Annotated in this window: 104 protein-coding genes, 2 tRNA genes, 1 pseudogene and 2 riboswitches (2 of these 109 cut by a window edge); of the genes and pseudogenes, 55 read left to right on the top strand and 52 right to left on the bottom strand. The window is 67.7% G+C overall.

Annotated features, from left to right (window positions below):
* On the bottom strand, positions 1 to 1382 hold the 5' portion of the coding sequence (lepA, locus tag ACW173_RS00720; protein ID WP_492082987.1) for a translation elongation factor 4. 427 nt of this gene lie to the left of the window's left edge; 1382 of the gene's 1809 nt are visible here — the first part of the coding sequence; the start codon lies at positions 1380 to 1382; its stop codon lies beyond the left edge, outside the window.
* 161 nt (positions 1383 to 1543) lie between these two features.
* Here lepA and ACW173_RS00715 point away from each other — a divergent pair, with 161 nt between their 5' ends.
* Positions 1544 to 2284: a DUF1134 domain-containing protein gene (locus ACW173_RS00715; protein WP_492082986.1), complete on the top strand. Its 741-nt coding sequence runs from the start codon at positions 1544 to 1546 to the stop codon at positions 2282 to 2284.
* On the opposite strand, the gene ACW173_RS00710 is transcribed toward ACW173_RS00715, so the two are convergent.
* The 14 genes from ACW173_RS00710 to infC form a co-directional block, all read right to left on the bottom strand.
* Positions 2281 to 3846 carry a DUF4139 domain-containing protein gene (locus ACW173_RS00710; RefSeq protein ID WP_492082985.1) on the bottom strand — a complete coding sequence of 522 codons (1566 nt, stop codon included), beginning with the start codon at positions 3844 to 3846 and terminating at the stop codon, positions 2281 to 2283. The genes ACW173_RS00715 and ACW173_RS00710 overlap by 4 nt on opposite strands.
* Before the next feature lie 2 nt (positions 3847 to 3848).
* Positions 3849 to 5225 (bottom strand): DUF4139 domain-containing protein, encoded by a 1377-nt coding sequence (locus ACW173_RS00705; RefSeq protein WP_492082984.1) that lies wholly within the window; start codon positions 5223 to 5225, stop codon positions 3849 to 3851.
* A gap of 75 nt (positions 5226 to 5300) precedes the next feature.
* Positions 5301 to 5891, bottom strand: coding sequence for a peptide-methionine (S)-S-oxide reductase MsrA (gene msrA, locus ACW173_RS00700; RefSeq protein WP_492082983.1), 591 nt, complete (start codon positions 5889 to 5891; stop codon positions 5301 to 5303).
* A 56-nt stretch (positions 5892 to 5947) separates the two neighbouring features.
* Positions 5948 to 6247, bottom strand: coding sequence for a hypothetical protein (locus ACW173_RS00695; protein ID WP_492082982.1), 300 nt, complete (start codon positions 6245 to 6247; stop codon positions 5948 to 5950).
* Entirely contained in the window at positions 6232 to 6528 is a 297-nt protein-coding gene (locus tag ACW173_RS00690; RefSeq protein WP_492082981.1) for a hypothetical protein, read from the bottom strand. Before ACW173_RS00690 ends, ACW173_RS00695 begins: the two co-directional genes overlap by 16 nt.
* 125 nt (positions 6529 to 6653) lie before the next feature.
* Positions 6654 to 6806: a hypothetical protein gene (locus tag ACW173_RS00685; RefSeq protein WP_492082980.1), complete on the bottom strand. Its 153-nt coding sequence runs from the start codon at positions 6804 to 6806 to the stop codon at positions 6654 to 6656.
* A gap of 278 nt (positions 6807 to 7084) precedes the next feature.
* A complete protein-coding gene (gene pheT, locus ACW173_RS00680) occupies positions 7085 to 9523 on the bottom strand; it encodes a phenylalanine--tRNA ligase subunit beta (protein WP_492082979.1) in 2439 nt (812 codons plus the stop codon).
* 21 nt (positions 9524 to 9544) lie between these two features.
* Positions 9545 to 10618, bottom strand: a complete 1074-nt coding sequence (gene pheS / locus ACW173_RS00675; protein ID WP_492082978.1) for a phenylalanine--tRNA ligase subunit alpha — start codon at positions 10616 to 10618, stop codon at positions 9545 to 9547.
* A 143-nt stretch (positions 10619 to 10761) separates the two neighbouring features.
* Positions 10762 to 11118 (bottom strand): 50S ribosomal protein L20, encoded by a 357-nt coding sequence (gene rplT, locus ACW173_RS00670; protein WP_492082977.1) that lies wholly within the window; start codon positions 11116 to 11118, stop codon positions 10762 to 10764.
* Positions 11119 to 11133: 15 nt separating this feature from the next.
* Complete coding sequence (rpmI, locus tag ACW173_RS00665) at positions 11134 to 11334, bottom strand: 50S ribosomal protein L35 (protein WP_058347693.1); 201 nt, start codon at positions 11332 to 11334, stop codon at positions 11134 to 11136.
* Between the two features lie 137 nt (positions 11335 to 11471).
* Positions 11472 to 13394, bottom strand: a complete 1923-nt coding sequence (locus ACW173_RS00660) for an alpha/beta hydrolase family protein (RefSeq protein WP_492082976.1) — start codon at positions 13392 to 13394, stop codon at positions 11472 to 11474.
* 74 nt (positions 13395 to 13468) lie between these two features.
* On the bottom strand, positions 13469 to 14698 hold the full coding sequence (locus ACW173_RS00655; protein WP_492085841.1) for an MFS transporter: 1230 nt from the start codon (positions 14696 to 14698) through the stop codon (positions 13469 to 13471).
* The gene (locus tag ACW173_RS00650; protein WP_492085839.1) at positions 14695 to 16614 is read right to left on the bottom strand and encodes an alpha/beta hydrolase family protein; all 1920 of its coding nucleotides are present in this window, start codon (positions 16612 to 16614) and stop codon (positions 14695 to 14697) included. Before ACW173_RS00650 ends, ACW173_RS00655 begins: the two co-directional genes overlap by 4 nt.
* Before the next feature lie 152 nt (positions 16615 to 16766).
* Positions 16767 to 17288, bottom strand: a complete 522-nt coding sequence (gene infC, locus ACW173_RS00645) for a translation initiation factor IF-3 (RefSeq protein WP_492082975.1) — start codon at positions 17286 to 17288, stop codon at positions 16767 to 16769.
* A 252-nt stretch (positions 17289 to 17540) separates the two neighbouring features.
* Here infC and ACW173_RS00640 point away from each other — a divergent pair, with 252 nt between their 5' ends.
* Positions 17541 to 18140, top strand: coding sequence for a YitT family protein (locus ACW173_RS00640; protein ID WP_492082974.1), 600 nt, complete (start codon positions 17541 to 17543; stop codon positions 18138 to 18140).
* On the opposite strand, the gene ACW173_RS00635 is transcribed toward ACW173_RS00640, so the two are convergent.
* Entirely contained in the window at positions 18137 to 19108 is a 972-nt protein-coding gene (locus tag ACW173_RS00635; RefSeq protein WP_492082973.1) for a glycosyltransferase family 9 protein, read from the bottom strand. The genes ACW173_RS00640 and ACW173_RS00635 overlap by 4 nt on opposite strands.
* The gene (locus ACW173_RS00630) at positions 19105 to 20277 is read right to left on the bottom strand and encodes a glycosyltransferase family 4 protein (RefSeq protein WP_492082972.1); all 1173 of its coding nucleotides are present in this window, start codon (positions 20275 to 20277) and stop codon (positions 19105 to 19107) included. Before ACW173_RS00630 ends, ACW173_RS00635 begins: the two co-directional genes overlap by 4 nt.
* A 56-nt stretch (positions 20278 to 20333) precedes the next feature.
* Between ACW173_RS00630 and ACW173_RS00625 the strand changes: the two genes are divergently transcribed.
* Positions 20334 to 21206 carry an alpha/beta fold hydrolase gene (locus ACW173_RS00625; RefSeq protein ID WP_492082971.1) on the top strand — a complete coding sequence of 291 codons (873 nt, stop codon included), beginning with the start codon at positions 20334 to 20336 and terminating at the stop codon, positions 21204 to 21206.
* 2 nt (positions 21207 to 21208) lie between these two features.
* Here the strand turns inward: ACW173_RS00625 and ACW173_RS00620 are convergent, their stop codons facing one another.
* Positions 21209 to 22069: an SDR family oxidoreductase gene (locus tag ACW173_RS00620; protein ID WP_492082970.1), complete on the bottom strand. Its 861-nt coding sequence runs from the start codon at positions 22067 to 22069 to the stop codon at positions 21209 to 21211.
* A gap of 149 nt (positions 22070 to 22218) precedes the next feature.
* On the opposite strand from ACW173_RS00620, the gene ACW173_RS00615 reads away from it, so the two are divergent.
* The 7 genes from ACW173_RS00615 (at position 22219) to ACW173_RS00585 (ending at position 27399) form a co-directional block, all read left to right on the top strand.
* Positions 22219 to 22293: transfer RNA gene (locus ACW173_RS00615), tRNA-Gly, on the top strand.
* Positions 22294 to 22342: 49 nt separating this feature from the next.
* Positions 22343 to 22417, top strand: a tRNA-Gly gene (locus ACW173_RS00610).
* A 99-nt stretch (positions 22418 to 22516) separates the two neighbouring features.
* A complete protein-coding gene (locus tag ACW173_RS00605) occupies positions 22517 to 24307 on the top strand; it encodes a DUF885 domain-containing protein (protein WP_492082969.1) in 1791 nt (596 codons plus the stop codon).
* Position 24308: 1 nt separating this feature from the next.
* A complete protein-coding gene (locus ACW173_RS00600) occupies positions 24309 to 25232 on the top strand; it encodes a sugar kinase (protein ID WP_492082968.1) in 924 nt (307 codons plus the stop codon).
* A gap of 14 nt (positions 25233 to 25246) precedes the next feature.
* Positions 25247 to 26182, top strand: coding sequence for a hypothetical protein (locus ACW173_RS00595; protein ID WP_492082967.1), 936 nt, complete (start codon positions 25247 to 25249; stop codon positions 26180 to 26182).
* Between the two features lie 120 nt (positions 26183 to 26302).
* The gene (locus tag ACW173_RS00590) at positions 26303 to 26671 is read left to right on the top strand and encodes a helix-turn-helix domain-containing protein (RefSeq protein WP_492082966.1); all 369 of its coding nucleotides are present in this window, start codon (positions 26303 to 26305) and stop codon (positions 26669 to 26671) included.
* Positions 26671 to 27399 (top strand): DUF6456 domain-containing protein, encoded by a 729-nt coding sequence (locus tag ACW173_RS00585; protein ID WP_492082965.1) that lies wholly within the window; start codon positions 26671 to 26673, stop codon positions 27397 to 27399. The genes ACW173_RS00590 and ACW173_RS00585 overlap by 1 nt, the downstream gene beginning before the upstream one ends.
* A gap of 56 nt (positions 27400 to 27455) precedes the next feature.
* Here ACW173_RS00585 and ACW173_RS00580 read toward each other — a convergent pair whose 3' ends face one another.
* The 4 genes from ACW173_RS00580 to ACW173_RS00565 form a co-directional block, all read right to left on the bottom strand.
* The gene (locus ACW173_RS00580; protein ID WP_492082964.1) at positions 27456 to 28205 is read right to left on the bottom strand and encodes a glucose 1-dehydrogenase; all 750 of its coding nucleotides are present in this window, start codon (positions 28203 to 28205) and stop codon (positions 27456 to 27458) included.
* 452 nt (positions 28206 to 28657) lie between these two features.
* Entirely contained in the window at positions 28658 to 28837 is a 180-nt protein-coding gene (locus ACW173_RS00575) for a hypothetical protein (protein ID WP_492082963.1), read from the bottom strand.
* Positions 28838 to 29099: 262 nt separating this feature from the next.
* Positions 29100 to 31019, bottom strand: a complete 1920-nt coding sequence (locus tag ACW173_RS00570) for a hypothetical protein (RefSeq protein WP_492082962.1) — start codon at positions 31017 to 31019, stop codon at positions 29100 to 29102.
* Positions 31016 to 35590 (bottom strand): HTH domain-containing protein, encoded by a 4575-nt coding sequence (locus ACW173_RS00565; RefSeq protein ID WP_492082961.1) that lies wholly within the window; start codon positions 35588 to 35590, stop codon positions 31016 to 31018. Before ACW173_RS00565 ends, ACW173_RS00570 begins: the two co-directional genes overlap by 4 nt.
* Before the next feature lie 601 nt (positions 35591 to 36191).
* Here ACW173_RS00565 and ACW173_RS00560 point away from each other — a divergent pair.
* The 3 genes from ACW173_RS00560 to ACW173_RS00550 are packed head-to-tail and all read left to right on the top strand — an operon-like array spanning position 36192 to position 39585.
* On the top strand, positions 36192 to 37025 hold the full coding sequence (locus ACW173_RS00560) for a TnsA endonuclease N-terminal domain-containing protein (RefSeq protein WP_492082960.1): 834 nt from the start codon (positions 36192 to 36194) through the stop codon (positions 37023 to 37025).
* A complete protein-coding gene (locus ACW173_RS00555) occupies positions 37022 to 39220 on the top strand; it encodes a TnsB C-terminal domain-containing protein (RefSeq protein ID WP_492082959.1) in 2199 nt (732 codons plus the stop codon). Before ACW173_RS00560 ends, ACW173_RS00555 begins: the two co-directional genes overlap by 4 nt.
* Entirely contained in the window at positions 39217 to 39585 is a 369-nt protein-coding gene (locus ACW173_RS00550) for a P-loop NTPase family protein (protein ID WP_492082958.1), read from the top strand. Before ACW173_RS00555 ends, ACW173_RS00550 begins: the two co-directional genes overlap by 4 nt.
* Here ACW173_RS00550 and ACW173_RS00545 read toward each other — a convergent pair.
* From ACW173_RS00545 to ACW173_RS00520, 6 genes and pseudogenes are all read right to left on the bottom strand, one after another.
* Positions 39555 to 40628, bottom strand: a complete 1074-nt coding sequence (locus tag ACW173_RS00545; protein ID WP_492080530.1) for an IS3 family transposase — start codon at positions 40626 to 40628, stop codon at positions 39555 to 39557. The genes ACW173_RS00550 and ACW173_RS00545 overlap by 31 nt on opposite strands.
* A pseudogene (locus tag ACW173_RS00540) lies at positions 40595 to 40747 on the bottom strand (transposase); the annotation flags it as partial. The pseudogene ACW173_RS00540 and the gene ACW173_RS00545, both read right to left, overlap by 34 nt.
* A gap of 882 nt (positions 40748 to 41629) precedes the next feature.
* A complete protein-coding gene (locus tag ACW173_RS00535) occupies positions 41630 to 42586 on the bottom strand; it encodes an amidohydrolase family protein (protein WP_492082957.1) in 957 nt (318 codons plus the stop codon).
* Positions 42587 to 42646: 60 nt separating this feature from the next.
* Complete coding sequence (locus tag ACW173_RS00530; protein WP_492082956.1) at positions 42647 to 44587, bottom strand: S9 family peptidase; 1941 nt, start codon at positions 44585 to 44587, stop codon at positions 42647 to 42649.
* A gap of 86 nt (positions 44588 to 44673) precedes the next feature.
* A complete protein-coding gene (locus ACW173_RS00525; protein ID WP_492082955.1) occupies positions 44674 to 47370 on the bottom strand; it encodes a TonB-dependent receptor domain-containing protein in 2697 nt (898 codons plus the stop codon).
* Between the two features lie 94 nt (positions 47371 to 47464).
* A riboswitch (glycine riboswitch) is annotated at positions 47465 to 47556 on the bottom strand.
* A gap of 3 nt (positions 47557 to 47559) precedes the next feature.
* Positions 47560 to 47650, bottom strand: a riboswitch (glycine riboswitch).
* A gap of 266 nt (positions 47651 to 47916) precedes the next feature.
* Positions 47917 to 48996 carry an ABC transporter substrate-binding protein gene (locus tag ACW173_RS00520; protein ID WP_492082954.1) on the bottom strand — a complete coding sequence of 360 codons (1080 nt, stop codon included), beginning with the start codon at positions 48994 to 48996 and terminating at the stop codon, positions 47917 to 47919.
* A 51-nt stretch (positions 48997 to 49047) separates the two neighbouring features.
* On the opposite strand from ACW173_RS00520, the gene ACW173_RS00515 reads away from it, so the two are divergent.
* Complete coding sequence (locus tag ACW173_RS00515; RefSeq protein WP_492082953.1) at positions 49048 to 49716, top strand: response regulator transcription factor; 669 nt, start codon at positions 49048 to 49050, stop codon at positions 49714 to 49716.
* The gene (locus ACW173_RS00510; protein WP_492082952.1) at positions 49713 to 51089 is read left to right on the top strand and encodes a sensor histidine kinase; all 1377 of its coding nucleotides are present in this window, start codon (positions 49713 to 49715) and stop codon (positions 51087 to 51089) included. The genes ACW173_RS00515 and ACW173_RS00510 overlap by 4 nt, the downstream gene beginning before the upstream one ends.
* Before the next feature lie 58 nt (positions 51090 to 51147).
* On the opposite strand, the gene ACW173_RS00505 is transcribed toward ACW173_RS00510, so the two are convergent.
* Together ACW173_RS00505 and ACW173_RS00500 are read right to left on the bottom strand one after the other, a co-directional pair.
* Complete coding sequence (locus ACW173_RS00505; protein ID WP_492082951.1) at positions 51148 to 52071, bottom strand: alpha/beta hydrolase; 924 nt, start codon at positions 52069 to 52071, stop codon at positions 51148 to 51150.
* Between the two features lie 65 nt (positions 52072 to 52136).
* Entirely contained in the window at positions 52137 to 52538 is a 402-nt protein-coding gene (locus ACW173_RS00500) for a hypothetical protein (protein ID WP_492082950.1), read from the bottom strand.
* A gap of 154 nt (positions 52539 to 52692) precedes the next feature.
* Here ACW173_RS00500 and ACW173_RS00495 point away from each other — a divergent pair, with 154 nt between their 5' ends.
* Positions 52693 to 53412 carry a response regulator gene (locus tag ACW173_RS00495; protein ID WP_492082949.1) on the top strand — a complete coding sequence of 240 codons (720 nt, stop codon included), beginning with the start codon at positions 52693 to 52695 and terminating at the stop codon, positions 53410 to 53412.
* A gap of 19 nt (positions 53413 to 53431) precedes the next feature.
* Positions 53432 to 54772, top strand: a complete 1341-nt coding sequence (locus tag ACW173_RS00490; protein WP_492082948.1) for a sensor histidine kinase — start codon at positions 53432 to 53434, stop codon at positions 54770 to 54772.
* 49 nt (positions 54773 to 54821) lie between these two features.
* On the opposite strand, the gene ACW173_RS00485 is transcribed toward ACW173_RS00490, so the two are convergent.
* The 5 genes from ACW173_RS00485 to ACW173_RS00465 all read right to left on the bottom strand — a co-directional run bounded on the left by ACW173_RS00485 (position 54822) and on the right by ACW173_RS00465 (position 57959).
* Entirely contained in the window at positions 54822 to 55142 is a 321-nt protein-coding gene (locus tag ACW173_RS00485) for an ArsR/SmtB family transcription factor (protein WP_492082947.1), read from the bottom strand.
* 128 nt (positions 55143 to 55270) lie between these two features.
* Positions 55271 to 55720 (bottom strand): PA2169 family four-helix-bundle protein, encoded by a 450-nt coding sequence (locus ACW173_RS00480; RefSeq protein ID WP_492082946.1) that lies wholly within the window; start codon positions 55718 to 55720, stop codon positions 55271 to 55273.
* Positions 55721 to 55757: 37 nt separating this feature from the next.
* A complete protein-coding gene (gene trhO / locus ACW173_RS00475; RefSeq protein ID WP_492082945.1) occupies positions 55758 to 56687 on the bottom strand; it encodes an oxygen-dependent tRNA uridine(34) hydroxylase TrhO in 930 nt (309 codons plus the stop codon).
* Complete coding sequence (locus ACW173_RS00470; protein WP_492082944.1) at positions 56680 to 57120, bottom strand: SufE family protein; 441 nt, start codon at positions 57118 to 57120, stop codon at positions 56680 to 56682. Before ACW173_RS00470 ends, trhO begins: the two co-directional genes overlap by 8 nt.
* Before the next feature lie 44 nt (positions 57121 to 57164).
* Positions 57165 to 57959 carry a sensor histidine kinase gene (locus ACW173_RS00465; RefSeq protein WP_492082943.1) on the bottom strand — a complete coding sequence of 265 codons (795 nt, stop codon included), beginning with the start codon at positions 57957 to 57959 and terminating at the stop codon, positions 57165 to 57167.
* A gap of 197 nt (positions 57960 to 58156) precedes the next feature.
* Between ACW173_RS00465 and divJ the strand changes: the two genes are divergently transcribed.
* A complete protein-coding gene (divJ, locus tag ACW173_RS00460; protein WP_492082942.1) occupies positions 58157 to 59896 on the top strand; it encodes a cell cycle sensor histidine kinase DivJ in 1740 nt (579 codons plus the stop codon).
* A gap of 6 nt (positions 59897 to 59902) precedes the next feature.
* On the opposite strand, the gene ACW173_RS00455 is transcribed toward divJ, so the two are convergent.
* On the bottom strand, positions 59903 to 60781 hold the full coding sequence (locus tag ACW173_RS00455; RefSeq protein ID WP_492082941.1) for a hypothetical protein: 879 nt from the start codon (positions 60779 to 60781) through the stop codon (positions 59903 to 59905).
* Between the two features lie 74 nt (positions 60782 to 60855).
* Between ACW173_RS00455 and ACW173_RS00450 the strand changes: the two genes are divergently transcribed.
* The gene (locus ACW173_RS00450; RefSeq protein WP_492082940.1) at positions 60856 to 61185 is read left to right on the top strand and encodes a DUF1491 family protein; all 330 of its coding nucleotides are present in this window, start codon (positions 60856 to 60858) and stop codon (positions 61183 to 61185) included.
* Between the two features lie 144 nt (positions 61186 to 61329).
* Complete coding sequence (locus tag ACW173_RS00445; RefSeq protein ID WP_492082939.1) at positions 61330 to 61710, top strand: hypothetical protein; 381 nt, start codon at positions 61330 to 61332, stop codon at positions 61708 to 61710.
* Here ACW173_RS00445 and ACW173_RS00440 read toward each other — a convergent pair.
* Positions 61707 to 61853: a hypothetical protein gene (locus ACW173_RS00440; protein ID WP_492082938.1), complete on the bottom strand. Its 147-nt coding sequence runs from the start codon at positions 61851 to 61853 to the stop codon at positions 61707 to 61709. The genes ACW173_RS00445 and ACW173_RS00440 overlap by 4 nt on opposite strands.
* A gap of 252 nt (positions 61854 to 62105) precedes the next feature.
* On the opposite strand from ACW173_RS00440, the gene ACW173_RS00435 reads away from it, so the two are divergent.
* The 5 genes from ACW173_RS00435 to ACW173_RS00415 all read left to right on the top strand — a co-directional run bounded on the left by ACW173_RS00435 (position 62106) and on the right by ACW173_RS00415 (position 69775).
* Entirely contained in the window at positions 62106 to 64514 is a 2409-nt protein-coding gene (locus tag ACW173_RS00435) for a TonB-dependent receptor plug domain-containing protein (RefSeq protein ID WP_492082937.1), read from the top strand.
* A gap of 106 nt (positions 64515 to 64620) precedes the next feature.
* Positions 64621 to 66195 (top strand): DUF1570 domain-containing protein, encoded by a 1575-nt coding sequence (locus tag ACW173_RS00430; RefSeq protein WP_492082936.1) that lies wholly within the window; start codon positions 64621 to 64623, stop codon positions 66193 to 66195.
* The gene (locus ACW173_RS00425) at positions 66192 to 66635 is read left to right on the top strand and encodes a hypothetical protein (RefSeq protein ID WP_492082935.1); all 444 of its coding nucleotides are present in this window, start codon (positions 66192 to 66194) and stop codon (positions 66633 to 66635) included. Before ACW173_RS00430 ends, ACW173_RS00425 begins: the two co-directional genes overlap by 4 nt.
* 2 nt (positions 66636 to 66637) lie before the next feature.
* A complete protein-coding gene (locus ACW173_RS00420; protein WP_492082934.1) occupies positions 66638 to 68167 on the top strand; it encodes a tetratricopeptide repeat protein in 1530 nt (509 codons plus the stop codon).
* 9 nt (positions 68168 to 68176) lie between these two features.
* The gene (locus ACW173_RS00415) at positions 68177 to 69775 is read left to right on the top strand and encodes a peptide chain release factor 3 (protein ID WP_492082933.1); all 1599 of its coding nucleotides are present in this window, start codon (positions 68177 to 68179) and stop codon (positions 69773 to 69775) included.
* Here the strand turns inward: ACW173_RS00415 and ACW173_RS00410 are convergent.
* Complete coding sequence (locus ACW173_RS00410; protein ID WP_492082932.1) at positions 69772 to 70602, bottom strand: hypothetical protein; 831 nt, start codon at positions 70600 to 70602, stop codon at positions 69772 to 69774. The genes ACW173_RS00415 and ACW173_RS00410 overlap by 4 nt on opposite strands.
* 127 nt (positions 70603 to 70729) lie before the next feature.
* Between ACW173_RS00410 and ACW173_RS00405 the strand changes: the two genes are divergently transcribed.
* Positions 70730 to 71110, top strand: coding sequence for a methylglyoxal synthase (locus ACW173_RS00405; protein WP_492082931.1), 381 nt, complete (start codon positions 70730 to 70732; stop codon positions 71108 to 71110).
* Here the strand turns inward: ACW173_RS00405 and ACW173_RS00400 are convergent.
* The gene (locus tag ACW173_RS00400) at positions 71107 to 71586 is read right to left on the bottom strand and encodes a ribonuclease H family protein (protein WP_492082930.1); all 480 of its coding nucleotides are present in this window, start codon (positions 71584 to 71586) and stop codon (positions 71107 to 71109) included. The genes ACW173_RS00405 and ACW173_RS00400 overlap by 4 nt on opposite strands.
* Before the next feature lie 381 nt (positions 71587 to 71967).
* Here ACW173_RS00400 and ACW173_RS00395 point away from each other — a divergent pair, with 381 nt between their 5' ends.
* Together ACW173_RS00395 and ACW173_RS00390 are read left to right on the top strand one after the other, a co-directional pair.
* Positions 71968 to 73347 (top strand): hypothetical protein, encoded by a 1380-nt coding sequence (locus ACW173_RS00395; RefSeq protein WP_492082929.1) that lies wholly within the window; start codon positions 71968 to 71970, stop codon positions 73345 to 73347.
* 79 nt (positions 73348 to 73426) lie between these two features.
* Positions 73427 to 73738, top strand: coding sequence for an energy transducer TonB (locus ACW173_RS00390; protein ID WP_492082928.1), 312 nt, complete (start codon positions 73427 to 73429; stop codon positions 73736 to 73738).
* 27 nt (positions 73739 to 73765) lie between these two features.
* Here the strand turns inward: ACW173_RS00390 and ACW173_RS00385 are convergent, their stop codons facing one another.
* Positions 73766 to 74389 carry a hypothetical protein gene (locus ACW173_RS00385; protein ID WP_492082927.1) on the bottom strand — a complete coding sequence of 208 codons (624 nt, stop codon included), beginning with the start codon at positions 74387 to 74389 and terminating at the stop codon, positions 73766 to 73768.
* Positions 74390 to 74637: 248 nt separating this feature from the next.
* On the opposite strand from ACW173_RS00385, the gene fliQ reads away from it, so the two are divergent.
* From fliQ to ACW173_RS00360, 5 genes are all read left to right on the top strand, one after another.
* Entirely contained in the window at positions 74638 to 74901 is a 264-nt protein-coding gene (gene fliQ / locus ACW173_RS00380) for a flagellar biosynthesis protein FliQ (protein WP_492082926.1), read from the top strand.
* Between the two features lie 24 nt (positions 74902 to 74925).
* Positions 74926 to 75681 (top strand): flagellar biosynthetic protein FliR, encoded by a 756-nt coding sequence (gene fliR / locus ACW173_RS00375; RefSeq protein ID WP_492082925.1) that lies wholly within the window; start codon positions 74926 to 74928, stop codon positions 75679 to 75681.
* A 9-nt stretch (positions 75682 to 75690) separates the two neighbouring features.
* Positions 75691 to 76788, top strand: coding sequence for a flagellar biosynthesis protein FlhB (gene flhB / locus ACW173_RS00370; protein ID WP_492082924.1), 1098 nt, complete (start codon positions 75691 to 75693; stop codon positions 76786 to 76788).
* 101 nt (positions 76789 to 76889) lie between these two features.
* A complete protein-coding gene (gene cckA, locus ACW173_RS00365) occupies positions 76890 to 78974 on the top strand; it encodes a cell cycle histidine kinase CckA (protein WP_492082923.1) in 2085 nt (694 codons plus the stop codon).
* Between the two features lie 130 nt (positions 78975 to 79104).
* Positions 79105 to 80664, top strand: coding sequence for a DUF5605 domain-containing protein (locus ACW173_RS00360; RefSeq protein ID WP_492082922.1), 1560 nt, complete (start codon positions 79105 to 79107; stop codon positions 80662 to 80664).
* Here ACW173_RS00360 and ACW173_RS00355 read toward each other — a convergent pair.
* From ACW173_RS00355 to ACW173_RS00345, 3 genes are all read right to left on the bottom strand, one after another.
* Positions 80661 to 81179: a DUF4199 domain-containing protein gene (locus ACW173_RS00355; protein WP_492082921.1), complete on the bottom strand. Its 519-nt coding sequence runs from the start codon at positions 81177 to 81179 to the stop codon at positions 80661 to 80663. The two genes, ACW173_RS00360 and ACW173_RS00355, sit on opposite strands and share 4 nt — an antisense overlap.
* A gap of 129 nt (positions 81180 to 81308) precedes the next feature.
* Entirely contained in the window at positions 81309 to 81722 is a 414-nt protein-coding gene (locus ACW173_RS00350) for a response regulator transcription factor (protein ID WP_492082920.1), read from the bottom strand.
* Between the two features lie 36 nt (positions 81723 to 81758).
* A complete protein-coding gene (locus tag ACW173_RS00345) occupies positions 81759 to 82070 on the bottom strand; it encodes a hypothetical protein (RefSeq protein WP_492082919.1) in 312 nt (103 codons plus the stop codon).
* 45 nt (positions 82071 to 82115) lie between these two features.
* Between ACW173_RS00345 and ACW173_RS00340 the strand changes: the two genes are divergently transcribed.
* On the top strand, positions 82116 to 82508 hold the full coding sequence (locus tag ACW173_RS00340; protein WP_492082918.1) for a (2Fe-2S) ferredoxin domain-containing protein: 393 nt from the start codon (positions 82116 to 82118) through the stop codon (positions 82506 to 82508).
* On the opposite strand, the gene ACW173_RS00335 is transcribed toward ACW173_RS00340, so the two are convergent.
* Positions 82439 to 82756, bottom strand: coding sequence for a YbjQ family protein (locus ACW173_RS00335; protein ID WP_035044492.1), 318 nt, complete (start codon positions 82754 to 82756; stop codon positions 82439 to 82441). The two genes, ACW173_RS00340 and ACW173_RS00335, sit on opposite strands and share 70 nt — an antisense overlap.
* 272 nt (positions 82757 to 83028) lie before the next feature.
* On the opposite strand from ACW173_RS00335, the gene ACW173_RS00330 reads away from it, so the two are divergent.
* Positions 83029 to 83493 (top strand): DUF4112 domain-containing protein, encoded by a 465-nt coding sequence (locus ACW173_RS00330; RefSeq protein ID WP_492086062.1) that lies wholly within the window; start codon positions 83029 to 83031, stop codon positions 83491 to 83493.
* A gap of 36 nt (positions 83494 to 83529) precedes the next feature.
* Entirely contained in the window at positions 83530 to 83991 is a 462-nt protein-coding gene (locus ACW173_RS00325) for a DUF4112 domain-containing protein (RefSeq protein WP_492082917.1), read from the top strand.
* Here ACW173_RS00325 and ACW173_RS00320 read toward each other — a convergent pair.
* The 3 genes from ACW173_RS00320 to ACW173_RS00310 are packed head-to-tail and all read right to left on the bottom strand — an operon-like array spanning position 83988 to position 87841.
* A complete protein-coding gene (locus ACW173_RS00320) occupies positions 83988 to 84254 on the bottom strand; it encodes a hypothetical protein (protein ID WP_492082916.1) in 267 nt (88 codons plus the stop codon). The genes ACW173_RS00325 and ACW173_RS00320 overlap by 4 nt on opposite strands.
* Positions 84255 to 84297: 43 nt before the next feature.
* Positions 84298 to 86451: a methylmalonyl-CoA mutase gene (gene scpA, locus ACW173_RS00315; RefSeq protein WP_492082915.1), complete on the bottom strand. Its 2154-nt coding sequence runs from the start codon at positions 86449 to 86451 to the stop codon at positions 84298 to 84300.
* Positions 86452 to 86455: 4 nt separating this feature from the next.
* On the bottom strand, positions 86456 to 87841 hold the full coding sequence (locus ACW173_RS00310) for a methylmalonyl-CoA mutase subunit beta (RefSeq protein ID WP_492086061.1): 1386 nt from the start codon (positions 87839 to 87841) through the stop codon (positions 86456 to 86458).
* A gap of 232 nt (positions 87842 to 88073) precedes the next feature.
* On the opposite strand from ACW173_RS00310, the gene ACW173_RS00305 reads away from it, so the two are divergent.
* The 5 genes from ACW173_RS00305 (at position 88074) to ACW173_RS00285 (ending at position 94945) form a co-directional block, all read left to right on the top strand.
* Complete coding sequence (locus ACW173_RS00305) at positions 88074 to 89081, top strand: NAD(P)H-dependent flavin oxidoreductase (protein WP_492082914.1); 1008 nt, start codon at positions 88074 to 88076, stop codon at positions 89079 to 89081.
* A 92-nt stretch (positions 89082 to 89173) separates the two neighbouring features.
* Positions 89174 to 89893: a DUF2793 domain-containing protein gene (locus ACW173_RS00300; protein WP_492082913.1), complete on the top strand. Its 720-nt coding sequence runs from the start codon at positions 89174 to 89176 to the stop codon at positions 89891 to 89893.
* Positions 89894 to 90121: 228 nt separating this feature from the next.
* Positions 90122 to 90697, top strand: a complete 576-nt coding sequence (locus ACW173_RS00295) for a TMEM165/GDT1 family protein (protein WP_492082912.1) — start codon at positions 90122 to 90124, stop codon at positions 90695 to 90697.
* A 184-nt stretch (positions 90698 to 90881) separates the two neighbouring features.
* Positions 90882 to 94472 (top strand): hydantoinase B/oxoprolinase family protein, encoded by a 3591-nt coding sequence (locus ACW173_RS00290; protein ID WP_492082911.1) that lies wholly within the window; start codon positions 90882 to 90884, stop codon positions 94470 to 94472.
* A complete protein-coding gene (locus ACW173_RS00285) occupies positions 94457 to 94945 on the top strand; it encodes a low molecular weight protein-tyrosine-phosphatase (protein WP_492082910.1) in 489 nt (162 codons plus the stop codon). Before ACW173_RS00290 ends, ACW173_RS00285 begins: the two co-directional genes overlap by 16 nt.
* Here the strand turns inward: ACW173_RS00285 and ACW173_RS00280 are convergent.
* The 4 genes from ACW173_RS00280 to ACW173_RS00265 form a co-directional block, all read right to left on the bottom strand.
* The gene (locus ACW173_RS00280; protein ID WP_492082909.1) at positions 94942 to 95427 is read right to left on the bottom strand and encodes a hypothetical protein; all 486 of its coding nucleotides are present in this window, start codon (positions 95425 to 95427) and stop codon (positions 94942 to 94944) included. The genes ACW173_RS00285 and ACW173_RS00280 overlap by 4 nt on opposite strands.
* Before the next feature lie 144 nt (positions 95428 to 95571).
* Positions 95572 to 96201 (bottom strand): DUF1190 domain-containing protein, encoded by a 630-nt coding sequence (locus tag ACW173_RS00275; RefSeq protein ID WP_492082908.1) that lies wholly within the window; start codon positions 96199 to 96201, stop codon positions 95572 to 95574.
* 10 nt (positions 96202 to 96211) lie between these two features.
* Positions 96212 to 96625, bottom strand: a complete 414-nt coding sequence (locus tag ACW173_RS00270; RefSeq protein ID WP_492082907.1) for a DUF350 domain-containing protein — start codon at positions 96623 to 96625, stop codon at positions 96212 to 96214.
* A gap of 13 nt (positions 96626 to 96638) precedes the next feature.
* Positions 96639 to 97283, bottom strand: coding sequence for a YjfK family protein (locus ACW173_RS00265; protein WP_492082906.1), 645 nt, complete (start codon positions 97281 to 97283; stop codon positions 96639 to 96641).
* Between the two features lie 156 nt (positions 97284 to 97439).
* Here ACW173_RS00265 and ACW173_RS00260 point away from each other — a divergent pair, with 156 nt between their 5' ends.
* The 4 genes from ACW173_RS00260 to pelA all read left to right on the top strand — a co-directional run bounded on the left by ACW173_RS00260 (position 97440) and on the right by pelA (position 101460).
* Entirely contained in the window at positions 97440 to 98111 is a 672-nt protein-coding gene (locus ACW173_RS00260) for a YjfI family protein (protein ID WP_492082905.1), read from the top strand.
* A 26-nt stretch (positions 98112 to 98137) separates the two neighbouring features.
* Entirely contained in the window at positions 98138 to 98896 is a 759-nt protein-coding gene (locus ACW173_RS00255) for a PspA/IM30 family protein (RefSeq protein WP_492082904.1), read from the top strand.
* Positions 98896 to 100059, top strand: a complete 1164-nt coding sequence (locus ACW173_RS00250; RefSeq protein ID WP_492082903.1) for a glutathionylspermidine synthase family protein — start codon at positions 98896 to 98898, stop codon at positions 100057 to 100059. Before ACW173_RS00255 ends, ACW173_RS00250 begins: the two co-directional genes overlap by 1 nt.
* Before the next feature lie 93 nt (positions 100060 to 100152).
* Positions 100153 to 101460 (top strand): pectate lyase, encoded by a 1308-nt coding sequence (pelA, locus tag ACW173_RS00245; protein ID WP_492082902.1) that lies wholly within the window; start codon positions 100153 to 100155, stop codon positions 101458 to 101460.
* A 4-nt stretch (positions 101461 to 101464) separates the two neighbouring features.
* Here pelA and ACW173_RS00240 read toward each other — a convergent pair whose 3' ends face one another.
* Positions 101465 to 102202: a copper homeostasis protein CutC gene (locus tag ACW173_RS00240; RefSeq protein ID WP_492082901.1), complete on the bottom strand. Its 738-nt coding sequence runs from the start codon at positions 102200 to 102202 to the stop codon at positions 101465 to 101467.
* A gap of 52 nt (positions 102203 to 102254) precedes the next feature.
* On the opposite strand from ACW173_RS00240, the gene ACW173_RS00235 reads away from it, so the two are divergent.
* From ACW173_RS00235 to ACW173_RS00190, 10 genes are all read left to right on the top strand, one after another.
* A complete protein-coding gene (locus tag ACW173_RS00235; protein ID WP_492082900.1) occupies positions 102255 to 103283 on the top strand; it encodes a glycosylasparaginase in 1029 nt (342 codons plus the stop codon).
* A 96-nt stretch (positions 103284 to 103379) separates the two neighbouring features.
* Positions 103380 to 104243: a dienelactone hydrolase family protein gene (locus ACW173_RS00230; RefSeq protein WP_492082899.1), complete on the top strand. Its 864-nt coding sequence runs from the start codon at positions 103380 to 103382 to the stop codon at positions 104241 to 104243.
* Positions 104244 to 104331: 88 nt separating this feature from the next.
* On the top strand, positions 104332 to 105333 hold the full coding sequence (locus tag ACW173_RS00225; RefSeq protein WP_492082898.1) for a purine-nucleoside phosphorylase: 1002 nt from the start codon (positions 104332 to 104334) through the stop codon (positions 105331 to 105333).
* A 109-nt stretch (positions 105334 to 105442) separates the two neighbouring features.
* The gene (locus tag ACW173_RS00220; protein WP_492082897.1) at positions 105443 to 105901 is read left to right on the top strand and encodes a MarR family winged helix-turn-helix transcriptional regulator; all 459 of its coding nucleotides are present in this window, start codon (positions 105443 to 105445) and stop codon (positions 105899 to 105901) included.
* Between the two features lie 6 nt (positions 105902 to 105907).
* Complete coding sequence (locus tag ACW173_RS00215) at positions 105908 to 107926, top strand: FUSC family protein (RefSeq protein ID WP_492082896.1); 2019 nt, start codon at positions 105908 to 105910, stop codon at positions 107924 to 107926.
* Complete coding sequence (locus ACW173_RS00210; RefSeq protein ID WP_492082895.1) at positions 107923 to 108132, top strand: DUF1656 domain-containing protein; 210 nt, start codon at positions 107923 to 107925, stop codon at positions 108130 to 108132. Before ACW173_RS00215 ends, ACW173_RS00210 begins: the two co-directional genes overlap by 4 nt.
* Before the next feature lie 39 nt (positions 108133 to 108171).
* A complete protein-coding gene (locus ACW173_RS00205) occupies positions 108172 to 109029 on the top strand; it encodes an efflux RND transporter periplasmic adaptor subunit (RefSeq protein ID WP_492082894.1) in 858 nt (285 codons plus the stop codon).
* Positions 109026 to 110444 carry an efflux transporter outer membrane subunit gene (locus ACW173_RS00200; protein WP_492082893.1) on the top strand — a complete coding sequence of 473 codons (1419 nt, stop codon included), beginning with the start codon at positions 109026 to 109028 and terminating at the stop codon, positions 110442 to 110444. Before ACW173_RS00205 ends, ACW173_RS00200 begins: the two co-directional genes overlap by 4 nt.
* A gap of 55 nt (positions 110445 to 110499) precedes the next feature.
* Positions 110500 to 112494: a TonB-dependent receptor gene (locus ACW173_RS00195; protein ID WP_492082892.1), complete on the top strand. Its 1995-nt coding sequence runs from the start codon at positions 110500 to 110502 to the stop codon at positions 112492 to 112494.
* Positions 112495 to 112576: 82 nt separating this feature from the next.
* Positions 112577 to 112847: the 5' end (the start) of a GH39 family glycosyl hydrolase gene (locus tag ACW173_RS00190; RefSeq protein WP_492082891.1), read on the top strand. 1292 nt of this gene lie beyond the right edge of the window; only the first 271 of its 1563 coding nucleotides appear in the window; it begins with the start codon at positions 112577 to 112579; its stop codon lies off the right edge, out of view.

Genomic DNA, 112847 nt, shown 5'->3' with positions numbered 1-112847 from the left:
TCGTAGAAGTCGAAGACCACCTCGTTCAGCGGCAGGTCGTAGATGACCATGGCGCGGTTACCGACATAGCTGAGCTCGCGCTGCATGCCGCGACGGTCCTGGCACAGCTTGATCACGCCGCCGAGGAACTCGTCCGGCGTGAAGATGGTGGCCTTGATCCAGGGCTCGGCGATGTTCTCGATCTGCATCACGTCCGGCAGGTCGGCCGGGTTGTGCAACTCCATCTCGGAGCCGTCGCGCATGTGGATCTTGTAGACGACCGAGGGCGCGGTCGCGATCAGGTCGAGGTCGAATTCGCGGGAGAGGCGCTCCTGGATGATCTCCAGGTGCAGCAGGCCTAGGAACCCGCAGCGGAAGCCGAAGCCCAGGGCGGCGCTGCTTTCCATCTCGTAGGTGAAGCTGCCGTCGTTCAGGCGCAGCTTGCCGACGGCGGCGCGCAGGTCCTCGAAGTCGGCGGCGTCGACCGGGAAGAGGCCGCAGAACACGACCGGCTGAACGTCCTTGAAGCCCGGCAGGGCCTGGGCGGTCTGCTTCTTCTCGTCGGTGATGGTGTCGCCGACGGCGGCGTCGGCCACTTCCTTGATCGAGGCGGTGAAGAAGCCGACCTCGCCGGGACCCAGTTCCTGCACGTCGGTGGCCTTGGGCGTGAAGACGCCGACCTTGTCGATGCGGTGGGTGGCGCCGGTCTGCATCATGCGGACCTGCTGGCCGGCCTTCAGCGTGCCGTCGAAGATCCGCACCAGCACGACGACGCCGAGGTAGGCGTCGTACCAGGCGTCGACCAGCAAGGCCTTGAGGGGAGCGTCGCGGTCGCCCTTGGGGGCGGGCAGGCGGGTGACGATGGCTTCCAGCACGTCGTGGATGCCCAGGCCCGACTTGGCGCTGGCCAGCACGGCGTCGCTGGCGTCCAGGCCGATCAGGTCCTCGATCTGGGCGCGCACGCGCTCGGGCTCGGCGGCCGGCAGGTCGATCTTGTTGAGGACCGGGACGATCTCGTGGTTGTTGTCGATGGCCGAATAGACATTGGCCAGGGTCTGGGCTTCCACGCCCTGGCTGGCGTCGACGACCAGGATCGAGCCTTCGCAGGCGGCCAGCGAGCGCGAGACTTCATAGGCGAAGTCGACGTGTCCGGGGGTGTCCATCAGATTGAGGATGTAGTCCTCACCGTCGTCGGCCTTGTACTTCAGGCGCACGGTCTGCGCCTTGATCGTGATGCCGCGCTCTTTCTCGATGTCCATGTTGTCGAGGACCTGGGCGCTCATCTCGCGCGCGGTCAGGCCGCCGGTCTCCTGGATCAGGCGGTCGGAGAGCGTGGACTTGCCGTGGTCGATGTGGGCCACGATTGAAAAGTTGCGGATCTTGTCGAGAGGCGTCGAAGTCATGGGCGTGCGCATAGCACATTTGGCCTGCTTCGCGAGAGACGTTCAGGCCTAGGGATGCGGCGACGCGTCGCGCATGCTTAACCGCTCGTTAAGTTTGGAGCCGCAAACCGGTCTCAATGGCTTGCAACAGTGTTGCAATCAATTCGATCCGGAGGGCTCCCATGGACCGTCGCAAGCTGATCCTCTCGGGCGCCGCCGTCGGCGTGAGCGCCGTGGCCACCGACGCCCTGGCCCGGCAAAGCCGCTATAGCGAACAGCTGCCGCCGCCTCAGCCGATCGGTCCGGCGAGCCCCGCTCCGGCCGATCCCTATGCGTCCTCGGCGCCGCAGCCGATCGCGCAAGACTCCTACGCCCCGCCGCCGCCATCGCCCAGCCCGGCCTCGAACGGCTCGCAACCGACCTACGATACCGGCCGCGCCCAGACCTATTCCGCCGACGAGATGATCCGCGCCACATCCGACTTCCTGGGCGTGACGGCCGAGAGCGCCGGCGCGGCGATCGAGAAGGTGTTCAAGGACAAGGGTCAGCCTACCGCCTACATCGCCGGCGAAGAGGGCTCCGGCGCCTTCGTGGCTGGCCTGCGCTACGGCCGCGGCCTGCTCTACATGAAGGGCCGTCCCACTCTGGAGGTGTTCTGGCAGGGCCCGACCATCGGTTGGGACTGGGGCGGCAACGCCAGCCGCGTTTTCACCCTCTGCTATAACCTGCAGTATCCGGACGCCATCTTCCGCCGTTTCCCCGGTGTTGAGGGCAGCGCCTACCTGATCGGCGGCCTGGGCGTGAACTATCAGAAGGCCGATGAAATCACCCTGGCCCCGATCCGCGCGGGTGTGGGCCTTCGCCTGGGCGCGAACGTCGGCTACCTGGGCTACAGCCGCAAACGCCGCTGGATGCCGTTCTAGTCGGCGCGCTCGTAAGCGTAGCGGAACACGCGGGATTCGCCGGGCGCCAAGGTGACGCGCCAGGCGACCTTGCCGTCACGCAGCTCGTGGCGGACGGGTTCGGACACCACCTTGAAGCCCTCGAAGTCGGGGTCCTGGCGCAGCTCGATCGTCACCGGCGCGGTCTTGGCGTTGGTCAGGTCGATCGCATAGGCGCGGCGCAGGCGGTCGCGCGAGAGCGTCTTCTCCTCGACCAGACGCGGCCGGGCGCCGACGTCCATGGCTCCGCCGATCACCAGGTCCAGCGGCTCGCCGACGGCGACGTCGCGCACGGCCTGCTCGCCGGCGAAGGTCGGGCGGCCTTCGGCCGTCTCCATCGTCGACAGAGCGCCGGAGGGCAGGGGCTTGCCCAGGCCATTGGCGGTCTTGTTCTCCAGCCGTAGCACCACGCTGGGGATGACCACGGCCTCTTCCGGGTCGTCATAGCCGTCATGGCGGTCGATCTCGACCACATAGAGCCGCTGGAAGGCGACGTCCTTCTGGTCGAGGAAGGCCACCTGCTTGGTCTGGCGGGCGGCCAGGGTTACGGGCTCGGGCAGCGTGTAGAGCTTGTAGTCGCCCAGGTTCGACTGCTCGGCCAGCTTGGCGCGCGAACCGGTGACGGCGATCTCCTCGAGACCGCCGCGGGCCATGGGCGCGGCCATCATCGCGACAGGCGGGGCAGGGGGAGGCGGCGGCATGACGGGCTTGCCGACATGGGTGGTGTCCATCGGCCAGCAGGCGCGCTGGATCGACTTGGCCTGGCCCCTGTCGACGCGGACGTACTGGCGCGACAGCTTGCCGGCCACCGCCTGGGTCGGCGCGTCCACGAAGGCGCTGCCGCCGCTGTTGACCAGGGTCAGCCAGCCGGTCAGGTCCAACCGCTTGCCGTCCGGATGGATGCGCGCGACGTAGTCGGCCTGCCAGTTCACGCCCAGCGCCAGGTACGACACCGTCAGCCTGGCCCGCGTGGGCGAGGGGACGTCGACGATCGTCGACAGGCTGGGCTTGTCGGTCAGGCCGTCGGGCGCGCGATCCAGCACGAGGCGCTCTGGACCGCCGGAGCAGCCCAGCGCCTCGACACCGTCGGCGGTGCGGACCATCAGGCCGTCGGGGCCTTGCAGCAGGACGGCGTCGACCGTCTGCTGGCGCCCAGTCCCGCGATTGGTGCGCACGACCTTGATCGGCTGGCCCAGCGACCGCTCGACCAGGGTTCCGGGGCTGAGCAGGGCGTAGTCGTAGTTCCGTTCGACCGCCTTGCCGGGCAGGCCCTCGACCGCCGCGCTCTGGGGGATCAGGCCCTCGGCGACGCCGTCGAAGCGGACGACGTGGCGGCCGGCGGGCAGGTCGACCGTGCGGGTCTCGGTGACCAGGATCAGGCCCTTCTCGCGGGCCTGGGCGCGCTGCCACGGCTCCAGCGCCTGGAAGGGGCCATCGCCGTCACGGTAGAGGGTGACAGCGACCTTCTCGGGCGCGGGCGAGGCGATCGTGGCGGCGTATGCGGGGGCGGCGGCCAGAGCGAGCGCGCCGATCAAGGCGCGCATCCTCACCACCCCGTCTCGACCGTGAAGGTCAGCGCCGTCTCGCCATTGGCCGGCACCGGCACGCTCCAGCCTAGCGTGCGAGCATCGATGCGGCGGCTTTTGAGGCTCTCGGCCTTGACCTCGCCATCGCGACCCAGGCCGCCCTGGCGCAGCTCGACGGTCACCGGCTGGTCCTTGGCGTTGCGCAGTACGTAGCGCATCTCGTAGCGCGAGCGGGTTTTAGAGACCTTGGTGTCGGCCACCAGCGTCGCCTGGCTGGAGACGTCGAAGGCCTCGCCGGTCTTGATCGACAGCTCCGAGCCGGCCGGTGTGTGGCCGATGGCGTTCTCGCCGACGAACTTCGGGTCGCCCGCCGAGTCCCGCATATAGACCCGCATGGTTCCGGCCGGCAGCTGGCTGCCCAGGCCCGCCAGTCTGGCGTTGCTGAACTGGATGGCGACGACGGCCTTCTCCGGCTCGGCCTGGCTCTGGAACCAGTCCTGGCGGACTTCGTAGACCTTCTTGGCCGCCACGCCCTGGGCCGACAGGAAACCGACCTGCTTGTTCTGGTTGGCCGCGATCGTGGTCCGCTCGGCCAAGGGGTAGACGTAGTAGTCGGCCACCCGCTCGCCGGTCCCGCTCTCGGTCCCGGCGCTGACCATGCCTGGCGAGCGGCGCTGCGGGCGATAGGTGACGTTCTGGTTCAGCTGATTGACGTCGCCGGCCACCAGCTGGGTCTTGGCGTTCTCGAACGGCGTGCCCGAGGTGTTGGACAGGGTGATCCAGCCTTGCAGGTCGAGGGCGGCCTTGGCCTCGTCGAACAGGGCGACATAGTCGGCCTTCCACGACAGGCCCGAGGTCAGGTAGCTCAGCTTGGCCTGACGCGCGCCGGCATTGGCGGCTTCGACGCTGACCGACAGGGTCGGGCGGGCGCGCAGGGCCTCGGGCACCTTGTCGAAGATCACCCGCGTGGGGACACCATCGTCGCGCAGCACTTCGATGCGGTCGCCGATCTTGAGGACCACGCCCTCGTTGGCGGCCAGGACGGTGGCGACCTCGGTGGTCTCCTTGCCGTCGCCGGGATTGGTGCGGACGATCTTCACCTGCTGGCCGACCGCCTTCTCCATCAACTTGTCGGGAGTCAGCAGGTCGTAGTCGAAGTTCTGCTCCAGGATGGTCACGCCGGGGGCCGACAGGCTGACCGTCTCGGGGCGGATCTGGGCCGAGACGTCCTTGAATTCCAGCTTCTGGCGGCCGGCCTTCAGGTCCAGCGGCCTTGTGTCTTCGACCAGCGCCAGGTCGGAATTGTAGATGGTGACCGAGACCTCGCGCTGCCGCGCGTGCGCGCCGAGCGGAGCCAAGAGCAGGCCGGCCGTGGCCAGTAGCGCGCGACGGTTCATCGACGTCCTCCCGTGTATTCTATCTCGGTAGAGCTACACGGGATTCAGGCGGAGTCGAGGCTGGGTTGAGCGGGCTTAGCCGCCCCAGACTTGCTTAAGGCGCGCGTCCCGCCCGCAGCCGGCGCGATAGGCGAAGTAGTTGAGCTTGTTCCGCTTGGCGTAGTCGCGATGGTAGGCCTCGGCCGGGTAGAAGGTCCGCAGCGGCAGGATCTCGGTCTTCATCGTGCCGGTCTTCAGGCGCTTGGCGGCCTCGGCGCGGGACTTCTCGGCGATCGGGCGCTGGGCCGGGGTGACGAAGACGGCCGGGCGGTAGGACGGGCCGCGATCGCAGAACTGGCCGCCGTCGTCGGTCGGGTCAACCAGTTTCCAGTAGCGGTACAGCAGGAAGCCGTAATCCAGCTTGGCTGGGTCATAGGTGACGCGCACCGATTCGTAGTGGCCGCTGGTCTCGCTGGTGACGTCGCGATAGGTCGGGTTCTTCAGGTGGCCGCCGGTGTAGCCGCTCTCGACCTTGATGACGCCCGGCACGCCCTGCATGTCGTGCTCCATGCACCAGAAGCAGCCGCCGGCGAACACGGCGCTCTCGGTCTTGAGCGTGGCGGCGGCCGAGGCGCTGACGCCGGTGAGGGCGAACAGGGTGGCGAGTAGGGCGAGCAGTCGGCGCATCGAGGTCTCTCCAGAAAGCGGACTCGGACTCAGATACGCAGCAAACGGGCGAAAGGTTACAGCCGCCAGCCGAAACCGACGCCGCGCACGCTGGGACAGGCCGACAGGCGCGAGGCCAGGATCTGCGCCCGGTCATCGCCCTGGTCGTCGATCTCGAGCCTAATGGTCATGTGCTGACCCTCGGGAGCGGCGGACAGGGCGCGCAGACGAGTCTGCTGGACCGAGGCCACGCCCAGCACCCGCATCAGGGCGTCGGGCGTGTCGTCGGTGGTGACGAGAAACAGTCGGCGCCGGAAGGAAGCAAAGGCGCCGTCTTCCGGTTTGAGCGGATCCACGAGGCTCACGGACGGAACCACTGATGCTCGACCGAGGCCGAATTGACGCCGGGCCAGGCGGCCAGGTCCCGGGCCAGCAGGCGGGCGGCCTGGTCGCCCAGATGGCGCACCTTCAGCGAGGCTTCGACGATCTGGCCGACCGGCTTCATCGTCAGGCCGCACAGTTCGGCGCCGCTGTCGGCGAGGCCTTGGCGCACGGCTTCCAGCGCGCTGGGGGCGTCCTGGGCGGCCAGCAGCAGCTGGTGGACGGTGACGCCTTCCTGGTCGCTATGGAAGGATGGTGGAGAGGGCAGGTAGCTCATCGGGGTTGGTCCTGTGCATGAGAGACTTGAAGGACCGAGGAACCGCGCAACAAAAAAGCCCCGCTCGTGGGAGCGGGGCTTTTTGGAGATCTTGCGATCCTTCGGCTTTGGTTTTGGTAGGTTTCCTACCGCTGCTTGCGCCGATTTTGCCCCGTCCGAATGGGAACGGTTTTAATCTGGGTGTTAATCATATTCCACATCGCCACGGCGCACGACATCGCGGCCACGGCGGCGAGGCCGGTGGTTGCAAAGGCGGCGAAGGCGAAGGTCGATTGCATGTGGAAGCGATGAATCCAGTTAGCGCCACTTACAGGTAGCGTGACGTTTGGGATTGCGCAAGGTCTTGCCTGTGCGAAGGGCGATCGGTCGCGGGGGAGGGTGGTTTTGCCTCACCTAGGGCGGGGCGCCTTGAAACTCAGCACTCGCCCCACCTAGCCTCGCTTCGCGAGGTCGTCCGCCCCCGGAGGGGGCGGAAGGTTCGAGCGATCTTTCTTCCCCTCTGGGGGAGGAGCGCGAAGCGCGGAGGGGGCAAGTAAGACCTGCCCCCCTCGCTATCTTAAGACCGCAGCTTCCCGCCGGCCTTCTCGGCGGCCGCGACGACCTTGGCCGACAGGGCCTCGATGTCGGCGTCGGTGAGGGTGGCCTCGCGCGGCTGCACCACCACCTCGATCGCCACCGACTTGAAGCCCTCCGGCACGCCGGGGCCCTCATAGACGTCGAACACGCGCGCGGCGGTGATCAGCGCCTTGTCGGCGCCGGCGGCGGCCTTGACCAGGTCGCCCGCCGCCTTGGTCTTCTCGACCAGGAAGGCGAAGTCGCGGGTCAGCGGCATCAGGGTCGAGGGCGAGAAGGCGGGACGCGTCTTGATCGACTTTTTCTTTGGCTCGGGGATCGCCTCCAGGGTGATCTCGAAGCCGTAGACCGGGCCGGCCACGTCCAGAGCCTTCAGGACCGCCGGGTGGATCTCGCCGAACTCGGCCATCACCGCCTTGGGACCCAACTGCAGACGCGCCGAGCGGCCAGGGTGCCACCAGGACGAGGCCGAGCCTTGCGCCGTCTGCAGCGAGGCGACCGGCGCGCCCAGCTCTTCCAGCAGGGCCAGCAGGTCGGCCTTGACCGTGAAGACGTCGCTTTGCGCCGCCTTGTCCCAGCCGCGCGGGGCCTTGGGAACGAGGATGGCCGCCACGACGGTGCGCTGGTCGTTCGGACGCTCGCCGTGGAAGGTCGGGCCGATCTCGAACAGGGCCGCGTCGGGGAAGCCCTGGCGGGCGTTGCGGCCGGCCGCCTCGATCAGGTTGGGCAACAGCGACGGGCGCATGCAGTCCAGTTCCGAGGCGATCGGATTGGCCAGCAGCAGTTCCGACTGGCCGCCGCCGAACAGCTCCGCGGTCTTGTGGTGAGTGAAGCTGAAAGTCACCGCTTCCGCATAGCCGGCGGCGGCCAGGGCGCGCCGGGCCGTGCGGCCACGGGCCTGCTTGGCGGTCAGGATGCCGCCCACCGCGCGCGGAACTTCCGGCAGCGGCGTCGAGGGCAGGGCGCCGTAACCGGCGATGCGGGCGACTTCTTCAACCAGGTCGGCCTTGCCTTCCACGTCGCGGCGGAAGGTCGGCGGGGTCACGCAGACGGCGGCCTCGGCATGGGTCGCGAACTGGGTCGGCGAGACATCCTTGGGGGCGTCCAGCTTGAAGCCCAGGTCCGTCAGGATCTTCAGCGACTTTTCGGGCGCGATCTCCAGGCCCGACAGCTGACCGACATAGGCCGGGTCGAACAGGATCGGACCCGGGGCGGCCGGCAGGTCGCCGACGAAGACAACTTCCGACGGCTCGCCGCCGCACAGCTCCAGGATCAGCTTGGTGGCCAGCTCAAGGCCGGGAACCAGCGATCCGGTGTCGACCGTGCGGGCGAAGCGATACTGGGCGTCGCTGGCGATGCCGGTGGCGCGGCCGGTCTGGGCCGTGCGGATCGGGTCGAACCAGGCGCTCTCGACGAAGACGTCGACCGTCTCTTCCGAGCAGCCGGTGCTCTCGCCGCCCATCACGCCGCCCAGGCCGATCGGACGCTCGCCCGACGCGTCGGCGATCACCGACATCTCCGGGGTCAGTTCGTAGGTCTTGCCGTCCAGGGCGATCAGGTGCTCGTCGCCGTTCAGGCCGTGGCGGCCCAGGCGCGTCGAGATCGCCGTCCCCGACAGCTTGTGCGCGTCATAGACGTGCAGCGGGCGGGCGCGGTCGTATGAGATCAGGTTGGTGACGTCGACCAGAGCGTTGATGGGGCGCAGGCCGATGGCGGTCAGGCGGTCGGCCAGCCACTTGGGCGAGGGGCCGTTCTTGACGCCGCGGATGTAGCGACCGGCGAAGGCCGGGCAGGCCTCGCCGTCGACCGTGACGGTGATCGGCGACGGATAGGTCCCCGGGATCGACGCGATCGACACGTCCTTCAGCTTGCCCACGCCGGCGGCGGCCAGGTCGCGGGCGATGCCCACGACGCCCAGCCAGTCGGGACGGTTGGGGGTCACTTCGAAGTCGATGACGGCTTCCAGGCCCAGGGCGTCGACGGCCGAGGTCCCGACCGGCAGGGCGTCGGGCAGCTCCATGATGCCGTCGCTCTCGGTGGCGTATTCCAGCTCGGCGGCCGAGCAGAGCATGCCGTTCGAGACGACGCCGCGCACGGGCTTCTCGACCAGGGTCACGTCCAGGCCGGGCACATAGGCGCCGATCGGGGCGTAGATGGTGGTCAGGCCGGGACGCGCGTTCGGCGCGCCGCAGACGATCTCCTTGCGGCCGTCGACGGTGTCGACCTGGCAGACCTGGAGACGGTCGGCATTGGGGTGACGCGCGGCCTCGACGATCTTGCAGACCGTGAACGGGGCCAGCTTGGTCGCCGGATCGGTGACGTGCTCGACCTCGAGCCCGGCCATGGTCATGGCCGCGACGATCTCGGGAACGGTGGCGGTGGTCTCAAGGTGATCCTTGAGCCAGGACAGGGTGAATTTCATGTGTCTTGTCTCAGCTCGGGTTCAGCTCAGGCCGCTGGCCGGGTTCGGCGCGGCGAACGCGCTGAAGCCGTAGTGCGACAGCCAGCGGACATCCGACGACCACATGTCGCGCAGGTCCGGCATGCCGTACTTCAGCATGCCCAGGCGATCGACGCCCATGCCGAAGGCGAAGCCCTGGTACTCGTCCGGATCGATGCCGCAGGCGCGCAGCACGTTCGGATGGACCATGCCGCAGCCCAGGATCTCGAGCCACGACTTGCCCTGGCCGATCTTGATCTCGCCGCCGGTGCGGTCGCACTGAACGTCCATCTCGGCCGACGGCTCGGTGAACGGGAAGTGGTGCGGGCGGAACTGGGTCGTCACCGCGTCGGTCTCGAAGAACCGGGCCAGGAAGGTCTCCAGGGTCCACTTCAGGTGACCCATGTGGATGCCCTTGTCGATCACCAGGCCCTCGACCTGGTGGAACACCGGGGTGTGGGTGGCGTCGTTGTCCACGCGATAGGTGCGGCCCGGCGCGATGATGCGGATTGGCGGCTGTTGCGACACCATGGTCCGCACCTGCACGGGGCTGGTGTGGGTGCGCAGCAGCATCTTCTCGCCGCCTTCTTTGGCATTGAAGAAGAAGGTGTCGTGCATCTCCCGCGCCGGGTGCTTGGGCGGGAAGTTCAGGGCCGTGAAGTTGTGGAAGTCGTCCTCGATGTCCGGGCCCTCGGCCACGGCGAAGCCCATCTCGGCGAAGATGGCGATCATCTCGTCCATGGTCTGCATGGTCGGGTGGACGCTGCCCTTGCGGCGGTGCGGGGCGGGCAGGGACAGGTCCAGCGTCTCGCTGGCCAGGCGAGCGTCCAGCTCGGCGGCCTCCAGCTCGGCCTTCTTGGCCGCGATCGCGTCGGCGACCTTGTCGCGCAAGGCGTTGATCGCCGCGCCTTGGGTCTTGCGCTCCTCGGGGCTCATCGCGCCCAGGGTTTTGAGCAGGCCCGAGATGGAGCCGGTCTTGCCGACGGCGGCCACGCGGACGGCGTCGAGCGCTTGGAGGTCCGCGGCTCCGGCCACCTGGGCCAGGACGTCGGATTCGAGGGTGTTGAGATCGGTCATGACGGGCATCCGTCTAGGCGGTTTCAGGACGTTTCGAAACCCTGCGAAGGCAGGGACGAGAACCTTTCGCGCAGCAAAAAGCCCTCCGGTTCGCACCGGAGGGCTTTTCAGGATCGGTTGGACTTCAGGAAGTCCAGATATCCTTAGGCCAGGGCGGCGCGGACCTTGTCAGCGATAGCCTTGAACGCAGCCGGGTCGTTGCCCGCGATATCGGCCAGGACCTTACGGTCCATCTCGATGTTCGCCACGTCCAGGCCGTGGATAAACTGCGAGTAGGTGAAGCCTTCCAGGCGAGCACCGGCGTTGATGCGTTGGATCCACAGCGAACGGAAGGCGCGCTTGCGCACCTTGCGGTCGCGGTAGGCGTACTGGCCGGCCTTGTCGACCGCGGCCTTCGCCGTGCGGATGGTGTTCTTGCGGCGCCCGTAGAAGCCCTTGGCTTGTTCGAGAACCTTCTTGTGCTTGGCGTGGGCGGTAACGCCCCGTTTGACGCGAGCCATGTGTCAGCGCTCCTCTTACAGGCCGTAGGGCAGGTACGTACGGATGATCTTGGCGTCAGCCTCGCTCATCACCTTGGTTCCGCGGTTTTGGCGGATGTACTTACCGTTGTGGCCGATAAGACGGTGGCGCTTGCCGGCGACGCCGGCTTTCAGCTTGCCCGTGGCCGTGATCTTGAAGCGCTTCTTAGCGCCCGACTTGGTCTTCAACTTAGGCATTTCGCGTCGGAGCTTTCGCCCCGTCCTCTGGGATAGCAAGACGAACCGCCATGGCATGCCAATTGGCCAGGCGGTTCCGGAAAGGCGGGGTTACTACAGGAGAGACCCGGCGAAAGCAAGGGCCTGGCCGTCCCGCGTCAGTTGGGCGGGTTGTTGCGCTCCAGGAAGGTGACCATCGCCGCGAGAGTCTGTTGGCGGGTGGCCTCTCGCGAAAGGTAGTGGTCTTCGGCCGCGAGGCTGATGAATTCGACCGGCTTCTTAGCGCGCTCGAGCGCGTCACGCATCGTGGTGCTCTGGTCATAGTAGACCACGGTGTCGTCCTTGCCATGAATGAGCAGCACCGGCCCGTCCGCCTGAGCGGCGAAGTTGGCCGGCGAACGCTGGGCCAGTTTCGGATCCGAAGGGCCGCTGACCCCCATGTAGCGCTTCCAGTAGCGGACGCTCAGGCTGTTGACCCCGCCTTGGAGCTGTTCTTTGTCCAGCATCTTCGCGAGGTCGGACACGCCGGCGATGGCGACGGCGCATCGATAGACGCCCTTGTCCAGGGTGATGCCCGCGAGCGCCGCGTAGCCGCCATAGCTGGCGCCGGCGATGCAAACGCGCTTGGGATCGATCGTGCCCGTCTTGGCCAGGGCGCGGACGCCATCCGAGAGGTCGGTCTGCATCTTGCCGCCCCACTCGCCATACGCCGCCTCGATGAAGTCCTGGCCATAGCCGCTGGAGCCGCGGAAGTTCGGCTGCAGCACCGCGTAGCCGCGTGAGGCTAGGCCCTGGGCCAGCCAGTCGAAGCCGGCGATGTCGCGCGCTTGGGGACCACCGTGCGGAAGCACGATCAGCGGCAGGTTCTTGGCCGCCCGGCCGGGGGGAAGGGTCAGGTAACCGTTGACCTCGAGTCCGTCGGCGGCCTTGTATTTGACGCCGCTGACCGGACCGAGATCAGCGCCCGTCAGGTCGGGATAGGCGCCGCCGATCCGCTTCACCTTCTTGGCGGCCAGATCGACCAAGTAGTAGCCGCCGGGCTCTCCGCCGCCTTCGACGAAGACGACCAGCTTGCCATAGTCGGGCGTGAACGAGGCGAGCAGCAATTGACGCCCGGCGAAGGCCTGGGCGACCAGGGCCCAGCCAGCGGCGAGGCGCGGCTCCTTCATGTCGTAGACCCGCAGGACCTCGTGACGAGTATAGGCGACGAGACGCTGGTCGTCGTCCCGCACATAACCGACCTCGCCGTCGCCGATCGGTTCGCCAAGTTTCCCGTCGGCGACTCCCAACGGTCGCAGCGTCCAGCCTTCGCCCTTTTCGTCTTTGATGTTGATGATGACCGACTGTCCGTCGAGGGATCGGCCGACGATGTCGGGCGTGTCGATCATGGCGTTGACGGCCAGGGCTTCGCGCCAGCCGCCGCCCTGGCGCAGCTCCAGGGACCAGCGGCCGTCCTGGCGACTGTACTTGCTGCGGGCGATCACCTCGCCGTCAGCCTTATGAAGATATTCCCCGGTCGTGAAATCGCCGCGCTGATGCAACTGGCCGATACCGCTCTCGGGGTCGATCCGATAGAGATCCAGGCTACCGTCCTTGTTCTGCATGCTGGGCCCGCCGCGGGCGAGAAGGCCCGCATAGATCACCGGCTTGCCGTCGTAAGCGCCGCCGCTGGCGCCGAACAGCACGTTGAGCACGGGCGTCGCGGTGCGTTTGGGTACGGCGACGGCGTCGCCTGTGTCTACGTTCAGGCTGGCTCCCAGAGCGAACTCGCCGGCGTAGAAGACGTCGGAGACGGTCGTGGTCTCCGTGATCTGAATCAGGACGTGGTTCGGGTCGGTCCACTGCACGGCCCGGACCTTGCGATCGCCCATCTCCAGAGTGCGCAAAATCGCACCGTCCACGCCCTGGACCACGATTGTGGAGCGGAGCCCTTCGTTGCGGATGTAGGCCAGCTTCTGACCGTCGGCGGAAATCTTGACCGAACTCATGGCCGGCAGACGGCCATAGGCGGCGACGGGCGCGGCCTGGGCCGAACCGGCGAGCGCCAGCGTCACGGCTGCGCCGACTAGAAACTTGAGCATTGAATCCCCACAACCTTGGTATGATCGGATGGTTATGAGTGCGGTCAGAGGTTGTCCAGCACAACGGCGAAGCCTCACGCCGCCGCTTTCGTCCGATGCACGATCACCAGGGCGAAGCCGATGGCCGGGATCATTAGGGCCGCGCCGAACCAGTAGGGTCCGCCCATGGCCAGGCCGAACAGCGGGCCGGCCAGCAGGGGGCCGCCGATGCGGGCCAGCGAGCCAGCGGCCATGTTCAGGCCCAGCATCTGGCCCTGGCGATCTGGCGGGCTAGCGCGCGAGATCAGGGCGGCGACGCACGGGAAGACCAGCGACTGGCCAAAGGCCGTGCAGCCGACCGCGGCGGTGGCCAGGGCCGGGACGGTGATGAACGGGGTGATCAGCAGCGTCAGCGCGATGATCGACAGGCCGGCGGTCAGCACGCGCCCCTCGCCGAACCGGCGCGCCAGCCGTCCGGTCAACAGGCCCTGGCCCAACGAGGCGATGACGCCGATGATCGCGAAGCAGGCGGCGACCTGGGCCGGTCCCCAGCCGAACCGCGCGTCGGCATAGAGGCCGAACACCGCCTCCATGCCGGCGAACGCGCCGGTCGAGATCAGAGTGACCAGCAGCACGCGCGACAGGATCGGGTGGGCGGCCGCGGCGACCAGCGCCTCGCGGCGGTTCGGCTGGGGCGTTCCCGGCGCGGAGGGCGCGCGGCTTTCCGCGACGAACAGCACGACACCCAGGGCGGCGGTCCCCGCCATGGCGGCGGCCAGGAACAGCGGCAGCTGAAAGCCCAGATGTCCCGCGCCCGGATGGATGACCATGACCAGGGCGGGGCCGATCACGAAGCCCGCTCCGAAAGCCGCGCCCAGCAGGCCCATGCGGCCGGCGCGCTTCTCGGGCGGGGTGACGTCGGCCATGTAGCCCTGGATGGTCGAGATGTTGCCGCTGCCGAAGCCCCCGACCAGGCGCACGGCCATGGCGATCCAGATGTTCGGCGCGAAGGCCAGGGCGATATAGGCCAGGGTGTTGGCGATGATGGTGACGATCAGCACCGGCCGCCGGCCGATACGGTCGGACAGCCGGCCCCAGAAGGGTTCGCCGAAGAACTGGCCCAGGCTGTAGGCGGCGAACATGGTCGTCACCTGCCACGGCGCCGCGTTCATCGACTTGGCGTAGAAGGGCAGCAGCGGAATCACCACGCCAAAGCCCACCAGGTTGATGAAGACCACCAGGAGCAGGACGGCCAGGGCGCGGGTGCTGTGAGGCTGCTTGGACATCAGGAGGCGCGGTGTACGCCTGAACCTCGGCCTTGTCAGTCGGGCGGGTTGTGCTTTTCGACGAAGGCGACGGTCTCGGTCAGCATCTTCAGGCGCGTGGCGCCGCGCGACAGCCAGTGGTCCTCGCCGTCCAGGGTGACGAAGCTTACGGGTTTGCCGGCCTTTTTCAGGGCGTCGGCCATGGCCTGACTCTGATCGTAGCGCACGACGGTGTCGTCCTTGCCGTGGATCAGCAGGACGGGAACGTCGACCTTGGCGGCCTGCTGGGCGGGCGATATGGCGGCCAGGTCGGGATCCTTGGCCCCGTCCGCGCCCATGAACCGCAGCCAGTAGCGCTGGGAGGCGCCGGCCACGCCGTTGTTGTTGCGGATGTTGGTCAGCAGGAACTTGCGCAGGTCGGATGGGCCGGCGACGGAGACGGCGCAGCGATAGACGCCGCGGTCCAGCGTCGCGCCGGCCAGGGCCGCGTAGCCGCCGTAGGATGCGCCGACGACGCAGACCCGCTTGGGGTCGACGACGCCCTGCCTGGTCAGCTCGCGGACGCCGTCCGACAGGTCGGTCTGCATCTTCTTGCCCCATTCGCCGAAGCCCGCCTTGACGAAGTCCCAGCCGAAACCTTCGGAGCCCCGGAAATTGGGCTGCAGCACGGCGTAGCCGCGCGAGGCCAGGGCCTGGCTCCACCAGTCGAATCCGGGCGAGTCGCGGCCCTCGGGCCCACCGTGCGGCAGCACGATCAGCGGCAGGTTCTTGGGATCGCGCCCCCTGGGCAGGGTCAGGTAGCCGGTGATCTCCAGGCCGTCGGCGGCCTTGTACTTGATGGGACGCACCGGCGAGATCGCGGCCGGGGGAAGGCCCCGATAGGTCTCGCCCAGCCATTCGGCCTTCTTGGTGTTGAGGTCGACCAGCGAATAGGCCGGGCCATCGGTGGCGGAATCGACATGGACGACGACCTGCTTGCGGTCGCGTGACCACGACGCCAGGCTCACCCGATCGCCGGGGAAGGCCTTGGTCACCGCATCCCAGCTCTTCTGGGCGGCGGGGTCGAAAAAGGTGTAGACGAGGTCGTCGCCTTTCAATCCGTAGCCGCCCAGCAGCGCCAGGTTGTCGGGATCGTGCAGCAGGCCAGACAGGTCGAGGTCGCCGGGCAGATCCTCGTGCTGGCCGTTGGCGCGATACTCGCGCAGCACATCGGCGTGCTTGTCATCGACCCGCCAGACCAGCACCGACTTGCCGTCGCGGCCAAAGCCAGACAGCCCATAGGAGCCCATCAGGCTGTCGGCTTCGTCGACCAGCTTCCAGCTGGAGCCGACCTTCATCCTGAGGCTCCAGCGGCCCTTCTTGCCATCGTACAGCGACTGGGCCACCGGTTCGCCGACGGCGTCGACCAGCCAGTCGTCGGTGTCCTCGCGCGCGCCGTCCAGCATGCGCGTGTAGCCGTCCTTCAGATTGACCCGGAAGAGCGTGTTCTCGCCAGTGTCGTTCAGGAAGTGCACGCCTTCAAGAAAGACCATCGGCTGGCCATTCACCGTCCGCACCATCGGGGCGTCCAGGATCACGTTCATCGAACTGGGCTGAGCGCGCAGCAGGAAGTTCTGCTTGCGAGTGACCAGGTTGTAGTCGATGGCCATGTAGTATTCACGGGCCGGGCCGGCGATGTCGAACACCTCCGTGGTCTGTGACATGACCATGATGATGTGGTCCTCGCCGGCCCAGGTGATCCCGCGCAGTTTGGCCGAGCCCGCCTTGATCCCACCGACCAGTCTGCCATCCAGGGTGCGCACCGCCATGAAGCGCTGCTCGCCGTCGGTCATGACCAGGGCGATCTTCGATCCGTCAGGCGAAAGCTGGATCTCTTCGAACTGCGGCAACTGGCCGTAGACGGCCAGGCTGGGCTTTTCGGCGGCCCGCGCCTGGGCCGAAAGCAAGACGAAACAGGCCGCGCCGGCGGCCAGGATGGACTTCAACACGCGGTAACTCCCCCAACTGCGCCAAACTCTACCAGAGGGTGCGCATGTGTCGAGGCGCCCGAGGGCGGTGTCGAACCCAAAAACAAAAACGCCCCGGTCGCGAGGACCAGGGCGTTTGCTTGTCTACCTGTGATCGGACCTTAGCGCGGAGCCAGGATCATGATCATCTGACGGCCTTCCATGCGCGGCTCGTATTCGACCTTGGCGACTTCGTCGAAGTCGGCCTTGACCTTGAGCAGCAGCTTCATGCCCAGTTCCGGGTGCGCCATTTCACGACCGCGGAAGCGCAGGGTGACCTTCACCTTGTCGCCTTCCTCGAAGAAGCGAGTCATGGCCTTCGCCTTCACTTCGTAGTCGTGGATGTCGATGTTCGGGCGGAGCTTGATTTCCTTGAGCTCGACGACCTTCTGCCGCTTGCGCGCCTCGTTCTTCTTCTTCTGCTCCTGGAACTTGAACTTGCCGTAGTCCAGGATCTTGCAGACAGGCGGATTGGCGTTCGGAACGATTTCCACCAGGTCCATGCCAGCTTCTTCCGCCGCTTCGAGGGCGGAGGAGGTCGGCATCTCGCCTTGCTTCTCACCGTTCTGGTCGATCAGCAGGACGCGCGGGACGCGGATGTCTTCGTTGATACGCGGTCCGTCTTTAACGGGCGGCGTTTGCATAGGACGGCGAATAGGGGCGGCTCCGGGACTGTTGATGAGAAAGGAGTTGATAAGGGTATAGTTAGACGCGTGCGCGCCGCGCTGGGCGCGCCGCGAGAAAGTGATATATGACGCGCCGGCCGCCGCGTATCAAGCGACGGCGGGCAAAGAGACGTCGCGCGGGTCCAGTTTTTTCTGATCTAGCGCGTGATGGGATGGAAACGGCGGGGCAGGGACGAGTTTCCTCCGACCCAGACGCTTGTTCCGACCTTCATGACTCAGCATCGCCACACCGCCCTGGAGGACGTCCACGCCCTCCTGATCGGCTCCAGTTTCATCGCCGTCGGGCTCACCTTGCTGAAGGCCGCGGGCCTGGTCACGGGCGGCGTGGCCGGGGTGGCGCTGATCATCTCGTATCTGACGGACTGGCCGGTGGGCGTGACGTTCTTCGTCCTGAACCTGCCGTTCTACGTCCTGGCCCAGCGGACCCTGGGCTGGACCTTCACGTTCAAGACCCTGGCGACCAACCTGCTGCTGGCCGGCCTGGCCTGGGGCATGCCTTACTGGCTGAAGCTCGAACGCGTCGATCCGATCTTCTCGGCGGTGTTCGGCGGCACGATCATCGGCATGGGCATCCTGGCCCTGGCGCGGCACCGCTCCAGCGTGGGCGGGACCGGCGTGCTGGCCCTCTGGCTGCAGGAACGGCGGGGGATCAGCGCCGGCAAGGTGCAGATGGTCGCCGACTGCCTGGTTATCGCCGCGGCCTTCTTCACGATCAGCTTCGACAAGCTGCTGTTGTCCATCGCCAGCGCCGTGGCGCTCAGCGCGGTGATCATCGCCAACCACAAGCCGGGTCGGTACGCGGGGTACTAGTGCGGCAGCAACGCCATCGCGGCGCTCGCGACGGTGCTGACGGGCAGGGCTTGCAGGTCGGGGGACCGGATCACCGCGACGTGGCCGCGCGGGCCGCACAGGTCGGGGTCCGAGGCGTCGGAGAACAGCACGATGGTCGGCGCGCCGGCGGCGGCCAGCAGGTGAGTCGGGCCGGTGTCGTTGCCGACGGCCAGGGCGGCCTTGGCGCCCAGCACGGCCAGCTGGGCGAAGTCGGTGCGGCCGGTCAGGTCTCGCGCGCCCCCGACGGCCTTCTGGATGTGGCGGGCCATGGCGCTTTCCTGCGGGCCGCCGATGATCACGACGTCCAGGCCACGCGCCTTCAGCAATGAACCCAGCTGGGCGTAGTACTCGACCGGCCAACGCTTCTCGGGCCGGTGGGCCGAGCCGCCGGGCACGAACAGGACATAGGGCTTGGGCGCGGCGGCGCCGGCGACGGGGCGCGGCTCCTTGTGCTTGCGCAGGATCCACGACAGGTCCGGCGGCGGGGCGCTGCCCGGCTCGGTCGGGGCGTCGGGCCAGATGCCCGCGGCCCGCAGCTGGTCGGCCTGGCGCTCCAGGGTGTGCATGCGCAGCCGGGTCTTGCCCTTCTGCGGCAGCTGGGCGCCGACGGCGACGCCGTTCCATTGCGGCGGGAAGGGGCGCAGCAGCTGGAAATACCAGTTGGTCCGGCTATTGGTCTGCAGATCGTAGATCCGGTCGTAACGCGCCTTGCGGATCCGGCCGATCATGGCCAGCGTCTCGCCCACGTCGCCGGGGCGGCCGTCGGTCTCGACGTGGTTGAAATAGGGGCTGAGCTTGGCCAGGCCCTCGAAGGGCGGGGTGGTCAGCAGGGTGATCTTGGCCTTGGGGTGGGCTTCGCGGATCTTCTTCATCGCGGCGAGCGCCAGGACGAAGTCGCCCAGGGCGCCCAACTTGATCACCAGGACCTTCTTGATCTCCTTGCTCAAGCCGAACGCTCCAAACCCAATACGCGTGCATAGACCTTGAGGGTGGCTTCGCACATAGCGTCCACTGAATACAACCGCCGCGCACGTGTTCGCGCGGCCAAGCCCAGGGTCTGGCGGCCCGCCGCGCCGATTTCGCAGGCGTGCAGCAGGGCGTCGGCCCAGGCCCGCGCATCGCCCGGCTTGACCAGCCAGCCCGTCTCGCCCGGCACGACGGTCTCGCGCGTGGCGCCGTGGTCCGAGGCCAGGACCGGACGGCCCATCACCTGAGGCTCGACGGCGGTGCGCCCGAAGGCTTCCGGCTCCAGCGAGGGCGCGATGGCCAGGTCGGACAGCAGATAGGCGGCCGGCATGTCGTCGCAGTGGCCGACCAGCTTGACCGCGTCCTCCAGGCCGGCGGCGGCGATGGCGGCTTCCAGTTCGGCGCGATAGCTTTTTCGGCCCTGGTCGTCGCCGACCAGCAGCAGCAGGATCTTGTTCTCGCCGCGCGCCTTCAGCAGGGCCATGGCCTCGATCAGCAGGCCCTGGCCCTTCCAGCGGGTCAGGCGGCCGGCCAGCAGCACCTTCAGCCGGCGCTCGTCGGGGGCGACGCCCCAGGCCGCGCGCAGCTTCTCGACGCGGTCACAGCCTACGACGCCGGGCTCGAAGCGCGACAGGTCCACGCCGCGCGGGATAGCCACGACCTTCTCCGGCGCGATGCCGTGCTCCCTGATCACATGCTGGCGGGTGTACTCGGAATTGGCGATGACCAGGTCGCCCTTGGTCATGACCGCATTGTACCAGCGCTTCAGCTCTGACCTGGCGTTGTAGACCCCGTGATAGGTGGCCACGAACGGGACCTTGGTGGCGTGCGCCGCCCACAGGGCGCTGAAGGCCGGAGCGCGCGAGCGGGCATGGACGAGGGTGACCTTTTCACGCCGGATCAGGTCGATCAGTCGGGCGGCGTTGCCCAGCATGACCAGCGGGTTCTTGGACTGGGCCGGCATTTGGGCCAGACGTCCGCCGTCGGCCTCCAGGCGCGCGGCCATGCGCCCGCCCTTGGTCGCGACCAGGGCCTTGCCGCCTTGCGCCACCACGGCGTGGGCGACATCAATCGTCGTCTGCTCCGCCCCGCCTGTTTCCAGCTCGGGCGTGACTTGCAGCAGGGTGAAATTGGCGGGTAGGTCGGGCACGCGACTCTCGGCGAAAACGAGCGGATTTTAGTTAGCGAAAGGATCGAGGCCACGCCATGACCGAATCCCAAGGCGCCCTGGCGCGAGAAGACGGCTCGAAGCTCGCCTTTCGCCGCGTGGACGGCGAAGGACCAACGGTCGTCTGGCTGGGTGGTTTCCATTCCGACATGACGGGGACCAAGGCCGAGGTCCTGGCCGAGCAGGCCAAGGCGACCGGCGGCGGCTACATCCGCTTCGACTATTTCGGCCACGGAGAGTCCGACGGTCAGTTCAACGACGGCACGATCAGCCGCTGGCGCGCGGACGCCCTGGCGGTGATCGACGAACTGACCGAAGGGCCGCTGGTGCTGGTCGGCTCGTCGATGGGCGGCTGGCTGTCGTGCCTGGCGGCGATCGCCCGGCCCGACCGCGTGAAGGCCATGGTGCTGATCGCCCCGGCTCCGGACTTCACCGAGAAGCTGATGGAGCCAGAACTCTCGGACGAGGCCAAGGCGGCCATCGCCCGCGACGGCTTCTGGATTCGGCCATCGGAGTATGACGACAGCGGTTACGCCATCACCCGCGAGCTTCTGGAGGATGGGGCGCGGTGGTCGATCCTGCCGGGGCCCGTGCCGATCGACGTGCCGGTGCGGATGCTGCAGGGCGGGACGGACCTCGATGTGCCGTGGACGCACGCGCTGGAACTGGCCAACGCCCTGAAGTCCGAGAACGTCGTCTTCACCCTGATCAAGGACGGTGACCATCGCCTGTCGCGCCCGCAGGACCTGGAACGCTTGGTGGCGGCGGTCGCGGAAGCCAAGGGCCTGGCCGAACCGGAGGAAGGCGACCTGGTCAGTCGCCGCCTGGCGAGGGCGGCGCGGCTGCGCAATGCGGCTGGGCTGGACGCGGTGGGGATTACGCCGCGGGCGCCGGCGATCGACGACGAGTAGGTCTAACCGCCCGCCCTCAAGATCTCCGCCAGCCCCTCGCGATACGTCGGATACGCCGGCCGCCAGCCCAGCTCGGCCTTGGCCCGGGCGTTCGAGACGCGTTTGTTCTCGGCGTAGAACCTGCGGGTCGCCGGTGACATGCCCAGTTCATTGAAGGGTAGATCCGGGGGGACCGGGACGCCCAGCATGTGGGCGGCGTGTTCCATGACGTCTTGGGGCGGGGCGGGCTGGTCGTCGACCAGATTGTAGATGCCGCCGGCGCGCGGACGGTCCAGCGAGGCCAGCAGGCCGGCGACGATGTCCTCGACGTGGATGCGGCTGAACACCTGGCCCGGCTTGACGATGCGACGGCCTTCGCCGGCGCGCAGACGGTCCAGTGCGCTGCGACCCGGGCCATAGATGCCGGGCAGGCGGAAGGTCGTGACCGTCAGGCCCATGCCGCGCCCGACCTGGCGCCAGTCGCGCTCGGCCCCGACGCGGCGCGCGCCTTCGACCGACTGGGCCTTGAGCGGGCTGGTCTCGAACACCCAGCGGCCCTCGAAGTCGCCATAGACGCCGGTGGTCGACAAATAGCCGATCCAGTCGGGAAAGGCCTGCGCCTGGGCGAGGGCGGGGATCAGCGATTCCAGGGCCGGGCAGCCGTCGGGGCCGGGCGGGGCGGTGACCAGGATGGCGTTCACGCCAACGAGGGCGGCGGCCATGGCGTCGCGGTCGTCCGGATCGGCCGGCGTGATTCCCTGGGCGCGCAACCGATCGGCCTGGTCGTCATCCCGCGCCGTGGCGGCGACTTGCCAACCGCGCGTCCGCAAGGCGCGCGAAAACGCCGCGCCGACATAGCCCAGACCGAACACGAACAGACGCAACGCTTGAGACTCCGCCCCCGGAAAAGCTGTGCGGATCAAGCCTCCGAAAAAACCCGCTCCGCAACCCCTCAAAGGGCGCTTGCCAAGCGCGAAGCCCTCTGCCATAAGCCGCCTCCTCGTCGCGGGGCGCTCCTTTGAGCCTCGCCGATGCGGGCGTAGCTCAGTGGTAGAGCACAACCTTGCCAAGGTTGGGGTCGAGAGTTCGAATCTCTTCGCCCGCTCCATTCTTCCGGAATTCCGGGGGAATGGAGCGACTATATATCTCGCGAATGGGCGGGCGTAGCTCAGTGGTAGAGCACAACCTTGCCAAGGTTGGGGTCGAGAGTTCGAATCTCTTCGCCCGCTCCATTCTCGAAAATCTTCCGAACATTTAGACGAACACGACGGCCCTGACCGGGTCGGCGATTCGCATGTTCCCGCGCGCCGGCTTGGCCTAAGCTCGGCCGCATGACTCGCATCGCATCGTGTCTCGCCCGGGCCTGTCTCGTGGGGGCTTGTCTTGCCGCGCTGACGGCTTCCGCCGCCTGGGCCGGTCCCGCGTCCACGAACCTGACCAAGCTGGTCATTCGCTACGAAGCCCTGGGCGATCCGGGCGAGGACCCCGATTCCGGCGGCTCGGCCGACGCGCGCTGGAAACTGCCCGACGTCTCGCCGGCGGCCGACGCGGACCGCACCGCCAAGCTGAAGCAGATCCGGGCCGAGCTGAAGGCCATGGGCGACAAGGGCTTGTCCGAGGACGAGCGCCTGACCCGCGACCTGCTGCTGTTCAGCCTGGGCGACCGGATCGACGCGGCCGCCTTCGACGAGGCTCGCATGCCGTTCAGCAGCGACGGCGGCTTCGACGTGATGATGCTGTATCGGGCCAGCGGCACGACCTTGCGCAACGCCGACGAGGCGCGGCGCTGGATCGCTCTCTTGAACGGCATGCCCGGCTGGTACGCCGCCAATATCGAGAACGCCCGCCGGGGCGTCACCGCCGGCTTCGTCCAGGCCGTGCCGACCGCCCAGGCGGTGCTGGAGCGCGCCCAGCGCGCGGTCGCCACGCCGCCCTCCGAGGATCCGCTGCTGGCCCCGCTGCGGGCGCTGCCTGGCGGTATCCCGGACCGCGCGGAGCTGGTCGCCGAGGGCGAGAAGGCGCTGACCGATAAGGTCGCCCCCGCGCGCGCCAGCTTCGTCAAGTTCATGACCGAGGAGTATGTCCCGCGCGCCGCCAAGAGCCTGGCGGCTTCGGACCTGCCGGACGGCAAGCGCTACTACGCTTTCCTGGCCCATCGCCACACCACGACCGACCTGACGCCCGACCAGATCCACGACATCGGCCAGTCGGAGGTGGCCCGCATCCGCGCCCGCATGCGGGAGGCCATGAAGGCCGCCGGCTTCCAGGGCGACCTGACCGCCTTCATCGCCATGCTCCGCCAGGATCCGCGGTTCTACGCCGCCAGCCGCCAGCAGCTGCTGGAGAAGTCCAGCGAGATCGCCAAGCGGGCCGACGATCAGCTGCCGGCCCATTTCGGCGTCCTGCCGCGCCTGACCTACGGCGTGCGGCCCGTGCCGGCCAGCATCGAGAAGGGCTACACGACCGGCCGTTACTTTGGAGGGGATCCCAAGGTCGGCCGGGCTGGCGGGCTGATGATCAACACCTCGGAGCTGGACCAGCGGCCGCTGTACGAACTGCCGGCCCTGGTGCTGCACGAGGGCGCGCCGGGCCACCACATCCAGACCTCCCTGGCCCAGGAGCAGGTCGGCGTGCCGGAGTTCCGTCTCAACCTCTACTTCACCGCCTACGGCGAAGGCTGGGGCCTTTATTCGGAGTGGCTGGGCGAGGAGATGGGGATCTATCGTGATCCCTATGAGCTGTTTGGCCGGCTGTCCTACGAGATGTGGCGCGCCTGCAGACTCGTCGCCGACACCGGTTTGCATTGGAAGGGCTGGAGCCTGGACCAGGCCCGGGCCTGCTTCACCGACAACACCGCCCTGTCGCCGGTGAACATCGAGGTCGAGCTCAAGCGCTATGTCTCGTGGCCCGGCCAAGCGCTGGCCTACAAGATCGGCGAGCTGAAGCTGCTGGAACTGCGCCAGCGCGCCGAGAAGAAACTCGGCGACAAGTTCGACGAGCGCGGTTTCCACGACGCGGTGCTGCTGCACGGCTCGCTGCCGTTGTCGGTGCTGGAGACCCGCATCGACGCCTGGATCGACGGTCAGGCCAAGACTGGGCAGAACAACAAGAAGAAGGGCTGACATGGCCAAGATCACCGTCCTCGGCGAATGCATGGTCGAGCTGTCGCCGGAAGCATCCGACAGCGGCGCGCCCCTGTACCGGATGGGCTATGCCGGCGACACCTTCAACACGGCGATCTACATGGCCCGCCTGGGCGACGACGTCGCCTATTGCACGGCGCTAGGGCAGGGGGATCCGTTCAGCGAGGGCGTGTTGTCGACCATGCGCCGCGAGGCCATGGACACCCGCCTGGTGCGCCAGGTCGAGAACCGTCTGCCGGGCCTCTACGCCATCGTCCTTGACGACCACGGCGAGCGGAAATTCCACTACTGGCGCGAGCGGGCTCCAATCCGCGACCTGTTCTCGGCCCACACCGCCGATCAGCTGATCGAGGCGGCCAAGGCCAGCGATCTCGTCTATCTGTCGGGCGTAACCTTGGCGGTGATCGGCGACATCGGCCGGGCGCGCTTGAAGGACATTCTAGCCTATGTCCACTCGCTGGGCATCGCCGTGGCGCTGGACTTCAACTACAGGCCGGCCCTGTGGCCCAGCGCCGAAGCGGCCCGCGCGGCGCTGGACGGCGTAGTGCCCTCGTGCCGCTACGTCTCGCTGAGCAGCGAGGACAGCCGCCCGCTCTACGATCGTGAGGCCGAGGACCTGGCCGGCGAATGGGCCGCGGCGGGCGCCGAGGTGGTGGCCCGCGACGAGAGTCACGCCGTCAATGTCCATCGCCCCGACGGGCGTGTTGCCACGCCGGCGCCCGGCCGGGTCAAGGCGGTCGACACGACAGGAGCGGGGGACAGCTTCAACGCCGCCTACCTGTCGTCGCGGCTGGCGGGGAAACCCATATCGGAGGCGGTCGCGCGGGCTCACGCCCTGGCCGCGCTGGTGGTCTCTCATCGGGGCGCTATCCTGCCGCATGGGGTCGCTCTCGAGAGCGTCTAGCCTCGGGCAAAGTCATGCGTGAATTCGATCTCGACGTCGGCCGCTTGCAGTCGGCGCTGACCCAGCGTTTCCTGATCCCGGCGCTTCCGGCGCTCGAAGCGACGTTTCTGGCCCTGCGCGCCGAGACCGACAGCGCTTTGGCGGCCGAGGCAGGCGAGCGTTATGGCAAGCCCTATCCTTACGGCATGTGCCTGGAGATCACCGTCGATGTCCTGTCGCGCCTGAACGCGCGACCCGCCCAGTCACGATCGGCGGGGGAACGGGCGCTGAAGGCCTTCTTCGCCAACGGCGGCCAGGCGCGAATGGTCTGGGGCGTGCTGCGGGATCGCTACTTCCAGAACGCGCTTCAATTGGGTTCGCTGTATGTCGATGTCTCCAACGACACGGTCGACGTGCGCAAGGCCAAGGTCGAGATCCTGCCCATGCGGGAGTCCGGCCTGGTCTTGGTGCGGGACGCAGCCCATTTCGTCCGGATCGGCGCGACCTACTGGAATATGACCTTCTACGCCAACACGGCCCTGCCGTCCCTGGCGCCCGCCTTTCCGTTCATCGTGGTTGACCGTCAAGGGCGCCTCCAGATGCAGACGAAGAGCCGCTACATGATGCGCCTGTTCGGCGCCGACGGCTTCGTGGCCGCCGAGCAGTGGCTGCGCGAGGGACCGCCCGCGCCGCAGAGGGTCGTTCGGGCTCTGCGGGCGGCCTGTCCGCCAGACCTCCTGGCCAGCAACCCCGGGGTTGGAGCAGGCGAGGGCGTCCGGGCCTGCGAGCGGCTTCGCGCCGCGGGCGCCGTCGCGGACGATGCATGGATCGCCGACATGCACGCGATGTTCGACCGCGTACCCGTAGCGCGAATCGCGGCTCCGGCGCTCATCTCGACGCGAGCCGCGATCTTGGACGAACGGCGGACGAACGCCCGTCCAGTCGTGGGGATTGAGGCCGTGGCTGCGTAGTGAAATCAAACGCTTAGCTTCACGAAGCTTGAGCACAATAGGAATATCTTCCTCGCCTCAGGAAAATAAACCTATAGTCGTATCCGTCCGCCGCGCTCGCGGCTGGGAGGAGAGGACGCCATGCTGGTTCAAGCCCTTGAGGACATCTGGGCGATCACGCCCGATCCCCGTCGCGACCGCCTGACGGTCGGCTTCGTCACCCATCTCGTTTCCCTGGCCACCGGCGTGCCGGCGGCCGAGATCTCGACGCCCCGGCGGGCGTCGCACGCCGCCGTCCGCGCGCGGCAGCTGGCCATCTACCTGACCCACATCACCTTCCATTGGCCGCTGGCGCGGGTGGCCTTCGCGTTCGGCCGCGACCGGACCACCTGCGGCCACGCCTGTCGCAAGATCGAGGACCTGCGCGAGAACGCGGCCTTCGACCGCCGCCTCGCCGAACTGGAGGCCTGTCTGCGCCAGGCGCCGGCCCATGCCCAGGAGATGCCGTGATGGGCGTCGGCGAGGTCTTCGAGGTCGAGCTGGAAGCCCGTCGACTGGCCGAGCGCGCCATGCGGCTGCTGTCGCGTCCCGGGGCGGTGGTCGAGGGGCGCGGCGTGGGTTACGGCGTGCGCCTGGGGGCCAGTCGTCGGCGCAGCGTGATGCTGGTCCTCGACGAGGCCGCCTTCCAGGTCTTGGCCCGGGAAGCGACCTTGAGGGTCCGTCCGCAGGGTGGCTGGATCATGGTCGCGCGCCTCGAACCGAGCGCGCCGCCGCCGGGACGTCCCGGCGTGATCGAGGTCGAAGTCGACATGCCTGATGGCGGCAAGAGGCGCCGCAATCTCGGGGAGTCGCCGATCGCCTGGCTGGCCCGTCGTCGTGACGGGGCGGGGCGGCCGTGGCTGTCGCCTGTCGAGGCCGCGGCCGGGGAACGGTTGCGCGAGGAGTTCGAAAGCCTGGGAAGCCAGGGCCGCACGACGATGCGCTGGGACCTGACGCCCCGCGTGTCCGGCGGTCGTCCTGGCCTGGCGCCGGCCGAGCGCGACCTGGCCGCGCGCGAACGGATCGCCAAGGCGCTGGCGGCGGTCGGCCCCGGCCTGCGCGAGATCCTGGAGCGGGTCTGCTTGATGGGCTCGGCGCTGGAGACGGCCGAACGGTCGCTGAAGTTGCCGCGCCGGGCGGGCAAGACGGTCCTGAAACTCGCCTTGCAGCGCCTGGCGCGGCATTATCGGATGGCGTGAGCGCGTCAGGCGAAGGGGGTGCGGTTCGCCGCCCGGACGCGCCCTAGAGGAAAGCGTTAGCGGTTGCCGCCGGCCACGGCGATGATCTCGCCGGTGATCCAGAAGCTTTCCGGCGAGGCGAGGAAGACCGCCACCGGCGCGATGTCGGTCGGTTGGCCCATGCGGCCGAGCGGGGTCTGGGCGATCATCTGGGTTTCGAGATCGCTGCCAACGATACCCGCCGCGTGGGTGCCTTCGGTCTCGACCGCGCCGGGCGAGAGCGAGTTCACGCGGATCTTGCGCGGACCCAGCTCCTTGGCCAGCACGCGGGTGATCGAGTCCACCGAAGCCTTGGTCGCCGTGTAGACCGAGGCGGTCGGGATATCGACCGTGGTCGCCGCCGAGCTGATGTTGATCACGCTGCCGCCGTCCGCGCCGAAGCGCTTGGCCGCTTCCTGGGTGGCCAGCAGCAGGCCCAGGACGTTGATGTTGAACTGGCGATGGAAGTGGTCCTCGGTCACGTCTTCCAGCGCGGCGAACTCGTAGACGCCTGCGTTGTTGACCAGGATGTCGACGCCGCCGAAGGTCTTGGCGGTTTCGTCGAACAGGCGCGTCACGTCGGCGCTCTTGGCCACGTCGCCCTGGACGGCGATCGCCTTGCCGCCGGCGGCGGTGATCTCGGCGACCACCTTGTCGGCGCCGTCGCGGCTGGAGGCGTAGTTGACGGCGACGGCCGCGCCCTCGGCGGCCAAGGCCTTGGCGATGGCGGCGCCGATGCCCTTCGACGCGCCCGTGACGACGGCGGTCTTGCCAGCAAGCTTGCTCATGATCTCTCTCACTCATTGGCGCCCTAGCGGCGCATGCTTCGACATTTAGATAATCATCGAAGCGATTCAATGGGGGGGGGGGTCTTGAGGTTTTTGCCGTGTCGGTACAGGCTAGAACTGTCCCGGAAACAGATTAGCGCTGTCAATAATGCGAGGCGGTCGCAACATGGGTTGCGCTGACCGGTGTGCGAGCGAAGCGGCTCCGAAATCAGGAGGGGCAGGGGCATCATCCCGTCGAGAAAACGGCAAAGATGAGTGCGTGGACTTCCACGGCCGCGTACCGGCTCGATACCCCATCGGAAATGCACAATTGCGGTCGTCGCCGAGGATGGGCATTATCCGCGTACAGCCTCGGCTGCTGGGCTCCGCCCATACCTCCGATTGGGGGGCTTAGCTATCTCTAGTCATTCTAAGCTAGCAGTTTAGGCGAGTGTTGCCCTTCGTTGGCTTGGCTAGCGAACGAAGTGGATGGCAGCAATTACGAGCGCGGCGAAGGACATCATCCCGCCGAAAAACCCTCCGAAAAAGAGCGCTCCTGGCTCCCACGGCTTCATAGCTCTCAACGGCGGGGAGTTGGCTTCTTGCGCCAAGGCCGCATCGATCCGTGCGATGTGCTTATCGAACTCGGTCATAGCCGCCTCTCCTATGAGCATCGCTCGTCAGGCGACCCTAGCTGTGACACGCTAGGCGTACGCCCGCCTCGGAACTGAAACCACCCGCGTAGCGCAGGTGGCCGGTCGTTTGCGCGATTCCCGAAGTCCACCGCGCACCAATTGCAGGCACGAGGACGCCTCCAGAAAGACGACATTTAACGGCGCGGTACCCGACGCACGGGAGGAGGCCTAAGCAACACGGAACAAAACCATAGAAGCTACGATAGAAGATTAGACTATCTCAGGACGCCAAAGCGGACCTTGCTTCCAGGAGTGCGTCGGCCCTTCCGACATGGCGCCAAAGTGCGGGCACGGCTATGCGGAGCCATCTAATGCAGCGCTGCAGCTCCAGTGCATTTTCCAGCGAGATCTCGAGATCCAAGGCCCGCTCGATCAGGGCGTCGCCGACAAACTTAGCCCAATCGTCGATGTCGAGTTCAGCAGCCGCCGACCGCAGCGCCAGATTCACGTATTCGAACGCGCCGATACTCTTTGGATAGAGCTCAAGCTGGGCTCGAACCAGCACCCGGACCTCGTCCGCAAGTTGGCGGTTGCGCATGACGGCCGCCAAGGCCGCCAGGGCCTGCAGCAGCCCGGCGGAGGCCTCGCTGCCCCCTTCCATTAGACCAAGCCTAGTCGCGCGTACGGATGAAACGGCGATGTTCGCGAGCCTCGCGTCCCCCTTGAAGACGAACATAGCATTCACATAGCCCCACAAAGCCGCTTGGCTCAGAGGAATTTCTTCGAGGCGCACCTTCGTCGCTTCGTAAATTTCTGACTGCATCTCCATTACTGGTTCTGTATTGCCCTCCAGAGGTCCCGGCAGCAGCATGTTGAGCCGTTCGCCCTTGGTAACCAGGCGACTCTCCTTTCCGCGGAAAAGCGCCTTGCGAACCTTTTCAGGAAGCTGCTCCCTTTTTTCGAGAGCGACACTGTGGAGCCGTCCGAACAGCTCCGCGTGGAACTGGTCTGGCTGGGCCATTGAGCTCAACCAGCGAGGCTCTTCGCGCAGGTCGATCAAGGACTGGAGGCCGAACTCATAGCTTCGGATGTTCCGAGCCCATCGAGAGAAGTTCGCCAGGTCGATATCGCTCGCCAGCAGTTCCCTCTCCAAGACCCCGGCATGAACCAACGTACCGAGCCGCCGCCAGAACGGCGGGGTGTCCGCAAGGGCGCGGGTGTGCGCCACCTGACCTTCAGTCAGGTAGAACAACGCCGAAAACAGCCGAAACTGTCCCCCTTCATCCTCAGCATCCAGCGCCCCCAGATGATCGATCAACTCGGTGAGCCTGGGAGCGATCTGGGGCCATCGTTCGATATGCCTCAAGCAGAACTCAGCGCACGCGACCTTAGTCAAAAGCCCCTCGCGCCCGCGTGCCCTGGCGATGGCTTCGGCAACGACTTCAGGAGAAAACCTGTCCTCAGGAATTTCCTTGACGATGAGGGAGTGCCACCCGAGCGAAAGACACTCGACCAATTCCTCAACGCTTCCGATCCGGCAGGTTTCGGCAACCAGGAGTCGCGCTTCGGCGCTCGCATATTCGATGATGTTGGAGCTTCTCCGATGCTTGCCGACAAGCCTCTCGAAATAGGCCCGATCATCTGGCACGAGATCCTCAGTTGAGGCGCCATTGGCGCGGAGCGCTTCGGCTATCGAGCGGGCGATGCCGCCTCTCGTCATCGCCAAATCCGCGTTGAATGCCTCGGCTTCTGCAAAACTCAGCTTGCGATCGCGCAGGATCTTAGCCCAGTGCGCTTCCCGGTCCGTGTCGAGCCTGCTGCTTTCCACGAGTTGGGCGAGCACCGCCAGCCGGTCTTCGGGCGTGGCCTGCAAACCTGCGAATGGTCGAACCAGAAACCGTCCAGACGAGGACGAGAGGCTCATCGCCCAGACATCCTCCCCGACCGTGTGTCGCGACAGTTCCCAGGTCGTCCCACCGCCGTCGTCGACGCTGACTGGTCCGCTGGTTTCGTACGCTCGCTCGATGGCGGCGACCAACACCTCGGAGGCGAACTCCGCGCCGCCGATCGTGAACGCGCCACCCAGCTCGATGCCCGACTCGGCCCGGAATCTCGGATCCTGCGAGAAGCGTCGCTTGACACTTGGCGGCATCCAGCGGAGCGCGCCGGCGACCATCCCATGGCGTTGTTCGGCGTTCACAACTCAGCCTCCGTCACCAGGCTACTTATCAGCCTCTTCAACCGCTCGTCGATTTTCGCCATGAGACCAGGGTGGTTGGCCTGAACTGGCGCAATGATCGCCTCGTCGATCCAGGCCCGGTAAGCGTCGGCCTGTGCTGTCTCAAGCTCGTGGGCGACGGTCAGCAAAAGCACGACCTGGTCGCCAAGCAGCTGAAGCGTCAGTTCGGGGCTGTCGCTTGCTGGCGAGGTGTGAAGCCAGCCCTCCAAGCTGCAACACTTGAACAGCCAGCTGGAAATCGCGCGCTGAACTTCCACCGCGAGATCACGCGTCCAAACGGAGGTGATGGTGTTTCTCAGGACGCTATTCATGTCCTGCAGCCACTCGCCGTCATTCGGTAGGCTGAGATAGGTGCTCATACGGACCTTGAGCAGATTGCTCCGTATGGCCCGCAGCTCGGCGTTCTCGGTAATCGCGCCATCAACGACCCTGACTAGGGATAGGTAATGCAAGATTTCCGCCTCATCGATATCGACGAAGAGCACGCCGGCAAGCCGAAGCTTCGTCCTAGCCGCCCACAGATCGGCCGGCTGGAGAACTCCGTTTTCGACCATATTTTTGAGCAGGGAGAGGCTGTTCGCGATCACAGCCCCCCCCGTCCCGACCGCCGTATGGCGGTTCAGCGCCCTGTCGTCGATCACGATGCAATCGGCAGAAGAAGCGAGGACCTGAACGGTTGGATTGACGCCGAGTCCGTTTTCGTCATCCGCATCGCGGGTCGGCAATTTCTCAAAGCGGAGCCGCTTTGCCAAAGCTGCCTTGGTGACTTCACCGCGAATAATCTCGATGTGCTCGATGGCAGCATCGGCGATCTTTTCGTACTGCAACAGCGCATTCGATTCGGCGATCTCGTGCGGCGAGACGGCAGCGCCAAGCCCAGCCGCGCGAAGCTTTTCCAAAACCCCGACGTGCTGAAGGTAATCCACGGACAGATCGTCTAAATAGAGGTCCGCGCTATCTGGAATGGCCGGGGCGTCGGGCCATTCTCTTTCGTGAGCGGAGAGGTGGGCGAGCGCGGCGTCGGCCTCTTGGGACGTCAGGTGCCCGCGCGCTTGCAACGCCCGCACAACCTGCGAGCAATTGACCAGACACCCTCTGTATTCAGAGAGATCGGCTTCTTCATCCATCAGCGAGCCGATAACGTGGACGGGATAGGGCCGCACCACGAACCTGGGCCTAGCGCCGCCCTGTTCTCCAGCTCGGGCTTCCGCAAGAAGCGCCGCCAATCCAGTGCCGACTCGACCAACCAACCTGACGTCCGGCGTCGTCGTGCTGACGAACGGCGTAAGTGCCCCTGTGGCGAGCAGATCACGAAGCTCGCGCGCGGCCGCCACTCTGCTCGGCTGGTGGAAGGGCGCTTTCTGCTTTTCCTCGAAGAGCCAAGTCAGTGCCCCGTGGGGAAGGAGGATTGTCGAGAAGTGCGACAGGACCTTCGGCAGCGTTCTCGTGATCGCCAGGGTGATGAGCGCCGAGACGTCCAGCGCAATGGTGCCTTCGACGGTAACGCTATGACTGCGGTTGCCGGCGAATAGCGGGATTGGTCCCCAGCGCCTCGGGTCAATCTGCTCTAAGTTTGTGAGCGCCGGAAGCAGTGTCAACTCAAACAGTGAGCGCCGCAGCCCCTTGCCCGCCATGAAGAGAGGCATAGTTCCCGCAGCAATGGCCGACCAAATCTCGTTTTCCCGCTCGGCCCAAGCCGGTTGCTGATTCACGAGGTCGTGGATCGACATGCTTTGGATCGGGCCCGTTTCATCGGAAAGCTCGATCGCTTGTTTCAGCCAGTCAGCCGTCTCCTGGCGGTTATCCCAACCTGCCGACGACGCAAGACCATAGGCACCCGTCAGCACGGCAGCGTCATCGTGACCCCGCTCGACGGCGGCCAGAGCGAACGCTTGGCTTCTGGGAGACCCGGAGAGGTGCGCCAATGTCGCGGCCCGGAGCAACTCCGACGGTTTCCGGTCTGCGCGCTTGGCCCACTCCTCCTCCAGGTACGTGAGGATATCGCTCCACTGGCCGGAACTGATGGCAACGTTGACGTAAAGGTCGCGGGCGTTCTGGCTGTCCGATATTGTGCGCACGGCCAAGACCAGATGCCTGGCGGCATCGAAATCGCCCTCTCGGAAGTGCGTCCAAGCCATCAACAATTGGAGCAGGCGCGACTGGTCGACGATCCCGGGAACCGAACGCAGGAAGTCACCGAGGCGCTCGTAGTTTCCAGCGTTGTTAAGCGCCCTGCCGAGGGTCTCCGCAGACTCCAGCGACTTGGCTTCCTCAAACAGCTTCTTGGCGTACTTGGAAAGGTTTTCGAACTGATCGGTGGTCTCGAGATAGTTGACCAAATTGACTAGGTCGGTCAGCTGTCCGGACGCGGCGTAGTTGGCTTCACGCAAGACGCCGGGGTCGGCGCCTTGGGCCTCCTCGAACATCCGCGAAATTCGCGCCCGTTCGTCATCGTCGAACAGGTCATCGGCCACACGCGCCAAATCACGAGCGTCGGCGACCTTGCCCGCACGAGCGAGCATTTCGATCTCGATCAGGCGCAAGGATCGAGGCGGAATGTGTTTTTCTATCTGGCTTCTGTGCTTTTCCAGATAGTCGTAGGCCTCGCCAGGGCCGCCCTTTGTGAACGCGAGAGCAAACCTTGCGACGGCGGTCTTGACAGTGCCACCGCCCGTCAAGGCAGCTTGTCGCTCAACTTCCGCCTCGATCGCAGGCAGGTCGACCTTTAGGCGGAACTGAAGCGCGAGCGCGACGAGGCCAAGGTCCGGCGAGGCGTCGCGAAGCTTGTTGCGAAGTTCCTGTCTCGCCGCTCCCTCTGTGTGCGGGTCGCGGAGACGCAGCCAAAACGCGTAGGTTTCCGCGGCCTCGGCAGCCTCGTCGCAGCCCAGGGCGCGAGCGCGTCGAGCACTGAGGGCGAGGTAGTTGGCCGCGCGCCGGCGCGCCGTCATCGACGTGGGGTCTGAGGCCAGCGGGAAGTCGGCGGCTTCGAATGGAACTTGCACTGCGACTACGTGCCGGAAATCCATCGGCGCTAGTGCGGCGATCTCAGCGATCGCGCAGGTGAAGTTCAGCGCAGGGACTGCTTCACGGTCGGCTTCGCCGCAGTCGCGGCTCCACTTGAGGGCCCGCGTGAAATCGTTCTTGTCTAGCAAATTCGCGATAACGACGAACTTTCCTTCGCCGTCGAAATCGTCCGGACCAAGCTTGGACGCTTCGAGCCAAGCCAACGCTTCGTCCTGGTTGCGGTCGTTTTTGAGCAACGAGAACGCCGCCGTACGGGCCTGGGGGCAGGCGATCTTCGCAAGCACCTCCAAGGCCGCGTCTACCTCGCCGGCGAACGAGACATATGTCGCTCGCGCGATGGCGATCTCGTCGCTGGAAGAAAGTCGCTCGGCTTCCTCAAGGCAGGCCCGCCCTAAGTCGGCGTGCTCCGGCGTCCGCAAGAGCCGCGCGATCCAGGCGAGCGCCTCGCCGCGAACATCGGGCGATGCGGCCAGGAAGTCACCAGTACGAACCTGAGCCGCGAGCGACAGGGCCTTGTCCTGAGACGCGCAGTAGAAACGACGGCGCCGTAGCTCGCCGACAGCGATCCGAAGCTGTCGATCCGCAAGTCTCGACGGAGGCGGAAGCGTGACCAACGCGGCCGCTTCCTCGAGGATGCGGACATCCTCATCAGGGCGCTTCTCTCCCAGCAGAGCGCTCGCGCTCCAACCCGCTACTGTTGCCGCTGGCGCTGTGTCGGCGAGCAGGTCCGGTACATTGGCTATCGCTCGCGCGTGCAAGGACGAGCTGATGATGTTGAGAAGTTCCCCATACTGGATGGTGGTGCGATCGCGCAGGCGCGTGATCGTCACGTGGTCCGCGTCAACAGGAATGGGGCGGCCAACGCCGGGGTCGGCGCTCTCCTGGGTCACGATCATGCCGACAACCTTCATTGGCAGCATTTCCTTGAAGGCTAGGACCTTCAGGTTGCTTCGCGACACGTAGCCGCGGAACCAAAGATGCAAGTCCCGCAGGTAAGCGTCGCCGAACATCAAGCACGCCGTCGCCGCCGACGGGCGAAAGAGGAACCGCGCAAAGTCCACGAAGTTGGCGAGGTGGGAACCCGTGTGAGGGCTCGCATAAAATACGACGGCGCGAAGTCTCGACAGAAATTCCTTCGCTCGGGGATCGCTGAACGCGGAGGTTTCTGCGGTGCGGAGGATCTGCTTGATCATCAGTCCGCCAAGGCTGTGACCGACAAGAACTAGAGATCCGGTGGACAGGGCGGAACTGGAGAGCAGCTCCGAAAGCAGGTTTTCCGCGCGGTCGACCAAGTGCATCGCCTGACCCCGCCACCGGGTGCGCGCCGTGTCGTACTGCACGAAGCCAACGCCCAGCATCGGCGTGTCCTCGAGCAACCAAAGCGGCCAAAGCTTTCCGGTCGCGTTCTCGATCGACCAAGTTTCAACGGTATTCGATCCGAGTCCGTGCACGAACACGACGTGCCCCTCAGCGGCCCCCTTCGGCCCGTGAATCTCCAGTTTCGCCAAAGAATAGCCCCCCGCTCGACCGATGCAGCTGGGCCTCGCAAAAGCAATATAACCGGGCTTTCGCCCGCATCTATACCTTCGGACGAGTTTTACTTTCGAACCGCCGCCGCTTCGCCTCTTAGAACCGGCGCAGTCGAACCTGCGAGATGGGTCTGGCTACGGCGATTTGGGTTCGGCGTATCCGGAGCGATCAACAGGCAGCCTAAAGCATAGGCGCTCGACGAGATAGATATCCGATCGGATATCAACTTACTAAATGTCGCGCCGTCGCACTCAAAACCTTGATTAGACTCGAAATTGTAATCGTAATCACTGCCGCGAGCCTGCTGGCTCGCGCGTAGCGATCAGCAATACCGCTGAGCGCGTTCCTTGAAGAACGGCTCCTAAATGTAATTTCCTAATGAAATCGTCCGCTTAGGCGGAGGGGTGATGGCTCGGGCTTGCGGCCCCGGCCATCACCTCGGAAAGAATCCGCTGTCGTTTTGACGTCGACACAGAACTTTCCCCCGTCATCGCCAAATAGTCAACTGTCCTGCCGGACAGATTGCGGGCGTGTGCCTGGGCTCCGCCTCTCCCAAATTCTGAGAGAGGAATCTCCAACGTGAACAAGCAATCGGCCCCGGTGCGCCGGGGTTTCAGTGGGCCTTTTGGTTCGGCCCGGCCATCAGTTAGCGACACCATCCGGCTGACGCTCGGCGAACCGCCAGAACCACTAAGCCGTTCGGCGCTGACGGCGGTCGCACGGGTCGTTGTCACTCCTGACGATCGAGCAATCCGCACCGTTCTTACTGGACGGCGGCGCATCACGACGGGGGCCTACAGCAGCGCCAAATGCGGTCGCTCGCTCCCCTTCGAAGGCATGAACGAGCAGGCCTTCCTCATGCACAGCGAGGTCGACACCCAGGTCGTCGACTACCGCGCTCAGCCATTCCGGTTTGAGTTCATCATAGACGGCGCCAATCGCGTCTACATCGCCGACTGCGTGCGCCTTCTCGAAGGAGGTCGCATCGAGGTCGTTGAGGTGAAGAACGACCGCCGGGCGCTTCGCGACCCTGACTACGCGCTCAAGCTTACCCGTGTGCGAGATATCTGCGGTCGGCTCGGCTGGACGTTTCGGGTGGTGCTGAAGGAGCAGCTTTTCGCGCCAGCGGCCGTGTACGCCAACATTGTCGAAATCCAGTCCAGGCGGCAGGTCCGCTTCGACCAATCGCACGGGTATCTAGCTCTGGAGGCGATCTACCGGATGGGCGGACAGGCGCCGCTCGGGCGGCTCGCGGAGATGATCGCTGAACGACGGCAGGGCGCGGCGATCATCAAGGCGATGATGGTGGCGCGCCTGGTCAACATCGACATCTGGCGCCCCCTCGGTGAGGACAGCGCCGTTCGCGCCGTCGCCGGTTCGGACATGCAGCGCCACGTGGGAGCGATGTCATGAGCGCTCCGATCAGGCTCATCCCGGGCGATATTTGGGAGTTCCGCGGCCAACGGCTGATCTTTCAGGCCGAGCTCGGCGACAATTTCATCCACTTCATGCGGGAGCAGAACGGTGGTCCGTTTCAGCTTGAAGAGGCCGATGGACCAAAGCGATGGCCTGACACTGCCTGGCTTCTAGAACAGCTCTCATCGAGCAATTTGCGGAAGGTGGGAGGGCGCTTCAAGCCGCCAAACCGCAAAAAGGCGTCGGCCTTCGACGACGACCTTGAAGCGCTCAATCGGCTCGACAAGAACGCTCGCTTACGCGCCTTCGTCGTCCGCGGCCTAGACGCGATGGGCGGAGAGTTCCGGAGTGAAAGGTCGCTGACTTTGGGCTTGGCCCAGCTTTGGTCCGAGCAGCCTGAGCAGGCCGCGCAGTTCGACGAAAAGCCTAGTACCCGGTCAGTTCGACGTTGGCTGGCAAATCGCGGCGCACCGGGCGAACGGCTTCTGAAAGACATGGTCGCCAGAAGCGGTCGAGAAGCGCGAAAGCGGAGGTTCCCAGCCGTCACCCTCGCGCTGATGAAGCGTTGCGCGCTTTGGTACTGGACCCGCGCTGGCTGGAGCATGCTCGACGGGTACGCGCGTTTTGCCAAGCTGCTTGAGTATATCAACCGGCGGCGGCTCAAAGGGGGAAAGCTGCCGCTACTAAAAACGCCTTCCTACGAGACGTTTCGCGTGGAGGTGCGCGGCCTAGAGAGCTTCGAGACCTATGAGCTGAAGTTCGGGACCAAGCGGGCGAGGGCGCGGTTCAAACCCTGTGGGGCAGGCCTTTCAGCAAGTCGCTTCCTGCGCCTGGGCTGCATGGACCACACTGTGCTCGATGGCGTCGCCGTCATCGACACCAACTGGATGCTCCCGGTCGGTCGCCCATGGTTGACCGTCCTGATCGACGTCCGAACACGTTGCGTCGCCGGCTTCGTCCTCAGCTTCGAACCGCCGTCGATCTACTCGGTGATGGAGTGCATCAAGCGGGCGAACAGGCCCAAGATGCGAAGGACCGCGCTGTCCGCCGACTACCCCGTCCTAGTTTATATTTTCGGGCGTTTCGACGAGATCGTCGTCGACAACGGCAAGGAGTTCGCCGGGGTCTCGCTTGAGGATGCCCTGGCTGACGTGGGGACCACGTTGCGGCTCGCGCCTGTTGCGTCTCCTACCTACAAGGCCATCGTCGAGCGGTTCTTCAGGACCCTAAACCAACTGCTCAACACCAAGCTCCCTGGCGCCGTGTTCAAGCCCGATGTCCTGCGGGAGATGGGTTATGACCCCGCGAAGGATGCGGTTCTGACGATCGACCAACTCGAAGACCTCATCCATGAGGCCTTGGCGACCTACCATGTCAGTGTCCACTCCGGCGTCGGAGCGGCGCCGGCCCACCTTTGGCAGCAGGAAATGGACGCTCACCGCATCGATGTGATCGATGACGATCGGCGCCTCGACGCGATGATGGGAGCAGTCAAGCACAGCTGCCGCGTCACCCGTTCGGGGCTGTCGCTCTTCGGGCTCCAGTTCCACGAGGAAGGCAAGGTAGGGGCCCTCCTCGAAGATCTGATCGGCCTAGAGCCGGTGCGGGGCCAACGGAAGGGATCTGCGGCCGTCACGGTCAAGGTGAAGTACAACCCCGCCAATCTAGGCGAGATCCACGTGTGGAACCGGCGGCGAAATCGCTATGTGACCCTGCCTTGCCTGGACGAGCGCTACACCGCCGGAATGTCGCTCTGGCACCATCGCAAGGTGCAGGAGTGGGCCCGTCTCAAGGGCTACGAATTTAACACCGAAATTCAGCGCCTTGAGGCGAGGGCGCGCTTTATCGAGCGGATTGAAGATGCAGCTCCTCACTTGAAAGGAGCCGCGCGCAGCGCGATGCGGCGGATTTTGAATCCGCCGACTATCGAAAAGCTCGGCGAAGGCGGTGTGACGCTCGCCTACGCGCCTGCCCGCCACGACGGCCTGGCGCCTACGATCAGCTATGATCTCTTAGCCGATACACGAACCGATGGGGGACAAACGCCCGTCCGAGCGGCGCGTCCGAAAAAGCTGAAATCGAAGAGCAGGATCGCTCGGGACGGGGCGGCCAAACCGCAACCGAAGCCTCAACCTGCAAGGCCTTTCTCCTTCACCGTTGATATCACGGAATGGAAGGAGATCGAGCTATGACACTCGATGAAACGGTCTCCAAACTGGCGCTCTTCGGGTCAATTTTCTTCCCGTATCCACCTCACGTGGAGATTCATGGCGCTTATAACTTCCTAATAGCACTTGGGCGCGCGACGCGTGGCAAACCTCAGAAGGGCGTGAGGACCGTCGCCGTATCGGGTTCGGGCAAGACGGCTGTTTCAGAGACCTTCAGGCGCCTGGTCGAGTCTCGACATCCGCCAACCAAAGATTTCAAGCCGATCATTTTGATACCGTTAGAGCGAGCCACCACGCCAAAGAAGCTCATGATGAAGATCCTCGACGAGTTCGGGGATCATGACGTGACCCCCATTTCTCATCCAGCCATAACGAGAGTCCTGGGTTGATTTGAGCCTTGGTGTTGGTGGGTGGCAAGAGGCCGGCGCGCGGAGCTATCAGCCTGCGCAGCGTGCCGGCCGGTCTCTCCGCAGAAGGCGCTGGCGTACTCCCTGGGCGTCATCCAGCCGAGCTTGGAGTGCGGCCGGCGCTCGTTGTAGTCGCGCCGCCAGGTCTCCAGTACGGCGCGGGCGTGCGGCAAGGACCGGAACAGGGTCTCGTTCAGCAGTTCGTCGCGTAGCCGGCCGTTGAAGCTTTCGTTGTAGCCGTTCTGCTGGGGCTTGCCCGGTGCGATGTAATGCCAGCCCACGCCGCTGTCGTCGGTCCAGGCCAGGATGGCGTTGGAGGTGTATTCGGTCCCATTATCGCTGACGATTGTGTCGGGCCGCCGCCCGCGCTGGGCGATGATGGCATCGAGCTCGCGCGCCACTCGCCGGCCTGACAGCGAGGTGTCGGCCACCAGGGCCAGACACTCGCGCGTGCAGTTGTCGATCACCGTCAGGATCCGGAAGCGGCGGCCGTCGGTCATCTGGTCGGAGACGAAGTCCAGGCTCCAGCGCTGGTTGGGCGTCAGCGGGACCTCCAGAGGCCGCCGCGTGCCGATCGCCCGCTTGCGCCCGCCGCGCCGGCGCACGGTCAGCTTCTCCTCGCGATAGAGCCGCTGGATCCGCTTCTTGTTGACGACATGGCCCTCGCGTTTGAGCAGCACGTGCAGCCGGCGATAGCCGAACCGGCGGCGTTCCTGGGCCAGGGCCTTCAGCCGCTCGCGCAGCACGCCGTCGTCGGTCCGCGTGGCCGCGTAGCGCACGCTCGTCCGATCCACGCCCAGAACCCGGCACGCCCGCCGCTCGCTCATCTCGTAGGCCGACCCCAGATAGGCGGCGGCCTCCCGATGCGCGGCGGGCGTCACCACTTTTTTCCCAGCAGATCCTTCAGCGCGACGTTGTCGAGCATCGCCTCGGCCAGCATCCGCTTGAGCTTGGCGTTCTCGTCTTCCAGCGCCTTGAGCCGCCGCGCCTCCGACACGTCCAGCCCGCCATACTTGGCCTTCCACTTGTAGAAGGTCGGCGAGCTGAGCCCATGCTTGCGGCACAGGTCCGCCACCGGCACGCCCGCCTCCTGCTCGCGCAGGATTCCGATGATCTGTTCTTCCGTGAACCGTGATCGCTTCATTCGTCCGTCCCTTTCCTGGGGCGGACTCTAGTTATTTCTGGAGGAGTTTCAGGGGGTCACGTCATTCGGCAGGATTGTCGCTCTCTTGCTGACCATTACCTTTTCCCAACGGAAAAGCTGGCCGGGCAGCCCGATTGCCGTCAAGTTGGTGAAGCTAATACCATTTTGACGAGAAATATCGTGATGGCTACCTTGAATTGAGTCAAGGCCGTGCTTACGCGTCTATCGGCTATTTCTCCCGTCGCGCTTCTGCATACGGCCGACCAGAACTGCCCCGACGAACGTCAGTGCACACATCACCGGTATGATGGGCCGCGCATTTGCACCTGATGGGGAGTGCGCATAGGCGCCGATTGCGATTGTGGCGGCGGTCCAGATGGCGAGAAGCCACAAAGCGATGGTTGGCCTGCGGATACGCCTCACTGGCTCAAACTCCTACAGTCGAAATGCTTCCTTAAATTGCATGGTGACACCAAGCAATTACAGGATGTCAAGCCGGTAGGCGCTGCGATTAAGCGGCGCCTCAAACGACGAATTAGGAGAGACGTAGCGGCCAAATGTCGGCCTGAGCTTTAAATGGGGGCTCGCTCAGGCCGACGCCCAATGCTCAAGGGCCACGACAACGTATCTGCGAAAAATAACGAAATGCAATCTTAAATCACAAATTCCCAGAAGCTCTCTGAGATTGTTTTTTGGGTGTCGTTAGATGACTGGGTTAGGAAGTCGCGCTCCTATTTATAGGACCGCTCAGGGGACAGGCTTTAGCTGCAAGCAGCCCTGCTGGGACAGTGTTAGCCTGTTTGCCCAATTTGTGCGTTTTGAAAAACTCCGGAACATCAGCGCCTAGCGAGGACAGCTCAAACCTGCGCCGACACGGTAGAGCTAGCGAGAGGTTTTCGCCCATTCCTCGGGTGACAGTTCCGGTCCCGCATAGGCGGTCGCGAAGTAGGTCTTGAGGTCGCCGGCGAATGGCCAGTCGGATCCAGCTACGAAACGATCCGGACCGATCCGGCGGATCAGGCCGGCCATCCGAGCGCGGTCCTCGGGCGTCGCATCGTCCTTGAAGACCTGGGCCAGGTCGAAGCGGACGTTGCTGACGCGAGCCGGAGCCTTTTCGAACGCGTCGGCGAAGGCGCTCAAGGCGTCCAGCGTCACGGCATCGATCCCACCCCACCCCGCCGCGTGGGCGATGACGACGGGCTGACCGCCAGCGGCCGGCAAGACCTGATCGATAAAGATCCCGACGTCCCGAGCGCCATAGTCGGCCGCGCCGGTGCGCATGTGGATCATGATCGTCCAGCCATTGGCGGCCGCGGCGCGGAAGACCGCCGCCAGCTTCGCGACCTGGGCGGGATGGCGCAGGTCGACGTCGGAATTGGTCAGGTGCAGCTTCAGCCCGCTCACGGCGCGGTCGCCCTTCCAGCGGGCGATTTCCGTCAGGGCGTCGGGCGCCGTCGGATTGACGCTGACGAAGGCGGCGAACCGATCGGGCCGCCTCCGCGCCAAAGCGACCGTGAAGTCATTGGCCTCGCGGACGACCTTGGCGGCGTCCGGCGTCGGCGCGCCCAGAGGGCTCTCGGCCAGATAGGCCGTCGACATCAACCAACCCTGCCTGATCCCCGCGCCATCCATCGCCTTGATGGCGTCGGCGGCGGTCAGCGGCGCGGTGAAGCGCGGGTCGCACGGGCTCTTGCGCTTCGGGCTGGCGCAATAGGCCGGGAGGACCTCGAGGATCGCCGGCGAATGGAGGTGCATGTGGTGGTCGATCGCCGGGCCCGCCCAGGCCCGACCGACCGAAAACAACAGCGCCAGGCTCGCGCAACGCAGAAAGATCGACAACGTCCTGAATCCTTCGAAGGAAAAGGCGCGGAACCTCAAGGCTCCGCGCTCTCGGCCGCCCTATTGGCCCAGCAGGGTCTTTCGCCAGAACATGATGCTGGTCCAGAAGTAGTAGTCCTCGTTCTCCTTCTTGCGGAAAACGTGGCCGTCGTTCTTGGCCAGCACGTGCCAGGCCTCGCCGCCCTTGGCCCGGACAGCCTTGATCATCTGGTCGGCTTCAGAGGCCGGCACGCGCGGATCGGTCCCGCCCGTGGCCACCAGCAGCGGGATGGTGATCTTGTCGACGCTGGTCAGCGGCGAGATCTTCATCAGCTGCTCGCGCTGCTTGGGATCACGCTCGTCGCCATATTCCACGCGGCGCAGGTCGCGACGGTAGGACTGGGTGTTCTCAAGGAACGTGACGAAGTTCGAGATCGCGACGTAGCAGTTGGCGCCCTTCAGGCGCGGGCTGTAGTGCGTGGCCGAGGCGTAGCACATGTACCCACCGTACGAGACGCCGTTGACGGCGAAGCGACTGGCGTCCAGGGCCGGATCCTTCTCCAGCGTATCGAGGAAGGCGCCGATGTCCTTGACCGAGTCCTCGCGCTTGAACGGGCCGTTGTCGAGATTGACGAACCGCGCGCCGTAACCGGACGAGCCCCGCACGTTCGGGAAGAACAACGCGATGCCCAGCTCATTGAGCAGATAGTTGTTCCCGCCCAGGAAGTCGGGCCGGGTCTGGCCTTCGGGACCGCCGTGGATGTCGACGATCAGCGGACGCTTGCCGGGGAACTTGGCCGGGTCGGGCTGGTAGAGGAAGCCGGAGACCTTCTTGCCGTCGAAGCTGGCCACCTCGACCAGCTTGGGTTCGACATTCAGCGCGGGGTCCAGGCCACCGGTCTCGCTATGCGTCCACTGGGTGACGGCGAGGGTCTTGGGATCGATGGAGAACGCGTCGCCCGGCACCTTGGCGCTGGACAGGCTGAGGCCGATCTGGCCCCAGGGGGCGATTTCGATGGCCGAGCCGATGCTGTAGGGGATCACGCCCGCCGGCAGGCCGGTCACGGGGCGCGTGGCGCCGGTGGCGACATCCATCACCCGCACGCGCGACACGCCCGCCTCGTTGATCGCATAGACCACGAAGCCGCCGTCCGGCGCGATGGCGAAATCGTTGACGTCCCAGCGCGACTCCTTGGAGACGGGCACGAACGCGCCCTTGGCGTCCAGCTTGCCCAGGCGCAGGAAGTCCGAGCCCTTGTTCGAGGTCAACCAGACCGAACCGTCGGGGCCGTACTTCGGATCGACATACGAGGCCTTGGCCTTCGGATCGGTCAGGGCCCTCATCTTGCCGGTGGCGAGGTCAAGCTCGTAGACCACCGCGTAGTTGATCGACATGCGGTTCAGCACCAGGGCCTTCGACCCGTCGGCCGAGAAATCGGCGACGTTCCAGCCGCCGCCGCTGACCTGGGCGACCAGGCGGTCGGTCTTCGGGTCCTTGGGATCGACGACATACAGGTCCATGTCCGCGCCGTTGCGACGCGACGAGGCGTAGCCGACCAGCTTGCCGTCGCGCGACCAGGCTCCGAACCAGTTACGGCTCTTGCCGTCGGTGATCAGCCGCGGCCGGCCGGCCTCCAGGGCGTAGAGCTGGTAGAACTCATCGCCGCCCTTGTCCTTCTGGACGACCAGCGTGTCGCCCTTGGGCGAGAGCGCCGCGGCCAGGATCGGCTCGTTCTCGAAGCTGATCTGGCGGCGATCGCCATTGGGCTGGGCCACGACATGGACCTGATCGGAGCCGCCGAAGCGGGTCTTGATCAGCATCGAGCGGTCGACCGTGTTCCAACCCAGGAAGTTGGCGTGCCGGGCCTGCAGGTAGGGCGCTGTCGCCGCGACCAGCTCCTGGGGGATGGCCGGCGCGCCGTCGATGACGACGGCGGCGGGCGGGGCGACGGTCTGGGCCGCCAAAGGGGTGGCGACGGCGCCGGCCAACAGGGCCAGCGCCAGGGCATGACGAGAGATCATCTGGGGAATGCCTCGAAAGAAAGGGGAAGCGCCGCCGGCGGAGGGAGCGCGGGGGAACGCAGCCGGCGGCGCGATGTCGGGCGGGCTTAGAAACGCATCCGCGCGCCGACGGTCACATAACGACCGATCACGTCGTAGTACGGCGAGTACAGCGAGCTGACCGGAGGCTTCTTATCGAACAGGTTGGTGGCGTTGGCGTACAGTTCGATCGCGTTGCCGCGGATCTCAGGCAGTTTCGCCGCGAGGCCCAGGTCGAAATAGGTGTAGGCCTTGATGTGGTTGTTCACCAGATCGACGGTGTTGTTGTAGTTACCCGCCGAGATGTAGCGGGCGCGCAGGTTGGCGCTGAACATCTCGCCGGCCCAGTCGATCGACGCGTTCGCACGGGTCTTGGGCGTGCCCAGACCGAACGAATAGCCTTGTGACTTGACGTACTCGATCTTGCTGACGCCGTCATTGGTGGTCAGGCTGTTGACCCAGGAGCCAAGCAGGCGGGCGCGGATGCGGCCCGGAGCCCCCGGGATCAGGCGATCGAACGCGGTCGAGTACGAGATCTCGGCGTCGAAGCCGTCGGTCTTGTAGTTGGCCAGGTTGACATAGGTCGAGACGATCCGGGTGATCGTGCCGGTCGAGTCACGGGTGACCCGCGAGCACAGGTCCTGATTGCCGTTGGCGCAGCGGGTGACGATGTCCTGAGCCGCGATCGTGGTGATCACGTCGTCGATGTTGATCTTGAAATAGTCGAGCGACATGCTCAGGCCCGCGATCGACGGCGGCGAATAGACGAAGCCGGTCGTGAAGGTCTTGGCCGTCTCGGGGTTCAGGTTCGGGTTGCCGCCGCCGTTGGTCAGCACATAGACGCTGGAATTGTTCGTCGGGTCGGTCAGCGTGTTGTAGCCGGTCGTGGTCGTCGTGAAGAGCTCGGTCAGGTTGGCCGAACGGATGTCGCGCGACTGGGTGATGCGACCGCGGAAGCCCGGGAAGAACTCGTTGGTGGCGCCCAGCTTCCACGACCAGATCGAACCGGTGGTGTTGTAGTCGGAGACGCGCGCGGCGGCGTTGACTTCCAGCTTGTTCAGCACAGGGACGTCACGGACGACGGGCACCAGCACTTCAGCGAAGGCCTCCTTGACGCTGAAGCTGCCGGCCATGGCCGAGAAACTGAAGGTCGTGAAGGCCTTGGCCGCGTCCAGGGCCCCGACCGTGCGGTCGACCGACTCCTTGCGGGCTTCGGCGCCGACGGCGACCGAGACGGCGCCGGCCGGCAGGCTGAAAGGCTCGCCGCGCAGGCTGAAGCCGCCGACGTCCAGCTTGCTGGTTTCACGCATCGAGGGCGTACCGGTGACGTAGTCCAGCGCGGCCTGCGAGGGCGCGCCCTGGCCGAACAGGTTGATCGGCACGCAGTTGGTCGAGGTGGTCAGGGCGATGCGGCAGACCGCTTGGCCCGTCGCCGGGTTGATCACCGAGTCCACCGCGTTGGCGTAGTTCTGGGTCAGGAAGAACCCAGGGGTGTCGATATTGTTCTCTTGCTCGCCGTGGCTGTAATAGGCGCTCCAGCGCCAGCCGCCGTCGAACTCGCCGTCCAGGGCGATCGTGCCCTGGGTCGAGACGCGTTCGAAGTCGATGGTCGGATAGGCCTCGGTGTTGAAGCGACCCATCGTGAACGAGGTCTGGCCAGCGGCGGCCAGAGCGCTCTTCACCGCGGTCGGCAGGAAGGCGTTGTCCGACCGGATCGTCAGGTTGCCGCGGTTGTGGTCGCCGAACCAGATGTAGTTGTTCCACATCCGCGAGCGGCGCAGCTCGGCGGTCATCTTGACCTTGTCGGTCAGGTCGTAGGTGACGCTAGCCATGGTGGCGTAGCGCTTCTGTGGCGTGACGAGGGGCGAGAGGTCATCGTTGGACGGGCCTTCGCCGCCGATCGAGTTGGTGCCTTGCACGGTGCCGTAGTCGAAGGCGCGCAGGGTGCCGTCCGGATTGAAGGTCTGGCCACGCAGGACGCCCGAGGTGATCAGGCCGCCCGGAGCCGCGTTCGAGAAGCCGACGTCGGGGGCCAGAACGAAGCGGCCCGCGCCGTTCGAGATGGTGGCCCAGCGGCCGATGTTCGGACGGCTGCTCTTGGGGATTACGCCGTCGTTGTCGAGATATTCGCCGCCGATGACGAAGTGGCCGCGGCCGTTGGCGAAGGTCGTGCCGGCCGCGCCTTCGACGCGGATCTGCTTGGCGTCGTCAAACGACGACTCGCCGCCTTCGATGCCGAACTTGAAGCCGGTGAAGTTGCGGTCGATGGAGAGGTTGACGACGCCGGCGACGGCGCCCGAACCCCAAGCGGCCGAGGCGCCGCCGGTCACGACGTCCACGCCCTTCAGCATCACGCTGGGGATCATGTTCAGGTCGTTCTCGCCCGAGAAGCGACGGCCATCCAGCAGCACCAGGGTGCGGTTGATGCCCAGGCCGCGCAGGTCGACCGGGGCGTTGCCCGCGCCGGTGTTGGTGCCGGTGGTCTGGGGCGAGGTGGTGGCGCGGAACTGCGGCAGGTCGTTCAGGGCGGCGGCCACGTTCGGACGGGCGCCGACGGCCAGGTCCTGGGCGGTGACGCGCACGGTCGGGGTCGGGGCTTCGAAGCCGGCGCGGTCGATCCGCGAGCCGGTGACGATGATCTCCGCGACGCTGGTGTCTTCCGCGGGCGCGGTCTGGGCGAAGGCGGCGGTGTGCAGCATGAGCGCGGCGGGCGCGATGCTGCAGCCCAGCAGCAGGTTACGGCGAGTTTGGCGTGAAAGTGTCAAACGAGATCCCCTCGGTGTTTGCAGTCGACAACGCCCGCCCCGTGCGCCGCACGATGCGACGCGCCCGGGTTCGTCAGGCGGTTTCCTCTGCCCCCGCTGTCCTTGGGCCTGAGAGATTCAGGCGCATGCGCGCCCTTGCTCCTTCGGCGAGGCCGCTCCATTTTGGAGCGGTCCTGCTTTCCAGCGTCCTTGTGCTCTGCGGTCCCTGTTGCCTGAGCGTTTCCGGGGCGGTTGCGCCTTCGGCGTCGGGGCCTGACCCGATCTCTTCCGCGAGAGCCAGACCAATACGAACCCTTCGCCACAGCGCGTCAAAGCGTCGAAAATCGGTATAAAATTCCCCTAACGGCCACGGCCGGGACGCGTATTTCCTCGAATTCACCGCACGGTGAGAGGCGTGCCCGCACGATGTCCGGCTCATCACGCTGCGTGACAGGTCGGTGACAGCTTGGCGCTCTGCCCGCGGTTCCTCGAAAACCACGCCGAAGCGTCGCCGCGTCGCCGGAAGGTCAAAAAATACGCAGAAATTGCACGGATATGCGCCAGATATCAGCGCGCCCGGGCCGCGTGTCGCCAGCGCGCCAGAAGTTCCGCCCGCCGCCCCTGGTCGAAATTGGCCAGCAAGGCCGGCCCGACCCTCACGGGGCGACCGCCCGGCGGCGGCGGGGCGCCCAACCCCGGACGGATCGGCGTCAGCCGGACTTCGAGCAGGCGGCGCTGTCCGGCTTCCGACATCAGATAGTCCAGGAACACCCTCGCCGCGCCGGGGTGACGCGCCACGCGGGTGATGAAGGCCACCCTGGAGATCGAGAGGTGGTAGTCCTCCGGAACGACGTAGCCGATGTCGGGACCGTGGTTGCGCACATACCAGTCAGCGTAGGACCCGTTCATGTCGAAGGCCAGCAGGTGCTCGCCGGACGCCACGCGATCCAGCATCGGCTTGCCGGGCACATAGGTTCGCGCGCCCGTCGCGGCCATCGCGTCGTAAAGCGCCCAGGCGTCGGGATAGAACTGAGTATTGCTGGACAGATAGAAGAACCCCATGCCGCTGCGCTCGGGGTCGTACATCGCCACCTTGCCGCGCCAGCGTTCGGGATCGGCGCGAAGCGCGGCCAGCAGGGCGGCGTGGCTGCGCGGCGCGCTGTCCCCCTTCAGAAGCCGCTTGTTGTAGACGAAGACGATCGGTTCGCTGGTCACGCCGAAACCCTGGTCGCGCCAGCGCGCCCAGGCGGGGAGGTTCCTGGCCTCGGGACTTCTATAGGTTTGGGCGTAGCCGTCGTTGATCAGCTTGACCTGGGTGTCCATCGCCGATGTCCAGACGACGTCGGCGACCGGTTTGCCGCTGGTGGCCTCTTCGATCACCCGCGCCTGCATGTCGCGTGACGTCAGCACGACGAACCGAAGTTTCACCTTCGGGAAACGGCGCTCGAAATCCTCGACCAGCGGCTGGTGGATGTCGTTGTTGATATAGACCACGACCTCGCCCTCGCGGGCGGCCGCCCGGATGTCCGAGGTTCGCGTCGCCTGTTCCGGCGCGCCGGGCGCGCAGCCCGTCAGCGCCAGGGCGGCCACGCCCAGGGTCGCGCCGAGGCTGGCGACGAAGCGCCGTCTCTTGACCTGATGTGGCAATCGGCGTCGGATGCCGCTCTCCCCTGAGTGTGTCCGGCTCCTACATCCCCGATGAAGATACTGGTTGTCGAGGATGATCCGCCCCTGCGTCGCTCGCTGACCGCGACGCTGGAGAGCGAGGGGCACCAGCCCGTCTGCGTCGAGACCGGCGAGGCCGCCCTGGCCCTGGCGCTAGCTCACGGGGCCGATTTCGACGCCGTCGTCCTGGACATAGGCCTGCCCGACATCGACGGCTTCGAGATCCTGGGCCGACTGCGGCGCGAGGGCGTGCTCACCCCGATCGTCATGTTGACCGCGCGCGACGCGGTGCGCGATCGCATCGCGGGTCTGGACATGGGCGCGGACGACTACGTGCTAAAGCCGTTCGATCCGTTCGAGCTGGTGGCCCGGGTGCGGGCGGTGGCGCGGCGCAAGGGCGGCTACGCCACACGGACGGCCCATGTCGGCGCGCTGGTCTGCGACTGGGAAGCCGGCGCGGCCTGGGTCGGCGAGCGGCGGCTGGACCTGCGCCCGCGCGAGTGGGCCGTGCTGAAAGCGCTGGCCGCGCGTCCCGGTCGGGTCGTCGAGCGCGACCGCCTGGCCGCCGACGTATTTCCCGATGAACTGGCTCCCTCGCCCAACGCGCTGGACATCCATGTCGGCCGGCTGCGACGCAAGCTGGCGCCGGGCGGTCCGCGCCTGAGCACGCTTCGGGGCGTGGGCTACCGGCTCGATCCGTGAACGCCAAGCTTTTGAACTGGAGGCGTCCCAGCCTCGTTGGCCGCCTGTTGCTGGCGCAGGTCGCCCCGCTGGCCCTGCTGGGCGCGGCGCTCGCCCTGGCCGGCGCCCTGGCCGCCGGCGCGGTCGTGGAGAAGTCGTCCGATCGCCTGCTGGCCGGATCCGTGGCCTCGATCGTCGCCCAGATCGGTGTGCGAGAGGGTCAGGCCCAGGTGGCCCTGCCGCCGTGGTCCTTGGCGCTGCTGGACAGTCCCGAGCGCGACGCGGTGTTCTATGCGGTGCGCCAGGGTCCGCGCCTGGTCACGGGCTACGACGACCTCCCACGTCTGGCCGCTCCCGCGCCGAACGAGACGAGTTTCAGCTATGCGAGGATGCACGGCTACGAGGTGCGGGTCGCCCAGTCGACGGTGATGGTGCCGGGCGTGCGCGAGCCCGTCGTGGTGGCGGTGGCCCAAAGCCTGGACTCCCGTCGCGCCAGCGTGCGCGAGCTGCTTTCCACCCTGATCGGCCTGCCCGTCTTGCTGGTCGCCGTCGCCGCGGTTCTGGTCGTGCCGGCCGTCGGCTGGGGCCTGGCGCCGCTGCGCCGCCTGACGGCTGATCTGAAAAGGCGCGCTCAGGCCTCGCGCCCGGACCTCGCCCCCATCGACGCCGCCGACACGCCCGCCGAACTGTCGCCCGCCGTCGAAGCCTTCAATCACCTCATGAGCAGCCTGGAGCGCTTCACCCGCGCTCTGGAACGCTTCTCGGCCGACGCCTCGCATCAGTTGCGCACCCCCCTGTCGGTCATCGTCGCCAATCTCGCCCTGCTGGAACGCTCGGCCGTCACGCCGCTAGACAAGGCCCTGCTCGGCGACTCGCGGGACGCGGCGGCCAACCTGCGCCAGGTGCTGTCGCAGTTCCTCGCCCTGGCCCGCTCCGAGGCGACCGCGGCCGAGGGCGAGGCTGACCTCGTCGCGCTGCTCACCACGATCCAGGTCGAGGCCGCCCGCGCCTTCCCCCAGGTCGAACTGCTGACGCACCTGCCCCCAGACCTCCGGCTCGCGCGCGGCAACGCGGTGCTGATCGGCGAAGTCCTACGCAATCTCGTCTTCAATGCCTGCGCCTACGGCGCGGGCAAGGTGCGTATCGTCGCCAGGACGGACGGCGACGGACCGCGGGTCGTGATCTGGGATCACGGTCGGGGACTGGGCGAAGACGAGCTGCGAAACGTGTTCACGCCATTCAACCGAAGCGCCGCGAGCCAGGGATCGGCCGGCGCGGGTCTGGGCCTGACCATCGTGCGCTCGATCACCCAACGCCTGGACATCGGCCTCGAACTGCGCGCCCGCCATCCCAGGCCAGGCCTGGTCGCCGACCTCCGCTTCCCGGCGGGATAGCGTGCCGCGCGTTCACGAGTGGATATCGTCCCTAAAGCCTGGAAGTGGCCATCCGCCTTCAGCGCCGCAGCCTATCGGCGATGAAGCGGTCCACGGCGTCGGTGTAGGCGCCGGGCAGGCCCAGGGTGCGGTTGATGTCCGCGTGGCTCAGGTCGCGCGGGAACACCGGCATCGGAACGTTCGAGCGCTGAGCCAGCGCCTGGAAGGCGCGTGCGTCGTCGCAGGGCTTGTCGGGCCGCTTCGTCGAGCAGACCAGGAACATCGGCACGGCCGAGGGCGTCCACTGGTCCATCGGCGAGGCCTGGGCCCAGCCGGCGGGATCGCCGCCGAACGCCTCGTCGTAGAACTTCGGATGGCGGCCGGACATGGTCGTGGAGATGTTCATCGCCGCCGAGTCCAGCACCACGGTCCCGGCCCAGGGCTTGCCGACCATGTCGGGCTTGGAGGACAGCAGGGCCACGAGATGCGCCCCGGCCGAATGGCCCATCAGGATGATCCGGCGATCGCTGGCGCCCCAGTCGGCGGCGTGACCCTGCGTCCAGCGCACGGCCTGGGCGACATCCTGGGCCTGGGCGTAGGCCATGGCCTGGGGCAGCATGCGGTAGTTGACGCTGACGAAGACGTAGCCCCTGGGCAACCAGTGACGGAGCTTGTTCTCGACCGAACCGGTATTGGCCTTGTCGCCGATCTTCCAGGCGCCGCCGTGGACCATGACGATCACCGGCGCGTCGCGCGGCACGTCCGGCGGGACATAGACGTCGATCGCCTGAGCCGGGTCGGCGCCATAGGCCGCGGTCAGCTTGCGGGCGCCGGGCATGATCGCCCGCGGATCGATCGGGCGCTCTTCCTCGGCCTTCTTCTCTTGCAGGCGCTGCATCATGCGCTCGCGCATCTTGCCGCGCAGGCCGATTTGAGCGTCCGCGGCGCTGGTGGCGGCGAGCAGGGCCGCCAGGCCGAGGGTGAGCAGGCGTGTCTTCTTCACGGTGGATCTCTCGAACGCGGAAAGGTTGGGCCGGCGCGGGGGGCTTTGCGCCGGCCCGGTCAAGGTCAGGGGCGGCTCACGACGCCGCTGACCGAGCGGGAAACGCCGTCGTAGCCGGTGCGGCTGGCGGTGTAGCCGTACGTGCCGTCACCGTTGTTGACGACGCTGGTCGCGCGGCTGGCCGAGGCCCCGTTGTTGAAGGTGCGCGAGGCGCCGCCGGCATAGGCGCCGTCGCTCCAGCTGGCGCTGCGCTGGCTGGCCACGCCGTAGCCGCCGTTAGTCTGGGTCCCACGAGAGACCGACACCGCGCCGGGCTGGCGGTTGACATGGCGGTCGTGAACGTAGCCGCGACCGTAGGCGCCCTGGACGCGGACGGTGCGGCCGTGCTGACCGGCTTCCGCCGCCGGGGCGATGGCGATGAACAGGGCGGCGGCGGTCAGGCTGGTGGCGATAATGGACTTGCGCATGGTGTTTCCGTCGTTTGGTGACGTCCCTCGTCGTCGCGCAGAAGACACGCAACCGCGCTCGCCTTGATGTTTCCACGTCGACGAAACGTATCGAAATGTAATCGTCGTCGTCCCGGCCTTTTCCGGGTCTCGCGCCTGGGGCAAGGCTTTCGCCATGATCGAGAACACCCTGATCGCGGTCGTCGAGGATGACGCCGAGATCCGTGACCTGACGTTGGGCCTGCTGCGCCGCGAGGGCTGGGAGGCCGTCGGCTGCGAGGACGTCGCCGCTTTCGACCGCCTGACGTCCCGTCGACGCGTCGACCTCGTCCTGCTGGACATCATGATGCCGGGCGAGGACGGTCTGTCGCTATGCCGCCGCCTGCGGGCCACGGGCGACACCGCGATCCTGATGGTCACCGCCAAGGGCGACGACATCGACCGGGTGATCGGCCTGGAGATCGGCGCCGACGACTACCTGACCAAGCCCTACAATCCGCGCGAGCTGCTGGCTCGGGTCCGCGCCATCCTGAGGCGCACCCGCGAGGTCCACCGCGTGGCCACAGTCCCGCCGGGCGAGGTCTACGGCTTCGCCGGCTGGCGGCTGGACTCGGCCAGCCGCGACCTGACCGACGCCGAGGGCCGGCCGGTGACCCTGACCGGCGGCGAGCACGACCTCCTGATGGCCTTCCTGCGCCACGCCCAGCGCGTGCTCAGCCGCGACCAATTGCTGGACTGGACGCGGGGCCGCAGCGCCAATCCCTATGACCGCTCGATCGACGTCCTGCTGGGCCGGCTGCGGCGCAAGCTGGCCGGCGGTGCGGGCGGCGGGGGTCTGATCAAGACCGTGCGCGGCGGCGGCTACCTGTTCAGCGCGCCCGTCGAGCGGCTTTGAGGGGGGGGGGGCGACGCCGATGATCCTGGTCGACAATCTCTCCTCGCGGATCGCCGCCATCCTGCTGGCCGGGCTGGTCGCGCTGCTGCTGCTGGGCGCGGGATTGATGATCTGGCCGGCGGGCAGCGGCGGCGGCGTGCGTTTCTACCAGCTGCCGCAGCCCGACGAGGCGGTGGCCATGATCGAGGCGCTGGAGGCCTCGCCCGCCTCGGCCCGCCCCGCGGTGATCAAGGCCCTGGACACCGGCGTCATTCGCGCCAGTCTCGGCGCGGACTTCCCCGCCGCCCTGCGCCGGGCCCGGCCGGCCGACGCCCGCGATCCCGGCTACGCCGCCTACGACCGGGCGCTGGCGGGGCGCGACTGGCGGATCGAAGTGCTGCGCGGCGGACGGCTGCGCGACGGTTTCATGCCCGGCCGCGCCGCCTTGCGCCTGTCGGTGCGGCTGACGGACGACTCGGTGCTGACCCTGCGCCGACGCGCCCCGGAGTCGGCCCGCCGCTATCTGGGTCGGATCACCCTGGCCTGCGCGGCTCTGTTGACGGTCACGCTGCTGATGCTGCTGGTCGCCGTGCGTCAGACGGCGCGGCCGGTGGCCAGCCTGGCGAGGGCCGTGACCCGCTTCGGCGACGACCTGGACGCCGCGCCCTTGCCGGCGGGCGGGCCGCGCGAGATCCGCGACCTTTCGGCCGCCTTCAACACCATGCGCGGGCGGATCCAGGGCCTGGTCGACGAGCGCACCCGGATGCTGGCCGCCATCGCCCACGACCTGCGAACCTACCTGACCCGCCTGACCCTGCGGGCCGAGTTCATCGCCGATCCCGACCAGCGGGCCAAGGCGGGGGCGGACCTCGCCGAGATGGCCCAGCTTTTGGAGGACACCCTTCTCTTCGCTCGCCAGGAGGCCGGTCGCGGCGACGGCGCGCGGTTGGTCGAGGTGCGGCGCGAGCTGGAGGCCCTGGTCGCCCTGCGCGCCGAGATGGGGCAGGCCGTGACCCTGGCGCCCGGCGCGGCGGCCAGCGCCCTGGTCTCGCCGGTGGGGTTGCGGCGGATGCTGAACAATCTGGTGGATAACGCCGTCGCCTATGGCGGCGCGGTGTCGCTGGAGGTCTCGTCCAACGACGATGAAGTCCGTATCGCCGTCCTTGACCGCGGCCCAGGCCTGCCCGACGACGTGCTGGCCCGGATCACCGCCCCGTTCGAACGTGGCGAGGCCTCGCGCAATCGCCGCACGGGCGGGGCGGGCCTTGGACTGTCGATCGTCCAGGCTCTGGCCCAGGCGCATGGCGGGCGTCTGGTGCTGGCCAACCGCGAGGGCGGCGGGCTCGCGGCGACGGTGGCGCTACCGAGGGCCAAGGCTTGATCGTAAGGCGCCGCCGCTCGCCGCGAGCGCGGCGGACCGCCGCCGGGGATCAGATCTCGGCGAGCTGGGCCAGGTAGGCGTTCAGAACGTCGCGTTGCAGCACCAGGAAGGCGAACTTGCCCTGGCGGCAGATGCGGATAAGGCCAGCGGTCTCGAGTTCCTTCATGTGGTGCGAGAAGGTGGCGGCGGTGACCGGGAGAAGCTGAGCGACGGCGCCGCAGGGCGTGGGCTCGCTCTCCGTTCCGATCTCCTTGAGGATCTGGCGACGGCGCGGATCGGCCAGGGCCTTGGCGATCAGGTTCACCTGTCTCTCATCGAGGGCGAGCGGGGCGTCCGGCGCGATGCGGGCTGCGTCTTCCATGACCCTCATATGCGGTGGCGCGCCGCCGGACGCAAATGGCGGTCGAGAACCGCGTCCTTCGACAGCTCGGGATGAGGTTCTCGACCGGTCCGCGGTAGTCCTCATCCCGCGCTTGTCGAAGGACGAGGACGGTCCCGCTAGTGCTTCAGCATGTGCTTGATGTCGCGCATCTGGTCGTGGCCGGACTTCACCGAGGTCCAGGCCTTCTCGATCACGGCGCGGGTCTGGGCGTCGACGTCGGTGTCCTGCAGGGCCTTTTCGTACTTGGCCTTGATGTGGTCCTCGCCAGCCTCGACCTCGCTGACGACGGCCTCGTCGCCCTTGGTGATCGAGTCCTTGAGGTTCAGGAACACGCGGTGAGCGGCGGCCAGGACGGTGCCGTCGTCCTTGGGCTCGCCGCCCAGGCGGCGGACTTCGTCCTGCAGTTCCGAGGCGACCGAGCGGCGCTCCTGGGCGCGACGTTCGAACAGCTCGCGATAACGCGAGGCGTCGGCGTCCTTGGCGGCTTCGGCATAGCCGTCGGCGCTGTCGATCGTGGTTTCGACCAGGCCGTTGACGAGCTTGATGTGGTCTTCGTTGGTATGCATGGGGCGGCTCCTCGTTGGGGAAGGGAGGGGAGCCGGGTCAACGCGGGGCGGGCGGCTTGGCTCCCAAATGATCAATCCCCAAGGCCTCACAATGCACCGCCTGGCGATGCCGCTCGGCCGCGCGAGCCTTCTGGTCTTCCGACCGCTGATCATGGCAGGCCGGGCATGAGACGCCCTCGATATAGAGCGACGAGGCCCGCGCTTCCGGGCTCACCGGCATGCGGCAGCCTCGGCACAGGACGTGGCTCCCTCGCGCCAGGCCATGGCCGACCGCGACGCGCTCGTCGAACACGAAGCACTCGCCGCGCCACAGGCTTTCCGGCTCCGGCACCTGCTCCAGATAGTCGAGGATGCCGCCCCGCAGGTGGAACACCTGCTCGACGCCCTCGGCCTTGAGGAAGGCGGTCGACTTCTCGCAGCGGATGCCGCCGGTGCAGTACATGGCGATCTTCTTCGGCGGGGCCGGCAGGCCTTGTCGCCAGTCGCGGAACCAGGCGGGGAAGTCCGAGAAGCTGGCCGTCTTGGGGTCGACCGCGCCCGCGAACTGGCCGACGGCGACCTCGTAGTCGTTGCGGGTGTCGATCACCACGACGTCGGGATCGCTGATCAGGGCGTTCCAGTCGGCGGGCGCGACATAGGTCCCGGCGTCGGTCGGATCCAGGTCCGGCTCGCCCAGGGTGACGATCTCTTTCTTGAGGCGCACCTTCATCCGGTGGAATGGCATGCGCTCGGTCCAGGCGGTCTTGGGCGAAAGATCCGCGCAGCCGGGCAGGGCGCGGACGTGGTCCAACACGGCCTCGATGGCGGCGTCCTCGCCGGCGATGGTGCCGTTGATCCCTTCGCGGGCCAGCAGCAAGGTGCCCTTGACGCCCAAGCCACAGCATAGGGTGGCCAGCGGGCCCTGGATCGCCGCCGGGTCCGGAAACCGCGTGAAGCGGTACAGCGCGGCGACGCGGATATCAGGCAAGGCTCGTTTTTCCAAGAATGGCCCGCGCGTCGTGCTGGATGCGGGCGACCATCGACTTCAGGCCATTGGAGCGTTGCGAGGACAGCGCCCCCGACAGGCCCAGCTTGTCCATCGCGCCCTTGGCGTCGAAGGCGGCGATGTCGGCGGGCATGCGGCCCGAATAGAGGCGCAGCATGATCGCGACCAGGCCGCTGACGATGTGGGCGTCGCTGTCGCCCCGGAACTTCAGCGTGCCATCGGCCCGCGGTTCGGTGACCAGCCACACCTGGCTGGCGCAGCCGCGCACCTTGTTCTCTTCCGAGCGCTCGGCGTCGGTCAGGGGCTCCAGCTCCTTGCCCAACTCGATCACGTAGCGATAACGCTCCTCCCAGTCGCCGAGGAGCTCGAACTCGTCGGCGAGGTCGTTGAGGGCGGTGTCGATCGGACTGGTCATGGCGGGCCAATTAGGGGCCTCGCCCTCGCATGGCAAGCTTGAGCCTATGCGGCGGGCAGGATCAGACGCGCCAGGAAGCCCGCCCCCAGGCTAGAGGACAGCTTCAGCTGGCCGCCCATGGCGCGCGACAGCAGGTCGACGATGGGCAGGCCCAGGCCGACGCCCTCGCTGGTCCGGGTCAGGGTCGAGCCGCCCTGTTCGAACGGCTGCAGCAGGCGAGGCAGCTCGGCGCTCTCGACGCCGGGGCCCTGGTCGCGGATGGTGATCTCGACCTCGCGGCCGATCCTGGCGGCGGCGACATGCACGACTCCCCCGGAGGGCGAGTGGGTCACGGCGTTCTGGATCAGGTTGGTCAGCATGGTCCTCAGGCCGCGGCTGTCGGCCAGGACCGCCGGCAGGGCTCCCTCGCCGACCAGATGGACCACCACGTCGCGGCGGCGGATCTCCGAGCCCAGGGCGTCGATGACGTCCTCCATCGCCTCGTCCAGGTTCTCGGGGGTCATCTCGATATCGGTGACGTGGCCCTCGAGGCGGGCGATCTCGACGATCTGATTGACCAGCTTCAGCAACTTCAGGCCGCTGTCATGGACGATCGTCGCATACTCCTTGTATTGCGGGCTTCCCAGCGGGCCGTACAGCTCCTGGGAGAGGATCTCGGAGAAGCCGATCACGGCGTTCAGCGGCGTGCGCAGTTCGTGGCTGACCATGCGCAGGAACGACCGCTTGCGGTCGTCCAGGGCCAGGCGTCGACGCTCGTTCGCGGCCGCCCGGCGCGCGGCCGAGTCGGGGTCCGCGAAGGCGGAGACGATCGAAGCGTCCAGGGACGCCGGTTCTGGCATGGTGTGCTCCCGGACGTTCTGTCCGTGACGACTTGAGCCCGAGACTATGGCCGCAGGCGCTTACGAATCCGTTTCCGTCCACAACGCGTCCACCAGGAAAGGTCGCTCAACGATTGTGCGGCCTTGGGGGAACGGCTTCTCCACGTTAAGGTTTGACGACGGTGATCCTTCCCCACCGCGCTTGAAGTCGACGGCCTTTGGAATTCGAGACGCTTCCAGACCCGATCATGCGCCCAGCCGCTCGCGCGGCGGGGTTCGATCCCGCGCACGCGTGGCGCTTGGGATGGCTGGCGGCTATCTGTCTGGCGGGCGCCGCGACCCTGTTCACCGACGAGGGGGGCTGGCCCATCTGGGCGGCTCTGGGCGCGGGCGCGGTCCCGGCCATGGCTTCCCTGATCTTCACTCGTGAGGACGAGCGCACCCAGTCGCTGATCCTGGTTCTGTGGGCCGTGGGCGGCGCGCTGGCGGCGGTGCTGACCGGCGGCGTCTCCGGCGCCATGGCCGCCTGGTGCCTGGCCCCCGTCGCCGCGGCCTCGATCACCAACCAGTCCCGGCGTCTGGCCGAAGGCGCGGCCCTGTCGCTGATCGGCGGCTGCGTCGCCGCGCTCACCCAACTGTCCGGCCTGGCTCCGCCCGAGCCGACCGGCCCGCTGGCCTTCGTGCTGGGGTTTCTGGCCCTGGTCACCACGGGCCTGGGCCTCGCCGCCGGCCTGCTGATCGGCCGCCGCCGCCAGGGCGCGCGCGACGACCGCAACGCGTCCGAGATCCTGGCGTTGGAAACCCTGCTGGACGGCCTGCCGCACCTGGCCATCGCCATCAAGGGGCAAGGGCAGGTGACGGCCGTGCGCGGCGCGCCGCCGCCCGGCGTCACCACCGTCGACCTGGTTAATCGCGGCCTGACCGGCGCGGCCGCCCCGAACGACCGCCAGCGCCTGACCGCCGCCATCGCCGCCGCCCATCGCGAGGGCGTGGCCAGCCTGACCTTCAACCCGGCCTTGGGCGTCGAGCGCATCGTCGCCATCGACCTGGTCCGCGTTTCGCCCAACCAACTGGTCGGTGTGCTCCGCGACGTCACCAGCGAGCGCAACCGCGAGAGCGCCCTGGACCAGGCCCGCGTCGACGCCGAGGCCCTGGCGTCCGGCCGCGCCCGCTTCCTGGCCAATATGAGCCACGAGCTGCGCACGCCGCTGAACGCCATCATGGGCTTTTCGGACATCATGCGTGGCCGGATGTTCGGTCCGTTGAGCGACCGCTACGCCGAATATGCCGAGCTGATCCACGAAAGCGGCGGCCACCTGCTGGACCTGATCAACGACGTGCTGGACATGTCGAAGATCGAGGCCGAGCGCTTCGAGCTGCAGCGCGGCGTCTTCGACGCCCGGGAGGCGGTGCAGGCGGCCATGCGCCTGCTGCGCGTTCAGGCCGACAGCGCCAATGTCCAGCTGCGCGGCGTGCTGCCGCCGGGCGAGCTGGAGGTCGACGCCGATCGCCGGGCTCTGAAGCAGATCGTGCTGAACCTGGTGTCCAACGCCCTGAAGTTCACGCCGCGCGGCGGCCAGGTGACGGTCACGGCCCACGGCTATGACGGCGTGCTGGAGCTCATCGTCGCCGACACCGGCGTGGGCATCAGCCCCGAGGATCTGGAACGTCTGGGCCGACCGTACGAGCAGGCCGGCGGCGTCGAGCAGCGGTCCAAGGGCACGGGCCTGGGCCTGTCGCTGGTGCGCGCCTTCGCCAAGCTGCATGGCGGTGAGATGACCATCGAGAGCCGCCTGGGCGCGGGCACCAGCGTCTCGGTGCGCCTGCCGGTGCTTCTGACCCCGCTGCGCGCGGCCGCGCCCGAGCCGATCGCCGTGGAAGACCTGGCGACCGAAGAAGCGCCGCCTTCGCCGCCCGCCGCCCTGGGCGACAACGTCATCGCCTTCGCGCCGCGCTGAGCGGGCTTAGCGCAGGAACGCCCGGCCCGCCGCGAAGTCGCCGACCTCGACATAGGCCTTGCGGGTGACATCGTCGCCGCGTCCGGTGAAAGCGAACTCCACCGTCACCGCCTCGCGCGGGTCCAACCGCGAGATCGCGTCGGCGGCGGCCGACGGAAAGCGGAAGGCCAGACCCGTCTTGGCGCCGGCGGGCAGCAGGGTGAGGGGGGCTTCGTCGCGGGTCTCGGCCGTGAAAACCCGGCTGGCGTTACGAGGGGCGACCTTGCCGGCGAGGTTTCGGCCGGCGCCGGGCACGATATAGGGACCCATCGTGCGGCTGATGTCGCGCACGACGATTCGCGCGGCGTAGGGGCGTTCGCCGTTGTCGAAGGTGGCGACCGCCGTCAGCGCCTGGGCGCGGCCGACCAGGCCGAACACCAGGCGGTCAGCGCCGAAGCTGGCCGGCTGCGACAGGCGCCAGACCGGGATGGTCGCCGAGACCGAGCGCTCGGCTTTCCAGGACGCGACGTCGCCCGGATAGGTCATGGCCAGCATCTGTGAATAGCCTTCGAAGGCCTTCTTCACGCGGCCGGCGGCCAGGGTCAGGTCCTTGGAATTGCACGCCGCGCCGGCGGCCTTGACGCGGGCGCGCTGCTCGAGGGCGGCGACCTGCTGCTCGCTGGCGCCCGATCGCAGGGTCGCGCCGCGCGCCTGGGCGCGGGAGGCGTCGAGAGCGGCCGAGACGGTGGGCGTGAACAGCCGGCAGCGGCCGTCGGCCGCCGTCATCAGCGTGCGTTCGTAGAGCTGGTCGGCGGCGTTGGCGAACAGCGCCGTGGGGCAGGCGAACGCCGCCAGCCCGATCGACACCCCGACCCATCGCGCCCCGCGACCTTTCTGGTGCGTCATAGGCGGTAGTTCTCGTATGCTGCGAGACTTGAAGGGCGACCTATAGGGCGCTGTGGTTGCGGTTCGGTTAGCGGATGCTTTTGTCGACGGATATCTGGGTGGGCGCGTTGATCCGCCGCGCCGAACTAGGCGGAGCCTTCGCGATGGTGGCTCGCAAGGGCGACCAGCGGGCCGGGGCTGTGCTGGTCAAGGTCGTGGACCGCCGGGCCGGGACCGCCAAGCTCTATAGCGAAGCCACGCGCGGCGACGGCGAGCGGTTCTGGATGCAGCCGGTGCGGTCCGAGTTCGAGCCGGACCTCGACGCCTATGCCGAGCGCGCGGCCCGCATCGATCCGGACGTCTGGGTGGTCGAGATCGAGGACCGGGACGGGCGCCACTTTCTGACCGAGCCCGTCGAGGCCTGAGAGCCGAGAGACTTGAATCTCTTAGGTGGAGCGTCTGTGGAGAACTCGACTTAGACGAGGCGTTAACCGTGCTCCTAAACCGGACCTAAAGCGTGTTTCGGGCATTCTGCGCGGGCCTCCAAACAGCTCGCCCCCAGTGCCGCCATGCTTTTCCTGATGAACGACGTGATCCTGAGTTTCGACGCGGCGGAGCTGACTCCGCCGATGACGCGCGACCGTTTCGCGGCGCTGTCGCTCAACTATGTCGGGGACCTGGGCAGGGAACTGTTCGCGGAAGAACCGCTGCTGCAGCGCAAGGATCGCGAGCGCGCCGAGCGCTTGGCGGCCTTGATCGTGGCCAAGGCGCCGGACGTGAATGCGGCCCTGTTCATCGCGCCAGGCCGCGGATGCCGCAAGGACGACGTCCAGGTGCGTTATGCGCAGCTGGACCTGGAAGTCATGGCCACACTCATGCATCGCCAGAATTCCGGCGCGCTCACCAATCTCGAAGCCGACCGTCAGGTCTGGCGACGTCTGGCCGCTTAGCGACCTAGAACCGGAACCAGCGTCATTAGCCAGCTGATGGTCATCGCCAGCACGACAAGTCCGGCGATGGTGATGCCAAAGCACAACGCGCTGCCGGCGGGGTGCCGTCGACCGTGGTCGCGATGATGGTCAAGCAGGGCCATCGTTCAATTTCCTCCATTCGTCCGGTGATCTGACGTCACCGGTGCGGAATACGGGAAGCATGACTCCAAACCCATTCTTCGAATAGGGGCTTTTTGTCGCTTCCTTGGGCGAAACGGACAGGGCGCGGCGGCGGTTGCGCCCAAGCTTTCGGCGAACGTCGTTCCGAGCCTTCATCAAGCCGACATCAGTCCGTCGCCTGTCCGACAAGACCCATCGCTACGCCGCGCTGAAACAAACAGTGCAGGTTCACGATGAAGCTTCTGTCCACCGTCGCCTGGGGCGTGCTCGCCCTGGCTCTTTCCAGCCAAGCCCAGGCTCAAGAACTCGCCCCCAAGGCTCAATCGGGGAGCGATGTCGCCGCGACCGAGGTCGACACCATCGTGGTCACCGGCACGCGCCGTATCGACCGCACGGCCTTCGAGTCGGCCGCGCCGGTGGACGTCGTCAGCCAGGAAGCGCTGCGCAACACCGTCTCGGACGAGATCATGGACAAGCTGGCGGCGACCACGCCGTCGTTCAACGTCCAGCGCCTGCCGGCCGCCGACGGCCAGGCCTTCGTGCGCCCGGCCACCCTGCGCGGCCTTTCGCCCGACCAGACGCTGGTGCTGGTCAACGGCAAGCGCCGTCACCGCTCGGCCGTCCTGGGCGGCCGCGGCCAGCAGGGCGTCGATCTGGCCTCGCTGGGCACGAGCGGCATCGAGCGCATCGAAGTGCTGCGGGACGGCGCCTCGGCCCAATACGGCTCGGACGCCATCGCCGGGGTGATCAACATCATCCTCAGCGACAAGACCGGCTTCGACGGCCACGCCCAGTATGGCCGCTACTACGCCGGCGACGGTGAAAAGACCGAGCTGGGCGGACGCTACGGCGTGGCCATCGGCGGCGGCGGCAGCCTGGTCGGCGCTATCGACTACACCAACGCCGAGGCCACCTCGCGCACCCGCCAACGCCCGGACGCCATCGCCTTCCAGGCCGCCAATCCGACCATCAAGGTGCCCAACCCCGTGCAGCGCTGGGGCCAGCCGGACCGTGAAGTGTGGCGCGCCTCGCTGAACCTGGTCCTGCCGGTCAGCGACGCGGTCGAGGCCTATGCCTTCGGCACGTTCAGCGACCTGCACGGCGAGACCGACTTCAACTGGCGCAACCCGGCGACCGACACCTCGTACCGCACCAGCCCGCTGTTCCCCGGCTGGTCGCTGAGCCAGCTGTATCCGGCCGGCTTCTCGCCGATCTTCGGCCAGGACGAGACCAACGCCTCGCTGACCGGCGGCCTGCGCGGCGACGCCATGGGCTGGTCGTGGGACGCCTCGTTCGGCTGGGGCCGCGACGACGTCGACTATTTCCTGAACAACAGCATCAACGCCTCGTTCGGCCCGCAGTCGCCGACCAGCTTCGACGCCGGCGCGCTGATCCAGAAGGAGCAGACCCTCAATCTGGACGCCTCGCGGCCGCTGGAATGGTCGTTCCTGGCCAAGCCGGCGAACCTGGCCCTGGGCCTGGAAGCCCGCAAGGAAACCTACGAGATCCAGGCGGGCGACCGCTATTCGTGGGACGTCGGCCCCGGCGCCCCGGCCGGCCTGCCCAGCGGCTCGAACGGTTTCCCGGGCTACGCGCCCAGCCAGGCCGGGTCGTGGGACCAGACCAGCTACGCCGGCTATATCGACCTTGACTTGCCGATCACCGACAAGCTCGGCGCCGACATCGCCATCCGCCACGAGGACTTCTCGGAGTTCGGCCAGACCACCGACGGCAAAATCGCCGCGCGCTATGAGTTCACCCCGAACTTCGCCATCCGTGGCGCGGTCTCGACCGGTTTCCGCGCCCCGACCGCCGGCCAGATCAACAACACCCGCACGTCGCAGGGCCTGAACACCACCACCCTGCTGCTGTTCACCTCGGGCCGCCTGTCGCCGGTCAACCCGATCGCGCAGGCCCTGGGCGGCAAGCCGCTGGAGCCGGAGGAGTCCAAGAACCTGTCGCTGGGCTTCGTCTTCCGGCAGGGCGGCTTCACGGCTTCCGTCGACTACTATCGCATCGAGGTCGACAACCGCTTCGCCGTGTCGCCGAACTTCACGGTGACCCCGGCGCTGCGGGCGCAGTTGGTGGCGGCCGGCGTGCCTGGCGCCGACAGCCTGACGACGGTCAGCTACTTCACCAACTCGTTCGACACCCGCACCCAGGGCGTCGACGTGGTCGGCTCGTGGCGCGGCCAGCTGTGGGGCGGCAAGGCCGGCGTGACGGCGGCCTGGAACTGGAACGACACCAAGGTCACCCGCTCCAAGCTGACCGAGGTCTCGAACCTGGCGCGCGTCAACCTCGAGAACGGCCTGCCGCAGAACGCCGCCAACGTGACGTTCGACTACAGCCACGGTCGTTTCAGCGGCATGATCCGCACCCGCTGGTCGGGCGAGTGGACCGACGCCCAGGCCAATGGCGCGGCCGACCTGATCCAGACCTTCGCCGGCAAGGCCCTGGTCGACCTGTCGGTCAGCGCCGAGCTGACGGATAATCTGAAGCTGACGGTGGGCGCGGAGAACCTCTTCGACACCTATCCGGACGAGGCGACGTTCCAGGCCTCGCGCGGCCTGATCTATTCGCGCAACGCCCCCTACGACACCGACGGCGGCCTCTGGTACGCCCGCGTCTCGGCCAAGTTCTAGTTCGATTTTCGAGGCGCGGTTTATTCGGCCGCGCCTCGAACCCCTCTTGCATCCGAACCGTGATCCCGCCTAGCCTCAATCATAGATTGCGAGTGTGGGGTGGCGCATGATTAAGCGCAAATTGGCGGCGCTGGTCGGCTTGCTGGCGGCGAGCGCTCTAGCGGGCAATGGCTGGGCGGAAGAGGCGAAAGGTCGCTGGACCCGCGCCGAGAGTCCGCATTTCACCGTGTACGGCGACGTCACCCCGACCCAGCTGAAGGACTATGTCGTCAAGCTGGAGCGCTATGACGGTCTCTTGCGCTTCCTGCACGGCATGCCGCTGGACGGTGATGCGGTGCGCAAGCTGCCGATCTACCTGGTGATCTCCAAGACCGGTTTCGAGACCGTGATCCCGGGGCTGGGAGACGGCGTCGGCGGCTTCTACTCGCCCAGCGCCAACGACGTCTTCGCCGTGGCCTTGCGCCAAAAGGGAAGCGACCACGTCATCCAGCACGAGTACGTCCACCACTTCATGCTGCGTTACTTCCCCTACGGCTATCCGGCGTGGCTGACCGAGGGCTACGCCGAGTACTTCGGCAGCGCGATGATGGACGAGACCAAGATCCAGGTCGGCCGAAACCGCATGCGGGGCGGCGACCTGCGCAACGGCCCGTGGGTCTCGATGGAGAAGCTGCTGAGCAAGCGGCCGTTCGAGCTGACCGGCGGCTCGGAGCCGCCGATGTTCTACGCCCAGGCCTGGCTGCTGACCCACTACTTCATGAGCGATCCCAAGCGCTATGAGCAGCTGCAGGCCTATATGAAGGCCGTCGGCGGCGGGGCCGATCCGATCAACGCCATGACCGAGATCACGGGCATGTCGCCGGGCAAGCTGCAGATCGAGCTGCGCGGCTACATGATGGGCGCGCTGAAGTTCACCGACTACACCGTCAGCAACTTCCCGACGCCCGAGATCAAGCTGTCGCCGATGCCGGCGGCGGCCGACGACCTGCTGCTGGTCAGCCAGGGTCTGCGCCGCGCCGGCCTGTTCGGCGCGGACGAGGAGATCGACGAGGACGCGCCCGGCGCGACGCCCAAAAGGATCGCCGAGTACAAGGAAGACCTGAAAGCCTGGGGGCAGGGGCTGCTGACCCAGGCCCAGCGCGGCGCCGAGCGTTATCCCGACGCGCCGCTCGCCCGCCTGACCCTGGCGCGGGCCGAGCTGACCTATGGCGATCGCGAGACAGGGCTGAAGCTGGCCGACGCCTACGCCGCCGCGTATCCGGACGATCCCGAGGGCTTCGAGCTGGCGGGCCTGGGCCGCATGGCCATCGGCGACCGCGACCCGGCCCGCCGCGAGGCGCTGTACAAGGAGGCCGGGCTGAAGCTGGGCGAGGCCTTCAAGCTGGACCCTGAGCGCTTTCAGACGCTGTACGGCTACGCCCTGAGCCGCAAGCTCGATCCCAAATATCCCAGCGACAATGTCCTGAACGTGCTGGACAAGGCCCACGAGCTGGCGCCGCAGGTGCCCGACATCACGTTGACCGAGGCCGAGGCCCTAGTCGCGCGCGGCCAGAACGGCGAGGCGATCGCGCTGCTCAAGCCCGTGGCCAACAACCCGCACGGCGGCAAGACGGCCAAGCAGGCCAAGGCCCTGCTGCAGAAGATCGGCGGCGAAGCGCCCACCAGCGACGCGACGCCGTGATCCGCCAGCTCCGCGCCGCGCTGCCGGCCGGGGCCCTGCGGCGCACGACGCCGGCGGAGGCGCCGATGACGGTGACCTCCCTGCCGCCGTCCGCCGACGCCCTGCTGCTGGAGAACCAGCGCCTGAAGCTGGGCGCGTCCAAGGAAGAGCAACCCAAGCTGCCGGAGCCGCTGAACCAGAACATGGTCGACGTCCGCCTGCGGGCCATGCTGCTGGCGCCCCAGGTCGGCCATCTGCGCCTCGACGCCGGCCGGGTGCTGGTCGAGACCAAGGACTATGAGACCGCCCGCATCGTGCTGACGCCTCTGGCCGGCGGCCCGCATGGCGGTCCGGAAGCCGAGGCGGCCCTGGCGATGTTGAAGAGTCTCCCGGAAGACAAGCCGGTCGCCAAGGCGACAGGTGGTCCTGACGAGAAGCCGGCTACCGACAAGAAGGGTTGAGTATGCGTCGATCGATATCGCGGCGGGCGTTCGCGGTCAGCGCCGCGCTGGCGCCTCTCGCCATCGCGGGCGTCACGCGCGCCCAGGCGACCAGCGATTGGCTGCACGTCCAGACGCCGTCCTTCTCGCTCTATGGCCGGGTGGGCGAGAAGACTCTGGTCGAGATGGCGCGGGATCTGGAGGCCTTCGCGGGCCTGCTGCGCAGCCTGCACGGCGTGGACGCACAGGCGGAAGTCCGGCCTCTGCCGATCTACCTGCTGCCGCGCCAGGCGGAGCTGCGGCGTGTCCGGCCGGGCTTGGAGGTCCGTGTCGTCGGCTTCTACAACGCCTCGATCGGCGACGTTTTCGCCATGATGAGCATCGATGGCGACGAGGCGCGGGGCCGCCAGGTGCTGTTCCATGAATACGCCCATCACTTCATGAAGCAGCATGCGCCAGCCGCCTATGCCTCGTGGCTGATCGAGGGGTATGCCGAGTACTTCATGACGGCCCGGTTCAAGCCGGACGTGGTGGAGCTGGGCGTCACCAGTCCGCGCATCGCCTGGCTGCGTGGCGCCGTCTGGACGCCGTTCGAGGAGATCCTGGGCCGGCGGGCGCTGACCGGCGACCGCCGGGACATCACCGCCTTCTACGCCCAGGCCTGGCTGCTGACCCACTACATGATGTCCGATCCCGCGCGGTTGGCTCGCCTGACCCGCTACGCCGACGCGGTGGCCAAGGGCGGCGATCCGGTGGCCCTGATGCCCGAGGCGGCCGGCGTTCCGCTGAGCGATCTTGAGCGGGTGCTCAGGCAGTACATGCTGGCCCTGCCGGGGCGGCGCCTGCCGCGCCCGCCATCGGCCGCGAAACAGCTGACGGTCACCCGCCTGCCGGCCTCGGCCGATGACCTGTTGCTGGAGGGCCAACGCCTGAAGATGGGCGTGCCGTCCGCCGAGCGCCCCGCGCTCCTGGCCATGATCCGCGAGCGCGCCGCCCGCTATCCCGGCGACCGTCTGGCCGAGATGACCCAGGCCCGGGCCGAGAACGACTTCGGCGACCGCGCCAAGGCGCAAGCTCTGCTCAAGCACCTGGTCGAGCGTGACCCTCGTGACGTCGAGGCGCTGCAGACCCTGGGCTGGTCGTGCATGCTGCGGGCGCGCACCGATCCCGCCAATGCGGCGAACTTCATGCGGGAAGCCCGCGAATGGTTCGGCAAGGGTTTCGCGGTCGACGCCAACAACGCGCTGCTGCTCTACGACTACGGCATCAGCCGGCGCGGCGAGCCCAACTATCCCAACGACAACACCGTCAACGTGCTGCTTCGCGCCCAGGCCCTGGCCCCGCAGGTGGCGCAATTCCGTATCGCCGCCGCCGACGCCCTGATGCGCCGCGACCGCTTCGACGAGGCCGCCGCCATGGTCGAGCCGGTGTTCAACGATCCGCACGCCGGGCCCCAGGCCGCCGAGGCCAAGCGGCGGTTCGAGGAGGCCATCGCGCGGCGAAAACCGACCGCGACATCCGAGGAAGGTGACAAGGACGCTCCGGAGCGGTAACCCCGCGCCATGAGCAAGTCCCCCGCCGCTGAAGCCGCCCGTCGGCGCACCTTCGCCATCATCAGCCACCCCGACGCCGGCAAGACGACCCTGACGGAAAACCTGCTGCTGGCCGGTGGCGCGATCCGCGCGGCCGGCGCGGTGCGCGCGCGCGGCCAGACGCGGCGCACCCAGTCGGACTGGATGAAGATCGAGCGCGAGCGCGGCATCTCGGTCTCGGCGTCGGTGATGACGTTCGATCACGACGGCCTGATGTTCAACCTACTGGACACCCCGGGCCACGAAGATTTCTCGGAAGACACCTACCGCACCCTGACGGCCGCCGACGCGGCGATCATGGTGCTGGACGCCGCCAAGGGCATCGAGCCCCAGACCCTGAAGCTGTTCGAGGTTTGCCGCCTGCGCGACATCCCGATCATCACCTTCATCAACAAGATGGACCGCGAGGCCCAGGACCCATTCGAGCTGCTGGACGAGGTCTCGTCGAAGCTGGCCCTGGACCCGGCGCCGCTGTACTGGCCGGCCGGTTCGGGCGGCCGCTTCAAGGGCATGCTGGACCTGCGCAACGACAAGTTCATCCCCTACGCCAAGAAGAGCTCGACCGACGACGAGGGCCACCCCGACCCCATCGCCTTCAAGGGCAATGCGGTGGTCCAGTACCTGGACCCCGAGGAAAAGGCCGAGCTGGAAGACAACGCCATGCTGGTCACCGAGGCCGGCAAGCCATTCGACGTCCAGAGCTTCCTCGAGGGCCACATGACGCCGGTGTTTTTCGGCTCGGCCCTGCGCCACTTCGGCGTGGCCGAACTGCTGGGCGGCATCGGCGCCTACGCCCCGCCGCCGCACCCGGCCAAGGTCAACAAGGGCGGGGTCGACACCCATGTCGCTCCGGGCGACAGCGAGGTCTCGGGTTTCGTGTTCAAGGTCCAGGCGAACATGGACCCTAACCACCGCGACCGGATCGCCTTCCTGCGCCTGACCAGCGGCCGCTTCACGCGTGGCATGAAGCTGAAGGCCCAGAACACCGGCAAGGCCATGAGCGTCAACGCGCCGATCATGTTCTTCGCCAGCGACCGAGAACTGGCCGAGGACGCCTTCGCCGGCGACGTGATCGGCATCCCCAACCACGGCGTCCTGCGGGTGGGCGACAGCCTGTCCGAAACCGGGACGCTTCGCTTCGCGGGCCTGCCCAACTTCGCCCCGGAAATCCTGCGCCGCGTGCGCGTCAAGGACCCGCTGAAGGCCAAGCACCTGAAAAAGGCGCTGGAAGGTCTGGCCGAGGAGGGCGTCACCCAGCTGTTCCGCCCGATGATCGGCAGCGACTTCATCGTCGGGGCCGTCGGCCAGCTGCAGTTCGAGGTCATGGCCGACCGCCTGGCCAACGAATACCAGCTGGAGTGCATCTTCGAGGCCAGCCCCTATGCCGAGGCCCGCTGGCTGGGTGGCGACCGCGCCGACGTCGAGGACTTCGTCAGCAAGCACAAGTCGGCCATGGGCCAGGACATCGACGAGCAGCCGGTGTTCCTGGGCAAGTCGTCCTGGGAGATCGGCTATGTCGCCGAGCGCTATCCCAAGGTGCGCTTCGAGCGGACCAAGGAACGCGCCTAGCGTCTTCTAGGCGGATCGTCCGGGCCGTCCGCGATCGCCTGCAGGCGCTGGTAGACGGCCTTGATCTCCGGATCGGTCGTGTTGATGGCGTAGGCCTTGGCGGCCGCGCGACGGGCCTCGACCAGGTCGGGCGGCGCGCCGCCCTTGCGCTCGAAACGATCGATCCAGGACGCCGCCTCGACCGTGGCCAGCACGGCGATCTCGGTCTGGGAGGCCGGCGCCTTCGAGGCCCAGAAGTCCCGCGCCGTCTCGATGGCCCGGTTGGGATGACCGGCGGCGCGCTGGAACCAGGCCAGATGCAGGGCGATGTCCGACCACGGCGCGCCCATGGCGTTGGCCAGCTGGCGCCATGACTGGGCCAATTGCGCGCCCTGGCGATAGAGCGCGTTGCGTTTCAGCGCTCGCACCCACGGCCCACGCAGGGCGCGTTCGGGCAGCTTGCCCTCCCGCCGCGCCATCTCGGCGGCATGGACGGCCTCCAGGTCGTCGACCGAAGCGAACGGCTTGGGATACTCCTCGCCCAGTTCGGCCTTCATCCGCTGGAGCCGCTGCTCCTCCGGCGAGACGCAGGCCTGGACCGCCGCGATCGCGGGATGGCCGGCGGGCGCGACCAGCAGGCAGTCGGGCAGGCGGGCGAAGGCGATCCGGACGCGCGTCTTGCCATCGGCGCAGACGATCGCCTGGCGCGCCAGGTCGATCTCGGCGATCGCCAGCGGCTCGTCGCACTCGCCGTCGTCCAGCGCGCAGCCGGCTAGCAGGTCTGGCTCGGCCGCGTCGGTCCGCAGCCAGCGCTGCAGCAGGCGGCCGTCGATCTCGGTTTCAGTCACGATGGTCAGGCGTCCTCGACGTCGCGCGGCAGGTGTTCGAGGCCGCGCAGATAGCGGCCAGCACGCTCTCGAAGCAAGACGGGCAAGGCGCTATACCGGCCTGGAATTTCGCTTGGGATCTGATCGCATGACCGCCCCCCTCGCCATTGGCCTCGTGGCGCACGACGACAAGAAGGCGGCGCTGGTCGCGTGGTCGCTGGCCCACGCCGACTTCCTGAAGGACAAGGCGCTGTTCGCGACCGGCACGACCGGCGGGCGAATCCTGGAGGCCCTGCCGCTGCTCAACCTTGTGCGGCTGAAGAGCGGGCCGCTGGGCGGCGACCAGCAGCTGGGGGCGATGATCGCCGAGGGGCGGCTGGATGTGCTGATCTTCTTCGTCGACCCGCTGTCGCCGCAGCCGCACGACGTCGACGTCAAGGCGCTGATCCGCCTGGCGACGCTGGCCAACATCCCGTTCGCCTGCAATCCGGCGACGGCGGACCTGATCGTGGGCCGCCAAGAAGCCTAGCCCGGAAACTTCATCAGGTTGGGCTTGGGGATCGCGGCCTTGAAGCTGCCTCGCGACTTGGCGGTGTCCAGGCCGAACTCGGCCCAGGCGTTGAGGAAGCCGCTGGCCGCGTCGGCGGGCGCGGCGGGGACCAGTTCCAGGATGGGACGCTTGGCGACGGCCGCGCGGGCGGCGGCCCAGGCGTCGGGCTCGGTCGTGGCGTAGTCGCCGTCCGACGTCACCAGCTGGCCGGCCAGGTCGGGATCCAGGAAACGCAGCGTCACCGCCGTGCCGGCCGGCAGGTCCGAGAGGCCGTCCAGCGCCTCGGACAGGGCCGTCAGGCTCATGGTCGCGCTCGTCGTACGGCGTTCGCCGCCGGCCGCGCCCTTGATGGCCGACGGGCCGGCCTCGCCGTCGATCCTGCGCACCCAGGCCCAGCCGCCATAGCCCGGATCGGAACGGCAGAGGCTGGAGATCCAGACGGTGACGGCGGCCATGGCGCGGCTCCGGAATCGGGGACGATCCGCGCTTTCTAGACCGTTTCGTGAGCCGGAGGGGAGGGTGTCCGTGAACGAAAGGTAAACCGCAGCTTAAAACTTAGGGTTAACGTCATTTTTAGTTCAATGAACAAAGTTCTAAGAAATGAGCGTCCTATGCGGCTCCGCCTGTATTCGTCAAAGCAAGAAGTGTGCCAGTTCACTACATCTTCAACCAATATGGTGGGAATTCGGATCAAGGCGTAAAAATATGGAAAATATTTATGGTTAACGCGCCGTAAACATCTATTAACCACTTGTTAAGTGCGTTGGCTCCGGTTTTGCTGATTACGCGTTGAACCTCCGCCGGGCTGTCCCGACGTGGGACGTTCCGTAAGCGGAGTGCGCGAAGCGATGTTCGAGTTCGGACGGGATCTGAAGCGGTTGTTCGGCGTCGACGCCGAGGGCGGTTTCAAAGGGGCGTGGCGTGAGGGGCTCACGGGCGGCGACACGTCGCTGCTGGAGCTCTTGGATGTTCGTCTCCTGACCAACGAGGCCCGTTCGGCCGACGTGGTCGCCGGCCGTATCGGGGCCAAGGACCGGGGGGCGCGCCTGCTGGAAGCGGCCGTGGTCTGGCGCGAGCTGGCTCGCCGTAGCGGCGACGCCACCGCGCTCAGGAAGGGCGCGGCCCAGGCCGAGGCCGCCGTGAAGATCTTCGAGACCGAGCGTCGTCACGACGCCCTGGCCGCCGCCCGCTGCGAGCAGGCGGTGCTGGCCGTGCTGGGCGCGGATCTGTTCGGCGACGAGGGCCTGGTGGCCGCCGCCTCGGCGACCCTGGCCCGCACGCCGACCGGACAACGCACGGCCCTATGCGGCGCGCTCGCCGCCGGCCTGGAAGGCCGCGTGGCCCTCTCCGAAAACAATGTCGACCGGGCCCTGGCCGCGGTGCAGGCCTATGAGGCGCCGCTGCGCGCCCTGGCCGCCGCCAAACGTTTGAAGGGCGGCCCCGCCCGTCTGCAACTGGCCGACCAGCGCGCCGCGCGTATCGAACTGATCCTGGCCTGCGGCGAGCGCCTGAAGGACCGCGCGCTGGCCGAGCTGGCCGTGTCGGAGGCCAAGACGGCCGCCGGCGTGCTGGATCCCGATTTCGAGCCGCTGGCCTGGGCGCGGCTGGAAAGCCTGCGGGGCCAGGCCCTGGTGCTGCTGGGCGAGCTGGACGGCGAGCTGTCGCATCTGGTGGACGGCGTCGAGGCCCAGAGCGCGGCCGTCGACGTGCTGGCCGCCGACCATAGCCCGATGGATTGGGCCCGGGCCCAGGCCGCGCTGGGCGCGGCGCTGCAAGCCACGGGCGAGGCCTCGACCAGCGAACGCGCTTTCGAGCAGGCCGTCTCGGCCTATGACCGCGCCACTCAGGTGCTGAAGGTCCAGCCGGCCCTGGCCCTGCGCGCCGTGGTCGCCAACAACCGCGCCCTCAGCCTGGCCCGCTGCGCCGAGCTGACCGCCGACCTGGCGGTGCTGGACGCCGCCGAACTGGCTTTCAAGGCCGAGCTGGCCGCCGCGCCGGGCGGGCGCGATCCGGCCAGCTGGGCGGTGGCCCAGATGAACCTGGCCCGCCTGTACGAGGCCCGGGTCGAGATCACCGGCCGCGACGACGGTCGCCTGGCCCGCGCCGGGGCGGCGCTGTCCTGCGCCTTCGACGTCTTCTCGGAACTGGGCCTGCGCTCGCTGACCGACCTGGCGGCACAAGGCCTGCAACGCCTGAAGCAGGTCCACGCCGCCTGATCCGAAATAGGACACTCTCCGAAACGGAAGATGGGCGGCGGAGAGGCCGCCGGAAAAAGATAAAGTAAGGGATGAACTCGTGATCGCTTCGCTCGCTCTCGCCGCCGCTCTCGCCGCCCCCCTGGCCAACGCCGCCCCGGCCAAGGCCCCGTCGGACCTGCTGACCCCCGTCTCCGAGCCGCGCGTCGCCGTCGCCATGCTGAACTGCCTCGTCAAGAACGACGGCCACCTGACCGCCTGCACGGTGCAGGAAGAAAGCCCCAACGACCTGGGCGTCGGCCAGGCCGCCCTGTCGATGGCCTCGCAATTCCAGGTCGACCTGCTGGGTCCCGACGGCAAGAGCCGCGCGGGGTCGTACATCCAGGTCCCGGTGCGTATCCGTATTCGCTAGGCGACAGCGGGGACGGACGGACCGTTATCAACGGGTGGCCGCGGGTCCCGGCAGGTTGCCCGTCGGGCGACAGACCTTCACGCGCCATGCGCCGCGCGAAAGCTTGACGTAACACATGGCGCGCGACGCTAGCCGCCGGTGGATGCTGTGGCCGTAATTGGCGATCTCGGTGGCTCTGATGGTCACGATCGCCGCCTTGCCATCGCGTGAGAACGCCGGCTGATGAAGAACAACCTGATAGCCTAGCGGCGGCGGAGGCTTTCCCGCCTCGTGCGTCCAGTTGCGACCCGACTGGTACCAGCGGCACTCTGGAGCATAGCCGTCACTCTCGTCGGTGCGGTCAAAGTCATCGTAGCGGGTGTTCGGCGGAAGGGTGACCTCCACGAAGCCCGCGCGCGCCTTGGCGGGGAGGTCGGCGAAATAGTAGGCGAGATAGGTCGAAAGCGGCGCGTCCGGATAGGGCAAGCTCAAGGCGAAACGATAGACGCTGGCCTGATCGGGAAAGCTGTCTCTCCCCGGCAGATCTTTTGAAGACTTAAGCGCTTCAACGGCGGCCAAGAACACCGCGCAGTGCGCGTGATCAGCCGGCGTCGATGGGCGCCCGGCGCTCATTGAAGCCAGGGCCAAGAGCGTGAGAACCGTGGAAGCCACGCGTGTTACCTCCACTCGGCCTCGTCAGTGATAGGGCGACATCCAGGGGGCGTCGCCACGATCTAGGGTAGCATTGCCGAGCTGCACGGCGATGTCCACCGCGCTAAGCCGCCCCCCGCGACCGACCGTCGCGCCCGGCATTTCTTGCCGCCCTGGCGGCAACCCCTAACGCCCTGTTAACCATATCCGGACGATCTTCACGCCTCGAAACAACGCGGCCAGTACGGCCGATTCCGACGAGGCTTCGCATGACGGGCGCAGAGGTTCTTGATGTTGGCCGGGACGCGATCTGGCTGACGCTGCAGCTGTGCGCGCCCTGCCTGATCGTTGGCCTGGTGATCGGTGTCGCCATCGGCCTGTTCCAGGCCCTGACCCAGATCCAGGAACAGACCCTGGTCTATGCGCCCAAGATCGTCGCCATCTTCGTCTCGCTGCTGATCTTCCTGCCGCTGATGGGCTCGCTGATGAGCGGCTTCATGCGCCAGATCGCCGCCCGCATCGCGGGAATGTAGGTCGGGAAAGGCAGGGGCCTCGAGGTGAATTCCTTCGCCACGGCATTTCAGGTCTATGTCGCCGCCCTCGTGTTCTCGCGGGTGGCCGCCATGGTCATGACCATGCCCGGCATCGGCGAACAGTCGGTGCCGCCGCGCATCCGCCTGTCGTTCGCCCTGCTGATGGCGCTGCTGCTGGGGCCGCTGGTGGCCAACACCGTGCCGCCGATTCCAAGCACCCTGGGCGGCCTGGTCGGCGCGGTGATCCACGAGATCCTGATCGGCCTGATGATCGGTTCGGTGCTGCGCCTGTTCATGAGTTCGCTGACCACGGCCGGCGAGATCATCTCGATGCAGACCACCCTGTCGTTCGCCCAGAGCACCAACCCTTCGATGCAGGGCTCGAGCACCGCGGTGGCCACCTTCCTGTCGATGCTGGGTCTGACCCTGGTGATGGCCACGGGTCTGCATCACCTGTTCATCGGGGCCATCGTCAAGTCCTACACCCTGTTCCCGTTCACCCGTCCCGTGCCGGTCAACGACGCCGTCACCCTGGCGGTGCGAACGGTGGCCCAATCGTTCACCCTGGGCGTCCAGCTGGCCGCCCCGGTGATCGTGTTCTCGCTGGTTTTCAACCTGGCCGTCGGCCTGGTCGGCCGGGTCATGCCCGCCTTCCAGATCTTCTTCGTGGCCTCGCCGCTCAGCGTGATCCTGGGCCTGTCTCTGCTGGCGCTGTCCCTGGGCGGCATCGCCATGGTCTGGACCGACCGCTACGCCGAACTCCTGCGAATTTTCAGCTAGGGGGCGCGCATGGCTGACGATTCAGATCCCGAGTCGAAAACAGAAGAGCCGTCAGCCAAGAAGCTTTCGGACGCCCGCGCCAAGGGCGACGTGGTCAAGTCGGCCGATATCGCGCAGCTGGCCTCGCTGGCCGGCGCGGCCTCGGTGATCCTGATCGCCGGCGGCTGGCTGACGCGCGACCTGATGAGCGCGCTCTATCCGTTCATCGCCCACGCCGGCACGATCGAGCTGTCGAGCGGCGGCGCCATGCTGGTCATGAAGCAGGCGACCCTGGCGGCCTTGCCGCCGCTGGTGCTGGTGATGATCGTGGCCTCGGTGCTCGGCGTGGTCGCCAATGTCGCCCAGACCGGGTTCATGCTGACGCCGGACAAGCTGAAGCTGGACTTCCAGAAGCTGGACCCGATGAAGGGCCTGGGCCGCATCTTCGGCATGCAGGGCATGATCCAGTTCGCCAAGTCGATCGTGAAGATCGGCGTCACGGCCCTGATCGCCTGGATGGTGCTGAAGCCCAATGTCGGCGAGGTGCGCAACCTGGTCGGCATGGACGTGGTCTCGCTGCTGCCCGAGGCGATCAAGCTGTCCAAGAAGCTGCTGATCATGGTGATCATCTTCCTGGTGGCCACCTCGGCCTTCGACTGGTTCATACAGCGCCAGCAGTTCATGAAGCGCATGCGCATGACCCTTCAGGAGGTCAAGGACGAGTACAAGCAGTCGGACGGCGATCCTCACATCAAGGGCAAGCGCCGCCAGATCCAGATGCAGCGCTCGCGCCAGCGGATGATGCAGGCCGTGCCCAAGGCGACCGTGGTCGTCATGAACCCGACCCACTACGCCGTGGCGCTGAAGTACGAGCCCGGCGAGACGCCGGCGCCGCTGTGCGTGGCCAAGGGCGTCGACGAGCTGGCCCTGAAGATCCGCGCCATCGCCGAGGAGCACGGCGTGCCGGTCCTGGAAGATCCACCCCTGGCGCGCGCCCTGCACGCGAGCGTCGAGGTCGACGAGGAAATCCCCGTCGAGCACTTCGAAGCCGTGGCCAAGGTCATCAGCTTCATCATGAACGGGAAGAAGCCGAAGCCTCGCGAGCAGACACGCGCGCGTCCGCTGTAGGCAAAATCATCGAAAACTGACCTACCGCTCGGGAAAGGCTATCCTTTCTCCGATTGCGGGTGAGTCGCTGCTTCACCGTAACAAAGGTAACAATGCCGCCCATGGCCGATTTCCAGCTCCAGGACAAAGCTTCGACCGGCGCGTCGCGTCGGCGCTTCGATCCGTGGCTGGTGGGCGCGGCGGTGTTTTTCGTGGCCGCGGCCGCGTTTTCGGCCGCTCCGGCGCTGAAGGCCGGCCCAACCACGCTGGCGGGCCTGCTGCTGCTGCTGGGCGTGGCCGGCGTCGCGATCCTGGGCCTGGTGGCCATTCGGGGTTCGGGCGCCAGCGGCGATGATTCCGATCAGGCCGAGGGCTTCATCGAGGCCCTGAGCGAGCCAGCCGCCCTGTCCGCCGCCGATGGCCGCGTGCTGCTGGCCAACCCCGCCTGGCGCGAGCTGATGGGCGAGCAGCGCCGCTTGCCCGGCGGCGCGGCGGGCTCGAGCCTGTTCGCCGCCCTGGTCCAGGCGCGTAAGGGCCACATGGCCGAGGGAACCTTGACCGCCGGCGGCGGCGACTACACGGCCAAGGTCTCGCGTCTGGCCGGGGGGCGCCTGCTGATCCGCCTGGCGCCGATCTACGCGCCCGAGCCGATCGCCGAGCTGTCGATCCCCGCGCCCGCCGTCGAGCGCGCCGCCGCGCCGCAGCAGAACGCCCTGGACGCCTTCGCCGGCGCCTCGCCGTTCGGCGCGGCCCTGCTGGAGGGCCTCGAGCCCTTCAAGTCGCGGATCCTGGAGACCAACCCGGCCCTGACCACCATGACCGGCGCCCAGGCCGGCGGCGTGTTCGGCGACCTGATCGATCCGGCCTCGCGGACCGAGGCCGAGACCCGCCTGAACGAGGGGCGCGCCGGTCCGTTCGAGGTGCGCCTGGCCCGCGATCCCAGCCGGATCGCCCATCTCTATCTCTACCGCGCCGATGGTCGCGTGGTGGCCTACATGATCGACGTGTCGGAGCAGAAGCAGGTCGAGCTGCAGCTGGCCCAGGCTCAGAAGATGCAGGCCATCGGCCAGCTGGCCGGCGGCGTCGCCCACGACTTCAACAACCTGCTGACGGCCATCCAGCTGCGCCTGGACGAGCTGCTGCACCGCCACCCGGTCGGCGATCCGTCCTACGAAGGCCTCAACGAGATCCGCCAGACGGGCGTGCGCGCCGCCGACCTGGTCCGCAAGCTGCTGGCCTTCTCGCGCAAGCAGACCGTCCAGCGCGAGGTGCTGGACCTGGGCGAGCTGATCAGCGAGTTCGAGGTCCTGCTGCGTCGCCTGCTGCGTGAAGACGTCAAGCTGATCACCGACTACGGCCGCGACCTGCCGCGGGTGCGCGCCGACAAGAGCCAGCTCGAGACGGCGGTCATGAACCTGGCGGTCAACGCCCGCGACGCGGTGCGCGCGGCCAAGGGCGGCGGCATCGTCCGTATCCGCACCGCCCGCCTGACCCGCGACGAGGCCATCGGCCTGGGCTTCCCGGCCGCCGAGAGCGACGTGGCCTTCATCGAGGTCAGCGACGATGGTCCCGGCATCCCGCCCGACGTCATGGGCAAGATCTTCGACCCGTTCTTCACCACCAAGCCGGTGGGCGAGGGCACGGGTCTGGGCCTGGCGACCGTCTACGGCATCGTCAAGCAGAGCGACGGCTGGATCCACGTCCACAGCCGTCCGGGCGAGGGCGCGGCGTTCCGCATCTTCCTGCCGATCTACGACGCGCCTCCCGCCGTCATCGCGGCCCAGCAGGCCGCCGCCGCCGAGCCGGTCAAGCCGCGCGCCGCCCGCGATCTGTCGGGCGCCGGCCGCATCCTGTTCGTCGAGGACGAGGACGCCGTCCGCAGCGTCGCCGCCCGCCTGCTTCGCGCCCGCGGCTACGAGGTGCTGGAAGCCGCCGACGGCGAGGAGGCCCTGATCATCGCCGAGGAGAACGCCGGCAAGATCGACCTGCTGATCTCCGACGTGATCATGCCCGGCATCGACGGCCCGACCCTGCTCAAGAAGGCCCGGATCTATCTGGGCGCCGCGCCGGTGATGTTCATCTCCGGCTACGCCGAGGCCGAGTTCAGCGACCTGCTGGAAGGCGAGACCGGCGTGACCTTCCTGCCCAAGCCGATCGACATCAAGACGCTGGCCGAGCGGGTCAAGCAGCAGCTGCAGGCGGCTTAGTCACCGCGTCCTTCGAGGCCGGGCTTGGCCTCGCGCCTCGGGATGAGGGGCTTTCGCACTAAATTCCTCATCCTGAGGCGCCCGCGTGGAGGGCCTCGAAGGACGCAGGGAATCCGTGCCTACTAAGCCCATGTCCTCGCTACCGCTTACCCGTCGGGCCGCCACGGGCCTTGGCCTCGCCTTCCTCGCCGCGCCGGCCCTGGCCGCCGGTTCGGCTGTTCCGCGCTGGGGCGTGCACGAGATCACGCTGAAGGCGGCCGTCCCCGGCGATCCGTTCGACGTCGTCCTGACCGCCGCCTTCACCGACGGCGAGACCACGCTGAAGGTCCGAGGTTTCCATGACGGCGAGGAGACCTGGAAGATCCGCTTCAGCCCGCCAGCCGAAGGCCTGTGGCGCTGGCGGACGACGAGCCCGGTCAAGGCGCTGAACGGCCAGGCCGGGGTGCTCACGGCCACCGCGCCGCGTCCGGGCGATCATGGCCCGCTAAAGGTGACCGCCGGCTACCACTTCGCCCATGCCGACGGGACGCCCTACCGCCAGGTCGGCACCACCGCCTATTCCTGGGCCCAGCAGAGCGACGCCCTGTGCGACGAGACCCTGGCGACCCTGAAGGCCTCGCCGTTCAACAAGATGCGCATGTGTGTCTTCCCGAACGTGGCGGGCGAGCCGATCCATCCTTTCGAAAAGAAGAGGGGCGAGAAGGCCGGCGAGGGCTGGGACTACGATCGCCTGAATCCAGCCTATTTCCGCCGCCTGGAGGACCGCGTCCGGCGGCTGGCCGAGATCGGCGTCCAGGCCGACCTGATCCTGTTCCACCCCTATGACGACAAGACCGGCTGGCATGCCATGACGCCGGCGCGCGACGATCGCTATGTCCGCTACATGGTCGCCCGGTTCGCCAGCTTCTCGAACGTCTGGTGGTCGCTGGCCAACGAGTGGGACCTGGTGAAGGCCAAGTCGATCGCGGACTTCGAGCGCATCGGTCAGCTGATCAAGGCCGAGGACCCGTACGGCCGCCTGTGCTCGATCCACAACTGGCGCGACCTCTACGACAACGGCCGGCCGTGGATCAGCCACGCCAGCGTCCAGAACGGTTCGGCGGTGATGGACGACAGCCGCGCCCAGATCTTCCGTGACGTCTGGCGCAAGCCGGTGATCTTCGACGAGGTCCGCTACGAGGGCGACCTGGACAAGCGCTGGGGCGACCTGACGGCGCAGGATCTGGTCCAGCGGTTCTGGCATGGTCTGGTCGGCGGAACCTATGTCGGGCACGGCGAGATCTTCAAGGAGGGCGTGCGCTGGACGGCCAAGGGCGGCCACTTCACTGGCCACAGCGTGCCGCGCCTGGCGTTCCTGAGGGCGGTAATGGAGGCGGGGCCCACGCCGGGCCTCGACCCCATCGACCGCACCTGGGACCAGCATCTGGGCGGCAAGGCCGGATCGTACTACCTGCGCTACTTCGGCGAGGCCGCGCCGGGCGAATGGGTCGTGGACCTGCCCAAGGACGAACTGGCCGGCGGCGAGCGTTTCCGGGTCGACGTGCTCGACACCTGGAACATGACAGCGACCCCGATCGAGGGCGAGTTCGTCATGGCCAAGAAGGACGCCTATTACCTGCACGACCCCAAGCGGCCGACCGTGGCATTGCCCGGCCGGCCGTGGATGGCGGTGCGGATGGTTCGGCTCTAGGCCCGCGCCGGCAGGAATTTCGGATTGCGCAGCAGGGCCGCGCTGGCCAGGGCGACCAGCAGGCCGACCGGGAAGATTTCGGCGAAGGTCATAGGCATCCGATACAGCGGATTGGCGTAGTTTCGGGTCATCTCCGCCATCTCGGCCGCCAGCTTGGCATAGGCCGCGCCCGACAGGCCCTCGGCCTTCTTCGCCGCCAGCATCTGGGCGCTGTAGTCGTCCATGAAGCGATAGTGGGTGATGGCCAGATAGCCCTCCCAGATCACGACATAGGCGACGCTCGCCACGGCCGCGACGCCCAGGCCGATCAGGAAGGCCGGCCAGAACTTGATGACCCCGCCCAGCGCCTTGTCGCGATGCGACTTCACCGCCAACAGGATCGCCGACAGCCCGATCAGCATGATCAGGTAACCCAGGAACAGGCTGTGCTTGGCCGACAGGACGATGGTGGCGATCATGCCGAGAATGATGATCACGCCCGAGATCAGGCCGTAGGTCAGGATGGTGCGTTGCATGTGGTTGCTCCTTCGCGCCGCCCCCTGCGACGCGTCCCGAGGCTTGCCGTTCTCAGGGGCGGAGCGGTATCGCCCGAAAGGGTGAATTCGACCGTCCCGCCCCTTCGGGCCTAGGTCAAGACTTGGCGGTCAAGGGATCAGGGCGAGCTCGCGCGCCTTGCCGACCGCCTGGGTGCGGCGGCTGACGTCCAGCTTGCCGTACAGATTGCCGACATGGGTCTTCACGGTGTTGGGCGAGAGGCCGAGATCCCGGGCGATCTCCTTGTTGGAGCGACCGGCGGCCAGGCGCTCCAGCACCTTCAACTCCTGGCCAGTGAGGCCCAGCGCGGCGAGGGCGGCGTCGTTGCGCGCGAAGGTCTCGGGCCGGGCTCTCGCCGCCAGCTTCCAGCCGATCCAGACGCCGCCGGCCGCGAACGCCGCGCCGATCATTCCGACATAGACCTGCCACGAGAAGGCGCGGACCAGGAACCGGTACTCGAGCCACTGCAGCGCGAAGGCGCCCAGGGCCAGGACCAGCGCCCAGATGAGGATGGTGCGGATCATCCGGTGAAGGTGCGCGATCCGCGCCGGCCGTCAAGCTCAGCCCAGGCGAGCCTTGGCCTCGGGCGGGGCGACCTGGTCGAACAGGATCCGCAGGTGCTGGTCCTTGGCGTGGTCGTTGTGCAGCTCCCACGACAGCGAGACCGGCAGGCGCAGACGGCCGCCGTCAGGCAAGCGGGCGATCAGCACGCGCCACGAAAAACCGTCGCCGGGATCGCCCAACGGATCCCTGAACTCGACAGGGGCCGGATCGCGCAGGCGGAAGCGCCGCTCGGGATTGGCCTCGAACCAGGCGCGATCGGCCTCGGCCGTTGGATCCTTGATGACTTTGGCGGTGACTTTGCGAACCATGGGCGCGTCCTAGCACCAAGCGCGCCGACTTCCCATCTTCGGCAGATGACCGAGAAGCCCATCAAACGCGTGAAGGCCGACTGGAGCGAGGTGGTGCTGGTGTGCCGCAAGTGTTCGAAGAAGCTGAAGGGCGGCTTTGGAGACGACGGCGATCAGAAGCTGGCCAAGGTGCTGCGCAAGGCGATCGGGGTGAAGGGCAAGGGCCGCGAGGCGGCCGCCGCCGTCATCGAGGTCGACTGCCTGGATGTCTGCCCCAAGGGGGCGGTCGTGGCGATAAAAGCCTCCGCGCCCCGAGACTGGGCGGTGGTCCCGCGCGGCGCGTCGACGGCCAGCGTGGTCGAGCGGCTGGGCTTGGGCCCGAACCCCGATCAGAGGACGACGGCGGTCCCGGAAACCGACACCATCATCATCGAGCCGTTGGGGCCGACGGTGTTGTAGTCGAGGTCGACGGCCAGGATGGCGTTGGCCCCCAGCTTCTCGGCTTCCTTGACCAGGTTCTTCATCGCGTCCTCGCGAGCGCGGGCCAGGACACGTTCGTAAGACTTGGAATGACCGCCGACGAAGTCGCGGATGGCCGCCAGCAGATCGAGCACGACATTGGCGCCCAGGATCGACTGGGCGTAGATCGCGCCCTTGTAGTCCTGCACCGGGCGGCCTTCGATGAACGGCGTGGTCGAGATCAGCATCCGGGAATCCTTGAGCGTGATAGCCCGCTATCACGCTCCGAACTTTTTGAAACAGAGCCTGTTCACCCAATTTGGATGCGCCATCCAAATCGGACAGGCTCTGCGGACAACAGGGTTAACTTAGGCGCAAACGCCGCCGTTCGCGAGGGGCTCCCCCGGAAAGCGACACTTATCATCACGTCGTTCGCGCAACGGGGGAATCTGGGGCCTTTGCCCTTCCTGCGCGGCAAGGCTTCAGGCAGATTGCCCGCGTTTACCGCGTCTGGAGCCGCCTGGTGATCTTCGCGAAGTCCCATATCGAGCTGCACAACATCCGCAACAATGTCGATCGGGTGAAGAAGCTCTCCGACAATGTCGTCGGGATCGGGCCGCTGGGCATCGGCCTGGACGGCCTGCTGACCTGGATTCCGGGAGCGGGCGAGCTGTACAGCCTGGGCGCTGGCGGCCTGATCGTGCTGGACGCGGTGCGGGCCCGCGCCGCGCCGATGATCGTCATCCAGATCGTCGCCATCATCCTGATCGACACGGTGGCCGGCTCGATCCCGGTGGCCGGCAAGGCCGTCGACGTGCTGTTCACCGGCCACAAGTGGTCGGCCGACATGCTGACCAAACACATGGACGACACGATCTATTTCGAGGGCTCGCGCAAGGATGTGCAGGCCACCCAGGAGTACCGTGACCTGCTGGCCCGCATCCAGCAGGGCAAGGAACGTCGCCGGGTCGTGTTCCTGGGCTGATAGCAACGACAAGAGGGGCGGAGCGTTCAGCCAAGCATGACCGACGATCTTTCGCTCTCCTCCGGCTATTCGGATCGCCATGAAGGCCGCCGCGCCAAGGCTCATCGCGCCTGGCGTTCGGCCGAGACGGTCAAGCGGCTGTCCGACCGGTTGATCGGCGTCGGCCCTTTCGGCATCGGGCTCGACGGCGTGCTGGCCTGGGTGCCGGGCGTAGGCTTGGCCTATGGCCTGGGCGCCGGCGCGCTGCTGATGTTCCACGCCTTCCAAGGCGGAGCTTCGGCCGGAACCCTGGCGCGGATGGCCGCCTATCTGGCGGCCGACAACCTTTCGGACACGGTGCCGGTCGCCGGCTGGCTGGTCGACACCCTGTTCCCTGGCCACCTGATGGCCGCCAAGGCGCTGCAGAAGGACATCGAAGCCCGCCATGGGCTGCCGGACGATATTGCCATGGAGCGGTCCAAGAAGAAGCGTGGGCTGTTCCGCCGCAAGGGCGTCTAGTCGATCACCGGCAGGTCGGCTGGCCGAATGACCAGTTCAGGAAAGGCCAGCGGCGCGATCGCGGTCTCGCGGCCAATCTCAACCATACGGAAAGCTTCGTCCAGGGTGAACCGGAAGGGTTGATTGTTCTCGCGATCGACCAGCAGGCCGTCGACGAGCTCGAACGCCGCGGACGGCACGATGCCGGCCTCGCGCGGGATGCGCGTGTCATCCGGCGTGAAGCGGTGGCGAGGCGTCTGCTGGAAGCGGACGGGAGCGTTCATGAGCCAATCGTACCAGCCCGTACGATTTGCGCACGCTCCATCCCTACGTCGCCGTGCCCTGGCTGTAGCCTAGCTGGACATTCAGCTTCTCCAGCACCTCGATGGCTGCTTCGGCGATGACCGTGCCAGGCGGGAAGATGCTGGCGGCGCCGGCGTCCAATAGGGCCTGGAAGTCCTGGGGCGGGATCACGCCGCCGACCACCACCACGATGTCGGAGCGGTCGCGCTTGGCCAGTTCGGCCTTCAGCTCGGGCACCAGGGTCAGATGCCCGGCGGCGAGCGAAGAGGCGCCCACGACGTGGACGCCAGACTTGATCGCCTCATCGGCGGCCTCGGCCGGGGTCTGGAACAGCGGACCGATCTCGACCTGGAAGCCGAGGTCGGAAAAGGCGCTGGAGATCACCTTCTGACCGCGGTCGTGGCCGTCCTGGCCCATCTTGGCGACCATGATGCGCGGCGCGCCGCCGTGGGCTTCGCGGAAGGCGGCGACCATGGCGCGGGCGCGGGCGGCCTTGGGATCGGCGCCGGTCTCCTTGCCGTAGACGCCCTCGATGGCCTGGATCACGGCGCGGTGGCGGCCGAACACCTTCTCCATGGCCAGGCTGATCTCGCCGACCGTGGCCTTGGCGCGGGCGGCGTCGACGGCCAGGGCCAGCAGGTTGCCGGTCCCCCGCGCGCCGTCTTCCAGAGCCTTCAGCGCCGCCTCGGTGGCGGCGGGATCACGCTCGGCCTTCAGGCGGGCCAGCTTTTCCAGTTGCTGGGCGCGGACCGAGCCGTTGTCGACCTTCAGCATCGGGATCACGTCCTCGACATCGGGCTTGTAGCGATTGACGCCGACCACGCTCTGGCGATTGGCGTCGATGCGGGCCTGGGTCTTGGCGGCGGCTTCCTCGATGCGCAGCTTGGGAATGCCACGCTCGATGGCCTTGGCCATCCCGCCGGCCGCTTCCACTTCCTCGATGTGAGCCAGGGCCTTCTGGGCCAGGTCGTGGGTCAGGCGCTCGACATAAAAGCTGCCGCCCCAGGGGTCGGCGACGCGGGTCGTGCCGCTCTCCATCTGCAGGAACAGCTGGGTGTTGCGAGCGATGCGAGCCGAGAAGTCGGTCGGCAGGGCCAGCGCTTCATCAAGAGCGTTGGTGTGCAGGCTCTGGGTCTGGCCGTTCACGGCGGCCATGGCCTCGACGCAGGTGCGCGAGACATTGTTGAACACGTCCTGGGCCGCCAGCGACCAGCCGCTGGTCTGGCTGTGGGTGCGCAGGGAGAGCGAGCGATCGTCCTTGGGATCGAACTCCCGCTTCATCAGCCGGGCCCAGAGCAGGCGGGCGGCGCGCATTTTCGCGACTTCCATGAAGTAGTTCATGCCGATCGCCCAGAAGAACGACAGGCGCGGGGCGAAGACATCGATGCTCATGCCCGCCGCGACGCCGGCCCGGGCGTATTCGACGCCATCGGCCAGCGTGTAGGCCAGCTCCAGGTCGGCCGTCGCTCCGGCCTCCTGCATGTGGTAGCCGCTGATCGAGATCGAGTTGAACTTGGGCATGTTCGCCGAGGTGAAGGCGAAGATGTCCGAGATGATCCGCATCGAGGGCGCGGGCGGATAGATGTAGGTGTTCCGCACCATGAACTCTTTGAGGATGTCGTTCTGGATCGTCCCCGACAGCTTGTCGGGCGAGACGCCCTGTTCCTCGGCCGCGACGATGTAGAGCGCCAGGATCGGCAGCACCGCGCCGTTCATGGTCATCGACACGCTCATCTTGTCGAGCGGGATGCCGGAAAACAGCGTGCGCATGTCCAGGATCGAGTCGATGGCCACACCGGCCATGCCGACGTCGCCCTTCACCCGTTCGTGGTCCGAGTCATAGCCGCGGTGGGTGGCCAGGTCGAAGGCCACCGACAGGCCCATCTGACCGGCCGCCAGATTGCGTCTGTAGAAGGCGTTGGAGTCCTCGGCCGTCGAGAAGCCCGCGTACTGTCGCACCGTCCACGGGTTGGTCACGTACATGGTGGGGTAGGGGCCGCGCACGAACGGCGCGACGCCCGGGAAACCGCCGGTGAAGTCCAGGCCGGCCACGTCGTCGGCGTCGAAGGCCGGAGCGACGGCGACGCCCTCGGGCGTGTCCCAGGCTTCGCCCTCAGGCGCGGGCGCCGAAGCGACCTCGGCGAAGTCGATCGTCGTGAAGTCGGGGAACTTGCTCATGGGCTCAGGCTCCCTCGAAGGCGGCGGCGAAGCGGACGGGTGTCAGGGCCGGGCAGCGGCTGTCGGGGCCGGGCAGGCGAACGTCGGGGGCGCTGACGCTGAAGGCGTCGGGCCGCTCGACCTCCGGCGTCCTGTCGTCTGCGTTGGGGAAGGCCGTGACCCCCAGGATCTTGCGGGACTTGTCGGCGAAGGCGGCCTCTTGCGCCGCGCGCGTGCCCGCCACCGCGTCGGCGACCAGACCGCTCTCCAGCGCCTTGATGATCCCGCCAGCGGCCTCGATGGCCTGGAAGCCGCCCCAGGCGGCGCGGGCCATCTGGTCGGTCAGGCTGTCCAGGTACCAGGCCCCGCCGGCCGGATCGGCGACACGGCCCAGATTGCTCTCTTCCATCAGGACAAGTTGAGTGTTGCGGGCCTGGCGGCGGGCGAAAGCGGTGGGCAGGCCGATGGCGTCGGTGAACGCGTCCAGCAGGATGACGTCCGCCCCGCCCACGGCGCCGGCGAACCCGGCCGAGGTCAGGCGCAAGAGGTTCGTCCAGGCGTCGGCCTTGGCCAGCATCCGGCGCGAGGAGCGGACTTCGATCCTGGGAGCGGCCTCGACCCCGCACGCCTGAGCCAGCCGCGCCCACATCGCCTTGGCCGCGCGGACCTTGGCGACGCCGGTGAAATATTCCCCGTCCAGGCTGAGGCCGAGCACGATCCTGCCGAAGGCGTCGTCCATCGTCAGGCCAGAGCGGACCAGGGCCTTGGCGTAGGCGAGGGCGCTGGCGGTCATGACGGCCAGTTCCTCGGTGTTCGAACCCCCGGCCTCATGAGCGGCGCGGCCGGTCGCCAGGAACAGACTGGCCTTGGCGTAGGTCTGCGCCAGGCGCGAGGCGACGGTGGCGGCGTTGAAGACGTGGCCCTCGATCGGCCCGGGGCTGGCTCCGGTTTGGGCGAAAGCCGTCAGGGGATCGAGGTGAAACGCCAGCGGCGCATAGGGCGCGGCCTTGGCCAGGGTTCCCAGCCAGTCGGCGGCCTTGGGGCCTAGGAAACCAGCGTCCAGGGCGACGGGGGCCAGGTCCAGCATCACGCCCGACAACGCCTTGGCCAGGTCGTCGGCCGAGCCGATCGCGACGCCGTTCGCGCCCGTCGGATCGATCCGCAGCAGCACTGACGCCGCGCCACCTTCCAGGTCGGTCAGGATGTCGTTGGCCACGCGGGCGGGATCGGGATGGGCGGCGCGGACACGCACGTCCCAGGGGCGTTCGGGATCGCGGGCGCGCAGGTCGCGGGCCACCGCGACACCGTCGGCGGCGGTATATAGCGGCTGGATCGTCAGGCCGTCGGGCGTCTTGACCGTGAGCGCGTCGTCGAAGCTCTGGCCCTTCAGGGTCTTCTCGACCAGGGCCATCCAGCGGGCGCGCGTCGCGTCGTCGCCTTGGGCGCCAAAATCCTCGGCCAGGGACGTCGTCGGCACGGTCAAAGCGTCTCTCTCCTGCGGTGCAGCATTTTTTGTCTTTTGGACGGTGATGCGCTCGTGCCCTTACGGCCGTCAAGCCTTGCACAGGAACCAAACGCGCGTTTAATCTGATCGGTGATCACATATTCGGCGTCTCAAGCCGATCTCCGAAGGGGACTATTCCATGGCTCTGCCGCCGATCCTGCGCGACCGCCTGCGCCTGCCGGTCATCGCCTCGCCGCTGTTCATCATCAGCAATCCGGACCTGGTCATCGCCCAGTGCAAGGCCGGCATCGTCGGGTCGTTCCCGTCGCTGAACGCCCGTCCGATCTCGCAGCTGGACGAATGGCTGCACCGCATCACCGAGGAACTGGCCGCCCACGACAAGGCCCACCCGGAAGCGCCCAGCGCGCCGTTCGCGGTGAACCAGATCGTCCACAAGACCAACAACCGGCTCGAGGAAGACATCGAACTGTGCGTCAAGCACAAGGTCCCGGTGGTCATCACCTCGCTGGGCGCGCGAGAGGACTTGAACGGCGCGATCCATTCGTACGGCGGCATCACGCTGCACGACGTCATCAACGACCGGCACGCCCACAAGGCCATCGAGAAGGGCGCCGACGGCCTGATCCCGGTCGCGGCCGGCGCCGGCGGCCATGCCGGCGTCCTCTCGCCGTTCGCCCTGATCCAGGAGATCCGCCAGTGGTTCGACGGGCCGGTGGCGCTGTCGGGCTCGATCGCCTCGGGCCGCTCGATCCTGGCCGCCCAGGCCATGGGCGCGGACCTGGCCTATATCGGCTCGGCCTTCATCGCGACCGAAGAGGCCAACGCCATCGAGGCTTACAAGCAGGGAATCGTCGAGGGGCGCGCCGACGGCATCGTCTATTCGAACCTGTTCACGGGCGTGCACGGCAACTACCTGCGCTCGTCGATCGTCAATGCGGGCCTGGATCCGGAGAACCTGCCGGTCAGCGATCCGTCGAAGATGAGCTTCGGCTCGGGCGGCAACCAGGAGGCCAAGGCCTGGCGCGACATCTGGGGCTCGGGCCAGGGCATCGGCGCCATCGACAAGGTGCTGCCGGCCGCCGAACTCATCGCCAAGTTCGCCGAAGAGTATGAGCAGGCCAAGGCTGAACTCGCGGCCAAAACGGCGCTGACCTCCGGAAATCATTTGGCTTTCGCCGCCGAATAGGCGGGCAGGGCACGGGGACGGAGCACGCTTCGTCCCCGGTGTCCGCGGCGACGTGATGCTGGGAGCGACTTCAACCGCTCCCGGAGCCCCTCATGTTCGACGACGTCACACCCCGCCTTGGACTGCCCTATGTGGTGGCCGCCCAGGCGCAGAAGCATATCCCCATCAACGAGAGCCTGGCCCGGCTGGACGGTCTGGTGCAGCTGGCCGTCGAGAGCCGATCGGTCAGCGTTCAGCCGGTCAGCCCGGTCAGCGGCGGTGTCTGGATCGCCGCCTGGCCCGGCCCGCCCGCCGGGACCCTGATGCGCTTCGAGGCCGGGGCCTGGGAGGCATTGACGCCGGCCGAAGGCGTGCTGGCCTGGGTCAAGGACGAGAACCAGATGGTCGTCTTCGACGGCGCGGCCTGGACCCCGCTGTCGGCCACTTTCCGGAGCACGATCGCCGCCCAGACGCCGAACCTCGCCAATACCCGGCTGGAGGTCCTGGAGCAGGAGGTCACCGTCTCGGGCGCCTCGACCACGACCAGCATCGCCATTCCCAGCCGGGCGATCGTGCTGGCGGTCTCGACCCGCACCACGGTCGCGGTCACCGGCGCGGCCTCGTACAATTGCGGGGTCTCGGGCGAGGCCAGCAAGTTTGGCGGCGCGCTGGGCGTGGCCAAGAATTCCAGCAACATCGGGGTGATTGGCCCGACGGCCTTCTATGCCGACACCCCGGTGTCGCTGACGGCGGTGGGCGGGAATTTCGTGGCCGGCAAGGTGCGCGTGGCGATCCACGTGCTGCGGTTCGACGCACCGGCTTCGGTCGCCTGACGCGTTGACGGCGGCGGCTCAGGCGGCTAAACGCGCCTCACCTTTGGGGAGTAGCCGCCCGCGTCCATCAGCGGGCCCCGCCGTCAACACACTTGCCGCTTCGGGGGCATGGCGCGGGGAAGGGAAGCGACTTCAAGCTTCCTTGGCGAGACCAATGGCGCCGATTTCCATCCGGGCCGGGTGGACGTCGACGCTATTGGCATGCGCCCGGCCCGGAGGACTGTTTTCGTGGAAAGCCTGCTCGTCTCGACCCTGGTCGTGGCCATCGCCGAGATCGGCGACAAGACCCAGCTCCTGGCCATCATCCTGGCTACGCGGTTCAAGAAGCCCATTCCGATCATTCTCGGCATCCTGGTCGCCACCCTGGCCAATCACGCCCTGGCCGCCACGGCCGGCTACTGGGTCGCCGATTTCCTGAGCGGCGCCGGGTTCAAGTGGGCCATCGCCATTTCGTTCATCGCCATGGCCGCCTGGGCTCTGATCCCCGACAAGGCCGATGACGAGGAGGCCGGCGGCGCGGGCCGCTACGGCGTGTTCCTGACCACCACCATCGCCTTCTTCCTGGTCGAGATGGGCGACAAGACCCAGATCGCCACCGTGGCTCTGGGCGCCAAGTTCCACTCGATCTTCTGGGTCGCCGCCGGCACCACGCTGGGCATGATGCTGGCCAATGTCCCGGCCGTATATCTGGGCGAGGCCGCCACCAAGATCGTGCCGTTGAAGTACGTGCGGATTGGCGCGGCGCTGATCTTCCTGTTGCTGGGCCTGTGGCAGGTGGCCGAGCTGACGGGCGTGCTCAAATAACCCTTTCCCATTTTCCGATCTCCCCGGCGAAGGCCGGGGCCCAGATCGAGCCCCGAGCATAGGTTTGGATGGGGCGCGATGGCGCGAACACCCAAACCGCTCTGGATGAATCTGGGTCCCGGCTTTCGCCGGGAAGGTCGGAGGGGGTATGGACTGGGGAGTAGACTCGGAGCCCCGCCGCCATATGACCTCTACCGTCCAACACCCTCGCGGCTGGGAGTTCTGGATCGACCGGGGCGGCACGTTCACCGACATCGTCGCGCGGCGGCCGGACGGGTCGTTGGTCACCCACAAGCTGCTGTCGGAAAATCCCGAGCACTACGCCGACGCCGCCGTGGCGGGCGTGCGGGCGCTGCTCCCCACGGGCGCCGTCATCGACGCGGTGAAGATGGGCACCACGGTGGCCACCAACGCCCTGCTGGAGCGCAAGGGCGAGCCGACGGTGCTGGCGATCACCAGCGGTCACGCCGACGCCCTGCGCATCGGCTACCAGGCGCGGCCCAAGCTGTTCGAGCGTCACATCGTCAAGCCGGAAGCCCTCTACGATCACGTCGTCGAGATCGACGAACGGATGAGCGTCGAGGGGCAAGTGCCGCGACCGCTGGACGAGGCCGCCGCGCGGGCCGGCCTACAGGCCGCGTTCGACGAAGGCTTCCGGGCCATCGCCATCGTGCTGCTGCACGGCTTCCGCTTCACCGATCACGAGGCCCGTGTCGCGGCGATCGCGCGTGAGATCGGCTTCACCCAGGTGTCGGTCAGCCACGAGGTCAGTCCGCTGATGAAGCTGGTCGGGCGGGGCGACACCACGGTGGTCGACGCCTACCTCTCGCCGATCCTTCGGCGCTACGTGGATCAGGTGGCGGACGCGCTGGGCCACGACACCCGGCTGCTGTTCATGCAGTCGAACGGCGGCCTGACCGACGCGCGAGCCTTCCGGGGCAAGGACGCCATCCTGTCCGGCCCGGCCGGCGGCGTGGTCGGCATGGCGCGGACGGCTCGTGAGGCGGGCTTCGAGCGCGTCATCGGCTTCGACATGGGCGGCACCTCCACCGACGTCTGCCACTATGCCGGCCAGTACGAGCGGGCGTTCGAGACGGTGGTGGCCGGCGTGCGGATGCGCGCGCCGATGATGAACATCCACACCGTGGCGGCCGGCGGGGGCTCGATCTGTTCGTTCGACGGGGCGCGGTTGCGGGTGGGGCCCGCCTCGGCCGGCGCCGTGCCGGGACCGGCGGCCTATCGCCGGGGCGGACCGCTGACGGTCACCGACTGCAACGTCATGCTGGGCAAGCTGCGGCCGGAGTTCTTCCCCAAGGTGTTCGGCCCCAATGCCGACCAGCCGCTGGACGCCGAAGCGGTGGCGCGGGGCTTCGAGGCTGTCAGCGAGCGGATCGAAGCCGCCACCGGCAGGGCCATGACCCCGCGGGAGGTCGCGGAGGGCTTCGTCACGATCGCCGTCGAGAACATGGCCAAGGCCGTGCGGCGGATCTCGATCCAGCGCGGTTATGACGTCACCCGTTATGTGCTGGCCTGCTTTGGCGGGGCGGGCGGGCAGCATGCCTGCCTGGTGGCCGACGCGCTGGGCATGACCAAGGTGATGATCCACCCATTCGCGGGGGTGCTGAGCGCCTATGGCATGGGCCTAGCCGACCTGCGCCTGATCCGCGAGGAGACGGTCGAGCGGCCGCTGGGCGCGGCGGGCGATCTGGCCGAGCGGGCGAAGGTGCTGGCCGCCGAGGCGGAAGCCGCCTTGCGCGCCCAGGACGTGCCGATGGCCTCGATCGAAACGGTGGCGAGCCTGCGCGTGAAGTACGCCGGAACCGATACGCCGCTGGTCGTGCCGTTCGGTGATCGGGTGCGTGAAGAATTCGAAGAACTGCATCACCGCCGCTTCGGCTTCACCTCGCCAACGACGGCGCTGGTGGTCGAGACGCTGTCGGTCGAGGCGATTGGGCACTCGGACGCCGGAGACACGCCGGAACCTAAATCTAGTGCGTCTACGGGAGTCGCTCCGCTGGCGACCGTCGAAACGCGGATGGCTGGCGAGCTCCACGGCACCCCCGTCTTCGATCGCGAAGCCCTCGCCATCGGCGCCGAAATCCTCGGCCCCGCCATCATCCGCGAGGCCACCGGCACCACCGTCGTCGAGCCCGGCTGGCGCGCCACCGTGGATGCCCACCTGAACCTGATCCTCGACCGGATCGTGGCCCTGCCGGCCCGCAAGGCCATCGGCACGCAGGCCGACCCCGTCATGCTGGAGGTGTTCAACAACCTCTTCATGGCCGTGGCCGAGGAGATGGGCTTCGCCCTCCAGAACACCGCCTATTCGGTCAATATCAAGGAGCGGCTCGACTTCTCGTGCGCCCTGTTCAGCCGCGACGGCGACCTGATCGCCAACGCGCCGCACATGCCGGTGCACCTGGGCTCGATGGGCGACAGCGTGCGGGCCATACGCGACGCGCGCGAGCACGATGGCCGAGGCATGAAGCCCGGCGACGTCTACATGCTGAACGCTCCTTACAACGGCGGCACTCATCTGCCGGACGTGACGGTGGTCATGCCGGTGTTCGACGCGGCCGGCGTCTTGCTGTTCTACGTCGCCGCGCGGGGCCACCAGGGCGACATCGGCGGCATCACCCCCGGCTCCATGCCGCCGACCAGCAGGACGGTCGAGGAGGAAGGCGTCCTGATCGAGAACTTCCTGCTGGTCGAGGGCGGCCGGTTCCTGGAGGCCGAGACCCGCGCCCTGCTGGCCTCGGGCAAGTGGCCGGCGCGCAATCCCGACCAGAACATCGGCGACCTCAAGGCCCAGATCGCCGCCTGCGCGCGCGGGGCCGAGGCCCTGACCGGCATGGTCGCCGAGTTCGGCCAGGAGGTCGTCGAGGCCTATATGGCCCACGTCCAGGACAACGCCGAGGAAGCCGTCCGCCGCGTGCTGGCGACGATGAAGGGCGGGTCGTTCGCCTACGAATTGGACGACGGTTCGGTCGTGAAGGTGGCCGTCACGGTCGATCGGCAGGCGCGCACCGCCCGCGTGGACTTCACCGGCACCAGCGACCAGGTCCCGACCAACTTCAACGCCCCGGCCTCGATCTGCCGGGCGGCGGCGCTGTACGTGTTCCGCACTTTGGTCGACGACGAGATCCCGATGAACGACGGCTGCCTGCGGCCGGTTGAACTCGTGATCCCGGAGGGCTCGATGCTGCGGCCGCGTTATCCGGCGGCGGTGGTGGCGGGCAATGTCGAGACCAGCCAGGTCGTGGTCGACGCGCTTTACGGCGCGCTCGGTGTGATGGCCGGGGCGCAGGGGACGATGAACAACTTCACCTTCGGCGACGACCGGCGGCAGTACTACGAGACCATCTGCGGCGGCTCGGGCGCGGGGCCGGACTTCGCCGGGACCGACGCGGTCCAGACCCACATGACCAACAGCCGCCTGACCGATCCCGAGGTGCTGGAGACCCGCTATCCGGTGCTGGTCGAGGCCTTCTCGATCCGGCGCGGTTCGGGCGGGCGGGGCGCCTATCGCGGCGGCGACGGCGTGGTGCGCAAGATCGCCTTCCGCGAGCCGATGGTCGCCACCTTGCTGTCCAACCGCCGTCGTGTGCCGCCGTTCGGGCTGGAGGGCGGTGGCCCTGGGCAGGTCGGCGCGGCGTGGGTCGAGCGGGCCGATGGAACGGTTCAAACGATGGCCGCCACCGATCTCGTCGAGGTCGGCGCGGGCGATGCGATCGTCATCGAGACGCCCGGCGGCGGCGGTTGGGGAGAAGCCTGATGACCAAGGCCAGCGTGCTGTTCGTCTGCATGGGCAACATCTGTCGCTCGCCCCTGGCCGAGGGCGCGTTCCGGGCCGAAGCCGATCGGCTGGGCCTGGACGTCACGGTCGACAGCGCCGGCACGGGCGGCTGGCACAAGGGCGATCCGCCGGACCCGCGCGCCATCGCCGTGGCCCGCCGCAACGGCGTCGACATCAGCGGCCTGAAGGCCCGCCAGGTGAAGGCCGACGACTTCCGGACCTTCACCCACATCTACGCCCTGGACCACGACAACCTGCACGGCCTGCTGCAAGTCGCGCCGTCCGACGCCCGCGCCGAGGTCGGGCTGCTGCTGAATCTGGTGGAAGGTCACGCGGGCCGGGCCGTGGCCGACCCTTACTATGGCGACGACGCCGGCTTCGACGTGACCTGGAGCGACGTGGTGATGGGCGCCAAGGCGCTGGCCAAGCGGCTGGTGGACGAGGGCGCCTAGTGCAGAGTCGGCCGCTTCACCGGCGTCACCACCGTCTCTGGTTCCTCGAAGCGCATCGGCAGGGCCTTGCCGTCATTGGCCAGGGCCGTGTTCAGGAAGCGGGCCATCACGGTGACGCTCTCGGGCGTGATCACCATGCCCTCGATCAGGCGGCCGGCGATCTCGGGCGAGGCGGGGCAGACGCCGCAGGCGGTGATCAGGCGCTGCTCGTCGTCGGCATAACCGCCGCAGCAGGGCGCCGAGACGCAGAGCGGGCGGCGGACCTGACCCTCGATGGCGGACATCATCAGGATGAAGGCGGACGCCACGCGGGGTGAAACCAGGGCGCCGGCCTTTTTGGACAGCCGCTGGCCGGGCTCTTCGCCCAGCACGCGGGCCGTGACCCACTGGCGCAGCATCCAGAGCAGGATCCGCTCGCCTTCGGCCAGGCCGACCGGGCCACAATGATTCAGGTGGGTTTCTGAGAAAGGGTCGGACCGCACGCCGGAAATCTCCTCGCCAAGCAGGGGGCCGACACCCGCCGTGGCGAACCGATCTCGGTGAGCGGCCCGACGCGTTCTTGCGAACACCTCGCAACTAAACGCGACCCGCTCTTGCGAGTCAATCGCAATAATGTCGACCCTGGCCTACCCGCCGAAGCCGCCGCGGTGTCCGCCGCTGCTGGCGTAGCTGCGGCCACCGCCGAAGCCGCCGCGCGAGACGACCGAGGTGCGGGTCTGGATCTTGGGCGGCGCCTGGCGAATGGCGTCGGGTGGATCGATGCTGGACTTGCTGATCGTCGTCCGGCCGGTGCCATAGTCACGGCCCAGGCGTCCGCCATAGGTGGAGTAGTAGCCGTCGTCGCGGCGATAGAGGCCGGTGCCGCGATAGCCGCCGCCGTCCAGCATCTGGCCGATCACGAAGCCGGCCAGCAGCGGCGTGAAGAAGCTGCCGCCGCCGTTGGCCTGGCTGCGCGGCACGCAGTTGCCGACGCCATAGACATCCTCGCACGAGGCGCGGGCCTCATAGCGCGGGGCGTTCTTCTCGTCGTCCTTCTGGGCGGCGGTGAAGGAGGTGTCGCACTGCTGGTCGGACACCTCGTTGGCGTCCTTGCATTCCTGCAGAGTCTTGTAGCTGAAGGCCTCGACCTGCTGGCCCTTGTTGGGATCCCAACTGGCCTGGCCGCCGGGATCGTCGCAGCCGGACAAGGTCAGCGCGGTGGCGCCGGCCAGCATGGTGGTCAGCTTCAGCGAGGAGGAGCGTTTGCGGATGGTCATCGCCTGATCCTCAAACGGTCATGCAGGCGGCGTTCAGCAGGCCGACCGTGATCGAGATGCCCGCCAGGTAGACACCAATCGACGTCTCGCCGTTCTCGATCCGCGCCTTGACATCGGACAGCGCGACCAGGCGCACGCCGGTGAAGGCGGCGATCTGGATGATGCCCGCCAAGGTCGCCCAGGCCGCGAGCTCGGGCAGGCTGACCGTGTGGCTCAAGGCCGACGCCAGCGGCAGGGCGTAGCCGATCAACGCGCCGGCCAGGGCGATCGCCGCGGCGTTGTTGCCCGCCCGGATCAAGGCCTTCTCATTGTAGGGCGTCACCCACTGATAGATGTACTTGAAGGCGATCGTGAACAGGCCGGCCACGACGAAGGCCAGCAGGAACGCCGTCGCGCCTTCCTGGAATCCGGTGAAGTCGAACATCTGGCTCTGGCCCCTATGCCTTGAATTCGCCCACCGACAGCGGCAGGCCGATCATCGTCTCGTGACTGACGTCACTGCTGTCCTCGGGCTCCAGCGTCAGCGCTAGCAGCAGCTCGCGACCGTCGCCGCCATCGAGGTCACGATGGAACAGCATAGCGGTCTGGAACAGGCGACGGTCAGGCCTTTCAGCCTCGCGGTCGTAATAGACGTCTTCCCACAGCGTCACCGGATCCTGCTGCTCGGCCTCGTCGCCGAACCAAAGGCGGCGATATTCGGGCAGGCCCTCGGGTTGGAAGGTGCGGCCGCGCAGGCGCTGGCTCCACAGATCGCGATCGGCGCGGTCGGCCGGATACTCGCTGGCCCAAGGTGTGAAAACGGTGAAGTCGTTGGCCTTCTGACCTTCGCGGTCGTCCGAGACGACCTGGAACAGGATTTCGTCGTCCGTGTAGAAGCGATGCACGAATGCGCCATCGTTCAGTTGGATCAGGCCCTGGGCGGTGATCTCCAGCGTATCGCGATCGAGGGGGAATTTGGTCTCGCCGCCCAGCCGTCGCCAGGCCAGCGGATCCAGCACGACCGTTCGACCGATCGTCACGTTGCGGATGACGGGCAGGGCGGGGCCGGCGCCCTCTTTTCTGCCGAAAAGCTTTCCGAACATCGCGCTGCGCGAGCCCTCAAATACCTGTCCGGCATACGTATCGGAACGATGGCGCCGGCTCTACCCCGGAGCGCGCTTGCCCTAAGGAGAAGTCGATCGCAGGATGACGTCGAACGATGCCTTGTCAAGCGTTCATGGTATGCATACATGTAACGCATGCCCGCCAGGACAACCAGAGGCGCTCAGGCCGCCGAAAGAACCCGCGCGTGGCGTGAGGCTCGACGCAAGGCCGGCTTCGTGAAGATCGAAGTCTGGGCGCCTGCCGCATGTAAGCCCGACATCCTCTCGGCCGTCCAGGCCATCGTCGTGGAATCGGCGCGCGGGCCCACCCTCAACAACAACCCCCATCCTCCCAAGGGCGTCAGACACATGGACTCCGTTATCGACACCGCGTGGACGATCCACAGCCTGCGCGACGCGCTGGTGGAGAGCGCCCTCGTGCGCGAGGACGAAATGACCGCCACCGTCGTCGAAGGCGTCGAGCCGGTGCTGCAGGTCGTCATGCACGAGTTCGGCGACCTGCCGATCTATGTCAGCGGCGGCGCGCTGCAACTGGTCGTCTCGACCCTGCTGTGGCCCTGCGACGAACAAACCGACCGCGCGGGCTTCAACGAGTTTCTGCTGAAGGCCCAGAAGATCGTGCCGCTGTCGAATTTCGGCATCACCTCGGTCGAAGGCCGTGACTATTACGAGCTGATGGGCGAGATCTCGTCCAAGACCACTCTGCAGACGCTGATCATCGAGCTGCGCACCCTGGCCGACAACGCCATCGCCGCCGCCAGCGACCTGCGCGAGTCCTTCGAAAAGAGCCGCGTCGCGGCCGCCTAAGAACTAGAGACCTGGAGACTTAACTGATGTCGATCTGGAGCAAGCTCTCGGCGCTCTTCCGCGGCACGGCGCATGACGGCGCGCAGACCATCGTGGACGCCAACGCCCTGAGGATCCTGGATCAGGAGATCCGCGACGCCGACAACGCCCAGGGCAAGGCGCGCGATGAGCTGGCCAAGCTGGTCGCCCGCCGCCGCGGCCTGGAGACCGAGGTCGGCCAGCTGACCGAGCAGTCGCGCAAGTACGAATCGTCGGCCCGCGCGGCCATGAACAAGGGCGACCAGGCCCTGGCCCTGGAAGTGGCTCAACGGATCGCGGACCTCGAGAAGGACGCGACCCAGAAGGCCGGCCAGATGAACGAGCTGCGCACCGCCGAAGAAAAGATGCGCACGATCATCGCCCAGACCGACACCAAGGTCGAAGCGCTGCGCCGCGAAATCGAGATGGTGAAGGTCAACGAGAGCGTCCAGAAGGCGCAAGCCGCCGTCATCTCGCGCGCGGGTTCGGCCAGCGGCGTCGTCGGTTCGGCCGCCGACAGCCTGAAACGCATCAAGGAACGCCAGTCGGTCCGCGAGGAGCAGTTCAAGCTGCACAACGAGTCCGAGGATCGCAAGACCGGCGCGGATCTGGACGCCAAGCTGACGGCCGCCGGCATCCTGCCGGGCGGCGGCGGCGCCGAGGACGTGCTGGCTCGCCTGATGGCCCCGAAGGACGAGGCTCTGCCCGCCCCGATGCTGGCCATCGAGGACAAGGCGAAGGTGGCTAAGGGCGGTTCGGACGCCTGATGCGCCGTCTTACCCTGACGCCTCGGCCGGACTGGAAGTCCAAGGCCGAGGCGGTTGGCTTCACCTGGCATCACGCCGACGGCCGACGCTATTGGGACGAGCGGGCGGCCTACGCCTTCACGCTCGAGCAGATCGAAGGTCATATCGAACCGGCGACCGAGGCGCTGCACAAGCTGTGCCTGGAGCTGGTCGAGGACGCGGTCGGCGACGACGCCCTGATGGCGCGGCTGCAGATCCCCGAGGCCTCGCGCGACGTGGTCGCCGCCTCGTGGAAGGCGCGTGATCCGTCGCTCTACGGCCGCTTCGACTTCTTCTACGACGGGGTGGGGCCGCCCAAGCTCTACGAATACAACGCCGACACCCCGACCAGCATCTACGAGGCGGGCGTGTTCCAGTGGCTGTGGCTGGAAGACCTGATCCAGCGAGGCGCGCTGCCGGAGAGCACGGATCAGTTCAACAGCCTGCACGATCAACTGGCGGAGCGGTTCAAGACGATCTTCCCGAACGGCGGCTTCGTCCACTTCGCCAGCGTGCCCGACTTCGTCGAGGACCGGCAGACGGTCCGGTTCCTGGAAGACATGGCCACGCTGGCGGGGCTGGAGCCCAAGTTCGTGCCGATCCAGGAGATCGGCCTCGACGCCGACGGCCGCTTCGTCGACCAGGACAACTACCTGATCGGCGCGATCTTCAAGCTGCATCCCTGGGAAGAGATGCTGCGCGAGCCCTATGCGGCCAATATCGCCGCGTCCAAGACCCTGTTCCTGGAGCCGCCGTGGAAGGCGGTGTTGTCGAACAAGGCTCTGCTGCCGCTGCTGTGGGAGCGCGATCCGGGTCACCCGAACCTGCTGGAGACCTATTTCGACGACGACCCCAAGGTCGAGCGCCTGGGATCGAGCTACGCCCGCAAGCCGCTGTTCAGCCGCGAGGGCGCCAACGTCGAGCTCTGGAAGGACGGTCGCAAGGGCCGGGTTCTGGACCTTGGTTATGGCGAGGAAGGCTGGATCCGCCAGGAACTGAAGCCGCCGCCCAAGTTCGGCGTGAACTATCCGGTGGTCGGCTCCTGGGTCATCGGCGATCAGCCCGCTGGCATCGGCGTGCGCGAGGACCGCGGCCGCGTGACCCGCGACCGCTCGCGGTTCGTGCCGCACATCATCGAGGGCTGATCGGCCTCTGTTTCAGCCCGGTAGGAAACCGGTATCATTCCCGAGATATCAAGGCGTCCAACGACAATGACGCCCTCGGGGAGAGACGTCCGGATGACCTATCGCGCCGCCGCCATCGGCCTGTTCCTGTCCGCCAGCGTGCTGGCTGCTCCGGCCTTGGCCGGCGTGATCGGGACCAACACGCCGGCCCAGCCGATCACCGCCGCGCGGATCGCCAAGCTGCCGGCGGCCCAACAACCGGCGTGGAACGCCTACCTCGCCCGCTCCGACGCGCAAGGGAAGGCCGACCGCGCCGCCTTGGCCGCCGAACTGAAACCCGGTGAGACCGCGCCACCGCCGCCTCCGACCGGTCACGGCGATGGCGGCATGCCGCTGAACAAGGACATGGCCTGGTACGGCTCGGCGCGGGCCCGCCACGTCGCCGACGTCATCGTCAGCTTCCAGACCCCGGCCGGCGGCTGGAGCAAGAACCAGGACCGCACCGGCGCCCTGCGTCTGCCCGGCCAGCCCTACGCTTCGGACAACAATTCCAAGCACCTCAGCGAAGCCGACTTCGACGCCGCCCGCGATCCGAAGTGGGGCTATGTCGGCACACTGGACAACAACGCCACCATCACCGAGCTCCGCTTCCTGGCGAAGGTCGCCGCGCAGGTCCCGGGCACGGACGGCGAGGCCTATCGGGCGAGCTTCCAGAAGGGCGTGCGGTATCTGCTGGCCGCCCAGTTCCCGAACGGCGGCTGGCCGCAGGTCTGGCCGCTGCAAGGCGGCTACCACGACGCCGTCACCTTCAACGACAACGCCGTATCGGAGGCCGCCGCCCTGCTGACCGAGGTGTCCGAGGCCAAGCCGGAGTTCGCCTTCGTCCCGGCCGACCTGCGCGCCAAGTCGGGCGCGGCCGCCAAGAGGGGCCGCGAGGTGATCGTCGCCGCCCAGATCCGCGTCGACGGCAAGCCGACGATCTGGGGCCAGCAGGCCGATCCGTTCACCCTGGCCCCGGTCGCCGGTCGCAACTTCGAGCCGCCGGCCCTGTCGACGGGCGAGAGCGCCGACCTGCTGACCTATCTGATGAGCCTGCCCGATCCGAGTCCGGCCGAGGTCGCCGCCGTCCATGCGGGCGTGGCCTGGCTGAAGGGCGCGGCCTTGACGGGCAAGGCCTGGATCGGCGGCAAGGGCGATCCGGAAGGCCGCCGCCTGGTCGACCAGCCGGGCGCGGGCCCGCTGTGGTCGCGCTACTACAGCACGGCCGGCAAGCCGGTCTTCGGCGAGCGCGACAAGACCCTGCGCGACGACGCCAACGAACTCTCGCTGGAACGCCGCAACGGCTATGCCTGGTTTGGCGCGGGCCCGGCCAAGGCGATCGTGGCCTATGAGGCTTGGGCGAAAAGCCACCCGGCCACGTAGGACCTCAGAGCGAACGGAGGATGCGGACCACCTCGGCCACGACCGCCTGGTCCGTGTCCCGCGGCTCGGGCGGCACGAAGCCCATGGCGCCAAGCTTCGAGGCAGGATCAGCGCCCGGCAGCGGACCACCGAACGAGCCGTGGACCTCGCGCACGCCGGTGCGGCGAACGAGGTCGGCCACGTTGCTGGCCCGCACGCCCGCGCCAGCCAGGATGGCGATGCGGCCGGCCGCCTGGCTGACCAGCGCGGCGATCCGTTCGGCCCCCGCCTCGGCGGTCAGGGCGCCGCCCGAGGTCAGCACACGCTCGAAGCCCAGTTCGATCGCCGTCTCCAGCGTCGCGGCCTGGTTAGCCACGAAGTCGAACGAGCGGTGCAGGGTCATGCCCAGGCCCTCGCAGTGCTTGGCCAGCATCGCCAGCGCCTCGACATCCAGCTCGCCGTCCGGGCGGTTGGCACCGATCGCCACGCCGGCCAGGCCGTAGCCTCGCGCCGCGTCGATGTCGCGGCGCATGGCGTCGAGGTCGCGCGCGTCGAAGCAGAAGTCGCCGTTGCGGGGACGGATCATCGGATAGATCGGGATCGCCGCTTCCGCCGCCAGCGCCATCAGGCCCGGGGCGGGGGTCAGGCCCTGCAGGGCCAGCGCCGCGCACAGTTCGATGCGATCCGCGCCACCGGCGATCGCCGCCGCCAATCCAGCGGGCGTATCGACACAGACTTCCAGCAGGACGCGGTCGGCGGTCATGGTCTGGTCTCGCTCATGCTAGGGAATCGCGGCCTTCTTGGAGCACACGAAGATGATGAATCGTAGGGGTCTGATCGGCGCCACGCTGGCGGGATCGGCGATGTCGAGCGGCAGGGCGTCGGCTGCTGAAACCATCACCAAGTTGGACGGCCCGTGCGTGATCTCCACCTGGGACTTCGGCGTCGCCGCCAACCAGGCCGCCTGGGCGGTGCTGTCCAAGGGCGGCCGAGCCCTCGACGCCGTCGAGGCTGGCGCGCGCGTCCCCGAGCAGGACTTGAAGAACCACAGCGTTGGCCGCGCCGGCTATCCCGACCGCGACGGCCACGTCTCGCTGGACGCCTGCATCATGGACGCGCTGGGCAACTGCGGCTCCGTCGCGGCGCTGGAGCACATCGCCCATCCGATCTCGGTGGCCCGCCGGGTGATGGAGAAGACCCCGCACGTGATGCTCGTCGGGGCCGGCGCCCTGCAGTTCGCGATCGAACAGGGCTTCCAGTACGAGGAACTGCTGACCCCCGAATCCAAGGCCGCCTGGGAGGCCTGGAAGAAGGACGCCAGGTACGCGCCCAAGGCCAACAGCGAGGTCGGCGACTACGGCAAGACCACCGGCCAGCTGGGCACGCCTGGCGGCGCCAATAACCACGACACCATCGGCATGCTGGCCATCGACGCCAGGGGCGACATCGCCGGCGCCTGCACCACCAGCGGCATGGCCTGGAAAATGCGTGGCCGGGTGGGGGACAGCCCGATCATCGGCGCGGGCCTCTATGTCGACAACGAGGTCGGCGGCGCCACCTCGACCGGCGTCGGCGAGGAGGTGATCCGCAATGTCGGCAGCTTCCTGGTCGTGGAACTGATGCGCCAGGGCCGCTCGCCCGAGGCCGCCTGCCGCGAGGCCGTCGAGCGGATCCTCAAGAAGAAGCCTCAGGCCAAGGACATCCAGGTCGGCTTCCTGGCCGTGAACAAAAAGGGCGAGGTCGGGGCCTGGGCGATCCAGTCGGGCTTCAGCTACGCCCTGTGCGACGGCAAGAAGCAGGACCTGCTGCTGCCGGGGAAAGCGACGTATCGGGTCGCCTCCTAAAGTGGGCCAGCAAGGCGAACGTAGGGCGCCTTGGAAAGTGGCTAGGCGGCCGGGGAACGCGGTTATAGCGTGCCGGCCAGTTCAGAGGAGACCGCCATGTGCGATGACGATATCCACCCCGGCCTGGTTCACGACCCGCGCCTGTCGCGTCGGGCTTTCGGCCTGATGACGGTGGCCGCCACCGGCGTCGCCTCGGTCGCTCGCGCCGACGAGGCGGTCGAGGAGAAGGACGTCGAGATCAAGACCGCCGACGGCGTCGCCGACGCGGCTCTGTTCTATCCCAAGGGCAAGGGCAAGCATCCGGCCGTCCTGCTGTGGCCCGACGTCATGAGCCTGCGTCCGGTGTTCCGCGACATGGGCCGCCGCCTGGCCGCCGCCGGCTATGTGGTGCTGGTCCCCAACCTCTATTACCGGGTCAAGAAGGCGCCGGTGATCGAGGGGACGTTCAACTTCGCCAATCCCGACGATCGCGCCAAGCTGACGCCGATGCGCGCCTCGGTGACCCCGGCCGGCACGTTCAAGGACGCCGAGGCCTATGTCGCCTTCCTCGACGCCCAGCCGCGGACGGACAAGGCCAAGAAGATCGGCGTCCAGGGCTACTGCATGGGCGGCCCGCTGTCGTTCCGCACCGCCGCCGCCGCGCCGGGCCGGATCGGCGCGGTGGCCACCTTCCACGGCGGCGGCCTGATCACCGCCGACGCCGACAGCCCGCACCTGCTGATCCCCAAGACCCACGCCTCGTACCTGATCGAGATCGCCGACAACGACGATCAGAAGGAACCGGACGTGAAGGACAAGCTGAAGGCCGCCTTCGCCGAGGCCAAGCGCCCGGCCCAGGTCGAGGTCTTCGCCGGCGCCGCCCACGGTTGGACCGTCAAGGGCGGCCAGGTCTACAACGAGGCCGCCGCCGAGACGGCCTGGGCCAACCTGCTGGCGCTGTACAAGAAGGCGCTGGGGTAGGGCGCCGACGCCGCGCCTCTCTCTCTGACTGGGAGGCGCGACACGGCGCCGAAATCGAGCCATGACCCTTCGACTGGAAACCCGAACCATGGCCATGAGACTGCTGGGCGTGGTTCTCGCCGCGCTTGCCCTCGCGGGCGGCGCCCAGGCGCGGGCCGCCACGCCGATCAAGGTCAAGGTCTTCGTCGCCGCCATGTTCGAGATCGGCGAGAACACCGGCGACCGCGCCGGCGAGTTCCAGCCCTGGTACGAGCGCTACTGGCGTCAGAGCGCGCCCAGGACCGTGAGAGGCGCCCTCAAACCCGTCTATTGCGACACGGACGGCGTCTGCGGCTCGACCCTGGGCATGGGCAAGGTCAATGCGTCGGCCTCGATGCAGGCCATCCTGCTGGACCCGGCCTACGACTTCTCGCGGGCCTATTTCATCCTCGGCGGCGTCGGCGGGACGCCGCCGTCACGCGGGACGATCGGCGACGTCTCCTGGGCCAGCTGGCTGGTCGACTATGATCTGGGCCATCGCTGGGCGCCGGAGGAGAACACGCCCGGCGCGCCGACCTTCATGCCGCGGGCCGGCTATGAGGAGTACCGCCGCTTCCAGCTCGACCCGACCCTGGTCGGCTGGGCCGTGCGTCTGTCCAAGGACGTCCCGATGCAGGACAGCGAAGGCGCCCGTCGCTACCGCATGCGTTATGCCGACGCCCGGGCGCGCGCGGCGCCCTCGGTCATGGTCGGCACGCACATGACCGGCGACACCTTCTTCCACGGTCCTGGCCTGTCGAAGGAGGCCCAGCATATCGCCAAGCTTTACGGCGCCGACGACTATGTGATCACCGAGATGGAGGCGGCCGCCCTGGCCCTGGTGATCAAGCGCCAGTGGGGAACGGGACGCGTCCTGAGCCTGCGCGGGGCGGTCAATTTCGACCAGGGCGCGCCGGGGGAAACGACCCTGCGGCACCTCGATCCGGCGCCGGGCCAGACGGCCGGCGGCTTCGCCGAAACCGTCGCCAATATCGGCGCGGTCGGATCGCGTGTCGTGGACCACATCGTCGCCGACTGGCCGCGCTGGCGGGATGGACCGCCGCCGCTCTGAGCCTTCGAAAGGCGCACGCGACAATCCCGTGGGCCCGCTCTTGCGACGAGATAGGTAGGATGCTATCTAATTTAGATAGGAAGCTACCTATTTAATCGATCGTCGTTCCATGACCTCTGCTCGCACCCTCGATGAACGCGCCTTCGCCGGCGGTCTCCTGCGCCTGGCGCGGGTCTACCGGCGCGAGGTCAATCGCGCCCTGGCCGCCCACGGCATCTCGGACGCCAAGGCCATGCCGGTGCTGCACATCGCCCGCGCCGGCGGCGGCATGCGCCAGGGCATGCTGGCCGAGGAGATCGGCGTGGAGGGACCTTCGCTGGTCCGTATCCTCGACCAACTGAGCCAGGCGGGCCTGGTCGAGCGCCGCGACGATCCTTCCGACAAGCGGGCCAAGACGCTGCACCTGACGACCGAAGGCCAGGCGTTGGCCGCCGTGGTCGAGGACGCCGTGCAGGTGGTGCGGGCCCAGATGCTGGCCGACGTCAGCGACCCTGACCTGGCCGCCGCCATCCGCACCTTCGTGGCCTTCGAGGCCGCCCTGGACGCAGCCGCCGGGCAGGGGGTCTAGGCTCCCATGTTTCCCAAGCTCGATCGGCATACGCTGCTGTTCTCGGCGAACAGTTTCGCGGCGGCGATGCTGGCCCTCTATATCGGTTTCGCCCTGGGGCTGCCGCGCCCGTACTGGGCGATGACCACCGCCTATATCGTCAGCCAGCCGCTGGCTGGGGCCGTGCGCTCCAAGGCCGTCTATCGTGTGCTGGGCACCATCCTGGGGGCCATGGCCGCTGTGGCCCTGGTGCCGAACCTGGTCAACGCGCCGTGGCTGCTGTCGCTAGCCCTGGCCCTGTGGGTCGGCGGTTGTCTGACCATCTCGCTGCTGGACCGCACGCCCCGCAGCTATGTGCTGATGCTGGCCGGCTACACGGCCGCGATCATCGGCTTTCCCAGCGTGAACCAGCCTGGCGCGATCTTCGACGTCGCGGTCTCGCGGGTCATCGAGATCGGCCTGGGCATCATCTGCGCCACCCTGGTCCATAGCCTGGTCTTCCCGCGCCCCGTCGGCACGGTGCTGCGCGCTCGGCTGAAGATCTGGCTGGGCGAGGCCGACCGTTGGGCGCTGGACGTGCTGCGTGGGGAGGACGCCGAAGCCATCGCTCGCGACCGTCGCCACCTGGCCGCCGCCGCCAGCGAGATCCAGATGCTGGCCGTCCACCTGCCGTTCGACACTTCGCGCCTGCGCGAGACCACCGGCGTCGTCCGCGCCCTGCACGAGCGCATGCTGCTGCTGATCCCGCTGCTCTCTGGCCTGGCCGATCGCATGGAGGCCCTGCGCGAGGTGCGCGACGGCCGCGTTCGCGCCGCTCTCAACACCGTGGTCGCCTGGATCGAGGCCGGCTCGCCGCGCGACGAGGGCCTGGACCTGATCGAGCGCCTGCGGGACCTGGCCGCCCGCCGTCGCGGCGCGGCCTGGGACAGCCTGCTGATCGAAAGCCTGCTGGTGCGCCTCTCCGAAGCCGTTCGCGCCCTGGCCGAGGGCCACGCCCTGCTGGCGCGCCTCTACAATCCCGACGCCCCGCTCTCGCCGGCGCTGGACGCCACGACGCGGGTCAAGGGGATGCGGCCGATGCACGCCGACCTGCCGCTGGCCCTGTTGTCGGGCGGGGCGGCGGTGATCGCCATCCTGCTGTCCTGCGCTGCCTGGATCCTGGCCGGCTGGGGCGACGGCGCCGCCGCGCCGGTGATGGCCGCGGTGTTCTGCTGCTTCTTCGCGGCGATGGACGACCCCGTGCCGGCCATCAAGAACTTCGGCCTGTTCTCGCTGTTCTCCCTGCCGCTGGCGGCGGTCTACATGTTCGCCATCCTGCCGGCGATCGATGGCTTTCCGATGCTGCTGCTGGCCATGGCTCCGCCGCTGCTGTTCCTGGGTCTGTACATCCCCAATCCCGCGACGATGGGGTCCGCGTTGGCCGTGCTGATGGGCTTCTGCAACGCCTTGGCCCTGCAGGAGACCTTCAGCGCCGACTTCGCGAGTTTCCTCAACAGCAACCTGGGCCAGTTCGTCGGCCTGCTGTTCGCGATCATGGTCACCGCCGGCCTGCGCTCGATGGGCGCCGACGCCAGCGCCCGACGCCTGCTGGTTCGCACCTGGAGAGGCCTGGCCCGCCTGGCCCGCGCCCGCCAGGCGCCCGAGCCCGCCGCCTTCGCCGCCATCCTGGTGGATCGCCTGGGGATGCTGACGCCCAAGCTGGCCCAGGCCAGCCAGCAACACGACTTCGTCGGCGTCGACGCCCTGCGCGACCTGCGGATCGGCATGAACCTGGTCGCCGTCCAGGCCGCTCGCCCGGACCTGCCGCCCGAAGGCAAGAGCCAGCTGGACGCCGCCCTTGACGGCGTCGGCGAACACTTCGCCGCCCTGGCCGCTGGCCACGGCCGCAAGCCCGGCGACGACCTGCTGGTCCGTGTCGACGCCGCCCTGCGCGGCCTGTCGATCGCCCCCGCCGCCTCGGCCGTGCAGGGCGTCTCGGGCCTGGTGGGCTTGCGCCGCAACCTGTTCCCGGAGGCCCCGGCCTTCGTTCCGGAGATCGCCCGATGACCGGTGAGCTCAATATCGACGGGGTCTTCCTGTCGTCCGTCCTGGTCTCGGCGGTGATCGCCCTGGCCGCCTCGTTCCTGCTGCGCCGCGGGCTGTCCAAGGTCGGCGCCTACCGCTTCGTCTGGCACCCGGCGCTGTTCGACACCGCCTTGTTCCTCATCCTCTGGGCCGCCGTCGTGACGGTCCCCTCGCCCCTCAAATTCTGAACGTAGTTCTGACCCATGCCCCCGCTGAAATCCGTTCTGATGACCACCGCCCGCGTCGCCGTCACCGGCGCCGTCGTCATCGCCGCCCTGGTCGGCGGCAAGGCGCTGTGGACCCACTACCAGGTCGATCCCTGGACCCGTGACGGCCGCGTCCGCGCCGATGTCGTGCAGGTGGCCCCCGACGTCTCGGGCCTGGTCACCCGAGTCGACGCCGCCAACGACCAGACCGTCAAGGCCGGCCAGCCCCTGTTCTATGTCGATCGCGAGCGCTACGCCCTGGCCCTGCGACAGGCCGACGCCGCCGTGGAGGCGCAGCGCGCCGCCCTGGCCCAGGCCCGCCGCGAGCTCGCCCGCAACCGCGCCCTTGGCGATCTCGTCGCCGGCGAGGTCACCGAGCAGAGCCTGTCCAAGGTCGAGCTGAGCCAGGCGGCCCTGTCCCAGGCCCTGGCGGCCCGCGACGTCGCGGTGCTGAACCTGAAGCGCACCGTGGTGCTGGCCCCGACCGACGGCTTCCTGTCGGACCTGACCTTGCGCGCCGGCGACTACGTCACCGCCGGCAAGCCGGTGCTGGCCCTGATCGACAGCCGCTCGTTCCGGGTCGAGGGCTATTTCGAGGAGACCAAGCTGTCGTCCTTGAGGATCGGCCAGCCGGTCAGCATCAAGGTAATGGGCGAGGATCGGCCGCTGAAGGGCCACATCCAGTCGATCGCCGCCGGCATCGAGGACCGCGACCGCGCCGCCAGCGGCAACCTGCTGCCTAACGTCAACCCGACCTTCAGCTGGGTGCGCCTGGCCCAGCGGGTGCCGGTGCGGGTGGCCCTGGACCAGACGCCGCATGACCTGCGCCTGATCGCCGGCCGCACCGCCACGGTCGCGGTGGTGGGAGCGGGTCGATGAGCCCTCTGAAGACTCTCGCGGTCGCCGGCTCGCTGCTCGCCCTGACCGCCTGCACGACCGTCGGCCCGAACTACAAGCTGCCGGAGCAGGCCAAGATCAACGCCCCGACGGCCCAGGGCGCCTTCCTGGGCGCGAGCTCGAAGGCCGTCAGCCAGGACCCGGTCCCGGCCGGCTGGTGGAAGCTTTATGACGACCCGGTCCTGAACGGTCTGGTCGAGGAGGCCCTGGCCGCCAACACCGACCTGCGCGTCGCCGCCGCCAACCTGGCCCGCGCGCGCGCCATCGCCGGCGAGGCCGACGATGCGGGCGGCTTCAAGGTCGGAGCTTCGGCGGCGGCGATGCATTCCCGCGAGTCAGGTGAGCAGTTCCTCAAGGCCGAGCCGCTGCCGGTCGAGAACCTGGCCGATGTCGGCTTGAAGGTCAGCTACCAGGTCGATCTGGTCGGCCGGCTCAAGCGCGCCGCCGAGGCCGCCCATGCCGACGCCGAGGCCTCGCGGGCCGCGCTGGACCTGGCCCGCGTCAGCGTCGCCGCCGACGTCGCCCGCGCCTATGTCGAGGCCTGCGCCAACGGTCACGAACTGGCGGTGGCCCAGAAGACCCTGGACCTTCAGAGCCGCGGCCTGACGGTCACCCAGAAGCTGGTGAAGGCCGGTCGCGGCACGGCGGTGGACATCACCCGCGCCCAGGCCCAGCTGGATCTGTCGCGCGCCAGCCTGCCGACCTTCCAGAGCCGTCGTCGCGCGGCGCTGTACAAGCTGGCGACGTTGACCGGCAAACCTCCCGCGGAGTTCCCCAAGGCGGTGGAGGCCTGCGTGGCCCCGCCGACCCTGACCCGTCCGATCCCGATCGGCGACGGCGCGGCCCTGCTGAAGCGCCGTCCCGACGTGCGCCAGGCCGAGCGGACCCTGGCCGGGGCCACGGCGCGGATCGGCGTCGCGACGGCGGCCCTCTATCCCAGCATCACCCTGGGCGCCGGGGCCGGCTCGACAGGTCTCTTGGCCGACATTGGTGCGGCGCCCGCCAACCGCTGGGGCCTGACCTCGCTGATCAGCTGGACCCTGCCGGGCGAGGGCGAGCGGGCTCGGATCCGCCAGGCCGAGGCAGGGGCCGACGGGGCGCTGGCCAAGTTCGACGGCGTGGTGCTGACCGCCCTGCGCGAGACCGAGACCAGCCTGGACGCCTATGCCCACGACCTGCAACGCCAGGCCGCCTTGAAGGCCGCACGCGACCAGGCGCGACTGGCCGAGAGCCAGGCCCAGCGGCTCTATCGCGCCGGTCGCAGTCCGTACCTGGCGGGCCTCGACGCTCAGCGCACCCTGGCCGGGGCCGAGGCGCAACTGGCGGCGTCGGACAGCCAGGTCGCGGCCGATCAGGTGAACCTGTTCCTGGCGCTGGGCGGCGGCTGGGAACGATAGCGGCGATACGGGGCTTTGGGCTAAGCATAGCCTTTCGCCGAAGTAGAGTTCGCCCGTGCCGCTTGACGCCCCGCCGCCCCCGGTTTCCGCCTCTCCGGTTTCGGCTGTCGTCGTCGAGGCGCCCCAGCTGCTGCCCTTGCCGGGGTGGGACGCCTTCTCCACCGCCTACTATGACGCCGCCCAGCTGGGCGCCCAGGCGCGGCTGGACGACGTGCTGAAGACCACGCCCGGTGTCTCGCTGTTCCGCCGCACAGGCAGCGACGCGGCCAATCCCACGATCCAGGGGCTCTCTCTTCGGGCTGTCGCGCCGTCCGGCGCGGGCCGGGCGCTCGTGACCCTGGACGGCGCGCCGCAGAACGACCCGTTCGGGGGCTGGGTGATCTGGACCGCCTTGCCGGGCGAGGGCCTGTCGGGCGCGACCATCGTGCGCGGCGCGGGGGCGGGACCCTACGGCGCCGGCGCGCTGACCGGCGTGGTGGCCCTGCGCGAACGGGCGACGGGCGGCGGGCTGACCAGCTTCACGGCCGAGGCGCGCGAGCGCGACGGCTGGCGCGCGGCTGGCACCTTCGGGACCGATCACCTGCTGCTGACCGCCAGCGGCTCGCGCACCGACGGCTATCGCCCCGTGCGCGGTTCGGCGGCCGGCGCGGCCGATGTCCCGACCACCTTGGAGGACGGCTCGATCGCCGCGCGGGTGCAAGGCGAGGCCGGTGGCGTGCGCTGGGCGGCGCGGGTCGCCACCTTCCAGGAAAAGCGCGGCGCGGGCCTGTTCGGCGCCAAGTCCAACGCCACCGGCAGCTCGCTGGCCGTGACCCTGGCGACCGACACCTGGCGTCTCCAGGCCTGGGCGCGCGGCAGCGACCTGGAGAACACCTCCGCCGCCGTCGCGGCCGGCCGCACCGGTACGACGCCGGCCAACGCGCAATACTCGACCCCCTCCAGCGGCTATGGCCTCAACGCCGCCTGGCAGGGCGCGCTGGCCGAGTGGACGTGGGAGCTGGGCGCTGACGTCCGGGCGACCGAGGGACGGACCAACGAGCTCTTCCGCTACATGGCGGGCGGCTTCACCCGACAACGGACGGCCGGCGGCCGCACCCTGGTGGGCGGCGCCTATGCCGAGGTCGCCTTGAGCAAGCCGGACTTCATCCTGGCCGCCGGGGCGCGGCTGGACGGCTGGCGCTCGTACGGCGGCGTGCGGCGCGAGCGCGATACGGCGACGGGCGCCCTGACCCTGGACGCCGCTCCGGCCAACGCCTCGGGGACGACGCCGACCGGTCGGATCGGCGTGCGCCAGCGCCTGTCCGGCGAGACCTGGCTGCGGGCGGCGGCCTATGCCGGCTTCCGGCCGCCGACCCTCAACGAGCTGCATCGCCCGTTCCGGGTCGGCAACGACGTCACCGAGGCCAACGCCGCGCTGAAGCCCGAGACCCTGTATGGGGTCGAGACGGGCCTCTCGAGCGAGGGGACGGTACGGTGGAACCTCGGCGTCTTCTACAATCAGGTCCGCGACCCGGTCACCAACGTGACGATCGGCGTCGGCCCGGGAACCTTCCCGATCGCTGGCTTCATCCCAGCCGGCGGCGTGCTGCGCCAGCGTCAGAACGCGGGGGAGATCAACGCCTACGGCCTGGAGGGCGACATCGCCGCCGACCTGTCGCCGGCCTGGACCGTGCGCGCGGCCGTCTCGGCGACCCATGCCCGCGTCGAGGGCAGCGGCGCTGTAGCCCAGCTGGACGGCAAGCGTCCGGCCCAGGCGCCGGCCCTGACCGCCACGGCCGGCGTCCGCTGGCGTCCGATCGATCGCCTGACCCTCGACGCTGACCTGCGCTACGAGAGCAAGCGCTACGAGGACGACCTGAACCTGCGGACGCTGAAGGCCGGGACCAGCGTCGACCTGCGCGCCGGCTGGGCCCTGTCGCCGACGTCCGAGGTCTATCTCGCCGCCGACAACGCCCTGGACGCCAACCTCGCGGTCGGCCAGACGGCGGACGGGGTCACCAGCTATTCCGCGCCCCGCACGGTCTATGTCGGCTTCGCCCTCCGGCGCTGATCTGCAATTGTCCTACAAAAGGCGTTGATAGCGCTATCATGGCCGTGTAGCCCTGCTCTCAACAAAGAGGGAAGGGAACACCATGCGCCTGTCGCGCCGCGCCCTGCTGGCCGCCATATCAAGCCTGCCGCTGACGGCTCATGCCGCGCCCGCGCCCGCGCCCGCGTCGCGCGTGATCGTGCTGGACGTGACCAGGACCACCGGCCCGGTCGACCGCTTCTTCGACCTGTCGATCGGCTCGGACTATCCCGGCACGCTGATCCGCGACGACAGCCAGGGCCAGCTGAAGACCACCGTCGACGAGCTGGGCTTCCGCTACATCCGCTTCCACGCGGTGTTCCACGACGTGCTGG

This window comes from Caulobacter sp. ALps2, from assembly GCF_058681635.1.
This window is presented reverse-complemented; position numbering and strand designations above follow the sequence as displayed.

What these genes read in the sequence shown, in the direction of transcription:
- ACW173_RS00485 (WP_492082947.1), bottom strand. Translation starts at nt 55,142, where the DNA reads ATGAGGGTCATGGAAGACGCAGCCCGCATCGCGCCGGACGCCCCGCTC.
- ACW173_RS00405 (WP_492082931.1), top strand. Translation starts at nt 70,730, where the DNA reads ATGACCGCCCCCCTCGCCATTGGCCTCGTGGCGCACGACGACAAGAAG.
- ACW173_RS00440 (WP_492082938.1), bottom strand. Translation starts at nt 61,853, where the DNA reads ATGGCCCTGCTTGACCATCATCGCGACCACGGTCGACGGCACCCCGCC.
- ACW173_RS00240 (WP_492082901.1), bottom strand. Translation starts at nt 102,202, where the DNA reads ATGACCGCCGACCGCGTCCTGCTGGAAGTCTGTGTCGATACGCCCGCT.
- ACW173_RS00495 (WP_492082949.1), top strand. Translation starts at nt 52,693, where the DNA reads ATGATCGAGAACACCCTGATCGCGGTCGTCGAGGATGACGCCGAGATC.
- ACW173_RS00220 (WP_492082897.1), top strand. Translation starts at nt 105,443, where the DNA reads ATGACCTCTGCTCGCACCCTCGATGAACGCGCCTTCGCCGGCGGTCTC.
- ACW173_RS00600 (WP_492082968.1), top strand. Translation starts at nt 24,309, where the DNA reads ATGGCCAAGATCACCGTCCTCGGCGAATGCATGGTCGAGCTGTCGCCG.
- ACW173_RS00250 (WP_492082903.1), top strand. Translation starts at nt 98,896, where the DNA reads ATGCGCCGTCTTACCCTGACGCCTCGGCCGGACTGGAAGTCCAAGGCC.
- ACW173_RS00685 (WP_492082980.1), bottom strand. Translation starts at nt 6,806, where the DNA reads ATGCAATCGACCTTCGCCTTCGCCGCCTTTGCAACCACCGGCCTCGCC.
- ACW173_RS00290 (WP_492082911.1), top strand. Translation starts at nt 90,882, where the DNA reads ATGACCTCTACCGTCCAACACCCTCGCGGCTGGGAGTTCTGGATCGAC.
- ACW173_RS00575 (WP_492082963.1), bottom strand. Translation starts at nt 28,837, where the DNA reads ATGACCGAGTTCGATAAGCACATCGCACGGATCGATGCGGCCTTGGCG.
- ACW173_RS00355 (WP_492082921.1), bottom strand. Translation starts at nt 81,179, where the DNA reads ATGCAACGCACCATCCTGACCTACGGCCTGATCTCGGGCGTGATCATC.
- ACW173_RS00310 (WP_492086061.1), bottom strand. Translation starts at nt 87,841, where the DNA reads ATGGCCCTGGTCGAGAAGACCCTGAAGGGCCAGAGCTTCGACGACGCG.
- ACW173_RS00595 (WP_492082967.1), top strand. Translation starts at nt 25,247, where the DNA reads ATGCGTGAATTCGATCTCGACGTCGGCCGCTTGCAGTCGGCGCTGACC.
- ACW173_RS00420 (WP_492082934.1), top strand. Translation starts at nt 66,638, where the DNA reads ATGCGTCGATCGATATCGCGGCGGGCGTTCGCGGTCAGCGCCGCGCTG.
- ACW173_RS00225 (WP_492082898.1), top strand. Translation starts at nt 104,332, where the DNA reads ATGGCCATGAGACTGCTGGGCGTGGTTCTCGCCGCGCTTGCCCTCGCG.
- scpA (WP_492082915.1), bottom strand. Translation starts at nt 86,451, where the DNA reads ATGAGCAAGTTCCCCGACTTCACGACGATCGACTTCGCCGAGGTCGCT.
- pheT (WP_492082979.1), bottom strand. Translation starts at nt 9,523, where the DNA reads ATGAAATTCACCCTGTCCTGGCTCAAGGATCACCTTGAGACCACCGCC.
- ACW173_RS00660 (WP_492082976.1), bottom strand. Translation starts at nt 13,394, where the DNA reads ATGCTCAAGTTTCTAGTCGGCGCAGCCGTGACGCTGGCGCTCGCCGGT.
- ACW173_RS00590 (WP_492082966.1), top strand. Translation starts at nt 26,303, where the DNA reads ATGCTGGTTCAAGCCCTTGAGGACATCTGGGCGATCACGCCCGATCCC.
- ACW173_RS00350 (WP_492082920.1), bottom strand. Translation starts at nt 81,722, where the DNA reads ATGATCCGCACCATCCTCATCTGGGCGCTGGTCCTGGCCCTGGGCGCC.
- cckA (WP_492082923.1), top strand. Translation starts at nt 76,890, where the DNA reads ATGGCCGATTTCCAGCTCCAGGACAAAGCTTCGACCGGCGCGTCGCGT.
- ACW173_RS00230 (WP_492082899.1), top strand. Translation starts at nt 103,380, where the DNA reads ATGTGCGATGACGATATCCACCCCGGCCTGGTTCACGACCCGCGCCTG.
- ACW173_RS00415 (WP_492082933.1), top strand. Translation starts at nt 68,177, where the DNA reads ATGAGCAAGTCCCCCGCCGCTGAAGCCGCCCGTCGGCGCACCTTCGCC.
- ACW173_RS00430 (WP_492082936.1), top strand. Translation starts at nt 64,621, where the DNA reads ATGATTAAGCGCAAATTGGCGGCGCTGGTCGGCTTGCTGGCGGCGAGC.
- ACW173_RS00455 (WP_492082941.1), bottom strand. Translation starts at nt 60,781, where the DNA reads ATGACGCACCAGAAAGGTCGCGGGGCGCGATGGGTCGGGGTGTCGATC.
- ACW173_RS00325 (WP_492082917.1), top strand. Translation starts at nt 83,530, where the DNA reads ATGACCGACGATCTTTCGCTCTCCTCCGGCTATTCGGATCGCCATGAA.
- ACW173_RS00515 (WP_492082953.1), top strand. Translation starts at nt 49,048, where the DNA reads ATGAAGATACTGGTTGTCGAGGATGATCCGCCCCTGCGTCGCTCGCTG.
- ACW173_RS00360 (WP_492082922.1), top strand. Translation starts at nt 79,105, where the DNA reads ATGTCCTCGCTACCGCTTACCCGTCGGGCCGCCACGGGCCTTGGCCTC.
- ACW173_RS00215 (WP_492082896.1), top strand. Translation starts at nt 105,908, where the DNA reads ATGTTTCCCAAGCTCGATCGGCATACGCTGCTGTTCTCGGCGAACAGT.
- infC (WP_492082975.1), bottom strand. Translation starts at nt 17,288, where the DNA reads ATGCAAACGCCGCCCGTTAAAGACGGACCGCGTATCAACGAAGACATC.
- ACW173_RS00705 (WP_492082984.1), bottom strand. Translation starts at nt 5,225, where the DNA reads ATGAACCGTCGCGCGCTACTGGCCACGGCCGGCCTGCTCTTGGCTCCG.
- pelA (WP_492082902.1), top strand. Translation starts at nt 100,153, where the DNA reads ATGACCTATCGCGCCGCCGCCATCGGCCTGTTCCTGTCCGCCAGCGTG.
- ACW173_RS00270 (WP_492082907.1), bottom strand. Translation starts at nt 96,625, where the DNA reads ATGTTCGACTTCACCGGATTCCAGGAAGGCGCGACGGCGTTCCTGCTG.
- ACW173_RS00235 (WP_492082900.1), top strand. Translation starts at nt 102,255, where the DNA reads ATGATGAATCGTAGGGGTCTGATCGGCGCCACGCTGGCGGGATCGGCG.
- ACW173_RS00275 (WP_492082908.1), bottom strand. Translation starts at nt 96,201, where the DNA reads ATGACCATCCGCAAACGCTCCTCCTCGCTGAAGCTGACCACCATGCTG.
- ACW173_RS00470 (WP_492082944.1), bottom strand. Translation starts at nt 57,120, where the DNA reads ATGACCAGTCCGATCGACACCGCCCTCAACGACCTCGCCGACGAGTTC.
- ACW173_RS00260 (WP_492082905.1), top strand. Translation starts at nt 97,440, where the DNA reads ATGCCCGCCAGGACAACCAGAGGCGCTCAGGCCGCCGAAAGAACCCGC.
- ACW173_RS00320 (WP_492082916.1), bottom strand. Translation starts at nt 84,254, where the DNA reads ATGAACGCTCCCGTCCGCTTCCAGCAGACGCCTCGCCACCGCTTCACG.
- ACW173_RS00465 (WP_492082943.1), bottom strand. Translation starts at nt 57,959, where the DNA reads ATGCCAGAACCGGCGTCCCTGGACGCTTCGATCGTCTCCGCCTTCGCG.
- rplT (WP_492082977.1), bottom strand. Translation starts at nt 11,118, where the DNA reads ATGGCTCGCGTCAAACGGGGCGTTACCGCCCACGCCAAGCACAAGAAG.
- ACW173_RS00640 (WP_492082974.1), top strand. Translation starts at nt 17,541, where the DNA reads ATGACTCAGCATCGCCACACCGCCCTGGAGGACGTCCACGCCCTCCTG.
- ACW173_RS00580 (WP_492082964.1), bottom strand. Translation starts at nt 28,205, where the DNA reads ATGAGCAAGCTTGCTGGCAAGACCGCCGTCGTCACGGGCGCGTCGAAG.
- ACW173_RS00550 (WP_492082958.1), top strand. Translation starts at nt 39,217, where the DNA reads ATGACACTCGATGAAACGGTCTCCAAACTGGCGCTCTTCGGGTCAATT.
- ACW173_RS00265 (WP_492082906.1), bottom strand. Translation starts at nt 97,283, where the DNA reads ATGTTCGGAAAGCTTTTCGGCAGAAAAGAGGGCGCCGGCCCCGCCCTG.
- ACW173_RS00210 (WP_492082895.1), top strand. Translation starts at nt 107,923, where the DNA reads ATGACCGGTGAGCTCAATATCGACGGGGTCTTCCTGTCGTCCGTCCTG.
- ACW173_RS00480 (WP_492082946.1), bottom strand. Translation starts at nt 55,720, where the DNA reads ATGCATACCAACGAAGACCACATCAAGCTCGTCAACGGCCTGGTCGAA.
- ACW173_RS00690 (WP_492082981.1), bottom strand. Translation starts at nt 6,528, where the DNA reads ATGAGCTACCTGCCCTCTCCACCATCCTTCCATAGCGACCAGGAAGGC.
- ACW173_RS00255 (WP_492082904.1), top strand. Translation starts at nt 98,138, where the DNA reads ATGTCGATCTGGAGCAAGCTCTCGGCGCTCTTCCGCGGCACGGCGCAT.
- ACW173_RS00450 (WP_492082940.1), top strand. Translation starts at nt 60,856, where the DNA reads ATGCTTTTGTCGACGGATATCTGGGTGGGCGCGTTGATCCGCCGCGCC.
- ACW173_RS00500 (WP_492082950.1), bottom strand. Translation starts at nt 52,538, where the DNA reads ATGCGCAAGTCCATTATCGCCACCAGCCTGACCGCCGCCGCCCTGTTC.
- ACW173_RS00300 (WP_492082913.1), top strand. Translation starts at nt 89,174, where the DNA reads ATGTTCGACGACGTCACACCCCGCCTTGGACTGCCCTATGTGGTGGCC.
- ACW173_RS00490 (WP_492082948.1), top strand. Translation starts at nt 53,432, where the DNA reads ATGATCCTGGTCGACAATCTCTCCTCGCGGATCGCCGCCATCCTGCTG.
- fliQ (WP_492082926.1), top strand. Translation starts at nt 74,638, where the DNA reads ATGACGGGCGCAGAGGTTCTTGATGTTGGCCGGGACGCGATCTGGCTG.
- flhB (WP_492082924.1), top strand. Translation starts at nt 75,691, where the DNA reads ATGGCTGACGATTCAGATCCCGAGTCGAAAACAGAAGAGCCGTCAGCC.
- ACW173_RS00305 (WP_492082914.1), top strand. Translation starts at nt 88,074, where the DNA reads ATGGCTCTGCCGCCGATCCTGCGCGACCGCCTGCGCCTGCCGGTCATC.
- ACW173_RS00400 (WP_492082930.1), bottom strand. Translation starts at nt 71,586, where the DNA reads ATGGCCGCCGTCACCGTCTGGATCTCCAGCCTCTGCCGTTCCGATCCG.
- ACW173_RS00340 (WP_492082918.1), top strand. Translation starts at nt 82,116, where the DNA reads ATGACCGAGAAGCCCATCAAACGCGTGAAGGCCGACTGGAGCGAGGTG.
- pheS (WP_492082978.1), bottom strand. Translation starts at nt 10,618, where the DNA reads ATGACCGATCTCAACACCCTCGAATCCGACGTCCTGGCCCAGGTGGCC.
- ACW173_RS00445 (WP_492082939.1), top strand. Translation starts at nt 61,330, where the DNA reads ATGCTTTTCCTGATGAACGACGTGATCCTGAGTTTCGACGCGGCGGAG.
- ACW173_RS00555 (WP_492082959.1), top strand. Translation starts at nt 37,022, where the DNA reads ATGAGCGCTCCGATCAGGCTCATCCCGGGCGATATTTGGGAGTTCCGC.
- ACW173_RS00200 (WP_492082893.1), top strand. Translation starts at nt 109,026, where the DNA reads ATGAGCCCTCTGAAGACTCTCGCGGTCGCCGGCTCGCTGCTCGCCCTG.
- ACW173_RS00605 (WP_492082969.1), top strand. Translation starts at nt 22,517, where the DNA reads ATGACTCGCATCGCATCGTGTCTCGCCCGGGCCTGTCTCGTGGGGGCT.
- ACW173_RS00625 (WP_492082971.1), top strand. Translation starts at nt 20,334, where the DNA reads ATGACCGAATCCCAAGGCGCCCTGGCGCGAGAAGACGGCTCGAAGCTC.
- ACW173_RS00710 (WP_492082985.1), bottom strand. Translation starts at nt 3,846, where the DNA reads ATGCGCGCCTTGATCGGCGCGCTCGCTCTGGCCGCCGCCCCCGCATAC.
- ACW173_RS00585 (WP_492082965.1), top strand. Translation starts at nt 26,671, where the DNA reads ATGGGCGTCGGCGAGGTCTTCGAGGTCGAGCTGGAAGCCCGTCGACTG.
- ACW173_RS00435 (WP_492082937.1), top strand. Translation starts at nt 62,106, where the DNA reads ATGAAGCTTCTGTCCACCGTCGCCTGGGGCGTGCTCGCCCTGGCTCTT.
- ACW173_RS00205 (WP_492082894.1), top strand. Translation starts at nt 108,172, where the DNA reads ATGACCACCGCCCGCGTCGCCGTCACCGGCGCCGTCGTCATCGCCGCC.
- ACW173_RS00530 (WP_492082956.1), bottom strand. Translation starts at nt 44,587, where the DNA reads ATGATCTCTCGTCATGCCCTGGCGCTGGCCCTGTTGGCCGGCGCCGTC.
- ACW173_RS00715 (WP_492082986.1), top strand. Translation starts at nt 1,544, where the DNA reads ATGGACCGTCGCAAGCTGATCCTCTCGGGCGCCGCCGTCGGCGTGAGC.
- msrA (WP_492082983.1), bottom strand. Translation starts at nt 5,891, where the DNA reads ATGCGCCGACTGCTCGCCCTACTCGCCACCCTGTTCGCCCTCACCGGC.
- rpmI (WP_058347693.1), bottom strand. Translation starts at nt 11,334, where the DNA reads ATGCCTAAGTTGAAGACCAAGTCGGGCGCTAAGAAGCGCTTCAAGATC.
- ACW173_RS00345 (WP_492082919.1), bottom strand. Translation starts at nt 82,070, where the DNA reads ATGGTTCGCAAAGTCACCGCCAAAGTCATCAAGGATCCAACGGCCGAG.
- ACW173_RS00335 (WP_035044492.1), bottom strand. Translation starts at nt 82,756, where the DNA reads ATGCTGATCTCGACCACGCCGTTCATCGAAGGCCGCCCGGTGCAGGAC.